Source organism: Streptomyces sp. NBC_00669, assembly GCF_036226785.1.
Taxonomy (GTDB): Bacteria; Actinomycetota; Actinomycetes; order Streptomycetales; family Streptomycetaceae; genus Actinacidiphila.
In genome coordinates this window covers 7,302,602-7,417,944 of record NZ_CP109018.1, presented here as the reverse complement: position 1 = coordinate 7,417,944, position 115,343 = coordinate 7,302,602, and the positions used below count along the sequence as shown (strand labels likewise).

At 73.1% G+C, this 115,343-nt stretch carries 87 protein-coding genes, 1 tRNA gene and 1 pseudogene (1 of these 89 cut by a window edge); 42 read left to right on the top strand and 47 right to left on the bottom strand.

Features of this window, described 5'->3' with window-relative positions:
- From OG896_RS31240 to cobC, 4 genes are all read left to right on the top strand, one after another.
- Positions 1-1,030, top strand: the 3' portion of a protein-coding gene (locus OG896_RS31240; RefSeq protein ID WP_329370695.1) for a putative cobaltochelatase. 1,094 nt of this gene lie to the left of the window's left edge; 1,030 of the gene's 2,124 nt are visible here — the last part of the coding sequence; its start codon lies off the left edge, out of view; it ends in the stop codon at positions 1,028-1,030.
- Positions 1,030-1,626, top strand: coding sequence for a cob(I)yrinic acid a,c-diamide adenosyltransferase (gene cobO, locus OG896_RS31235; protein ID WP_329370693.1), 597 nt, complete (start codon positions 1,030-1,032; stop codon positions 1,624-1,626). The genes OG896_RS31240 and cobO overlap by 1 nt, the downstream gene beginning before the upstream one ends.
- A 119-nt stretch (positions 1,627-1,745) precedes the next feature.
- Positions 1,746-3,179, top strand: coding sequence for a cobyrinate a,c-diamide synthase (locus tag OG896_RS31230; RefSeq protein WP_329374388.1), 1,434 nt, complete (start codon positions 1,746-1,748; stop codon positions 3,177-3,179).
- Positions 3,176-4,807, top strand: a complete 1,632-nt coding sequence (cobC, locus tag OG896_RS31225; protein ID WP_329370691.1) for an Rv2231c family pyridoxal phosphate-dependent protein CobC — start codon at positions 3,176-3,178, stop codon at positions 4,805-4,807. Before OG896_RS31230 ends, cobC begins: the two co-directional genes overlap by 4 nt.
- On the opposite strand, the gene OG896_RS31220 is transcribed toward cobC, so the two are convergent.
- The 5 genes from OG896_RS31220 to OG896_RS31200 form a co-directional block, all read right to left on the bottom strand.
- Entirely contained in the window at positions 4,785-7,997 is a 3,213-nt protein-coding gene (locus OG896_RS31220; RefSeq protein WP_329370689.1) for an ABC transporter substrate-binding protein, read from the bottom strand. The genes cobC and OG896_RS31220 overlap by 23 nt on opposite strands.
- A 136-nt stretch (positions 7,998-8,133) precedes the next feature.
- Positions 8,134-9,306 (bottom strand): SCO1860 family LAETG-anchored protein, encoded by a 1,173-nt coding sequence (locus OG896_RS31215; protein WP_329370687.1) that lies wholly within the window; start codon positions 9,304-9,306, stop codon positions 8,134-8,136.
- A 354-nt stretch (positions 9,307-9,660) separates the two neighbouring features.
- Positions 9,661-10,761, bottom strand: coding sequence for an amidohydrolase family protein (locus tag OG896_RS31210; protein ID WP_329370685.1), 1,101 nt, complete (start codon positions 10,759-10,761; stop codon positions 9,661-9,663).
- Between the two features lie 50 nt (positions 10,762-10,811).
- Positions 10,812-12,167 (bottom strand): SGNH/GDSL hydrolase family protein, encoded by a 1,356-nt coding sequence (locus OG896_RS31205; protein WP_329370683.1) that lies wholly within the window; start codon positions 12,165-12,167, stop codon positions 10,812-10,814.
- Positions 12,168-12,442: 275 nt separating this feature from the next.
- On the bottom strand, positions 12,443-13,405 hold the full coding sequence (locus OG896_RS31200) for a GlxA family transcriptional regulator (protein WP_329374387.1): 963 nt from the start codon (positions 13,403-13,405) through the stop codon (positions 12,443-12,445).
- Between the two features lie 340 nt (positions 13,406-13,745).
- Between OG896_RS31200 and OG896_RS31195 the strand changes: the two genes are divergently transcribed.
- Both OG896_RS31195 and OG896_RS31190 read left to right on the top strand, forming a co-directional pair.
- Positions 13,746-15,230: an MFS transporter gene (locus OG896_RS31195; RefSeq protein ID WP_329370681.1), complete on the top strand. Its 1,485-nt coding sequence runs from the start codon at positions 13,746-13,748 to the stop codon at positions 15,228-15,230.
- Between the two features lie 31 nt (positions 15,231-15,261).
- Positions 15,262-15,636, top strand: coding sequence for a DUF488 domain-containing protein (locus OG896_RS31190; protein WP_329370679.1), 375 nt, complete (start codon positions 15,262-15,264; stop codon positions 15,634-15,636).
- 96 nt (positions 15,637-15,732) lie between these two features.
- Here the strand turns inward: OG896_RS31190 and OG896_RS31185 are convergent, their stop codons facing one another.
- A complete protein-coding gene (locus OG896_RS31185) occupies positions 15,733-17,262 on the bottom strand; it encodes an aldehyde dehydrogenase (NADP(+)) (protein ID WP_329370677.1) in 1,530 nt (509 codons plus the stop codon).
- 147 nt (positions 17,263-17,409) lie between these two features.
- On the opposite strand from OG896_RS31185, the gene OG896_RS31180 reads away from it, so the two are divergent.
- Entirely contained in the window at positions 17,410-18,180 is a 771-nt protein-coding gene (locus OG896_RS31180; RefSeq protein ID WP_329370675.1) for an IclR family transcriptional regulator, read from the top strand.
- A gap of 168 nt (positions 18,181-18,348) precedes the next feature.
- On the opposite strand, the gene OG896_RS31175 is transcribed toward OG896_RS31180, so the two are convergent.
- Entirely contained in the window at positions 18,349-19,695 is a 1,347-nt protein-coding gene (locus tag OG896_RS31175; RefSeq protein WP_329370673.1) for a tetratricopeptide repeat protein, read from the bottom strand.
- A gap of 314 nt (positions 19,696-20,009) precedes the next feature.
- On the opposite strand from OG896_RS31175, the gene OG896_RS31170 reads away from it, so the two are divergent.
- The 3 genes from OG896_RS31170 to OG896_RS31160 all read left to right on the top strand — a co-directional run bounded on the left by OG896_RS31170 (position 20,010) and on the right by OG896_RS31160 (position 21,320).
- On the top strand, positions 20,010-20,264 hold the full coding sequence (locus OG896_RS31170) for a hypothetical protein (RefSeq protein ID WP_329370672.1): 255 nt from the start codon (positions 20,010-20,012) through the stop codon (positions 20,262-20,264).
- 4 nt (positions 20,265-20,268) lie between these two features.
- Positions 20,269-20,370, top strand: a tRNA-Cys gene (locus tag OG896_RS31165).
- Positions 20,371-20,453: 83 nt separating this feature from the next.
- Positions 20,454-21,320 (top strand): helix-turn-helix domain-containing protein, encoded by an 867-nt coding sequence (locus OG896_RS31160; protein ID WP_329370670.1) that lies wholly within the window; start codon positions 20,454-20,456, stop codon positions 21,318-21,320.
- Between the two features lie 145 nt (positions 21,321-21,465).
- Here the strand turns inward: OG896_RS31160 and OG896_RS31155 are convergent, their stop codons facing one another.
- Entirely contained in the window at positions 21,466-22,704 is a 1,239-nt protein-coding gene (locus OG896_RS31155) for a helix-turn-helix domain-containing protein (protein WP_329370669.1), read from the bottom strand.
- A 197-nt stretch (positions 22,705-22,901) separates the two neighbouring features.
- On the opposite strand from OG896_RS31155, the gene OG896_RS31150 reads away from it, so the two are divergent.
- The 6 genes and pseudogenes from OG896_RS31150 (at position 22,902) to OG896_RS31125 (ending at position 27,823) form a co-directional block, all read left to right on the top strand.
- A complete protein-coding gene (locus tag OG896_RS31150) occupies positions 22,902-23,387 on the top strand; it encodes a hypothetical protein (RefSeq protein WP_329370668.1) in 486 nt (161 codons plus the stop codon).
- Positions 23,377-24,243: a helix-turn-helix domain-containing protein gene (locus OG896_RS31145; protein WP_329370666.1), complete on the top strand. Its 867-nt coding sequence runs from the start codon at positions 23,377-23,379 to the stop codon at positions 24,241-24,243. Before OG896_RS31150 ends, OG896_RS31145 begins: the two co-directional genes overlap by 11 nt.
- Positions 24,244-24,278: 35 nt before the next feature.
- Positions 24,279-24,782 carry a DUF6907 domain-containing protein gene (locus OG896_RS31140; RefSeq protein WP_329370664.1) on the top strand — a complete coding sequence of 168 codons (504 nt, stop codon included), beginning with the start codon at positions 24,279-24,281 and terminating at the stop codon, positions 24,780-24,782.
- Positions 24,783-24,903: 121 nt separating this feature from the next.
- Entirely contained in the window at positions 24,904-25,740 is an 837-nt protein-coding gene (locus OG896_RS31135) for a class I SAM-dependent methyltransferase (RefSeq protein WP_329370662.1), read from the top strand.
- Positions 25,741-25,823: 83 nt separating this feature from the next.
- Positions 25,824-26,381, top strand: a pseudogene (locus OG896_RS31130) (SigE family RNA polymerase sigma factor); the annotation flags it as partial.
- 542 nt (positions 26,382-26,923) lie between these two features.
- Positions 26,924-27,823: a hypothetical protein gene (locus OG896_RS31125; protein WP_329370660.1), complete on the top strand. Its 900-nt coding sequence runs from the start codon at positions 26,924-26,926 to the stop codon at positions 27,821-27,823.
- A gap of 203 nt (positions 27,824-28,026) precedes the next feature.
- On the opposite strand, the gene OG896_RS31120 is transcribed toward OG896_RS31125, so the two are convergent.
- Positions 28,027-29,232, bottom strand: a complete 1,206-nt coding sequence (locus OG896_RS31120) for a hypothetical protein (RefSeq protein WP_329370658.1) — start codon at positions 29,230-29,232, stop codon at positions 28,027-28,029.
- A gap of 133 nt (positions 29,233-29,365) precedes the next feature.
- On the bottom strand, positions 29,366-30,298 hold the full coding sequence (locus OG896_RS31115; protein WP_329370656.1) for a 5-dehydro-4-deoxyglucarate dehydratase: 933 nt from the start codon (positions 30,296-30,298) through the stop codon (positions 29,366-29,368).
- A gap of 284 nt (positions 30,299-30,582) precedes the next feature.
- On the opposite strand from OG896_RS31115, the gene OG896_RS31110 reads away from it, so the two are divergent.
- The 4 genes from OG896_RS31110 to OG896_RS31095 all read left to right on the top strand — a co-directional run bounded on the left by OG896_RS31110 (position 30,583) and on the right by OG896_RS31095 (position 34,708).
- Entirely contained in the window at positions 30,583-31,428 is an 846-nt protein-coding gene (locus OG896_RS31110) for an NAD-dependent epimerase/dehydratase family protein (protein WP_329370655.1), read from the top strand.
- Between the two features lie 223 nt (positions 31,429-31,651).
- Positions 31,652-32,263 (top strand): hypothetical protein, encoded by a 612-nt coding sequence (locus OG896_RS31105; RefSeq protein ID WP_329370653.1) that lies wholly within the window; start codon positions 31,652-31,654, stop codon positions 32,261-32,263.
- Between the two features lie 259 nt (positions 32,264-32,522).
- Positions 32,523-33,806 (top strand): TerD family protein, encoded by a 1,284-nt coding sequence (locus tag OG896_RS31100; RefSeq protein ID WP_329370651.1) that lies wholly within the window; start codon positions 32,523-32,525, stop codon positions 33,804-33,806.
- Positions 33,807-34,063: 257 nt separating this feature from the next.
- Entirely contained in the window at positions 34,064-34,708 is a 645-nt protein-coding gene (locus tag OG896_RS31095; protein ID WP_329370649.1) for an HNH endonuclease family protein, read from the top strand.
- 153 nt (positions 34,709-34,861) lie between these two features.
- Here the strand turns inward: OG896_RS31095 and OG896_RS31090 are convergent, their stop codons facing one another.
- A complete protein-coding gene (locus tag OG896_RS31090; RefSeq protein WP_329370647.1) occupies positions 34,862-35,950 on the bottom strand; it encodes a zinc-binding dehydrogenase in 1,089 nt (362 codons plus the stop codon).
- Between the two features lie 238 nt (positions 35,951-36,188).
- Between OG896_RS31090 and OG896_RS31085 the strand changes: the two genes are divergently transcribed.
- The gene (locus tag OG896_RS31085) at positions 36,189-37,013 is read left to right on the top strand and encodes a TetR/AcrR family transcriptional regulator (protein WP_329370645.1); all 825 of its coding nucleotides are present in this window, start codon (positions 36,189-36,191) and stop codon (positions 37,011-37,013) included.
- Here OG896_RS31085 and OG896_RS31080 read toward each other — a convergent pair.
- Positions 37,010-38,560 (bottom strand): hypothetical protein, encoded by a 1,551-nt coding sequence (locus tag OG896_RS31080; RefSeq protein WP_329370644.1) that lies wholly within the window; start codon positions 38,558-38,560, stop codon positions 37,010-37,012. The two genes, OG896_RS31085 and OG896_RS31080, sit on opposite strands and share 4 nt — an antisense overlap.
- Before the next feature lie 455 nt (positions 38,561-39,015).
- On the opposite strand from OG896_RS31080, the gene OG896_RS31075 reads away from it, so the two are divergent.
- Entirely contained in the window at positions 39,016-40,905 is a 1,890-nt protein-coding gene (locus tag OG896_RS31075) for an ATP-binding cassette domain-containing protein (RefSeq protein ID WP_329370643.1), read from the top strand.
- Here OG896_RS31075 and OG896_RS31070 read toward each other — a convergent pair.
- On the bottom strand, positions 40,883-42,265 hold the full coding sequence (locus OG896_RS31070; RefSeq protein WP_329370642.1) for an aminotransferase class V-fold PLP-dependent enzyme: 1,383 nt from the start codon (positions 42,263-42,265) through the stop codon (positions 40,883-40,885). The two genes, OG896_RS31075 and OG896_RS31070, sit on opposite strands and share 23 nt — an antisense overlap.
- A 570-nt stretch (positions 42,266-42,835) precedes the next feature.
- Between OG896_RS31070 and OG896_RS31065 the strand changes: the two genes are divergently transcribed.
- From OG896_RS31065 to OG896_RS31045, 5 genes are read left to right on the top strand one after another with little or no spacing between them, the layout of a single operon-like run.
- Positions 42,836-45,760 carry an alpha-L-rhamnosidase gene (locus tag OG896_RS31065; RefSeq protein ID WP_329370641.1) on the top strand — a complete coding sequence of 975 codons (2,925 nt, stop codon included), beginning with the start codon at positions 42,836-42,838 and terminating at the stop codon, positions 45,758-45,760.
- Positions 45,757-47,064, top strand: a complete 1,308-nt coding sequence (locus OG896_RS31060; RefSeq protein WP_329370640.1) for an extracellular solute-binding protein — start codon at positions 45,757-45,759, stop codon at positions 47,062-47,064. The genes OG896_RS31065 and OG896_RS31060 overlap by 4 nt, the downstream gene beginning before the upstream one ends.
- Positions 47,061-47,972, top strand: coding sequence for a carbohydrate ABC transporter permease (locus OG896_RS31055; protein WP_329370639.1), 912 nt, complete (start codon positions 47,061-47,063; stop codon positions 47,970-47,972). The genes OG896_RS31060 and OG896_RS31055 overlap by 4 nt, the downstream gene beginning before the upstream one ends.
- Entirely contained in the window at positions 47,969-48,856 is an 888-nt protein-coding gene (locus OG896_RS31050) for a carbohydrate ABC transporter permease (RefSeq protein WP_329370638.1), read from the top strand. The genes OG896_RS31055 and OG896_RS31050 overlap by 4 nt, the downstream gene beginning before the upstream one ends.
- Complete coding sequence (locus OG896_RS31045; RefSeq protein WP_329370637.1) at positions 48,840-53,177, top strand: glycosyl hydrolase; 4,338 nt, start codon at positions 48,840-48,842, stop codon at positions 53,175-53,177. The genes OG896_RS31050 and OG896_RS31045 overlap by 17 nt, the downstream gene beginning before the upstream one ends.
- Positions 53,178-53,525: 348 nt before the next feature.
- Here the strand turns inward: OG896_RS31045 and OG896_RS31040 are convergent, their stop codons facing one another.
- From OG896_RS31040 to OG896_RS31030, 3 genes are all read right to left on the bottom strand, one after another.
- On the bottom strand, positions 53,526-54,992 hold the full coding sequence (locus tag OG896_RS31040) for an FGGY-family carbohydrate kinase (RefSeq protein WP_329370636.1): 1,467 nt from the start codon (positions 54,990-54,992) through the stop codon (positions 53,526-53,528).
- Positions 54,993-55,256: 264 nt separating this feature from the next.
- Positions 55,257-56,273 carry a 2-hydroxyacid dehydrogenase gene (locus OG896_RS31035; protein ID WP_329370635.1) on the bottom strand — a complete coding sequence of 339 codons (1,017 nt, stop codon included), beginning with the start codon at positions 56,271-56,273 and terminating at the stop codon, positions 55,257-55,259.
- 14 nt (positions 56,274-56,287) lie between these two features.
- Positions 56,288-57,079 carry a DeoR/GlpR family DNA-binding transcription regulator gene (locus tag OG896_RS31030; protein WP_328462710.1) on the bottom strand — a complete coding sequence of 264 codons (792 nt, stop codon included), beginning with the start codon at positions 57,077-57,079 and terminating at the stop codon, positions 56,288-56,290.
- 267 nt (positions 57,080-57,346) lie between these two features.
- On the opposite strand from OG896_RS31030, the gene OG896_RS31025 reads away from it, so the two are divergent.
- The 3 genes from OG896_RS31025 (at position 57,347) to OG896_RS31015 (ending at position 60,920) form a co-directional block, all read left to right on the top strand.
- Complete coding sequence (locus tag OG896_RS31025; protein WP_329370634.1) at positions 57,347-58,852, top strand: FGGY-family carbohydrate kinase; 1,506 nt, start codon at positions 57,347-57,349, stop codon at positions 58,850-58,852.
- The gene (locus OG896_RS31020; protein WP_329370633.1) at positions 58,849-59,484 is read left to right on the top strand and encodes a histidine phosphatase family protein; all 636 of its coding nucleotides are present in this window, start codon (positions 58,849-58,851) and stop codon (positions 59,482-59,484) included. The genes OG896_RS31025 and OG896_RS31020 overlap by 4 nt, the downstream gene beginning before the upstream one ends.
- A 146-nt stretch (positions 59,485-59,630) precedes the next feature.
- Positions 59,631-60,920 carry a hypothetical protein gene (locus OG896_RS31015; RefSeq protein WP_329370632.1) on the top strand — a complete coding sequence of 430 codons (1,290 nt, stop codon included), beginning with the start codon at positions 59,631-59,633 and terminating at the stop codon, positions 60,918-60,920.
- Positions 60,921-60,953: 33 nt separating this feature from the next.
- Here OG896_RS31015 and dapD read toward each other — a convergent pair whose 3' ends face one another.
- Both dapD and OG896_RS31005 read right to left on the bottom strand, forming a co-directional pair.
- Positions 60,954-61,931 (bottom strand): 2,3,4,5-tetrahydropyridine-2,6-dicarboxylate N-succinyltransferase, encoded by a 978-nt coding sequence (gene dapD, locus OG896_RS31010; protein WP_329370630.1) that lies wholly within the window; start codon positions 61,929-61,931, stop codon positions 60,954-60,956.
- A gap of 321 nt (positions 61,932-62,252) precedes the next feature.
- Positions 62,253-66,221, bottom strand: coding sequence for a family 78 glycoside hydrolase catalytic domain (locus tag OG896_RS31005; RefSeq protein ID WP_329370629.1), 3,969 nt, complete (start codon positions 66,219-66,221; stop codon positions 62,253-62,255).
- 388 nt (positions 66,222-66,609) lie between these two features.
- Between OG896_RS31005 and OG896_RS31000 the strand changes: the two genes are divergently transcribed.
- Positions 66,610-68,832 (top strand): alpha-L-rhamnosidase-related protein, encoded by a 2,223-nt coding sequence (locus OG896_RS31000; protein WP_329370627.1) that lies wholly within the window; start codon positions 66,610-66,612, stop codon positions 68,830-68,832.
- A gap of 179 nt (positions 68,833-69,011) precedes the next feature.
- On the opposite strand, the gene OG896_RS30995 is transcribed toward OG896_RS31000, so the two are convergent.
- Complete coding sequence (locus OG896_RS30995) at positions 69,012-70,841, bottom strand: DUF2264 domain-containing protein (protein WP_329370625.1); 1,830 nt, start codon at positions 70,839-70,841, stop codon at positions 69,012-69,014.
- Positions 70,842-70,936: 95 nt separating this feature from the next.
- On the opposite strand from OG896_RS30995, the gene OG896_RS30990 reads away from it, so the two are divergent.
- A complete protein-coding gene (locus OG896_RS30990; RefSeq protein ID WP_329370624.1) occupies positions 70,937-71,905 on the top strand; it encodes a glycosyltransferase in 969 nt (322 codons plus the stop codon).
- An 87-nt stretch (positions 71,906-71,992) separates the two neighbouring features.
- Here OG896_RS30990 and OG896_RS30985 read toward each other — a convergent pair whose 3' ends face one another.
- The 11 genes from OG896_RS30985 to OG896_RS30935 form a co-directional block, all read right to left on the bottom strand.
- Entirely contained in the window at positions 71,993-73,396 is a 1,404-nt protein-coding gene (locus OG896_RS30985; RefSeq protein WP_329370622.1) for a ricin-type beta-trefoil lectin domain protein, read from the bottom strand.
- A gap of 132 nt (positions 73,397-73,528) precedes the next feature.
- Positions 73,529-75,214 carry an MGH1-like glycoside hydrolase domain-containing protein gene (locus OG896_RS30980; protein ID WP_329370620.1) on the bottom strand — a complete coding sequence of 562 codons (1,686 nt, stop codon included), beginning with the start codon at positions 75,212-75,214 and terminating at the stop codon, positions 73,529-73,531.
- 231 nt (positions 75,215-75,445) lie between these two features.
- Positions 75,446-76,156: a DUF4232 domain-containing protein gene (locus OG896_RS30975; protein ID WP_329370619.1), complete on the bottom strand. Its 711-nt coding sequence runs from the start codon at positions 76,154-76,156 to the stop codon at positions 75,446-75,448.
- Positions 76,157-76,441: 285 nt separating this feature from the next.
- Positions 76,442-76,789: a metal-sulfur cluster assembly factor gene (locus OG896_RS30970; protein ID WP_328462730.1), complete on the bottom strand. Its 348-nt coding sequence runs from the start codon at positions 76,787-76,789 to the stop codon at positions 76,442-76,444.
- The gene (sufU, locus tag OG896_RS30965; RefSeq protein ID WP_328462732.1) at positions 76,786-77,241 is read right to left on the bottom strand and encodes a Fe-S cluster assembly sulfur transfer protein SufU; all 456 of its coding nucleotides are present in this window, start codon (positions 77,239-77,241) and stop codon (positions 76,786-76,788) included. The genes OG896_RS30970 and sufU overlap by 4 nt, the downstream gene beginning before the upstream one ends.
- A 13-nt stretch (positions 77,242-77,254) precedes the next feature.
- Complete coding sequence (locus tag OG896_RS30960) at positions 77,255-78,505, bottom strand: cysteine desulfurase (RefSeq protein WP_402449972.1); 1,251 nt, start codon at positions 78,503-78,505, stop codon at positions 77,255-77,257.
- A 23-nt stretch (positions 78,506-78,528) separates the two neighbouring features.
- Positions 78,529-79,293, bottom strand: a complete 765-nt coding sequence (sufC, locus tag OG896_RS30955) for a Fe-S cluster assembly ATPase SufC (protein WP_329370616.1) — start codon at positions 79,291-79,293, stop codon at positions 78,529-78,531.
- A 7-nt stretch (positions 79,294-79,300) separates the two neighbouring features.
- Complete coding sequence (locus tag OG896_RS30950; RefSeq protein ID WP_328473958.1) at positions 79,301-79,618, bottom strand: bifunctional 3-phenylpropionate/cinnamic acid dioxygenase ferredoxin subunit; 318 nt, start codon at positions 79,616-79,618, stop codon at positions 79,301-79,303.
- 8 nt (positions 79,619-79,626) lie between these two features.
- A complete protein-coding gene (sufD, locus tag OG896_RS30945; protein WP_329370614.1) occupies positions 79,627-80,808 on the bottom strand; it encodes a Fe-S cluster assembly protein SufD in 1,182 nt (393 codons plus the stop codon).
- 69 nt (positions 80,809-80,877) lie between these two features.
- On the bottom strand, positions 80,878-82,299 hold the full coding sequence (sufB, locus tag OG896_RS30940; protein ID WP_328462738.1) for a Fe-S cluster assembly protein SufB: 1,422 nt from the start codon (positions 82,297-82,299) through the stop codon (positions 80,878-80,880).
- A complete protein-coding gene (locus OG896_RS30935) occupies positions 82,296-83,201 on the bottom strand; it encodes a helix-turn-helix transcriptional regulator (protein ID WP_329370612.1) in 906 nt (301 codons plus the stop codon). The genes sufB and OG896_RS30935 overlap by 4 nt, the downstream gene beginning before the upstream one ends.
- A 168-nt stretch (positions 83,202-83,369) precedes the next feature.
- On the opposite strand from OG896_RS30935, the gene OG896_RS30930 reads away from it, so the two are divergent.
- Both OG896_RS30930 and OG896_RS30925 read left to right on the top strand, forming a co-directional pair.
- A complete protein-coding gene (locus OG896_RS30930; protein WP_328462742.1) occupies positions 83,370-84,296 on the top strand; it encodes an ABC transporter ATP-binding protein in 927 nt (308 codons plus the stop codon).
- Positions 84,293-85,102 carry an ABC transporter permease gene (locus tag OG896_RS30925; RefSeq protein ID WP_329370609.1) on the top strand — a complete coding sequence of 270 codons (810 nt, stop codon included), beginning with the start codon at positions 84,293-84,295 and terminating at the stop codon, positions 85,100-85,102. The genes OG896_RS30930 and OG896_RS30925 overlap by 4 nt, the downstream gene beginning before the upstream one ends.
- Before the next feature lie 135 nt (positions 85,103-85,237).
- On the opposite strand, the gene OG896_RS30920 is transcribed toward OG896_RS30925, so the two are convergent.
- A complete protein-coding gene (locus OG896_RS30920; protein ID WP_329370607.1) occupies positions 85,238-86,077 on the bottom strand; it encodes a helix-turn-helix domain-containing protein in 840 nt (279 codons plus the stop codon).
- Between the two features lie 70 nt (positions 86,078-86,147).
- On the opposite strand from OG896_RS30920, the gene OG896_RS30915 reads away from it, so the two are divergent.
- Complete coding sequence (locus OG896_RS30915; protein WP_329370605.1) at positions 86,148-86,975, top strand: phytanoyl-CoA dioxygenase family protein; 828 nt, start codon at positions 86,148-86,150, stop codon at positions 86,973-86,975.
- Between the two features lie 44 nt (positions 86,976-87,019).
- On the opposite strand, the gene OG896_RS30910 is transcribed toward OG896_RS30915, so the two are convergent.
- Positions 87,020-88,318, bottom strand: a complete 1,299-nt coding sequence (locus OG896_RS30910) for a glycosyl hydrolase family 28-related protein (protein WP_329370603.1) — start codon at positions 88,316-88,318, stop codon at positions 87,020-87,022.
- Between the two features lie 144 nt (positions 88,319-88,462).
- On the opposite strand from OG896_RS30910, the gene OG896_RS30905 reads away from it, so the two are divergent.
- Entirely contained in the window at positions 88,463-89,479 is a 1,017-nt protein-coding gene (locus tag OG896_RS30905; RefSeq protein ID WP_329370601.1) for a COX15/CtaA family protein, read from the top strand.
- Between the two features lie 72 nt (positions 89,480-89,551).
- Here OG896_RS30905 and OG896_RS30900 read toward each other — a convergent pair whose 3' ends face one another.
- The 4 genes from OG896_RS30900 to OG896_RS30885 form a co-directional block, all read right to left on the bottom strand.
- Complete coding sequence (locus OG896_RS30900; protein WP_329374385.1) at positions 89,552-90,640, bottom strand: amidohydrolase; 1,089 nt, start codon at positions 90,638-90,640, stop codon at positions 89,552-89,554.
- A 121-nt stretch (positions 90,641-90,761) separates the two neighbouring features.
- A complete protein-coding gene (locus tag OG896_RS30895; protein ID WP_329370599.1) occupies positions 90,762-91,097 on the bottom strand; it encodes a hypothetical protein in 336 nt (111 codons plus the stop codon).
- A gap of 162 nt (positions 91,098-91,259) precedes the next feature.
- The gene (locus tag OG896_RS30890; RefSeq protein ID WP_329370597.1) at positions 91,260-94,400 is read right to left on the bottom strand and encodes a GH92 family glycosyl hydrolase; all 3,141 of its coding nucleotides are present in this window, start codon (positions 94,398-94,400) and stop codon (positions 91,260-91,262) included.
- Between the two features lie 312 nt (positions 94,401-94,712).
- On the bottom strand, positions 94,713-95,672 hold the full coding sequence (locus OG896_RS30885; RefSeq protein WP_329370595.1) for a heme o synthase: 960 nt from the start codon (positions 95,670-95,672) through the stop codon (positions 94,713-94,715).
- A 293-nt stretch (positions 95,673-95,965) separates the two neighbouring features.
- On the opposite strand from OG896_RS30885, the gene tkt reads away from it, so the two are divergent.
- Genes tkt through pgl form a run of 5 tightly spaced genes read left to right on the top strand, consistent with a single transcriptional unit; the run spans position 95,966 to position 102,590 of the window.
- Positions 95,966-98,053 (top strand): transketolase, encoded by a 2,088-nt coding sequence (gene tkt / locus OG896_RS30880; protein WP_329370593.1) that lies wholly within the window; start codon positions 95,966-95,968, stop codon positions 98,051-98,053.
- Between the two features lie 35 nt (positions 98,054-98,088).
- The gene (gene tal, locus OG896_RS30875) at positions 98,089-99,207 is read left to right on the top strand and encodes a transaldolase (RefSeq protein WP_329370592.1); all 1,119 of its coding nucleotides are present in this window, start codon (positions 98,089-98,091) and stop codon (positions 99,205-99,207) included.
- 22 nt (positions 99,208-99,229) lie between these two features.
- Positions 99,230-100,753 (top strand): glucose-6-phosphate dehydrogenase, encoded by a 1,524-nt coding sequence (gene zwf / locus OG896_RS30870; protein WP_402449978.1) that lies wholly within the window; start codon positions 99,230-99,232, stop codon positions 100,751-100,753.
- The gene (opcA, locus tag OG896_RS30865) at positions 100,750-101,811 is read left to right on the top strand and encodes a glucose-6-phosphate dehydrogenase assembly protein OpcA (RefSeq protein ID WP_329370590.1); all 1,062 of its coding nucleotides are present in this window, start codon (positions 100,750-100,752) and stop codon (positions 101,809-101,811) included. The genes zwf and opcA overlap by 4 nt, the downstream gene beginning before the upstream one ends.
- The gene (pgl, locus tag OG896_RS30860) at positions 101,808-102,590 is read left to right on the top strand and encodes a 6-phosphogluconolactonase (protein WP_329370589.1); all 783 of its coding nucleotides are present in this window, start codon (positions 101,808-101,810) and stop codon (positions 102,588-102,590) included. The genes opcA and pgl overlap by 4 nt, the downstream gene beginning before the upstream one ends.
- A 172-nt stretch (positions 102,591-102,762) precedes the next feature.
- Here pgl and pgi read toward each other — a convergent pair whose 3' ends face one another.
- The 3 genes from pgi to OG896_RS30845 form a co-directional block, all read right to left on the bottom strand.
- Positions 102,763-104,421, bottom strand: a complete 1,659-nt coding sequence (gene pgi, locus OG896_RS30855) for a glucose-6-phosphate isomerase (RefSeq protein ID WP_329370587.1) — start codon at positions 104,419-104,421, stop codon at positions 102,763-102,765.
- A gap of 277 nt (positions 104,422-104,698) precedes the next feature.
- Positions 104,699-105,463: an SIS domain-containing protein gene (locus tag OG896_RS30850; protein WP_328462771.1), complete on the bottom strand. Its 765-nt coding sequence runs from the start codon at positions 105,461-105,463 to the stop codon at positions 104,699-104,701.
- A 178-nt stretch (positions 105,464-105,641) separates the two neighbouring features.
- On the bottom strand, positions 105,642-106,850 hold the full coding sequence (locus OG896_RS30845) for an N-acetylglucosamine kinase (protein ID WP_329370585.1): 1,209 nt from the start codon (positions 106,848-106,850) through the stop codon (positions 105,642-105,644).
- A gap of 58 nt (positions 106,851-106,908) precedes the next feature.
- Between OG896_RS30845 and OG896_RS30840 the strand changes: the two genes are divergently transcribed.
- Positions 106,909-107,796: a MurR/RpiR family transcriptional regulator gene (locus OG896_RS30840; RefSeq protein WP_328462775.1), complete on the top strand. Its 888-nt coding sequence runs from the start codon at positions 106,909-106,911 to the stop codon at positions 107,794-107,796.
- A gap of 38 nt (positions 107,797-107,834) precedes the next feature.
- Here the strand turns inward: OG896_RS30840 and OG896_RS30835 are convergent, their stop codons facing one another.
- From OG896_RS30835 to rapZ, 8 genes are all read right to left on the bottom strand, one after another.
- Positions 107,835-108,170 carry an RNA polymerase-binding protein RbpA gene (locus OG896_RS30835; protein ID WP_073497103.1) on the bottom strand — a complete coding sequence of 112 codons (336 nt, stop codon included), beginning with the start codon at positions 108,168-108,170 and terminating at the stop codon, positions 107,835-107,837.
- Positions 108,171-108,398: 228 nt separating this feature from the next.
- The gene (gene secG, locus OG896_RS30830; RefSeq protein ID WP_329370583.1) at positions 108,399-108,635 is read right to left on the bottom strand and encodes a preprotein translocase subunit SecG; all 237 of its coding nucleotides are present in this window, start codon (positions 108,633-108,635) and stop codon (positions 108,399-108,401) included.
- A 126-nt stretch (positions 108,636-108,761) separates the two neighbouring features.
- A complete protein-coding gene (gene tpiA / locus OG896_RS30825; protein ID WP_329370581.1) occupies positions 108,762-109,547 on the bottom strand; it encodes a triose-phosphate isomerase in 786 nt (261 codons plus the stop codon).
- Between the two features lie 6 nt (positions 109,548-109,553).
- Entirely contained in the window at positions 109,554-110,768 is a 1,215-nt protein-coding gene (locus OG896_RS30820; protein WP_329370580.1) for a phosphoglycerate kinase, read from the bottom strand.
- 150 nt (positions 110,769-110,918) lie between these two features.
- Positions 110,919-111,923, bottom strand: a complete 1,005-nt coding sequence (gene gap / locus OG896_RS30815; RefSeq protein WP_328462784.1) for a type I glyceraldehyde-3-phosphate dehydrogenase — start codon at positions 111,921-111,923, stop codon at positions 110,919-110,921.
- 529 nt (positions 111,924-112,452) lie between these two features.
- The gene (whiA, locus tag OG896_RS30810; protein WP_103884000.1) at positions 112,453-113,430 is read right to left on the bottom strand and encodes a DNA-binding protein WhiA; all 978 of its coding nucleotides are present in this window, start codon (positions 113,428-113,430) and stop codon (positions 112,453-112,455) included.
- Positions 113,421-114,440, bottom strand: coding sequence for a gluconeogenesis factor YvcK family protein (locus OG896_RS30805; protein WP_328462789.1), 1,020 nt, complete (start codon positions 114,438-114,440; stop codon positions 113,421-113,423). Before OG896_RS30805 ends, whiA begins: the two co-directional genes overlap by 10 nt.
- Positions 114,441-114,442: 2 nt before the next feature.
- Complete coding sequence (gene rapZ / locus OG896_RS30800; protein WP_329374384.1) at positions 114,443-115,336, bottom strand: RNase adapter RapZ; 894 nt, start codon at positions 115,334-115,336, stop codon at positions 114,443-114,445.
- Between the last annotated feature and the right edge of the window lie 7 nt (positions 115,337-115,343).

Here is a 115,343-nt window from a genome sequence, read left to right as displayed (position 1 = left end):
CCCCGACGACGGCGGCCCGGACGGCGGCGGGCCCGACGGCGGGGGCGGGGTGCCGCCGCAGCTCGACCCGGGCGTGGACCCGGCGGCGGGCTCCCCCGCTCCGGACGGCGGGTCCGACCCCGCTGCCCCGAACCCGGGAACCGGCACGGAACCGGGAGCGGACACGGGAGCGGGAGCCGGCTCCGCGCTCGCCGCCGCCTCCGAGCAGCCGCCGTCCGCCGCCGGGGAACCGTACAAGACACGGACGTTGACCGTGCCCGGGCTGGGTGAGGGCGCGGCGGGGCGGCGCTCGCGGGCCCGGACGGCGCACGGGCGCACCACCGGGGCGGAGCAGCCGCACGGCCGGCTGGCCGCGCTGCACCTGACGGCGACCGTACGGGCGGCGGCGCCGCACCAGCGGGCGCGGGGCCGCGACGGGCGCGGCCTGGTGGTGCGGCGGGAGGATCTGCGGCAGGCGGTGCGGGAGGGCCGGGAGGGCAACCTCGTGCTGTTCGTGGTGGACGCGTCGGGTTCGATGGCGGCGCGGCGGCGGATGGGCGCGGTGAAGGGCGCGGTGCTGTCGCTGCTGCTGGACGCGTACCAGCGGCGGGACAAGGTCGGCCTGGTGACGTTCCGGGGCGCGGGCGCGGAGTTGGCGCTGCCGCCGACGTCGTCGGTGGACGCCGGCGCGGCGCGGCTGGAGAAGCTGCCGACCGGGGGCCGTACGCCGCTGGCCGCGGGGCTGCTGCGGGCGCACGAGGTGCTGCGGGTGGAGCGGCTGCGGGACCCCTCGCGGCGGCCGTTGCTGGTGGTGGTGACCGACGGGCGGGCCACCGGCGGACCCGAGCCGCTGCCGCGGGCGGCGCGCGCGGCCCGGCTGCTGGCCGCGTCCGGGGCGGCGTCGGTGGTGGTGGACTGCGAGGCCGGTCCGGTACGGCTGGGCCTGGCGGGCGCGCTGGCACGGGAGTTGGGCGCCACCGCGGTGACGCTGCAGGAGTTGCGGGCCGACACGGTGTCCGCGCTGGTCAAGGACGTACGGAGGGCCGCGTAATGCCGCAGGGACAGCCGAGTGTGGTGCCGGAGGACGGGTTGACGACACGTCAGCGGCGCAACCGGCCGCTGACGATCGTGCACACCGGTCCGGGCAAGGGCAAGTCGACGGCCGCGTTCGGGCTGGCGCTGCGGGCCTGGAACCAGGGCTGGCCGGTGGGGGTGTTCCAGTTCGTCAAGTCGGCGAAGTGGAAGGTCGGGGAGGAGCGGGCACTGCGGGTGCTGGGCGCCTCCGGCGAGGGCGGCACGGTCGCCTGGCACAAGATGGGCGAGGGCTGGTCGTGGGTGCAGCGCGACCTCGCCTCCAGCGAGGAGGCGGCCCGGGAGGGCTGGGAGCAGGTCAAGCGGGACCTGGCCGCGGAGACCTACCGGCTGTACGTACTGGACGAGTTCGCGTACCCGATGCACTGGGGATGGGTGCCGGTGGACGAGGTGGTGGGGGTGCTGCGGGACCGTCCCGGCAGCCAGCACGTGGTCGTCACCGGGCGCAACGCACCGGCCGAACTGCTCGACCACGCCGACCTGGTGACCGAGATGGCGAAGGTCAAGCACCCGATGGACACCGGGCAGAAGGGGCAGCGGGGGATCGAGTGGTGAGCCAGGACGCCGGTACGGCGGCGGGCCGGACGGCGCGCACGGCTGCGGCTTCCGCCACGGGTACGAGTACGGGTACGGGTACGGGTACGGTTTCGGCCTCTGCCGCGGGCCGGGCCTCGGTGCCGCGCTTCGTGATCGCCGCGCCGTCCTCGCGCAGCGGCAAGACCACGGTCGCCACCGGGTTGATGGCCGCCTTCGCCGCGCGTGGCCTCGCGGTGTCCCCGCACAAGGTCGGCCCCGACTACATCGACCCGGGCTACCACGCGCTCGCCACCGGCCGGCCGGGCCGCAACCTCGACCCGTACCTGTGCGGGGTGGAGCGGATGGTGCCGCTGTTCCTTCACGGGGCGGCCGGCGCGGGGCTCGCCGTGGTCGAGGGCGTGATGGGGCTGTTCGACGGCGCCACCGGGCACGGCGAGTTGGCCTCGACCGCGCAGGTCGCCAAGGTGCTGTCCGCGCCGGTGGTGCTAGTGGTGGACGCGTCCGCGCAGGCCCGCTCGGTGGCGGCGCTGGTGCACGGCTTCGCCTCGTTCGACCCGGGGGTGCGGCTGGGCGGGGTGGTGCTCAACAAGGTCGGCTCGGCACGGCACGAGGAGATCCTGCGCGCGGCGCTGGAGGAGGTCGGGATTCCGGTGCTGGGCGCGCTGGGCCGCTCCGACGTGCTCGCGGTGCCCGCGCGCCACCTCGGGCTGGTGCCGGTGGCCGAGCGGCGCGCGGAGGCGCTGGCGTGGGTGCGGGCGGTGGCCGACCGGGTCGCCGCCGGCTGCGACCTGGACGCGCTGCTGGCGCTGGCGCGTACCGCTCCCCCGCTGGCGGGACCGGCGTGGGACCCGGCGCGCGAGGTGTCGGGCTCGGTGTCGGACGCGGTGACGGGCTCGGTGACAGGCACGGCGGACGGCCGTCCGGCAGGCACGTCGGCGGACGCACCGGCGGCGGGGCGTACGGCCCGGCGGCCCGTGGTCGCGGTGGCCCGCGGCGCCGCCTTCACCTTCGCCTACCCCGAGCACGAGGAACTGCTGACCGCCGCGGGCGCCGACGTGGTGGAGTTCGACCCGCTCACCGACGAGGCGCTGCCCGCCGGCACCCAGGGCGTCGTGATCGGCGGGGGCTTCCCCGAGATGTACGCTCCCGAGCTGTCCGCGAACGGTGCGCTGCGCCGCGAGGTCGCCCGCTTCTCCGGTCCGCTGGCCGCGGAGTGCGCCGGACTGCTCTACCTGGTGCGGGAGTTGGACGGGCGGCCGATGTGCGGGGTGCTCGACGCGAAGGCCGAGATGAACGCCCGGCTCACGCTCGGCTACCGCGAGGCGGTCGCGGTCGGCGACAGCGTGCTGGCCGCGGCCGGGACCCGGGTCCGGGGGCACGAGTTCCACCGCACCCGGGTCGAACCGGGTGCGGGCCAGGCACCGGCGTGGGGCTTCGTCCGCCCCGAACGCCTGGTCGAGGGCTTCGTCCAGCACCGCGTGCACGCCTCCTACCTGCACACCCACTGGGCCGCGGCGCCCTCCCTCGCCCGGCGCTTCGTCGCCTCCTGCGCCGCCCGGCCGCCTCGATGAGCGAGCGGTTCCACGTCGGCGTGGGCGCGAGCGGCGCGGCGGACGCGGCGGAGGTACTGGGCCTGATCCGGGCGGCGCTGGCGGAGGCAGCACCGGCGGAGGCGGCACCGGCGGACGCGGCTCTGCTGCCGCGGGCGCGGGCGCCGCACCCCGGGGCGAGCCGTTCCCCCGGCCCACCGGACGGATCAACGGCCGCTCCGGACACGGCTGTTGGGCTCACCGGCGCCGGGCTCGGCGGGGGCGGCGGATGCTCCGTGGCGGTGCTGGCCACGGTCACCGGGAAGGAGCGGGCGCCCGCGATCGCCGGAGCCGCCGAGCAACTCGGGGTGGCGGTGGTCGGTTTCGACCCGGCCGTGCTGGCGCGCGTGGCGGTGCCGACGCCGTCCGAGGCCGCGCTCGGCGCGCTCGGCACCCCGTCCGTCGCCGAGGCCGCGGCACTCCTCGCGGCCGGTCCCGGCGCCGAACTCGCCCTCGCCAAGCGGAAGTCGGCACACGCCACGGTCGCCGTCGCCCGCGCCCCTCTCCCCCTCCCCTTCCCGCACTCTGGAGCACAAGACGTGTACCCCGATGGCCATGACCTGCGGCATCACGGCGACGCGGAGGTCGGCGAGGGCCTGGTCGACCTCGCGGTGAACGTGCGGGCGGGGACACCGCCGGCGTGGCTGGCCGAGGTGATCGGAGGGACGCTGGCAGGGCTGGCGGCGTATCCGGACGGGAGGGCGGCGCGGCACGCGGTGGCGGTCCGGCACGGCCGGGCGGACCCGGAGGTGCTGCTCACGGCGGGCGCGGCCGAGGCGTTCGTGCTGCTGGCGCGGGTGCTGCGGCCGCGGCGCGCGGTGGTGGTGCACCCGCAGTTCACGGAGCCGGAGGCGGCGCTGCGGGCGGCCGGGCACGCGGTGGAGCGGGTGCTGCTGGACGCCTCCGACGGGTTCCGGCTCGATCCGCACCGGGTCCCGGCGGACGCGGACCTGGTGGTGCTCGGCAATCCGACGAACCCCACGTCGGTGCTGCACCCGGCGGCGCTGGTACGGGAGTTGGCCCGGCCCGGGCGCACGCTGGTGGTGGACGAGGCGTTCATGGACGCGGTGCCGGGCGAGCGCGAGTCGCTGGCCGGGGCGGCCGGGACCGGCGGGGCGGACACGGTGCCCGGCCTGGTGGTGCTGCGCAGCCTGACCAAGACGTGGGGCCTGGCCGGGCTGCGGGTCGGCTACGTGCTCGGGCCGCCGGAGCTGATCGCGGAGTTGGCGGCGGCGCAGCCGCTGTGGGCGGTCTCCTCGCCCGCGCTGGCGGCGGCGGAGGCGTGCGTGTCGGCGCGGGCCCGTACGGAGGCCGCCGAGGCGGCCCGGCAGGTCACCGCGGACCGGGCGCACCTGGTGGAGCGGCTGCGGGAGGTGCCGCAGGTCCGCACGGCCGGGGACGCGCCCGCGGCGCCGTTCGTCCTGCTGCGGATACCGGGCGCGGCCGACGTACGCGCGGCGCTGCGGGAGTCGGGCTACGCGGTGCGCCGGGGCGACACCTTCCCCGGCCTCGGCCCGGACTGGCTGCGGGTCGCGGTGCGGGATCGCCGCACCACCGACGGGTTCGTCAACGCGCTGTCCGCGGTGCTCACTTCACTCCCAGCGCGCTGAGGTCGATCTGGCCGATCACCTGCTGCTGGTAGACGTTGGTCAGGCGCGGGCCGCGGTAGACCAGGTGCCGGTCGTAGACGAGCGGCACCATCGCGGCGTCCTGCATGACCCGCGCGTCGATCTTGGTCCATGCCTCGGTCGCGGCCGACGGGTCGGTGAGCGCGTCGGCCTGGTCGACCATGGCGTTGAGGCTGCTGTCGTCCAGGCCCGAGTAGTTGGTGCCGGAGTCCGGCTCGACGAGTTGGCGCAGGAAGCCGCCGCCGGTCGGGTAGTCCCCGATCCAACCGGTGTACACCATGCCCCACTTGGCCGCCTTGAGCTTGCTCGGGGACAGCAGGGTGTCGTAGAAGGCGCCGGAGTCCATGGTCTTGACGGTGACCTTGATGCCGACCTTCTCCAGTGCGGTGGCGACCGCCTGCATGGCCTGCTCGCTCTTGGAGGCGCCCGAGAGGCCGACCAGCGTGGTGCTGAAGCCGTTCGGCATCCCGCACTGGCTGAGTTCGGTCTTGGCGTACGTGTCCTCCGCCTCGCCGGCGCTGCTGGAGTACAGGTTCGCCTTGGGGTCGTGGCTGTCGTTGCTGGGCGGCAGCATCGTGGTGGCGACCTCGCCGCCTTCGTACTGGCCGCCGAGCGCGGCCTCCACCTCGGCGCGGTCCACGGCGTACGCGACGGCCTTGCGGCAGGAGACGTTGTCGAACGGTGCGGTGTCGGTGCGCAGGCTCAGGTAGCGGGTCGCCCCGGTGTAGGCGAGGTCCACGTTCGACTTCTGCGCCGAGCTGTTGATGATCTTCGCCTCGGTCTCGTCGTCGAACATCACCTCGCTGAAGTCCAGGTCGGCGGTGCCGTCGAGCAGCGCCTGCTCCACCTCGGCCTGGGAGTCGTAGGACTTCACCTGGTACCCGGCGGGCAGTTGGGAGCGGACCGGGTCGGTGGTCGCGTCCCACTCGGTGTTGCGGACCAGGTGCAGCGACTTGCCCTTGACGTAACTGGCCACCTTGTAGGGGCCGCTGGCCATCGGCTTCTGCTCGTAGCCCTTGCCGCCGTCGGTGTCGGCGCTGGGCGGCACCACGGCGCCGGCCGACATCGCGAGGATGTACGGGAAGTCGGCGTAGGGCTTGGCGAGGGTGAACACGACGGTGCTGTCGTCGGGGGTGGCCACCGACTTCAGGCCCATCTTGTCGGGGTCGGAGTCCTTGTACGGCCCCGGGTAGTGCTGGCCCTCGTCGAGCAGGTCGGGGAAGTAGGTCGCCCCGCCGGAGTGCACGTCGCGGTCGAAGCTGCGCTCGACGCCGTACTTGACGTCCTTGGAAGTGATCGTCGAGCCGTCCTGGAAGCGCAGGCCCTTCTTCAGGTGGAAGGTCCAGGTCAGGCCGTCGCTGCTGACGTCGCCGGTGGTGGTGGCCAGGTCGGGCAGGAGCGCGCGGCCCTTGTCGCCGGGCGCGGGCGCGTAGCTGACGAGGTTGCGGTAGAGCAGCCGCTGGACGTTCCAGGCGCCGGGGTCGTAGGTGTCGGCGGGGTCCAGCAGGCTGTCGTCGAGGTAGGAGGTGGCCAGTTGGACGGTGCCGCCGGTCTGCACGGAGGGGCGGACCACGCCCTCGGTGCCGCCGTTGTAGCCGGCGCCCTGCTTGCCGCCGTGCCGCTGGAGGGCGGCCTGCTGGTCGACCGGCGCCGTCGTCGGCGGGTGCGGGTCGGGCGTGGGGTCGGGCTTGCCGCCGCCGCCGAGGGCGCCGGTGGCCAGCACGACGGAGACGGTGATGCCCGCGACGGCGACCCCGGCCACCGCGGTGAGGATCTTGCGGCGGCCGCTCCAGGTCGGCTTCGGGCCGGGCGGCATGCCGGCACGCGGGCCGGGGACGGAACCGAGTCCGGGCCCGGGCGGCATACCGCCGTGCAGGGGCGGCCCGCCTTGCATCAGCGGCTGCTGCTGCCGCGCGGCGCCGTTGTTGACCGGCGGCGGGGTGCTCGGCTGGTACGGCGGGGGCAGCGGCACCTGCGGGCTGCGCGAGTACGCGGGGTGCTCGGCCGGGCCGGGTGACGGCGGCGGGGGCGTGGAGGGCTGCGAGGGCGCGGGCGGCTGCGGGGACTGAGAGCCCTGCTGCCCTTGCTGCCCTTGCTGCGCCGACGGGTTCTGCGGGAACTGCGGACCCGGAACTCCCTGGTACGGGCCGGGTGTTCGCGGCGGCGTGCCCTGGGCGGGGAGCGAGGGCAGCGCGCCGCCGACGCCGAAGGTGGCGCGCGGGTCGGCGCCCGGGGCGTCGGTCGGGGCATCGGTCGGCGCGTTCGTCGGCGCGGTGGCCGGCGGCAGGCCGAAGTCCCTCGGCGGCAGCGTGGCCGGCCCGTTCACCGTGGCGGAGCGGGCGGCGGTCAACCAGGCCCACAGCCGGGCCCGGTAGACCCCGGCGTCGGCGGGGCGGTCGGCGGGGTCCTTCGCGAGCGCGGCCAGCGCCAGGGCGTCCAGCTCCGCGGGCACCCTCGGGTTGCGGGTGGAGGGCGCCGGCGGCTCGGCGTGGACGTGCCAGTACATCAGGCTCAGCGGGGTGCCCTCGTGGAACGGCGGCTTGCCAGTGAGCAGTTCGGTCAGCACGCAGCCGACGGCGTAGACGTCGCTGCGGGCGTCCACGTCGCCGCCGTTGACCTGCTCGGGCGACATGTAGCTGGGGGTGCCGACGGAGGAGCCGACCGTGGTCAGCCGGGTGTCGGTGTCCATCACGCGGGCGATGCCGAAGTCGGCGACCTTGATGGCGCCTTCCTCGGTGACCATCACGTTGGCGGGCTTCACGTCGCGGTGCACGGTGCCGTGGCTGTGCGCGTGGGCGAGCGCGTCGAGGATGTCGCAGACGATCCGCACCGCCCGCTCCGGCTCGAACGGGGCCTGCTCGCGGACGAGTTGGGCCAGCGTGCCGCCGCGTACGTACTCCATGACGAGGTACGGCACGACGGTGTCGCCGTCCTGGTACTCGTCCTGGTCGTGGACGGTGACGATGCCGGGGTGGTTCAGCACCCCGGCGGCGTGCGCCTCGCGGGCGAACCGGCGGCGGGCGTCGGGGTCCTGCGCCAACTCTGGTATCAGGGTCTTGATCGCGACCACCCGGCCCATCCGGGTGTCCCGGGCGCGGTGCACCCGGGCCATGCCACCGGAGCCGAGCAGCTCCGCGAGTTCGTATCTGCCCGCGAATAGCCCGTCGCTCATGCCCGCCCGCCCTGTTGCCCCACCGTGTCAGTGCCCATGGCGCGGTGGTCCCCCGGCCCCGGGTGTGAGGAACAGAGTACGGGGGGCGGCACCACCGCCGGTGCCGCCCCCCGCGCTTGTTACCGCCTTGTGGCGGTCACGCGTCGCCGCCGGCGGACGAACCGGCCCCCCTGCGGCGGCGGTTGGTGACGACGAAGGTCAGCGCGCCGGCGGCCACCAGTGCCGCGGCGCCGCCCGCGAGGTAGGGCATGTTGGAGCTTGCGCCGGTCTCGGCGAGGTTGCCGGTGCTCGCGGTGTCGGCGACGGTCTGGGTGTGGGTGCCGGAACCGCCCGAGCCGCCGGACGCGGAGGAGCCGCCGCTCGAACCGCTGCTGCCGGAGGACCCGGCGGACCCGCCGCTGCCGGAGGAGCCGCTGCTCGAACCGCCGCTCGCGCTGCCCCCGTTGGAGGAGCCGCCGGAGGAGTGTCCGCCGGTGGAACCGCCGTTGCCCGCCCCGCTGGAGGAACTCCCCGAGGACGTACCGCCGTTGCCGGAGCCACCGGAGGTCGAGCCGCCGGACGAGCCGCTGTCGCCCTTCGGGGTGCGGCAGGTGGCCTGGGCGAGCGTGACGTCCCCGGTCACGTGGGCGACGCCGAGGCTCAGCGGGTCGATGTCGACCTTGAGGTGCAGCGCCGTGGCCGCGGCGGTGTTCGAGGTGGTGACGGCGTTGGTCAGTTCCAGGTCCACCTCGCCGACGCCGGGGACGGCGACCTTGGTGACGCCGATCGCCGACAGCTCGGTGCGCTTGCCGAGCACGGTGAGGCCGGCCAGGTGCGAGGACGCGGTCGGCCGGTGGCCGACCTGGCAGGTCGCCGTGGACGTCACCGCGTCCAGCTTGATCAGGGACAGCAGCGGCAGCCCGGGGACGTGCAGGTTCGCAGCGGCGATGTTGGCGACGCCCTCGGCCTTGTCGCGGCTGGTGGTGGCGTTCGCGGTGGCGACCGAGGCGCGCAGCAGGTTGACGGCCCGGCCCGCCTCGACACCGTGGCCGACCGTGACGGTCAGCGCGGTCTCCTTGGCGTCGGCCGGGGCGTGCACGTCGTTCAGGGAGACGTTGACCGGCACGTCCACGGTCTTGCCGAGCAGGGACACGTCCAGGCCCGCGCGCAGGTCCGTGGCCGTGGCGGCCCCGGAGTCGTGCGCGGTCGCGGGCGTCGCCTGCACCGCCGGTGCGACGGCCAGTACGGCCCCGGCGGCAACGGCCGTGGCGGCGCCGATGACGGCGACCGAACGGCGTGCGGGCAGGCGGAAGTTGATGGTGCGGTACACGGTTGGGAAACCCCCACGTATGGGATGGAGCCCCCGGCGCGCGCTGATTGGGGACAGCACCCGGGGACCTCGACCCGGCAATATTTACGCACTGAGGGTGAATTGACGGCTACACGGCGCCAGTTCACCCAGAAGGGTGGTTTCCGTGCGTTTCTTCGATTCCCGGCGTACGGCCGTTCTGTACGCTTCACCCGGGAGACTGGGCGGGGCTCCGATCCCGGCCGCCGCTCAAACCGGCGGGCCGCCGCAGTTCTTCGGACCGGCGTGCCGCCCGCCGTCGTCGAGACCGCCGTGCCGCCGCCGTTCGGACCACCGCTCAGGTCAGCGTGCCGCCGCCGTCGTCGAGACCGCCGCTCAGGCCACCGTGCGGCCGCGCAGCACCACCCGGCGCGGCGCCGCCAGCACCCGGACGTCCTCGCGCGGGTCCGCCTCGTAGACCACCAGGTCGGCGGGCGCGCCCTCCTCCAGGCCGGCGCGGCCCAGCCACTGCCGGGCGCCCCAGGTCGCGGCGGACAGCGCGGCGGTGTGCGGCAGCCCGGCGCGCACCAGTTCGGCCACCTCGCCGGCGACCAGCCCGTGGGCGAGGCTGCCGCCCGCGTCGGTGCCCGCGTAGATCGGGATGCCGGCGTCGTACGCGTCCCGCACCGTCTGGTGGCGGCGGGCGTGCAGCCGCTCCAAGTGGGCCGACCAGCGGGGGAACTTGGCGGCGCCGCCGGCCGCCAACTGCGGGAAGGTGGCGATGTTGACCAGGGTCGGCACGATGGCGATGCCGCGCTCGGCGAAGAGCGGGATGGTGTCGTCGGTGAGCCCGGTGGCGTGCTCGACGCAGTCGATCCCGGCGGCCACCAGGTCGGCGAGGGAGTCCTCGGCGAAGCAGTGCGCGGTGACCCGGGCACCCTCCTCGTGGGCGGCCGCGATCGCCTCGCGCAACGCGTCCTTCGGCCAGCACGGCGCGAGGTCGCCGATCCCGCGGTCGATCCAGTCGCCGACCAGCTTCACCCAGCCGTCGCCCCGGCGGGCCTCGCGGCGCACGTAGGCGGTGAGGTCCCCGGGCTCGATCTCGTGGGCGTAGTTGCGGATGTAGCGGCGGGTGCGGGCGATGTGCCGGCCGGCCCTGATGATCTTCGGCAGGTCCTCGCGGTCGTCGATCCAGCGGGTGTCGGCGGGAGTTCCGGCGTCGCGCAGCAGCAGGGCGCCCGCCTCGCGCTCGGTCAGCGCCTGCTTCTCGGTGGTCGCCTCGTCCACGGCGCCGTGCGCGTCGAGGCCGACGTGGCAGTGCGCGTCCACCAGCCCGGGCAGCACCCACCCGTCGGCGGTCGCGGTGACCTCGGCGGCGGGTCGCCGGTAGGTGATCCGCCCGCCGACCACCCACAGTTCGTCCCTGACCGCCGCGTCGTCGGGCCCGGCGAGCACCCGGCCCCTGACGTGCAGCACCTCTTCGGCTCCGGCTCCCATACCGGCACTGTACTGATACCGGCACTGTACTGACCCGGCCGGCGGCTCCGTCAGGAGACCAGCGCGTTGAGGTCGACCGCGTCGGCCATCGCCAGCATCCCCGCGTCGTTGGGGTGCAGGTGGTCGCCGGAGTCGTAGGCGGGGGCCATCGCGTCGGGGTGGGAGGGGTCGCGCAGGGCCCGGTCGAAGTCCACCACCGCGTCGAACGCGCCGCTGGTCCTGATCCACTGGTTGACCTGGACGCGGATCGCGTTCATCGCCGGGCTGAGCCGGCTGTAGGGAAGAATCGTTCCGCCGATCATCCGGACCCCGGCCGCGTGTCCGCGGGTGATGAGGGCGCGGTAGCCGTCGATCAGGTTCTGCGCGGTCAGCGGGCCGCCCGCGCTGTTGAGGTCGTTGCTCAGGTCGTTGACGCCTTCGAGCAGGATGACGTCCTTGACGCCGGGCTCGCTGAGGGCGTCGTCCGCGAAGCGGTGCACCCCGCTCGGGCCGCGGTAGATCTCCGGCGCCTGGGTGAGCAGCCGGTTCCCGGCGATGCCGGCGTCGACCACTCCGAGCCGCTGCCCGCCGGGCGCCGAGGCGAGCCGCCGGGCGAGCTGGTCCGGCCAGCGCCGGTTGGCGCCCGCGGTCGAGTGGTAGCCGTCGGTGATCGAGTCGCCGAAGGCCACCACGGTCGCGTGCGCGGTCGGCGAGACCACGTCGAGGCCGGAGAGGTAGTACCAGGAGGTGCGGGTGCGCGCGTAGCCCGCGGCGGAGTCGTCGGCGGCGTGGTCGACGCCGTCGGTGGAGACGTACGTCGTCTCGTACGCCTCGCGGTGGAAGGTGGCGGCGCCGGTCGGTCCCGGCAGGTAGAGGCTGACCAGCAGGTTCTGGTCGGCGGCGACCCGCATCGGGATGACGTCGCTGTACTCCTCGGTGCCCGCGCCGACGGTGGTGGAGCGGGAGCCGCCGAAGGTCACCCGGTGGTGGGTGCCGGCGACGGCGCGACCGCCGTCGTACTGCTCGGCGACATCGGCGGCGCCCACCGCGAGACCCTGCTCGCTGCGCAGGTCGGAGATCCTGATCCGCAGGCCGGAACCGCCGACGCTGGTGTGCACCACCATCCGTATCGTCTGCCGCCGGAACGAGGGCCCGCCCGCGCTCATCGCGCTCTCCCAGGCGCCGACCCGGCCCGGGTGCGCCGCGTCGCCCTGCCGGCCGGCGGACGCGGTGGGCTCCGCCTGGCCGCCCCGCGCGTCGTCGTGGTGCGCGCCACGCGCGTTGGACACCAGCAGCGCGCCGACGGTCGCCGCCGCGACCACCCCTGCCGCGGGCGCCAGCACCGAGCGGCGCAACGCCCACCTGCGGGAACGGGTCGCTTTGTCGATACGGGTACGGGTGCGGGTGGCACCGCGGGCGCGGGACATGCGGCTTTCCCCCAACGTCGTTCCGTGCGGCCTGCTGTCGGCCGTATCGGACGCCCCGTGCCGGGCGGCGTTCCGTCGCATGTCTACAGCCCTTCCGAAAGCATATGCGGAGCACGGGTGAAGACCACATCAGCGTCCCACGGGCTCGCTCTCCCCACACCCGCACACGCCCGTCCCCGGGGGCGGGCGCCACCGGAACGGTGACGCACCGGGGGGCCGTTCCGGTTCCACCACCCCGCGCCGGCGCCCGCGTCACGGCCCGGTGCGCCGGGGGTTCAGGCCACGGGAAGGCGGGTGAAGGCGGCGCGGTAGTCGGAGGGGGTCAGGCCGACGCGGCGCAGCAGGTGCTGGCGGAGGGAGTCGGCGGTGCCGAGGCCGCTGGCGCGGGCGACCTGGTCGACCGGGAGGGTGGTCGTCTCCAGCAGTTCGCGGGCGCGTTCCAGTCGCTGGTGGAGCAGCCACTGCAGCGGGCTGAGGCCGGTCTCGGCGTGGAAGCGGCGGGTGAGGGTGCGGACGCTGACGGCGGCGTGGCGGGCGAGGTCGGTGAGGGTCAGCGGCCGGTCGAGCCGGGTCATCGCCCAGGCGCGGGTCTCGGCGAGCGACGTGCCGGTCTCGGCGGGCAGCGGCGTGTCGGTGAACTGCGCCTGGCCGCCCGGCCGTACGGGCGCGACCAGGGCGAGGCGGGCGACGGCGTTGGCGACCGCGGCGCCGTAGTCGGTGCGCACCAGGTGCAGGCACAGGTCGATGCCGGCCGCGTAGCCGGAGGACGTGAGCATGCGGCCGTCCTGCACGTAGAGCACGTCGGGCTGGATGACCACGTCGGGGTACTTCTCCGCGAACTGCCGGGTGTACGCCCAGTAGGTGGTGGCGTGGAGGCCGTCGAGCAGTCCGGCCGCGGCGAGCAGGAAGGCGCCGGTGCAGATGGACGCGATCCGCTTCCCGGCCGTCGCGGCGGCCCGCAGCGCCTCCAGGACGCGCGGGTCGGGGTCCTCGGCGGCGCCGGTGCCGGCCACGATCACGGTGTCGGCCCGGTCGAGCGCGTCCAGGCCGCTGCGGATCACCACGTCGGCGCCGCCGCTGGTGGCGACCGGCCCGGGGTCGGGCGTGCACAGCTCGACCTCGTAGCCGGGCCGGCTGTCCACCTCGACCTTGAGCAGCAGCATTTCGGGCAGGGCGAGGTTGAACAGCGAGACAGGTTCCGAGGCGATGACGGCGACGCGGTGGGGGCGCGGGCAGATGAACGGCTCGGCGGCGACGGGCGGCGGTACGGGCCGTCCGGCGGGCACCGGCGGGGTGCGCGGTGCGTCGGGCGCGGTGGGTCCTTGGGCCGTTGGACGGGCGTGCGGCCGCTTCTTCATCGCGTGGGGTCGGGCCGCCGCGTTCACCGCGTTCACCGCGTGCGGCTCGTGCGGCTCGTTCAGCTCGTTCGGCCCGGGCGGCTCGGGCGGCTCGTGCAAGTCGTACGGCTCGGGCGGCTCGTGCGTCGCTTCGGACCCTGCGGTCTTCATGGCCAGAACCTCCGGGAGCGTGGCATTCCGGCCACTACTCTACGCGTCCGGCCGTCGGCAGGCTGAGGGCATGCCAGAGGAACTCATCACCCCCGAGCCCCATCTGCCACCGTGCGAAGAGCGGTTGGACCTCCCGCGCACGACGAGCGGGGACGGCGCGGGCCCGGCGCCGGGCGCCGCTTCGGCCACGGCCTCCCCCGCCCTGACCCTGGCAGCCGCACTGATCGGCTTCGTCCTGGTCACCCTCGACTCGTCCGTGGTGAACGTCGCCCTGCCCGCGATGGGCCGCGAACTGCACGGCGGGCTGGCCGCGTTGCAGTGGGTGGTGGACGGCTACACCCTCGCGTTCGCGTCGCTGATGCTGTCCACCGGCGCGCTGTCGGACCGGGTCGGCGCGAGCCGGGCGTTCGCGATCGGAACCGCGGTCTTCACCGTCGCGTCCGTGGCGTGCGGGCTCTCGCCGAACCTGGCGGTGCTGGTGGCCGCGCGGGTGGTGCAGGGCAGCGCGGCGGCCGTGGTGCTGCCCGCCTCGCTGGCGCTGGTGCGGCAGGCGTTCCCCGACCCGCGAAAGCGGGCGCGCGCCATCTCGGTCTGGGCGGCGGGCGGTTCGACCGCCCTGGCGCTCGGCCCGGTGGCGGGCGGCGCGCTGACCACGGGGTGGAGCTGGCGGGCCATCTTCTTCATCAATCTGCCGGTGGGCCTGGCCGCCCTGGTGCTCTCGGCCCGGGTGGCCCGCTCCCCGCGCCGCCCGGCCCCGCTGGACCTGCCCGGGCAGACCACCGCGGTGGTGGCGCTGGCCGCGCTGACGTACGCGGTGATCGAGGGCGGCCGGACGGGCGCGGTGGCGGGTGCGGTGGCCGCGCTCGCGCTGGCGGGGTTCCTGGCGATCGAGGCCCGGCACCCGCACCCGGTGGTGCCGCTGGGGCTGCTCCGGAACGGCACCGCGGCGACGTCGATCGCGACCGGCGCCGCGGTCACCTTCGGCTTCTTCGGGGTGGTCTTCGTGCTGAGCCTGTTCTTCCAGGAGGTACGCGGCGAGTCGGCGCTGACCGCGGGGTTGATGTTCCTGCCGATGACGCTGCTGATCTCCGTGGTGAACGTGGCGTCGGGCAGGATCACCAATCGCTACGGGCCCAGGGCGCCGATGCTCGTCGGCCAGAGCGTGGCGGTGGCCGGGCTGCTGGTGCTGCTGTCGGTGGGCGCGGGCACACCGGCGGTGCTGACCGCGGTCGCGATGATGCCGCTGAGCCTCGGTGCCGCGCTCGCGGTGCCCGCGCTCACGGCCGCGGCGATGGGGGCGGTGCCGGCCGAACGGGCCGGGATGGCGGCCGGCGTCCTCAACGCCGCCCGCCAGGTCTCCGGCGCGCTCAGCGTCGCGGTCTTCGGCGCGCTGGTCGGCGGGCGTACGCACTTCGTGACCGGGATGCGGAAGGGGCTGCTGATCTCGGCGGCCCTGCTCGCCGCCACCGCGCTCGCGACCGCACTCGCCCCCCGCGCCCCCCGGAACGAGCCGTCCGGGGCGGAAGGCCGCAAGCTGGGAGAGGGCACGGAATGAGGCCGAACGCGGGGGGCCGAGGAGGTCCGTCATGACGTCCACCAGCGGGTTCCGGGTACGCCGGGTCTACGACCCGCCCGAGTCCGGCGACGGGGTACGGGTCCTGGTCGACCGGCTCTGGCCGCGCGGCCTGTCCAAGGAGGCCGCGGCCGTCGACGAGTGGCCCAAGTCCCTCACCCCCTCGGGCGAGTTGCGGAAGTGGTTGCACGCCGAACCGGACCGCTACGACGAGTTCTCCCGCCGCTACCGTGCGGAGCTGGCGGCGCCGGAGCTGCGGGGAGACCTCGCCCATCTGCGACGGCTCGCCTCGGCCCGAACCGTCACCCTCCTCACCGCGGTCAAGGACCCCGACCACAGCCACGTCCCCGTACTCCTGGAGTCCCTGGAGGACGGCTCCCCGCGATAGCGGTTCCGGGTGCTTCCGGAGGGAGCCGCGCATGGACAGGGGCCGCTCATCGCGAGGTCACGGCAGCGCAGGGCGGGGGCGGGGCGCCCCCCGAGCTCAGGGGCGTCCCGTGACCCGTTGGGGAACCCCCGCGGGGTTGTCGTCGCGCAGCTCCGGCGGGAGGAGGGCCGGCGGGGTGTCCTGGTAGGCGACGGGCCGCAGCCATCGCTCGATCGCGGTGCCGCCCACGGAGGTCGACGTGGAGGTGGTGGCGGGGTAGGGCCCGCCGTGGTGCTGGGCGCCGGTGACGGCGACCCCGGTGGGCCAGCCGTTGACCAGCACGCGTCCGGCGAGCGCGCCGAGCCGGGTCAGGAGCGCGGCGGCGGGCCCGCCCGGGGTCGCCGCCTCGTCCGCCCCGAGGTGCGCGGTCGCCGTGAGGTTCCCCGGCAACCGGTCCAGAACGGCGTCGAGTTGGTCCGCGTCGCCGTACCGTACGACCACGGTGAGCGGCCCGAAGCACTCCTCCAGCAGCAGGTCGTACGCGCCGGGTTCGGCCAGTTCCGCGGCATCGGCCACGACGTAGCCGGGGCGTACCGCGAGGGGGTCCTCGGCGCTGCCGGCGGTGACGGGGGTCGCGACGGAGGGCAGGGCGGCGCGGGCGGCGGCGCCCTTGAGGAAGTTCTCGCGCATCCGGCCGTCGAGCAGCACCCCGGCGGCGGCGTCCCGCGCGGCGCCGGTGAGCGCGGCGACGAGTCGGTCCCCGTCGGCGCCCGCCGGGGTGAGGACCAGGCCCGGCTTGGTGCAGAACTGCCCGCTGCCGAGGGTGAAGGAACCCGCCAGCCCGGTGCCGATCTGCTCGGCCCGCTCGGCGGCGGCGGCCGGGGTGACCACGACCGGGTTGAGGCTGCCCAGTTCGCCGTGGAACGGGATCGGCCGGGGCCGGGCGGCGGCCGCGTCGAACAGCGCCCGGCCGCCGGGGATCGACCCGGTGAAGCCGGCCGCGGCCACCAGCGGGTGCCGGACCAGCTCGACGCCGGCCTCGAAGCCGTGCAGCAGCACCACGGTGTCGGCGGGCAGGCCGACCGAGACCGCGGCCTCGCGCAGCAGCCCCGCGGTGAGCTCGGAGGTGGCCGGGTGGTCCGGGTGCGCCTTGACCACGACCGGGCAGCCCGCGGCGAGCGCGCTGGCGGTGTCGCCGCCGGGCACGGAGAAGGCGAGCGGGAAGTTGCTGGCCGCGTAGACCGCCACGACGCCGAGCGGGATCTTGTACCGGCGCAGGTCCGGCCGCGGGATGGGCTTCGCGTCCGGGTCGGGGTGGTCGATGATCACGTCCAGGAACGCGCCCTCGTCCACCACCTCGGCGAAGGTCCGCAGTTGGAACGCGGTACGGGCCAGCTCTCCGGTGAGCCTGGGGATGCCGAGCGCGGTCTCGGCGTCGGCGGCGGCCACCACCTGCTCGGCGTCCCGCTCCAGCAGCCCGGCTGCCGCCCGTAGCAGCCGGGACCGTACGCTACGGTCGGCGAGGGCGGGGAGCGCGGTGGCGGCGGCACGCACGGCGGCGTCGACCTCGGCAGCCGTGGCCTCGACGGCGACCTGCTCGCGCTGCTTCCCGGTTCGGGGGTCCACGCTCCAGACTGGTACTGCCACCGGAATAACCTCCACATTTCCATATTGCACGCGGTCGGTGCTCGTCGTCGTTCCGGTCTGTTCTCTATACTGAACAACGTCTTCACATGTGAATCTCCGCCGAGCCTACGTCCACGCGGCCCGGCCGAACAAGAGGGGTCAGACGCGATGGCTGTTGCCGAGGGTGCCGGTTCGCAGGTCAAGTCCGCGGTCCGCACGGTGGAGCTGCTGGAGTTCTTCGCGGGCCGCCCCGGCATGCACAGCCTGGCCGCCGTGCAGGAGTCGGTCGGCTACCCCAAGTCCAGCCTCTACATGCTGCTGCGCACCCTGGTCGAGCTGGGCTGGATCGAGACCGACGCGACCGGCACGCGGTACGGCATCGGCGTGCGCGCGCTGCTGGTCGGCACGTCCTACATCGACGGCGACGAGGTGGTGGCCGCCGCCCGGCCGACCCTGGACCGGCTCTCCGACGAGACCAGCGAGACCATCCACATGGCCCGGCTCGACGGCACCAACGTGGTCTACCTCGCCACCCGCCAGTCGCAGCACTACCTGCGGCCGTTCACCCGGGTCGGCCGGCGCCTGCCCGCGCACTCCACCTCCCTCGGCAAGGCGCTGCTGGCCACGTACACCGACGAGCAGGTGCGCAAGCTCCTTCCGGAGACGCTGGAACCGCTCACCGAGCACACCCACACCGACCGCGAGAAGCTGATCGAGGAGCTGGCCGTCATCCGCGAGCAGGGTTACGCCGTGGACCGCGAGGAGAACACGCTGGGGCTGCGCTGCTTCGGCATCGCGATCCCCTACCGGACCCCGGCCCGCGACGCGGTGAGCTGCTCGGTGCCGGTGGCCCGGCTCACCCCGGGACACGAGCAGATGATCAAGGACACCCTGTTCGACGCCCGTGACCGCCTCCTCCTGGCCACCCGCCGCCTCTGACGTCCGACGGCGCCCCACCCCACCCGGGTCGCCCGGACCCGCCCCTCGGGGTGACGCTCCCCCCGGGCGGGTACGGCCCTCTACCCGCTCATGGAAAGGTGGTCGGCAACCACCCGCATGCCTGCAAGGGCCTGCAACGGCCTTGCCGCCGGCGGAAACCGGCACCGTTCAGGCGGCCAGCGAGGGCGCGGCGATCCGGGCGCGCTCGTAGAGGTCGCGCGCGGCCGGGTTCTTGAGGTGCGGGCGGATCAGTCGGAACATCTCCTTGACGCGCTTGTCCACCTTGTCGGAATTCATCGACGGGTAATCGTCCATCACTTTCATCCACGTGGCGCAGGCGGCATCGAGATGTCCGATCCCCAGTTGGCGCTCGGCCAGCATGGCACCGAAACGCAGGTCGCCTCGACGGGATTCACTCTTCGAACTGCGCAGACGAAAGTACAGTTCCAATGACTCCACGCTCCCGGAAACGTCTCCCAGCGCATGCCTGACCTGCGCGGTGTGATAGGCGAGCGTGGAGGCGTTGTAGCCGCCGAAGGTCCCGGTCTGGCTTTCCGCCTTGTTCAGGGCGGCCTCCGTTTCCCCGATGCTGCGGAGTGCGTTGGAGCGCTCCCCCGCGACCGCGTAGGAATGGGCCTGCTGCCCCGCCATGAAAGCCGTCATCCTGGGGCCCACCGTGGGAGATGCCTCGCTTGCCGCGTTGGCCCAGTTCACCGCCGTCGGACCATGGCCCAGGTCGACGGATTGCACCGACATTCCACGGAGAATGTGGCAGTAGGTCAAGTGGTCGTCGCTGGCGCCCGCGAACTCCAGGCCCTTGACGTAGTAGCGCTGAGCAGTGCCGTGCGATCCTTCGTCCACCGCCATCCAGCCCGCGAGGTAGCACAGGAATGACGCGGCGGACATCATTTCCTTACGGACTTCGCTCGGCGCGTCAGCCTTCATATAGGGGGCGACGATGTTGACCAGGAACGCGGCTGCCATGGGGCGTGCGTATCGCCCGCCGAACTGTCCGTCGAGGTCGGAGAGCCGATCCGTCATGGCGACGACGGATTCGACCTCGGGCATTCCGATGCGCTGCGTCCGTCCGGCCTGGACCGCTTCCATGCGGCCTACGACGTCCTGCCATCCGGGAATGGCCAGCGCCGCGGAGAAGAGCTTGGCTCCCGCTCCTATGATGCTGCGACGTGAAGGGTCCATGTCCTGCCTGCCCAGGTCGAGTAACCCTTCGACCGTGCTCGCGTCGGCCTTGTCGTGGATAGGCGCGGGAAAGCCGGCTTCCGCGTGCGTCACCGGGCGTTGGAGCCGCCGGGCCAGTGCCTCCAGGATCAGGGGACGTATCTCCGCTTTGGGCAGGTGCCCGTCGATCCACTGGTGAACCGACGGTGGTTGGTATCGCGTGGGCGTACCGCGCTCGGTTGCGATCCTGTTCACCTCTTGGGCGAACCGGCGCAGCGTCCAACCCGTAGCTGTGTACAGCCTCTTCAGATCCTCGTTCGGCTGCCGCTCGCCCATGTGCGCGTCACTCCCCACGCTTAACGCTCTTAAGAACACCCTGCGTCCCAACGGTACCGCTCTGCGTAGTGGACCGGTTGCCTAGAGCGAGACGGGACGCCCGAGACGGCCGCGTGCTTCACGGTCCGGAGCGTGGACGACATGACGAAAGCGGTGGATATGCACGATCCGACGGGATGTTGGCGGTGGAAGAGGGCTGATCCCATCGGTCCGCGCGGGGGCGAGGCCACGACGCGAGCGCCTTTCGGGGTAGTGCGGTGAGGGCTCGGCGGCTTCCGTGGGTGGGGCCTGGTGGGCGGGCGTGTTACCTGGCCTTGGAGGGAGGAGGCGCGTCGTCGGCGTTGTGGCGGTTGGCGGACGAGATGGAGTCGGTGCAGCTCGGAATGGGCTGGGAGCTGCTGGGCTTCGTGCGTAAGACGCTGCGGGAGGCGGCTCCGTCGGAGACCGAACTCCACGGCATGGTGACGCACTTGTGCACGGCGTTGTCGGACGCGCTGCGCGTCGCCGACAGCCGTGGTGCGCTGCTGGACCTGCCACCGGTGGCACCCGGTCGCCCCCTTGATTCATGAACTCCCCCTTGTAGCTCAGTCAGGAAGAGCCCGGGCGGCACCGCACACTCTCCGTTCATGCGTGCGGGCAGGCCCGATGACTCCGGTTCGAGTCCGGACAAGGGGACATGGCGCCCCGGCAAGCGGAATTCCCCTGGCCCCCGGCGCACATAGCACCAGCACGACCATCACCGTAGAGAGGAATTCCGTATGGCCGGCAGCGGCGGGAGCGGGACCAAGGTCGCCATCGACTGGGAGTGGTTGTCCGCGCGGGAGTTGTACGCCAGTGAACTGGCCTACCGGCGGCAGCAGGCGGGGCTGACGCTGATGGAACTCGGGGCGAAATGCCTTTACGAGCAGTCGTATCTGCATCGGCTGGAGCGGGGGCAGCGGTTGGGCACCGTGGAGGCTGCTGCCGCGCTGGACAAGGTGTACGGCACCGGCGACCTCCTGGTGAAGCTGTGGCACCTGGCCAAACGCGAGGCGAAGGACAAGCCGTTCCTCGGACTCGCACCCCTGGAAGCCGACGCGGTGAGCGTCCAGGAGTACGCCGTCAGCGCCGTGCCGTACCTCCTCCAGACCCGCGCCTACGCCGAAGAACAACTCCGCACCGCCCGCCCGCACAGCATCAAGCAATTGAGCGCCCAGGTCGCCGCGCGACTGAAACGCCAGGACCGTCTCACCGGCCCGAACCCCGTCCACTACCGCGCGTTGATCGACGAAGCCGTGCTGCGCCGCAAAGCCCGCGACCCCCAGACCTGGACCGGCCAGTTGGAACACCTGATCACGACAGCCCAGCAGCCCGATGTCTCCCTGCACGTCGTCCCGTTCGGCACCGGACCCCACCACATCCGCAGCTGCCTGGAACTCATCTTCTTCCAGGACGGCCACACCGTCGCCTACACCCAAAGCAGTTGGAGCGGCCACCTCGTCGAAGAACCCGAAGACGTCGAACCCCTCCGCCTCGCCTACGACCTGCTCCGCGACACCGCCCTCACGCCAACGGACACCCTGACCTTCCTCCGCACCGCGCTGGCCGAGCACACACCACAACGGCAACCGGCTCTGCCCGCCTGAACCCGGCCGCACGACAAGGAACGAGACGCACATGGGTAACACGTCTTCCGCAACGGCCGGACCCTCGGCCTTACCCGCCCCACCCCGCCCGGGTCGCCCGGACCCGCCCCTCGGGGTGACGCTCCCCCCGGGCGGGTACGGCCCTCTACCCGCTCATGCAGAGGTGGTCGGCAACCACCCGCATGTCCGCGGTCAGGGTGCGCTTGCGCTTCTTCATGATCTCTTCCATGGTCACGGCCGCCGACTTCTGGTGCCGCAGCCACTCGGGAACCGAACGGTAGAGCCGCATCAGCTCGTCCATGGCCGCCGACCCGTCCCCCGTGCGCACGTGCGCACGCGCCAGGTCGAGCACGTAGCGGCTGCCGTCGGTCGTGCTGGGCTTCCCCAGACGCCCCCACGCCTTGGCCGACAGGGCTTCGTCTTCCGTGGACCTGCGTACCACGGTGCGGGCGTCCCCGATAATCATGAAGTCCTCCAACGACTTCATCGCCGCCGTGACGGGGCCGAAGGCCGCAAGAACGTCATACGTCTGGGAATGCCCGACCGCGGCAGCTGCGATGGAAGCCGCCCGGCGGTATTCCCTGGCCTCCTGTGGCCGGTTGTTCCGTATCGCCGCCGCAGCCGCTTCCATCGCTACCCCGCCCCACACGGAGTAGCGATCCGGATCGGCATTGCTGACCTGTGGTTCGATCAGGTCCATTGCCTCGACGGCGAGTTCTTCCGCCTCGTCGAACCGTCCGGTCCGCAGCAGCGTGAAACACAGGCCCCTCACCCGGTTCGCGGCAGCCACGTTGTCCTTCGCCGCCACCGCGTCGTTCACGGATGCGGTGGCGGCCACGTGAGCGATATCGAACTGCCGGATCTGTGTCAGATATCGTCCGGCGAGTCCCAGCACCTCGGCGCGGGCCAGCAGCGCCTCCCGCGAATCGTCCTCCGACCCCTCGTAGTAGGCAACGGCCGCGTTGGCGTCACGCATGAGCAGCGGAAGTGCCGCCGCGAGACTCGCGTACCGGCCCGCGGGATACAGCGTCACGGCATCACGGACCGCCCGCCGCAGGAGACGAAGGTTCGGTTCGTCGCCCGTCGGCGGCGGGACATCGGTCAGCCTCACTCGCGGAGTCAGCGCGATACGCAGATCACGAAGGTTGAGATCATTCGGATCGTTGTGGCGAACCGGCGTCGGGGCATCCGAAACCAGTAACTCCGAGGTCCTGACCCCGAGGCCGCGCGCAACGGCGTGGAGGGTCTCGATCCGTACACTTCCGCCCTGCTCGATCTTGCGGACCGTCGCTACGGAAAAGCCCGACTGATGGGCGAGTTCCTCCTGGCTGAGGCCGGCCCTTCGCCGGTGCCTGCGTACATTGTCCGCGAGTTCTTCCGACATATCCTCACCTGCCCTCCAGTTCAGCGTACGGCGCGGACACAGGAGGCCAGTCGGGAAATCCGGCCACGGGGAGCAACTACGCCGGAGCGTAGCGGTTGCACCGTGCCGAGCGAATAAGTGGGCCATCCCGTCCATGGGGCGCGACATCGCGCACTCATACCGTCGTGACACCCAGTCACCGATTCGTAACCGGGACCATGATGACCTCAGACTCCGAGCATCAGTACCCCCGCGACGTCACCGAAGCGGCAGATCAGACCCCGCCGCGGTTACTGCCCTGGACCGAGGAGAACGGGCAGCCCGCCTACCTGAACGGCGACCCCTCAGGACCACTGTGGAAGTTGGCCGACCAGATGGAGGCCGTCCAACTAGGGCTTGCCGAAGAACTCCTGCGCAACGTCCGCGCGGTGCTCGCCGGCCCCGAGCCGTCCCCCGGGGAACTGTGTTTCCTCATCGCCCGCCTGACCGAGGCCCTTCTCGACGCCCTGCGCGTCGCACACAGCCGCGGCGCCCGCCTGGCACCCCCCGCCGTCGCCCTCCGCGCCCATGATGCGAGCGCTCCCCCTGACGACTCCGGTTCAAGCCCCGACAAGGGGATGTACCCCCGGCCGCCCGGATTCGACGCGCCCGGAGACGCACTTCGCACCCTTCAAGACCGTGGAGAGGAAAGCCATGACGAGTGACAGCAACAACGGGACCAAGGTCGCCATCGACTGGGAGTGGTTGTCCGCGCGGGAGTTGTACGCGAGCGAACTGGCCTACCGGCGGCAGCGCGCGGGGCTGACGCTCATGGAACTCGGGGCGAAATGCCTTTACGAGCAGTCGTATCTGCACCGGCTGGAGCGGGGGCAGCGCCTGGGCACCGTTGAGGCTGCTGCCGCGCTGGACAAGGTGTACGGCACCGGCGACCTCCTGGTGAAGTTGTGGCACCTGGCCAAACGCGAGGCGAAGGACAAGCCGTTCCTGGGACTTGCCCCCTTGGAAGCGGACGCGGTGAGCGTCCAGGAGTACGCGGTCAGCGCCGTGCCGTACCTGCTCCAGACCCGCGCCTACGCCGAGGAGCAACTGAGCACCGCCCGCCCGCGCAGCATCAAGCAATTGAGCGCCCAGGTCGCCGCACGGCTGAAGCGCCAGGACCGTCTCACCGGCCCGCACCCCGTCCACTACCGCGCGTTGATCGACGAAGCCGTGCTGCGCCGCAAAGCCCGCGACCCCCAGACCTGGACCGGCCAGTTGGAACACCTCATCGAGACCGCGCAGCAGCCCGATGTCTCCCTGCACGTCGTCCCGTTCGGCACCGGGCCCCACCACATCCGCAGCTGCCTGGAACTCATCTTCTTCCAGGACGGCCACACCGTCGCCTACACCCAAAGCAGTTGGAGCGGCCACCTCGTCGAGGAACCAGAAGACGTCGAACCCCTGCGCCTCGCCTACGACCTGCTCCGCGACACCGCCCTCACGCCGACGGACTCCCTGACCTTCCTCCGCACCGCGCTGGCCGAACACACGCCGCAACCGCAACCGGCTCTGCCCGCCTGAACCCGGCCACACGACAAGAATCGACAAGGAACGAGATGCAGACCCGTAAGACCTCTTCCGCAACGACCGAACCCTCGGCCTTACCCACCGCGCCCCGGCGGTGGACCCTCACCGACACGGACGGGCGCACCCTCACCGGGCATCTGCCCGCGTGGGCCGGGGACGACCCGAGCGAGCACAACGTGCCCCCCGGTGCCTGGGAGGACCGGCTCGCCGACATCCACCTCACCCGGCACTTCCCGGGACGCACGGTCCCCGTCTACTGCGCCACCAGCCCGGCCCCGGGACCCGTCGCCGAGGAAGCCTTCTCCTGCACGCTCGACTGCAACCCGCACGCCGAAGCACCCGAACCCCGCACCCCGCTGGTCAACCTGCACCTGTGCGGGGACAGTTGGCTCACCGACCTCGGCCCGCAGGACCTGACCCGGCTCGCCGCCACGTTCCGCTGGGTCGCGAACCGCCTCGACCAGGAAGTCCGCCCCGCCCTGGTGGACGCGCAAGAGGACTGGGCCAGGCACGCCGATGCCGACCCGCAGTGAAGTGAGCCTGTGGCGTCGGGCGCGAGGGGCACGGGTAACCGCGTCCGCCGGCGGCGCGCCGCAACGGGTGCGACGGACAAAGGTGCCCGCGGGGGGAGGGGGGCGCCGTAGATTCGGGGGTATGGCTACCGACACCGCGGGCGAGGCCCGAACCGATCGTGACGGCCCCTACGATCCCGCTCTGATCGCGCGACGCGCGAGGTCCTTCGGGGCGGCGGCGACCGCCTATGCCGCGCACCGGCCCGACTACCCCGTGAACGGGGTGAAGTGGGCGCTGGAACCGGCGCTGGCCAGTGGACTGGGGGCGGAGGGTGGGACGTTGGACGTGCTGGACCTGGGCGCCGGCACGGGGAAGTTGAGCGCGGTGGCGGCCGGGCTCGGGCACAGGGTGACCGCGGTGGAGCCGGACCCGGAGATGCTCGGCGAACTGCGTTCGTACCTGCCGAAGTTGACGACGCATCAGGCAGGCGCGGAGGAGATCCCGTTGGCGGACGCGTCCGTGGACGCGGTGATTGTCGGGCAGGCGCTGCACTGGTTCGACCAGAGCCGCGCGCTGCCCGAGATCAGCAGGGTGCTGCGGCCCGGTGGGGTGCTCGCCGCACTGTGGAACGCCGACGACGACCGGGTGGAGTGGATCGCCGGCCTCGGCAAGGTGGCGCTCAGCCGTACGTCGTTCATCGACTGGAGCCCGGGGCGCGGCATCCAGCCGTACCCGGAGCTGTTCCCGGTCGAGCACGCGTACTTCCCGCACCGGCAGCGCCGCACCGCCGACTCGCTGGTCGACACGATCGCGACCCACTCGCACGCGCTGACCCTCGAACCGGGCGAGCGCGCGGAGTTGATCGAGAGAATCCGCGCGTACCTGCGCTCCCGCCCGGAGACCGCGAGCGGCGAGTTCGACCTGGAGATCATCACCCGCGTCGAGCGGTCGGGGAGGCGCGAAATCGCCGGTTCCTGACCTCTGCCCACGGCCCTGTCCCGCTGCTACGCTCTCGCCGCGCCGTGGCGGGGAGGTCCGGGCAGGAAGAGGTGACCGTGGGCATGTCCGTCGAGCACGGCGGCGGGGCCGACGACGACGCGGCCGCATTCCACGCGTTCTTCGAGCGGCACTACGCCGAACTCGCCCGCCTCGCCCACCTGTTGACGGGTGAGGCGGACGCGGCCGACGATCTCGCGGCGGACGCGCTGGTGGCGCTGTGGCGGCACTGGGACCGGGTGCAGGGCGCCGACCACCCGGCGGCGTACGCGCGGGGCGTGGTGGCCAACCTGGCGCGCTCGCGCATCCGCAGCGCGGTCCGGGAGCGGCGCCGGGTCGCCCTGTTCTGGTCCCAGCGCACCGAACGGGTCGTGGAGCAGCCCGACGTGCCCGCGGTGCTGGACCTGCGCGAGGCGCTCCAGCGGCTGCCGTTCCGCAAACGGGCGTGCGTGGTGCTGCGGCACGCGTTCGACCTGTCGGAAAAGGACACGGCCGAGGCGCTGGGCATCTCGGTGGGCACCGTGAAGAGCCAGACCTCGCGCGGGGTGGCGGAGTTGGAGCGGCTGCTGGCCCAGCCTGCCGAGGCGCCGGCGGCACCGCACGGCCCGGACCCGGTGACGGGCCGGCCGACGGCGGCGGTCGCCCTGTCCGGCGGTGCGCCGGATGCCGGCCCGGCCGCGCCCGGTGCGCCGGCGCCGCGCGCCCCGGCCCCCGCGCCCGCACCGGCGCCCACCGTCGGCGGCCGGCTCGCCGCGGCCGGCGGCGTGCACACCGGTCAACCACCTCCCACCGGAGGGGCGTTCGGCCCGCCCGCGGAAGCAACTGCGGCACCGATGACCGCGGCCGTGGCGACCGCGGCAGCATCGGAGGCGGCGACAGCAACGGCCACGGCTACGGCAACACCCGCGGACGACGCAGCCGACGCCGCGCCGGGCACCACCCTCCTGGTCGACCAACCACCCTCCGCAACAGGCGAGTTGGCCTCCGTCGGCTCGGACGGTGAAGCGCCCGCCGGGGGGCGGCGGGGCCGTACGGGGGGAAGTGCGGCGGCCGGCGGGAGCGCTCCCGCGGCGGGGGCCGACGCGGAACGAAGCGCGACGGCGCGGATACTGGGGTCGACGAATCCCGCGACACGCCCGCGTACGCACACGGGACGGGGAATGTGATGGCCCAACTGCCGCAACTGCCGCAACGCCTGCGCGAGGCGGCGGACGCGCACCGGCCGGACCGCGAACGGATGCTGGCCCGGGTGGAGCGCGCGATCGCCACGCCCGACTGCGAGCCGGCCGACCTGGCCGCGGCCACGGCGGCCACGGCGGCGGCGCGGGAGCACTCCCCCGCCGCCTGGATGCGGGTCACCGCGGTGGCGGCGGCCGTGGCCGGCGCGATCGCCATCGGCGGCCTCGCGGTGGGCGCGGTCGGCGGCGACGGCACGCCGGGGCGGGACGCGGTGACATCCGGCGCCGCGACCTCCGGGCAACCGGAGCCGCAGCCCGCGGAGTCGGCCACCTCCGGTTCCGCCGCCCGCTCCCGCACGACCGAGAAGCACGCGCGGCCCGGCCACTCCGCGCCGAGCACCCGGCACACCCCCGGCCACACCTCGGGCTCGGCCGCCGGCCCGACGTCCGGCAGCGCGAGCGGCGCGCCCGCGGCCCCCGGCGGCTCCACCCCGTCCGCGCCCGCCGCCGGCAGCGGCGGTGTGACGTCCAACGGAAGCGTCGACCCGAACAGCAACCCGTACTGGACCGAGGACGACGTCAACCTCACCAGCACGGTGGCGCTCACCTCGCTCACCGTGGAGCTGCGCGTCTCCGGCCGGTCGGGCGGGGTCAGCGACAACAGCTCCTACACCTCGGCGACCGGGATCACCACCACGGTCTCGACGAGCGGCGGCGACCTGGTCTACCGCTGGACGCTCAACCCCGACCAGACGCTGCCGCCGGGCACGTACACGTTCGCGGGCCAGTTCAACCACGCCTCGCGCGACCGCACCACCACGGCCGACCGCTACACCGTCACCGCCGGCGGCGCCGCCGGACCGGCCTCGTCCAGCGGCGCCTTCTGAGCGTCCGGTGTCCGGTTGCGACATCGGCCGGAAATATTTGTACCGCCACGGCAACCCCCCGCGCCCCGGTGGCGACTTGGGTACGCACGGACCCTCCTGCCCCAGCCGGGGGCGGAGGTTCCGGGGCGCGGCGGTACCCCCATGATCGCCGCGCCCCGGAAGACACCCCGGAAGACGCCCCGGGAGCCGTGCCGGGTACGGCGCTACGGCCGCAGCGCCGCCCGTACCGCCCCGAGGTCCGCGTCACTCGCCAGCCCCGCGTGGTAGAGCCGCAGTTCCGTGGCACCCAGTTCCGCGGCGTGCGCCGCGTCGGAGGCGAGGGTGCGGGGGCTGCCGCCCATGCCGGCCACGACCGTGAAGTTCGCGGCGAGCACCGTGTGTTCGCGGCGGTGCGCGGCGAGCGGCGCGAGGACCGCCTCGCGCGCGGCCGGCCCGCCGGTGCAGGGCAGTACCAGACCGTCGGCGTGGCCGAGGATGTGCGCGGGATCGACGCCGGCGTTGGCCCCGCAGCGGTACGGCACCGGGTCGGCGTGCATCAGCACCTGGAAGCCGGGCCCGGCCGCCGCCCGGACCGCGGCGATCGCCTCGGCCTGGAGCGAACCGGCCGTGCGGGTACGCCAGTTCAACGTCAGCGCGGTGAACTCGGCACCCAGCAGCCGCTCGATACCGTCCGCTCCGCTGCCCGATCCGGCGTCCGTTCCGGTGTCGGTGGCGCCGCCCGCCCAGGCGGGTGCGAGCGCGGCGCGGACCGCGGCGGCGAGCCGGTCCGGATCGGCGCCGAGCCCGGCGTACCCTTCGCGGCAGTGCGGGCAGAAGCAGAGCGACATCAGGTACTGGGCCGCGTCGCCGAGCGGCACGCCGCCGATCTTGTCGTGGGCGTGCAGGTGCGCCAGGCCGTACCAGCCGAGGGATTCCAGCTCGGTGCCGCGGGCGCCGGGCCGGGGCGCGGCTTCGGCGGCCAGCTCCACCAGGTAGGCGCGGACCGCGGGTTGGGCGATGCACGGCGCCCACGGATAGCGGTCGCCGTACGCGTTGACCACGCTGGTGTCCGGATGTTCGGCGCCCATACGGGAGTTGTGGGCGAGCACCACCCAGGTGTGCACGTCGAGCCCCGCGGCCGCCAGCGCCGCCGCGGCCGTGCCGTAGGCGTCCTGGTCTCCGTCCGTCCAGGTGCCCGCGGGATACGGGCGCAGGGCGTGCGACCGCCAGCGCTCGGCGTCGGGCGGGTAGAGCACGGCGGCGTGCTCGGCGGTGACGACGCGGCGCCCGGGGTGGCGCGGGGTCAGGGCGCGGGTGGAGTGGTAGGCGGAGGCGAGGGTGACCTGGCGGACGCCGAGCGCGGCGACCCGGTCGGCGGCGGCCGGGTCGCCGACGACGTCCCAGGGGTAGAGGAAGGCGGAGGTCTTCATGGCGGCGGCCGTGGCGGCGGGCGGACCGGCGGAGGGCTCGCCGGCGGCGGACGGGCCGGCGGAGGATCGGCCGGCGGCGGATCGGCCGGCGGGCACGGATGGACCCGCGGCGGGCGTGTCGGCGGCGGCCATGTCAGTGCTCGCCGACCAGTGCCAGGCCGCGCTCGATGAGTTCGCCCAGTTCCTTGACGTGCGCCGGGGCGGGCTCGGACAGCGGCGGCCGTACCTCGCCGACGTCCAGACCCCGCAGCCGTACGCCCGCCTTGACCAGCGAGACCGCGTAACCCCGGCCTTGGTTGCGGAGGTTGACCAGCGGGCGGTAGAAGCCGTCGAGCAGCTTGCCGACGGTGGCGTCGTCGCCGGTGGTGAGCGCGCGGTGGAAGGCGAGCGCGATCTCGGGCGAGAAGGCGTACACCGCCGAGGAGTAGAGGGTCACACCGATGCCGCGGTAGGCGAGGCCGGTGAGTTCGGCGGTGGGCAGGCCGTTGAAGTACAGGAAGTCGTGGCCGGGCAGCTCGGTGCGGACGGTGCTGATGATCCGCTGCATCAGGTCGAGGTCGCCGATCCCGTCCTTGAGGCCGATGATGTTCGGCACCCGGGCGAGCGCGACCACGGTCTCGGGGGTGAAGACGGCGTTGTCGCGCTGGTAGACGATGACGTCCAGGCCGGTGCCCGCGGCGAGCGCCGTGTAGTGGCGCAGCAGCCCCTCCTGGTCGGCCAGCACCAGGTAGGGCGGCATGGCGAGCAGTCCGTCGGCGCCGGCCCGTTCGGCGACGGCGGCGTACTGCAGGGCGAGCGCGGTGCCGTATCCGGCGCCGGCCACCACCGGCACCCGGCCGGCCGCCTCCTCGACGGCCGCGGCCACGCAGGCGCCGAACTCCTCGGGGGCCAGCGCGTGGAACTCGCCCGTGCCGCAGCAGACGAAGGCGGCCGCCGCTCCGGCCTCGACGCCCTGCCGGACATGGGCGCGGAAGGCGTCGAGGTCCAGCGAGCCGTCCGCGTCGAACGCCGTCACGGGAAAGAACAGCAGACCGTCAAGTCGCTCGGCGAGTGCGGGCGAGGTCATCGGGGGTCCCCCTCGGAGCCGGTGGGCGTGATGTGCGCCCTCGTGAATCATGTCTATATTCATGAACGCTGCCACGCTAGGCGAGGTTCCCGGCGCGGGTCAAGCGAGCGCGCAGTCCGCGAAACGCGCGTCAAGCGACGCAAGTCGTCTATGTATCTGAACTGCATTCATGGATATACTCCTCGGGTCACGCCCGCACCGCCCGCACCAGCGGTGCCCCCGGCAGCCGGGTGCACCGCCCGGAGCCACCGCCCGAAGCCCGTCGTCGAACCAGGAGGACCACCATGCCCGCTCCTCGTACCGTCCTGCTCACCGGCGCCGCCGGCGGCCTGGGCACCCTGATGCGCGGCCTGCTGCCGTCATACGGCTACGACCTGCGGCTCTTCGACGTCCAGCCGATCGAGCCGGTGCCGGGCGAGCCCGAGGGGCGCACGGCGATCACCGCCGACCTCGCCGACCGCGACGCGCTGCGCGCGGCTGTGCGCGGGGTGGACGCGGTGCTGCACCTGGCCGGCATCTCGCTGGAGTCCACCTTCGACAAGATCCTGGCGGCGAACATCCAGGGCACGCACAACCTCTACGAGGCGGTCCGCGAGGAAGGGCTCCGCACCGGGAGCGCGGCGCCCCGGGTCGTCTTCGCCTCCAGCAACCACGCGGTCGGCTTCACCCCGCGCCCGCAGGACGGCGACCCGCTGATCCCGGTCGACACGCCGCGCCGCCCCGACACCTTCTACGGGCTGTCCAAGTGCTTCGGGGAGGACCTCGCCCAGCTCTACGCCGACCTGCACGGCATCGACACCGTCTCGGTCCGGATCGGCTCCTGCTTCCCCGAGCCGGCGAACGTGCGGATGCTGTCGGTCTGGATGAGCCCCGCCGACGGCGCCCGGCTCTTCCACGCGGCCCTGGGCGCGGGCACCCCCGGGCACACCGTCGTCTACGGCTCCTCCGCCAACACCCGCCTGTGGTGGGACCTCGGGTCGGCGCGGGCGCTGGGCTACGAACCGCAGGACGACTCCGAGGTGTTCGCCGCGCGACTCGTCGCCGAGCAGGGCGAGTTGGACCCGGACAACCCCGCGCAGGCGAACCTCGGCGGCGCCTTCTGCACGGACCCGCCGATCTGGCCGCACTGACCGGGCGGAGCCCGGGCCGCGCCGGGCGCGGGGACGGTTCGATCGGCACGGTGAGGACGGCTCGCCCGGTGCCGCGGGGACGGTTCGCCCGGTGCGGCGGATATCCCCCATGTACCCACCTGTTCCAGGGAGTCCGCCGATGTCCTACGGTTCCGGAGTCAGGTCGCGGTCGAACGGACCACCCGGTACGAGCGCGACGCCCGCCCGTCGGAACAGGACTCCCATGATCAACATGAAGAAGGGCGACGCCCCCGTCTCGCTCGCCAAGTCCCCCGGAATCACCGCCCGGATGCGCTGGGACAGCAGTACGGACTACGACCTGCACGCCCTGATACTGAGAACGAACGGCACCGTCGAGCACGTCGCCACCTTCGGCGCCGACGACGTCCCGCCGCAGATGAGCACCGCCGACGGGGCGGTCAAGCACCTGGGCGACGTCGGCCGCGATCACCAGGGCACGGCCGAGGAGATCATCGAGATCGCCCTCAACGACACGATCCGCGCGGTGGTGCCGGTGGCGTACTCGGCGCAGTCCAACGGCACCGGCTCGTTCTTCCGCTACGGCGTCACCCTGGAGATCGACAACGGGACGGCCGGCGACAGGGTCGTCATCGCGGCGGAGAACGCCAGTGACGACGACCTGGTGTACACCTGCGTGCCCGGCATGATCGAGAACACCCCGGACGCCGTGGTCGTCCACGCCCTGGAGCTGTACTCGAGCCCCGACTCCGAGAGCCGGCCGACGCTGCGGCTCCAGCGCGGCGGCCTCATGCGCAAGGGGCCGGAGGAGGTCAGGGTGGTCATGGACAAGGGGCCCTGGAACCACCACAAGTAGCACCCTGCCGACGGGCGCGCCGGGACACCCGCGCCCGTCACCGGGGCGGGCGGGTCCGCCCGGGCACGTGGGCGGGTGCGGACGAGGGTGTCGGCGCGGTGGCACCGGACGCGGCCCGACGGACCGGGTGCGGACATGCCGGACACGGGCCCCGTCGATACGGGCGAGGCCGCAGGTGCGGGAGGAACGGCGGCCCCGCCCGGCCGCCCGGCCATGGAACCGTGACGAGGGATTTGTCGTTACCTAGGACATGACCGCAATGACGCCTGGCTCGAATGTGCCGCTCTCCGTACCCCGAGTGGTGGTGGACGTCTCCGCACCGGTGCGGCTCGACGTCTCGGGTCTGCTCCTGACCGCTGACGGCAAGGTGCGCTCGGACGACGACTTCGTCTTCTACAACCAGCCCGAGGGCCCCGGGGTGGCCCACCACTCGGGCGGCCGCTCCGCGCCCGACTCGATCGAGGTCGACACCGCGGCGGTGCCCGCCGAGATCGACAAGATCGTGGTGACCGCCAGCATCGACGGCGGCGGCGTCTTCGCCGGCACCACCCCGACCGCGACCGTCCGCGGCAGCGACGGCTCCGTGGTCGCCACGTTCGAGCCGTCCGGGCTCGGCCCGGAGACGGCGCTGGTCGTCGTCGAGGTCTACCGGCGCGGCGGCGCCTGGAAGGTCCGCGCGGTGGGCCAGGGGTACGCGAACGGGCTGGCCGGGATCGCCACCGACTTCGGGGTGAGCGTCGAGGAGCCCGCGGCCCCGGCCGCGCAGCCGGTCGCACCCCCCGCTCCCGCGGCTCCGCCCGCCGCGCCGTCCGCACCGCCCGCGCCCCCGGCGGCTTTCGGCGCGCCCCCTTCCGGCCCGCCCGCCGCGCACCTGCCGCCGCCGCCCGCGGGCGCGCCCGCCGCGCAGTTCCCGCCGCCGCCCGCGGCGACGCCGCCGGCTCCCCCGGCGGCCGCGCCCGGCGCCGGCAAGATCAGCCTCGACAAGGGCCGGGTGAACCTGCAGAAGAACCAGTCGGTCTCGCTGGTCAAGGCGGGCCGCCCGGTGCTGTCGACGGTCAAGATGGGGCTGGGCTGGGAGCCCGCGTTCGGCAGCCGGGCCATCGACCTGGACGCCTCGGTCATCGTCTACGGGCCGCAGCGCGAGCACCTCGCCACCTGCTACTTCGGCAAGTTGAGCGTCCTGGGCGGCGCGGTCCAGCACGCCGGGGACAACCTGACCGGCGCCGGCTCCGGCGACGACGAGGTCATCTCCATCAACCTCGGCGCGCTCCCGGCGAACGCCACCGGCCTGGTCTTCACCGTCAACTCCTACAGCGGGCAGAAGTTCAACAAGGTCGCGAAGGCGTACTGCCGGCTCTTCGACGCCGTCACCGGCGAGGAGATGGTGCGCTTCGACCTCACCCACGGGGAGGCGCGGCGCGGGGTGCTGATGGCCAAGATGGTCAAGCAGAACTCCGGCGAGTGGGAGATGACGGCGCTCGGCACCTTCGCGGACGGCCGCACCGCGAAGGCGATGGTCGAGCCGGGCGCGGCCGCGCTCTAGCAGCACGACGGGAGGGGCGCCGACCGCGCGCCCCGACCCCGGATCGGCTGCCGCAACTCCGCGGCAGGGCCCTCGCGTTCGAACACACGGCCCGGTTCCCGTACGGAACCGGGCCGTTTCCATGCCGTCAGCGAACAAAATGTCATGGTCACCTAAAATTTACCGACGGCTGTCTACCCGCATAGACCGGAGACCGGGACGCTGGAGGGGCAACTCCCCCGCACCTTCCGACCCTCTAGTCACGGGAGCGCTCAGCCATGCCCAAAACCCGTCTCCTGCGCGGCATTTGCGCGTCAGCCGGGGCCGTCGTGCTCGCGGCCACGATCCTCCTCACCGGCAGCGGCACGGCGCAGGCCGCGCTGCCGACGCCCATCGCCGCCTCCACGGCGCGCACGTACCTCTCCGAGATGACCGCGACGCCCGAGACGCACGCGTCGACGTACGACCGCAGCCTCTTCCCGACCTGGATCACGATCTCCGGGACCTGCGACACCCGGGAGTACGTCATCAAGCGGGACGGCTCCGGCGTCGTGACCGACAGCGCCTGCAAGGCCACTTCCGGCAGTTGGACCAGCCCGTACGACGGTGTCACGACCACCGATCCGTCGACCTTCGACATCGACCACCTCGTGCCGCTCTCCGAGGCGTGGGACTCCGGCGCGTGGGCGTGGACCACCGCGCAGCGCCAGGCGTTCGCCAACGACACCACCCGCCCCCAACTCGTCGCGGTCTCCGCGCACTCCAACCGCTCCAAGGGTGACGACGACCCGGCGGAGTGGCTGCCCCAGGCGTCTTACCAGTGCACCTACCTGCGCGCGTACGTGCAGGTCAAGCACTACTACGGCCTGTCCGTGGACAGCGCGGAGAAGTCCGCGATCAGCTCGGTCCTGAACGGCTGCTAGCCGTAACGTTCCGCCTCGGCGGCGGCCGACCGGAACGTTCCGCCTCCCTCACCACGGGGGGAGGGAGGCGGAAGCCCGGGGGCGGGGTCCCGCGGGGCCGGCGCGGCGCGGGCCCCGCCCCGGTCGCCCCCGGTCAGGACGGCTCGCGCCCGGTCAGGACAGGTCGGTGATGACCACGCGCGCGGTCGTGCCGTCCTTCAGCGCCTCGTAGCCCTCCTCGATGTCGGCCAGGCCGATCTCCTTGGAGACCAGGTCGTCGAGGTTCATCCGGCCCTGGAGGTACATCGAGGCGTAGAACGGGATGTCCCGCTTGAGGTGGGAGGACCCCATGTAGACGCCCTGCACCTTCTGCGAGCCGCCCAGCGCCGCCATCGTGGAGACCTCGACGCCCGCGTCGTTGCCGGCGACACCGATGAGGTAGAGGCCGCCGCCGCTGCCGAGCATCCGCAGGCCCTGCGCCGTCACCGGGCGGGCGCCGACGAAGTCGAACACGTGGTGGGCGCCCCCGCCGGTGATGTCGCGGACCGCCTCGACCGGGTCCGTCTCGCGGGAGTTGACGACGTGCGTGGCGCCGAAGGCCCTGGCGCGCTCCAGCTTGCCGTCCTCGATGTCGGTCACGATGATCTTCCCGGCGCCGGCGAGCCGGGCGCCGCTGACCGCGTTCATGCCGACACCGCCGGCGCCCATCACCACGACGGTCTCGCCGTGCTGGACGTTCGCGCTGTTCAGCACGGCGCCGGCGCCGGTGAGCACGCCGCAGCCGATGAGCGCGGCGGGCGCCCAGGGCATCTCGTCGGGTATGACGGCGAGTTGGTTCTCGTGGACGAGCGTCTCCTGGGCGAAGCCGCCCAGGCCCATGCCCTGCGCGACCGGAGCGCCGTTCCAGGACAGCCGGGGCGCCTCTTCGGGGGCGCGCAGCGTGTGCTCGGGGTGCAGGCAGATGTGCGTACGACCGCTGAGGCAGTTCACGCAGGAGCCGCAGTACTGGATCAGGCTGCCGACGACATGGTCGCCGGTCTTCACCTGCGTGACGTCCGGACCGGTCGCGGTGACGACGCCCGCCACCTCGTGGCCGAGCACGACGGGGAACTCGCCGCCGATGAAGGTGGCGACGCTGAGGTCGGAGTGGCACAGGCCGGAGGCCCGTACCTGGACGCGGACCTCGTGCCCGATCGGGGCGGCGAGCTCGACCTCCTCGACGACGAAACCCTGCCCCAGGCCCTTGGTGACGGATGCCTTCATGATGGTGCTTCTTTCGTGTGCGGACCGTCGGAGCCGCCGGGTGGGCGGCACCGGGAAGTAGGCCGCGCGGGGCCGGTGGGCTCGGCGAGTGTCGGCGCGGACGCGGTCGATGGGGCGCCCCCGCGAAGTGGTCGCAGGCAGCGCCGCCATGTTCGAAGTGTGGCACCGATGAGCCGAAAAGAAAAGAGACACCTGTCGATCAGTGCTTGTCAGGTACGGTGCGGGCTACACTCCTGGTATGCCGGAGCCCTTGCCGCACACGCCTTCGCAGCCGTCGCAGCCGCCGCGAGCCTCGGAGTCCTCGCAGCGCCCTCGACCCTCGGCGTCCTCGCCGCCCGGCGCCGAAAGCCCCGCCCCCGAGGGTTCCGCCGCCGAGGGTTCCGCCGCCGCGGGCCCAGCCGCGGATACCGTCGCCGCGGATACCGTCGACGTCCGGGTGCTGCGGACCCGGCAGCGGCTGCGCGAGGCCGTGCTGCTGCTGGCGTCGCGGCAACCGGTGGAGGAGATCGCGGTGGCGGACCTGGTGCGCGCCGCGCGGGTCAACCGCACCACCTTCTACAAGCACGCCGCGAGCCCCGCGCACGTCCTCGAGGAGGTGCTGTACGCGGAGCTGGACCGCATCCGGGCGAACTGGATCGCCGACACCGTCGCCGCCCGGCTGCCCGCGGACGAGATCTGGGAGCGCGCGTCCAACGAACTGGCCGACCACCTGGAGCGCCACGACGCCCTGTACACCGCGGGGCTCGCCGGGCAGCGCAGCGCGATCCTGTACCGCCTGCTCGTCGATCACTTCACCGCGTCCGTGCACGCCCTCCTCGCACGCGACCCGCATCTCCTGCCCGACGGCGAGGGGTCCGTCGCCTGGCGCACCGAGGCCCACAGCCGCTTCGTGGCCCACGGCGAGGCCGGCGTCGTCGAGGCGTGGATCTCCCTGCCCGCGCCCCGCGACCGCCGGCTGTTCGTCTCGGCGGTCGCCGCCGCACTGCCCGCCTGGCTCGTACCCGGCGCACCCGCCTCCCGGCCCGGGGCGCGCACCCCGGAGCCGGGGACCGAAAAGCCCTAGTTCCGGGAGCGGGAGCGGGCCTTGAAGGCTGCCTTGCGGGAGGCTTTGGCGGTGGAGCGGTCGGGGTGGAGGCGGCCGATCGCTTCGAGGACGGCGGCGGTGGCGGGGTGCTCGACGCGCCAGGCGTCGGCGAAGAACTCCTCGTGCCGGGCGACGAGTTCGGTGATGAGGGCGGCGAGTTCGTCGGAGTCGCCGTCGGCGGCGAGCTGGGCCGCGACGGTGTCGATGGTGAGCCAGTAGACCATGTCGGTGGTGGGCGAGGGGACGTCGGGCGCGTGCCGCTCGGTGAGCCAGACCCGGGCGAGCCCGCCGAGGTGCGGGTCGTCGAGGACGTCGCGGACCGCCGGTTCGGCCTCGGCGCCGAGCACCGCGAGCACCTGCTGGCAGACCAGCCGCCGGGTGGGTCCGTCCGCGCCATCCCCCTTCGCGGCGGCGAGCAACTCCGCTGCCGCGGCGGCCGGTTCGCGCCGGGCGAGCCACGCCTCCGCCTCGATCCGCACCGCGTGGTCCGGGTAGGAGCCGAGCGCGCCCAGCAGCTCGTCCGCGCCGGCCTCCGCGAGGTCACCGAGCACGGGCGCGTACGCCCCCGCGTCGGCGAGCCGCTCGCGCACGCCGTACACGCCGAGCGGGGTCAGCCGGACCGCGCCGTAGCGGGCGATCTCGTCGTCGTCCGGCTCGCCCAGCGCCGCGGCGCCCTCGTCGTCGGCCTCCTCGATCAGCGCCTCGTCCATCGGCGTGTACGCCACCAGGCCGGTGGCCTCCAGCAGCCGGAAGTGCTCGTCCAGCCGCAGCATGACGGCGGTGACCTCTTCGAGGACGGCCTCGCTGGGCTGCTCCATCTCGTCGGGGAGCACCAAGGAGGCCGCGAGCACGGGCAGCGGCACGGCCCGGCCGTCCCGCGCACCGTCCCCGTCCGCACCTGCGGGCTCCGCGCTCGCTCCCCCGGTCTCCGCGTCCGCCACCTCCAGCGCCGACAGCGCGTACAGGTTGACCAGTGCCGCGTCGAGGAGTTCGGCCTCCTCCTCGGCCTCCCGGTCGGCCTCCTCCGGGCTGATCGCCTCGCCGTCGCCGTCCGGGTCCCCGAGCAGGTTGTCGTAGTCGGGCGCGGTGGTCTCGGCCAGCGCGCACTCCAGCGCGCCGAGCCACAGGTCGAGCACGTCGTACGGGTCCGCGCCGTCCGCCGCGCCACCCTGGCCGATCCGCGCGTACACCTCACCGGGCACCGCCTGCCCGGCCGCCTCACCGGGCGGGGTGGACTCCTCGGCCTCCTCCTCGATCTCCAGCACGAGCAGCCCGGTGTCCACGGCAACGCCCCACGCCTGCAAGGCGTCGAGCGGTCCCTCGTCACCGGTCAGGCCCAACGCCTGCACGGCGGAGGTGAGTTCGTCGTCCAGCAGTTCACCCATGCCGTCGACACGGCGCTGCTCCCCGGCCCACCGGGTCAGCCGCAGCGCGCGGTCCAGCAGCGGCGCGGCCAGCGCCTGCCGGGCGAGCACGTCCGCGGGCAGCAGCCGTACCGGTGGCAGGGCAAGGGGACTTGCGGACATCGTGCGGGCTCCCATTCGGCTGAGAGGGCGAGGATACGGGCAACACGGCGGCGCGGCGCACCGCCGCGACGGCCCGCGCCGGCGGCCACCCGGGCCCGGCAGGTTCGGCTGCGGCGCGGAACGGCCGCGCGGGACCAGCGTATTGCGACGGCGCCGCATCCCCGTACCCGCGAGTCGGCGGATCGTCGACGGCCCGCAGTATTCATCCATCCGCGGGACACCGTTCACCGCGCCTCCGGTGACCCGGGCCCGTACGCCGCCGCCCGGCACCGCACCTTACGGCCGTCAGGACCGTCGCCGGCCCGCTGTCTCCGGGCCGGCCACCGGCCCGGCTCGCGTACGCTACGTGCCGCCCGGGGGTAGGCGTCCGCACGGAGTGCGGGACCGGACTCCGGGACGGGACCGCGGGACCGGGAAGCGGAACCGGACGGCGGGCGAGGCGCGAGGCGGGCGGCATGGGCGACGCGGGTGGCATGGTCGACACGGGCGGGGGCGGCGCGATGGGCGGCACGGGCCGTACCGGCGGGATCGGTCTCGAGGTGGCGGCGTACGGCGTGGGGCAGCGGGTGCGCGGCGGGCGGGAGACGCTGAGCGGGGTGCACCTGGCGGTCGCGCCCGGCGAGGTGCTGGCGCTGGCCGGCGGCAGCGGGTCGGGCAAGACCACCCTGCTGGAGATCCTGGCCGGCATCCGGCTGCCCTCGCGTGGCCGGGTGCTGCACGACGGCGCCGACCCGGCGGGGCTGCGGCCCGCGCTGGGCTACCTGCCGCACGGCAACGTCATGCACGAGGACCTCCCGCTGGTGCGGGCGCTGTCGTACGCGGCGCGGCTGCGGATGCCGGCGGCGGCCGGCGCGGAGCGGCGTGCCGCGGCGGTGGACGGCGCGATGGCCGCGGTCGGGCTGTCCGCGCGGGCCACCCAGCGGGTGCGGACGCTGAGCGAGGGCGAGCGGCGCAGGGCCTGTATCGCGGTGGAGTTGCTGACCCGGCCGCGGGTGCTGTTCCTGGACGAGCCGACCACCGGGCTCGACCCGGCGACCGGCGCCGAACTCATGCGGACCCTGCGGGACTTGGCCGGCGAGGGGGTGACGGTCGTGCTGACCACGCACGCACCCGCCGACCTCGCCCGCTGCGACCGGGTGCTCTTCCTCACCCCCGACGGCCACCCCGGCTACCTGGGTCGCCCGCAGGACCTGACGCAGGCGTTCGCGGTGCCCACGGTCGAGGAGGTGTACGCGGCGGTGGCCCGCCGGGGCGCGCGGGAGCTGCCGGAGCTGCCCGAACCCGGCTTTGTGGCAAGGGAGTTGCCGGCCCAGTCCGCCGGCCGAACGTCGGACCCGGGCCTGGCCACGGACCCGGACCTGAACCTGGACCCGCACCACAACCCGAACCTCGACCCGAAGCTCAGCCCGGACCTCGGCCCGAAGCTCAGCCCGGACCCGGACCCTCCTCGGCCGCTCGGCGCGGTCGGCCAGTGGTGGCTGCTGACCCGCCGCAGCACCGAGTTGATGCTGCGCAGCCGGTTGACCGCCGCCGTCGTGGTGGGTTCACCGGTGGTGATCGCCGCGATGTTCGCGCTGCTCTTCCGCCCGGGCGCCTTCGACCCGGCCGCGCCCAGCCCGGGTTCCGCGGCGATGATCCTGTTCTGGATCGCGTTCGGCGGCTTCTTCTTCGGGCTGACCTACGGCCTGCTCCAGGTCAGTACGGAACTGCCGGTGGTGCGCAGGGAGCGGCTCACCGCGCTGCGGCTGGGACCGTACCTGCTGTCGAAGGCCGCGCTGCTGATGCCGGTGCTGGCCGGGGCGGACGCGCTGCTGCTCGCGGTGCTGCGCGGCCTCGACCGGCTGCCGGCGGCCGGCTGGGGCACGTACGGCTCGCTGTTCACCACGGTGCTGCTGGCGTCGGCCGCCGCGCTGGCGCTCGGGCTGCTGGCGTCGGCGTCGGTGGCCGAGCCGCAGCAGGCGACGCTGATGCTGCCGCTGCTGTGCTTCCCGCAGGTGCTGTTCTCCGGCGCCTTCGTGCCGGTGCCGCAAATGGCGTGGGCCGGGCGGGTGTTGAGCGCGGCGATGACCAACCGGTGGGCGTTCGAGGGGCTGGGCGGCGGCATCGGTCTGCCGGGGCTGTGGGCGCACGGCTCCTCGCCGCTGGGCCCGCCGCTGCTGGCGTCGTACGGGAACTCGTTCGGGCGCGCGGTGTGGGTGGACTGGCTGCTGCTGGCGGGGTTCACCGCGCTGTTCCTGGCCGGCGCGTGGGCGGTGCTGGCCGGCCGGTGCCGTACCGTCGGCCGGCCGGCGCCCCGAGCGGCCCCGGTGCCCGCGGTCGCGCTCAGCACACCAGCCGGGGGCTGAGTCCGCCCGGGTCCGGGGTGCGGTCGCGATAGCCGGTGGCCACGAAGTCCAGGAATGCCTCGACGTCCGCGCGGCTGGAGGACAGGCCGAGGGAGACCCGGACCGCGCCGCCGGAGGGCAGGCCGAGCCGGCCGAGGTAGTCGTCGATGGTGCCGGTGGCGGTGCGCACCGCGCCGCCCAGGGTGTGCCGGTCGATCGCGAACGCGGCCTCCCCGGTGCCGGGGTTGCAGAAGCAGCCGGTGCGCAGCGAGATCCGGCGGGCGGCGCTGTCACGGGCGACGATCCGCTCGTCGACGACCGTCCCGGCCGGGTCGAGCAGGTTGAGTGCCACGGTGCCGCCGCGGTCCTCGGTGTCGGGCGGGCCGTAGACGCGGGCCAGCGGTCCGCCGCCGGAGTGCCGCAGCGCGGCCAGCCCGGTCAGCAACTCCGCGGTGAGCGCGGTGACATGGCGGTGGATCGTGTCGGTGCCGATCGCGCGTACCCAGTCCAGGCCGAACTCGATGTCCGGAATGCTCAGGTAGTTGACGGTGCCGTCCTCGAACGCGGCCTCCCCGTCGGCCATGTGGTGCCACTGGCCCTGCGCGCTCGCGACGTGGATGGTGCCACCGGAGAACCAGGGGCGGCGCAGCCGGGCGAGCGCGTCCCGGCGGGCGAGCAGGCAGCCGACGCCGGTCGGGTAGCCGAAGACCTTGTACCAGCTCACCGCGACGAAGTCCGGGTGCACCGCGGACAGGTCCAGGTGGTTGGTCGGCACGTAGGCGGCCGCGTCGAGCAGCACGTCCCAACCCGCCGCCTTCGCCCGGGTGACCCACTCCAGCGAGTGCCGTACGCCGCTGAAGTTGCTCTGCGCCGGGTACGCCAGCAGGCCGCCGCCCGGCGGCGGGGTGGCCAGCACCGCGTCCATCGCCTCCGCGTCCACGCCGAGACGAGGTGCCCGCAGCGGTACGTAGACCGTGTCGGCACCGCGGCTTCTGGCGTACTCCCGCAGGCCGTTGACCGAGTTGTGGTTGTCCAGCGTCAGCACCAACCGGGTGCCCGGTGCGAACGGGTACGCCTCGCCGACGAGCCGGCACGCCCCGGTCGCGTTCGCGGTGAACACGACCGCGTACTCGGATGGGTCCGCGTCGAAGTGGGCCAGTACCCTGCGTCTCGCGCGCTCCACGAGTTCGCCCGAGGCCGCGGAGGCGGGGCTGACGGAGTGGGGGTTGCCGTAGCAGCCGGTCGTGATGCGTTCCGCGTGGGCCCACAGTTGGGCCCGCGCGGGCAGGCCCGCACCCGTGTGGTCCAGGTACACGTGGCCGCCCTCGTCCAGGTAGCGGTATCCGTCGGCCGCGGTGCGCAAAGCGTCGATCGAGTACATCCCCCGACCACCGTCCTTCCCCTCAGGGTTCCCTTTCCACGATGACGGCCCGACGAACACGGGTGGCTTGCCGCCGGGCTGAACCGGGCGACGCGCCGTGGTGGCGGACCCCCGCGGGTCGTGCGCGGCACGGCACGCTCCGCGCCACCGGCCGGTGGTCCGGCGACCCCGCCGCGGGCGCCTGGCCGGCGGCCCGGCTCAGCCCGGCTCGTGGCTGAGCGCGCAGTTCCCCGCGCCCCTGGGTCGGTGCGGGTCTCCCGCGGAATGCCCGCACCCCCAAACGGCGCGAGGGCGGCGGCGTGGACGATTTCACGTTCATTCGTGTGGTAATCACGCCGCGAATATCACCGAGGGGCCGTGCTTCACAAGGGTGCGCCGCTTACGTGGTGGCGCCGGTCGAAGGGGTGCGGGTGAGGGGTGGGTCACGGAAAGGGGGCGGTTGGTCGGGGGTCCGACGGGACTCTTGACACTCCTCGCGAGGGGCTCATAGTCTCCACGCCACAGAATCGACGTTAGTTTTCACATTCACGGATGATCATCTTCACGCCGTAGATGGTGTGAGAGGAGGACGTGCCTGTGCCCGCACTGCGGCCGTACGCCCTGCGGTGCGACCACCGCACCACCCCCCTCGGCATCGACGAACCCGCCCCGCTGCTGTCGTGGCGGCTGGCGTCCGACCTGCGGGGCGACGCGCCCGCCGCCTACCGGGTCCGCGTCGCCGAACGTCCCGAAGCACTGGCCGAGGGCGGTCGACTCCTGTGGGACAGCGGCCGGGTGGAGGACCCCTCGGCGATCGGCGCCGGCTACGCGGGACCCGCCCTGCGCCCGAGGACCCGCTACCACTGGCGGGTCGAGGTGTGGTCGCAGGCAGCGGCAGCCGGCGAGGAATCCGCCGGCGCGGTCTCCTGGTTCGAGACCGGGATGACGGTGCCGTCGCGGTCGGCGGACCGCGGCGGCCCCGACGAACCGGCGTGGCGGGCTTCGTGGATCACCCACGACCCGAACCCGATCGCCGTGATGGACGCCCCGACCGAGGGCGAACTCGCCCTGGACGACCACGGTCTGGCCCCCTGCCCGCTGCTGCGGCGGGCCTTCCCGGGCGCGGCGCACCCCGCGGACTCCCCCGCCGCGTCCCCCTTGGTCCGCGCCAGGCTCTACGTCAGCGCGCGCGGCCTGTACGAGGTACGCCTCAACGGCACCCGCGTCGGCGACGCCGAACTCGCCCCGGGCTGGACCGACTACACCCGCCGCGTGCAGTACCAGACCTACGACGTAACGGAGTTGGTCGGCCCGGGCGAGAACGTGCTGGCCGCGACGCTCGCCGACGGCTGGTGGAGCGGCTTCGTCGGCTTCGAACCGCGCCGGGCAGGCGCGCACTACGGCACGTTCCCGCAGTTCCTCGCCGAACTGCACCTCACCCACGCCGACGGCAGCGTCCGCACCGTCGTCACCGACGACACCTGGGTCACCCGCACCGGGGCGATCCGGTACGCCGATCTGCTGAGGGGCGAGTGCCACGACCTGCGGCAGGCCGTCGACGGCTGGGAGTCGCCCGGATACGACGACGACGGCTGGTCACCGGCCCTGGTCGTGGACGCCGACCACCGGCTGCTGGTGGCGTCCGTCGACGAACCCGTTCGGGCGATGGCCGAGATCCGGCCGGTGTCCGTCACCCGCGTCTCCCCCGGCACGCACCTCGTCGACTTCGGCCAGAACCTCGCCGGGCGGATACGTCTCCGGGTCGACGACCTCGCCGCAGGCGCCCGGGTGGTCGTCCGGCACGCCGAGGTGCTGGACGACAAGCAGCGCCTGTACACGGCCAACCTGCGCACGGCCGCGGCCACCGACGTACTGATCGGCGACGGGCGCCGACACCGCACGTTCGAGCCGCGGTTCACCTACCACGGCTTCCGCTACGCGGAGATCAGCGGCATACCGGAGCTGCGCTCGGACGCCGTGCTGGCCGTCGCCCTGCACAGCGACACCGCGTGGACGGGCTCCTTCGACTGCTCGGACCCGGACATCCGCCGGCTGCACGCCTGCGTGGAGTGGGGCCAGCGCTCCAACTTCGTGAGCGTGCCCACCGATTGCCCGCAGCGTGACGAGCGGCTCGGCTGGCTGGCCGACGCGCAGGTCTTCCTCCCCACGGCGGCGCTCAACGCGGACGTGGCGGCCTTCTTCACCAAGTGGCTGCGCGACATCGACGACGCGCGGACGCCCGACGGCGGCTTCACCAACGTCGCGCCGCGGCTGGCCGGCGTCGCCGACGAGGGGGCGCCCGGCTGGGCCGACGCGGGAGTGGTCGTGCCGTGGCACCTGTACCGCACCTACGGCGACCCGCGGTTCCTCTCCCGCGCGCTGGACGGGATGCGCGCCTGGGTCGCCCTGATCCACCGGCACAACCCCGACCTGATCTGGCGGCACCGGGTGGGCCCGCACTTCTCGGACTGGCTCGCCCCCGGCGTCCCCACCCCGCGCGAGGTCATCGCCACCGCGTACTTCGCGCACAGCACCCGGCTCACCGCGCTGGCCGCCGAGGCACTGGGCCACCACGACGTGGCGCAGGAGCACCACCGGCTGGCGGCCGCCATCAGAGCGGCGTTCGTGGCACGTTTCGTCACCACCGGGGACGCCGATGGCGTCGAGCGAGCCGCGGATGCCGGGGGCACCGCACCAGCCGGGCGGACAGGGCGGGCCGAAACCGCCGAGGACACCCCGCGCCCCGCCGGGCAGGTACGGCTGGCGGGCGACACCCAGACCGGCTATCTGGTCGCGCTCGCCTTCGGCCTGCTGCCCGAGCACCTGGCGGACGGCGCGGCCCGCCGGCTCGCCGAACTCGTCGAGGCGGCCGGACCCGCCCTGCAGACCGGCTTCGTCGGGGTGGCACTCGCCGCGCCCGTACTCGACGCGTACGGGCGCGCCGATCTGGCCCACGCGCTGCTGCGCCGGACCGAAGTGCCGTCGTGGCTCTTCCCGTTGCGGCACGGCGCCACCACCATCTGGGAGCGCTGGGACGGCTGGACGCCCGAAGGCGGCTTCCGGGCCCCGGCGATGAACTCCTTCAACCACTACGCGCTCGGCTCCATCGGCGAATGGCTCTACCGGGGCGTCGCCGGTGTGGACCAGGACGCGGACTCCGTCGCCTACCGGCGGCTGCGCGTCCGGCCCCGCCCCGGCGCGCTCGGCCACGCGAGCGCCCGCTACGAGTCGGCGCGGGGCACCGTCGCCGCCGCCTGGCGGCGCGAGGGCGACCGCCTGACCCTGCGCGTGCAGGTGCCGCCCGGCGCCACCGCCGAGGTCTTCGTACCCACCACCGATCCGCGCTCGGTCCGCGAACTCGCCGCGGCGCCCGAGGAAGGCGCCCACTCCACGCTGATCGACACCGGCCCCGGCCACGCCCGCTACCAAGTGGCCTCGGGTTCCTACCACTTCACCGCGGCATTCTCTCCGGCGGCGCCCACGTCCGCCGGTCCCCAGGAGGAGGACACACCATGAGCACGGGTTCCCGCAGTCAGCCCGACCGGGGCACGGTGAGCCGCCGAGGACTGCTCCGCGTCGGCGGTGGGGTCGCGGCCGCGGCCGCGCTCCCTTCGGTCCTCACGGCGTGCTCGGGTTCGGGCGGCTCCGGCGGCAAGATACGGGTGGTCGGTGTCGCCGACGAGCAGAAGCCGATCACGGACCTGATCGCCGCCTACCGCAAGGGCCACACCGGCGTCTCGTTCAGCACCTCCTTCGCGCCCACCGACCAGGTGCAGACGGTGGTCCGCACCCAGCTCGCCGGCGGCAACGCCCCCGACGTGCACGTGCTCTACCCCGGCAGCGGCAGCGCGATGTCCATGGTCGAGCTGGCGAAGGCCGACCTGCTGACCGACCTCGACGACCAGGCGTGGACCAAGACCATCCCGAAGAGCTTCGACGCCGCCTACCGCCACGACGGCAAGACCTATCTGTACTCCGCGGGCAGCAGCGTCATCGGCACCATCTACAACAAGAAGGTGTTCGCCGACGCCGGGGTGACCCCGCCCAAGACCTGGGCCGAACTGCTCGACGTGTGCGGCATGTTGAAGTCCAAGGGTGTCGTGCCGCTGGCGCTCGGCGCGCAGACGCCCTGGGTCACCCAGCTGATCACCTACGCGCTGGTCCCCAACGCGGTCTACGCCAAGGACCCCACCTTCGACGACCAGATGGCGTCGGGGAAGGCGACGTTCGTCGGCTCGGGCTGGGCCGACGCGATGGGCAAGTACCAGGACCTGCAGAAGCGGGGCTTCTTCAACGACCACCCCGACGGCACCACGTTCGAGCAGCAGACCTCGATGGTCGCCACCGGCAAGGCGGCCATGGCCGTACAGGTGTCCTCGGTGCTGTCCAACTTCCGGCAGGCCGCCAAGTCCCCTGACGACCTGGGCATGTTCCCCTTCCCCGGCGGGGACGACGCGGCGAACCTGTGGATTCCGGCGGGCATCGTGGTGGGCCTGGGGGTGTCGGCTCGGGCGAAGAACGCGGCCAAGGGCAAGGCGTTCATCGAGTTCCTCGGCAAGCAGGAGAACATCAACGCCTGGGCGGCGGACGTCTCCGCCATCCCCTTCTCCCGCGACTCCAGCACCAAGATCGACCCGGTGCTGTCGGAGTTCCTGCCGATCATCGACGCCAACCACGCCGTGCCGTTCATGGACCAGCGCTGGCCCAACGCCGAAGTGCAGCCCGCCCACTTCGCCGCCGTGCAGGACCTGCTCGCCGGCAAGACCGACGTCAAGGGCGCACTGGCGCAGATGGACAAGGCCTACGGGAAGAAGTCGTGAAGGCACCGCGCGTCGCACTGCCCCGGCCCGGCCGCCGCGACCCGACCGTACCGCCGTGGATCTTCGTCGTGCCCGCGCTGGCCGTGTACGCGCTCGTGGTGCTCTACCCGAGCATCGCGGGCGTGGTCTACGCGTTCACCGACTGGTCCGGCATCGGGTCGTTCTCGTTCGTCGGCCTCGCCAACTTCCACACCCTGCTCGGCGACGACCGCGCCCTTCAGTCCATCAGCAACACGCTGCTGCTCACCGTCGCGATCGTCGTCGTGCAGAACCTCATCGGACTGCTGCTGGCGCTCGGCGTGAACGCCAACATCAGGTCCAGGACGCTGCTGCGGGTGATCTTCTTCGCGCCCGCCGTGGTCAGCCCGGTGATGGTGGCGTTCTTGTGGAAGTACGTCTACAACCCCGACAACGGCGCGGGCCTCAACGGCATCCTCGGCGCGGTCGGCCTCGGCGGCCTGCGCCAGGACTGGCTGGGCAACCCGTCGATCACGCTGTGGTCGGTGGCCGCGATGGTGGTGTGGCAGTACGCCGGCTACTCGATGGTGATCTTCCTGGCCGGGCTCCAGGACGTGCCGGCCGAACTCCTGGAGGCGGCGCGGATCGACGGCGCGAGCAGCTGGCAGCGGTTCCGCTACGTCACCTGGCCGCTGCTGGCGCCCGCGCTGACCGTCAACCTGATGCTGTCGACCATCGGTGGCCTGAAGCTCTTCGACCAGGTGTACGCCGCGACCAACGGCGGACCCGGCACGTCGAGCGAGACGCTCTCCACGGTGCTCTACAAGGAAGCGTTCGTGTACGGGAAGTTCGGCTACAGCACGGCGGTGGCGCTGGTCCTCGCGCTGTTCGTGGCCGCCGTCTCGCTGGTCCAACTCCGCTATCTGCGCGCCCGGGAGGTCACCGCGTGAGTACCGTCACGGCCGGCGGGGTCAGCACCGGGGCCGAGCGCCCCGCCACCGCGCGCCGCAAACAGCGTCCCGGCTACGGGCGCTACCTGCTGGAACTGGTGATGATCGCGGCCGCGGTCGTCTTCCTGTTCCCGGTGTACGCCCTGCTCACGCTCGCCCTGAAGAGCCCGTCGCAGATCGCCGACTCCCCGCTGTCGCCGCCGACTTCGCCGACCTTCCACAACTTCGACAACGCCTGGTCGTCGGCGTCCCTCGGGTCCGCCCTGGTGAACAGCGCGATCATCACCGCCGTCAGCCTGCTGCTGCTCATCGTGATCGGATCGACCGGCGCGTACTACCTGGCGCGGTGCGCGAGCGGCCTCGGTTACGGGCTGTACGTCCTGTTCCTGCTGGGGATCATCCTCCCGTTCCAGCTCGGCATGATCCCGCTGTACAAGCTGGTCGACGACCTCGGCTGGCTCGGCACCTACCAGGGCATGATCCTCTTCTACACCGGCATCCAGATGCCGTTCACCGTCTTCCTCTACACCGGGTTCATCCGGGCGCTGCCGCGGGACTACGCGCAGGCCGCGCTGATCGACGGCTGCGACCACCGGCAGGCGTTCACCCGGATCGTCTTCCCGCTGCTGCGGCCGATCACCGGCACCGTGATCATCCTGAACGCGGTCTTCATCTGGAACGACTTCTTCACCCCGCTGCTGTACCTGGGCGGCTCCGGCAAGGAGACCGTGCCGGTGGCGATCTTCTCGTTCGTGGGGCAGTACGTCTCCGACTACGGCCTGGTCTTCGCCGGTCTGGTGCTCGCCGCGCTGCCGATCCTCGTCATCTTCCTCTTCCTCCAGCGCTACGTGATCAAGGGGTTCGCAGGTGGCCTCAAGGGCTGACGCTCTCCCGGCGGACATCGCCGCGATCCTCGCCGAACCGCCCAGGGCCTTCTCGCCCACCGCCATCTGGTGGTGGAGCGGGGAGCGGCTGGACCGGTCCCGGTTGCGGGCGCAGCTCCAACGCTTCGCCGAGGGCGGGGTGTTCAACCTGGTCATCCTCAACCTGGCTCCCTCGGGGCCGCTGTTCGGGTCCGACGCCGACGACCCGGCGTTCATGACCGACGCCTGGTGGGCGCTGCTCGACGGCGTCTGCGCGGACGCGGCCGAACTGGGCGTGTTCCTCTGGTTCTACGACCAGTTGGGCTTCTCCGGCGCCGATCTGCAGGCGCGTCTCGTCGACGAGCAGCCGCGCTACGCCGGGCGCGCGCTGGAGCGGGTACGCGCGGTCGTCGACAGCGATGGCGAGCTGGGCTGCCCGCCGCAAGGGCAGCCGGTCGGCGGCCACGCGGAACCGCTGGACGAGGCAGGCGAGATGACCGGCCCCGCCGTCCCGCTCGCCGTCGACGGCCGGACCATCCGCCCACCGGGGCCCGGCCGCTGGCGGCTGACGCTCCACCACCATGTGGCGCGCGGCTTCGACTACCTCGGCACCGAGGCGTGCGCATCGCTGCTCGACCGGGTGCACGGCGCCTTCGAGCGGCGGCTGGGCGGCCGGCTCGGCACCGTGGTCGTCGGCTCGTTCCAGGACGAACTGCCGTCCCTGCCGACCTGGTCGGCCGGGTTCGCCGCGGACTTCCGGCGGCGGCGCGGCTACGACCTCGTACCGCACCTGGACGCGCTGTACGCGGACAGCGCGCGCCCGGACGCCGGTCGGATACGGCGCGACTACCAGCTGACCCGGGCGGAGGCGGCCGAGGAGGCGTTCTTCCGGCCGCTGGCCGGCTGGCACCAGCGGCACGGGCTGCTCGTCGGCTGCGACCAGCAGGACCCCGCCCGCGCCGGACACCCGGTCGGCGGGGTCGAGTTGTACGCCGACTACGCCAGGACCCACCGCTGGTTCTCCGCGCCGGGCTCCGACCACCACGGCGACGCCCGTATCCACTCCTCGCTCGCCCACCTGTACGGGGGCCGGCGCACCTGGATCGAGGCGTTCCACTCCACCGGGTGGGGCGGCACGCTGGAGGAGACGTTCGACTGGCTGCTGCCGTGGCTGCGTGCCGGCGCGACCCTCTACAACCCGCACGCGGTGTACTACACGACCAAGGGCGGCTGGTGGGAGTGGGCGCCGCCGGGCACCGACTGGCGGCAGCCGTACTGGCGCCACCACCGGGTCTTCGCCGACGCGGTGACCCGGCTCTGCGCGATCCTGAGCCTCGGCCACCACCTGTGCGACGTCGCGGTGCTGCTGCCCACCACGACCGCGCAGGCCGGCACCGCCCTGGACGGCGTCTCGGCCGCCGCGGCCCGCGCGCAGGCGACGTACCTCGAACTCGTCGGCGACATGACCTGGTTCCGCACCAGGCCGGGGCTGCTCGACCGGCTCGGCCGCGACGCCGACGTCATCGACGACTCCTCCCTCGCGCGGGCGACAGTACGCGGCGGCGAGCCGGACGGCACCCGGCTGTGCGTCGCCGAGGAGCGGTACGCGACGCTCCTGCTGCCCGCGTGCACCGTCCTCGAAGCGGACGCGGCAAGGAAGTTGGTGGAGTTCGCGGCGGCCGGCGGGCGGCTGGTCGCGGTCGGTGCGGTGCCCGAGGAGGTGGTCGGCGCGGGCGCCGATGCCGCGCTCGACGCGCTGCGGGCGTGCTTCGCGGACGGCCGCGCGGTGTGCGTGCCCGCGGCGGACCGGCTGGCCGATCTGCCGCACGGGCCGGGTCCGGTCGTCGAGGCGACGGTCCCCGCGCTCGCCCGCCAAGTGGCGGACGCGACCGTGGTGTTCCTGACGGCGGCCGCTCCGCGCGCGACCATGGCGGCCGTCGCCGCGCCCGACGCGCGCGGGGCCGCGCTGGGCTGGCTCGACGCGCGCTACGACTTCGACCCCGGCCGCTACGCGCGCACCGCACGGGTCCGGGTCCGGCTGTGCGATCCGGCTGAACTCGCCCTGCTGGTCGACCCGTTCGGCGGTTCGCCCCGCACCCTGCCGGTCACGGCGGTCCCCGGCGAGCCGGGCTGCCACGAGGTCGAGGTGCCCTTCGACGCCGGGCCGGCCGCGGTGCTGGTCCTCCCCGCCGGTCGCGCGCTCCGGCACCTGCCGCGAGAGGAGGCGGTGGCTGCCGATGCCACCGCGCGGGGCGGTGAGGTGCTCGTGATCCCCGACGACGCGGACTGGGACATGCGGCTCGTGCCGACGGCCGACAACACCTGGGGCGACTTCGACCGCCCCGCGGCCCGGCCGGACGGCCCGGCCCGCACCGAACTGCGCACCTTCCGCCACCGGGTGGAAGGCCCCGGCGAGGACGGCGTGCGCGACGGGTGGGCGGTGCCGGGGAGCGCCGCGGTGCCGGCCGAGCCGTCCGCGCACGCCACGTTCGGGCCGCACGCCGTCCTGCGCGGCGCCGACGGGCAGACCGTCCGGACCCTGGAGTGGTCCGACTCCCGCGGCATCCACAAGGACCCGGTGCACCGCGAGGTGCTGGGCCCCAAGGGCCACGTGCCCGAGGAGTTCCTCCACCTCGGCCCGACGCCCGCGGGGGCGACCCGGCGGGTGGCCGTCGACCTGCTGCTCGCCGACGCCTTCGACGGCCACCTCGCGATCGGCGCCGCCGCCGCGAAGTCGGCCCGGCTGGCAGGACGCCCCGTCGCCCTGGACGACGGCGGCCATCTCGCCCTGGGCCGCGTGCGGTTGGAGCCCGGCCCGCAGCTCCTGGAGCTGGATCTGACACCGGATCAGGACACGGATCTGCGGGCACACGTGGCGCTCGTACGCGACGCGGCACGCTACCGGCGACCCGAGTGGATCGCCGCGACTGCCGCCCCCGGCACGGCGGTCGAGGGCGACGCGGGCACGGCGGCGGGTGCGCCTGCAACGGCGGGCACGGGTACGGGTACGGGTACGGGCGCGCCTGCGACGGCGGGCACGGGTACGGGCACGGCAGCGGGCGCGGGTACGGCGGCGGGCGCGGGCACGGGTACAGGCGCGGGCACGGGTACAGGCGCGGGCACGGGTACAGGCGCGGCGGCGGGTACAGGCACGGCGGCGCGTGCGGGTGCGGGCGGCGCGGGCTCGGGCACCGTACGGGTCGGCACGACGCTGTCGCTGTCCCGGCCGCCCGCGCGCGCCGTGGTGCAGGTCGCCGCGCGGGGCCGGTGCGTGCTGCGGGTCAACGGTCGGGTGGTGGGCCGGCAGGGCGGTTTCGACCCGTACGCCGAGCACGCCGTGCCGCGCGTGCGGCGCCATGACGTGGCCGCGGCCCTGCGCGCGGGCGACAACGAGATCGTGGTGGAGAGCGCGGGCGGCGACGACCTCGCCGTCCTGGTGGACGCGGCCTGCCACGACGACGCCTCGGCCCTCGTCGCGACCTCGCACAGCGATGCCACCTGGTGGGCGGAACGCGACGGCGAGCGGGTGCCGTCGGTGGTACGCCGTGCGCCGGCGGGCGACCCCGCGGCACTGTACCTGCGCCGCAGGCCCCACCCGCTGCCCGGTGCCGCCTGGCTGGACCCGGACGCCGACGACGGCACCGTGGTACCCGTCGGGTTCGCGGTGCCGGGCGGCCGGCCGTCGGTGGAGTGGCTGTGGTGCGAACTGCCGCCCGGCGCCACCCGGTTGACGGTGGAGGTGCACGGCGGCGGCATCGTGTTCGTGGACGGCGAGGAGCGCGGCAGCACCGCGGGCGGCACCGGCCCGCACACCCTGACCGTCCACCTGGCCGGCGGCGAGGCCCCCACGGGCGTACGCTGCGCCGCCCTGCGGCTGGAGCCGGACCCGGGCCACGCAGGCGGGGCCGCCCTCGCCGGGCCGCTGCGCTGCGAGGTCGGCGCCGGCCGGATCAGGGCCGGCGACTGGGAGTCCCACGGCCTCGCCGAGTACAGCGGCGGCGTCCGCTACCGCCGCACCGTGCACCTGCCACCCGATGCCGCGGGCGGCCCGGTCACCCTCGACCTCGGCCGCGTGCGCGGCACCGCGGAGGTGTCCGTCGACGGCGTCCCCGCCGGCGTACGGATCTGCTCCCCTTACGTCTTCGACCTGACCGCCCTGACGGCGGCCCCGGGCCCCCACACCCTGGAGGTCACCGTGTTCGGCACCCTCGCCCCCCACCTCGACGCCTCAGGTCCCACCCACTTCGTCTTCCCCGGCCAACGCGTCTCCGGCCTCCTGGGCCCCGTCCGCCTCCTCACCGGCCTCGGGGGGTGCCGGGCCGATCAGGACTCGCCGGCGTGACAGCCGCGCCTGAAGGCGGTTCCCGAAGGGTGGAGACGGTTGCCGATGACGCGCGAGACGGCCGTCGCGTGGGTGCGGAAGGTGATGGACACCGAGTGCGCCGACGTTTGCCTTCCGAACGTGTTGGACCGGATCGACAGGGTGCTCGGCTGCCCGAGTGGCTACGTCTCCGGCTTGATCTTCCGGCCTGAGGGGCCCGGGCCGACCGCGGCGCAGGGGGTCGACCGGGCGCCGGCCCACCGACCTCCCGCGCGGTGAGCGCACCGCTCGGCAGCCCCGCTCGACGGCCCCACCCGCCGGCCCCGCCCGATACCGCGCCCGGGCGGGGCCGTACGACCGGACGGGCGTTCAGGGGCGGCCGGCTCCCCTGGCGCCCGCCGGGCCGGCCCAGCGGTTGCGGGCGCTCTCGACGCGGAACAGGTAGTCGGCGTAGGCGTGTTCGTAGTAGGCGACGCCCGCCGGGTCCGGGTCGATCACCGCTTCGGGGGCCGTCCACCGTGCCACGTCCAACTGCCGCCCGAGGGTGTCCCCGTGGGCGGCGACACCCGCCAACACCGCGCCGCGCGCGCCCGGTTCGGGTCCCCGCGCGACCCGCAGCGGGCGGCCCAGCACGTCGGCGAACAGGCGCAGCCACGCGGGGTTGCGGGCACCGCCGCCGCAGACCGCCAACCGGCCGGTCAGGCCGGCCGCTTCGAGGCAGTGCCGGGCGGCGAAGGCGATCGCCTCGCACATGGCACGGACCAGGTCCGCGCGGGTGGCCCGCAGGTCGAGACCGGTGAACTCGGCGCGGGCGGTGGGGTCGACGAAGGGCACGCGTTCGCCCGACGGCGACAGGTAGGGCAGCGCGGCGACGCCCCGGGCGCCGCGCGGGGTGGCGTCGAGCAGTTCGGAGAGCTGGTCGTGGGTCGTGCCGGTGAGGCCGAGCACCCAGTCGAGCGCGACGGTGCCGGTCATCGCCGGCAGCGCCCGCATGTGGCGGTCCGGCCGGGCCGTGGCGAGGTGGAAGCCGACCGGGTCCTCGTCGAGGGCGACGCGCTCGACGACGACCTGGCAGGCCAGGGTCGTGCCGACGATGAGCAGCCCGTCCCCCGGCTCGGTCACCCCGGCGCCCGTCGCCGAGGCCGGCAGGTCGTAGGGGCCGCCGGTGACGGGGGTGCCGTCCGGCAGGCCCGCGATGTGCCCGCGCGCCTGCCCGTACGGCAGGGTCGCGGCGATCGGCGGCAGCAGGCCGGCCCGGTGGCCGAGGCCGAGGTCGGCGAGCGCTTCGGGGGCGTAGGTGCGGGTGCGCGGGTCCAGGAAGGGCACCGACGCGTCGGACAGGTCGGTGCCGCGCTCACCGGTCAGCCGCAGATGGACGACGTCCTTGCAGCAGGCGGCGGTGGTGGCCGCGTCGAGGGACTGCGGTTCGTGGCGGTCGAGCCAGGCCAGCAGCGGCCCGGGCGAGCCGGGGAAGAGCACGTTGCCGGTGCGCCGGTAGAGCCGCTCCGCGGTGCCGTCCGCCATCCAGCCGGCCACCAGCCCGCCGGCCCGGCCGTCCATCCAGGACATGGCGGGGCGTACGGCCCGGCCCTCGGCGTCCACCAGCCACAGCCCGTCGCCCTGGCCGGTGATGGCGACGAGCGCGGGCGCCTGCCCTTCGCTGACCGCGGCGAGGACACCCGTGGCGGCGCGCACCACCTCCTCGATGTCCTGCTCGACGTGTTCCCCCTGCCCGCCGAGCGAGATCGGCATCGATTCGACGCGCAGGGTCGCGCCGTCATCGGCGAAGGCCGCCGCTTTGACGACGGAGGTTCCCATGTCCAGTCCGACGAACACCGTGCGTTCCTTCCCTCGACTGAAAGACCTTCGGCTGAAACACCTTCAGGGGACGAGAACTTGAAGTGGCGAGGACTTCAAGCAGCGCAAGCTTCAAGCGACGCGAGCATCGAACGGCGCGAGCATCGAACGGCGCGAACGGCGAGCGAGGCAAGCGCGGCAAGCGCGGCGAGCAAGGCCGGCGGCCGGAGTCAGGGGGCCGAAGCCCGCGCCCCGCGCGTCACGCGGCAGGAGCCACTCCGCCGCGTCCCCGCCGCGCGCGCCTCACACGACGCGGTGCGCGAGCGGCTCGCCGCGCAGGAACCGCCCCACCTCCGCGGCCGCGATCCTCGCCGCGTTGTGCGCGACAGAGGTGTTGGCGCCGGCCAGGTGGGGCGTCATGACCAGCCGGGGCGCGGTCCGCAGCCGCGAGTCCGGCGGCGGGGGCTCCACCGCGAACACGTCGAGCCCCGCCGCCGCCAACCGCCCCGACTCCAAGGCGTCGCAGAGCGCGTCCTCGTCCAGCAGCGCGCCCCGCGCGCAGTTGACGACCACCGCGCCCGCCGGCAGCAGCGCCAGCTCGCGCGCGCCGAGCAGCCCGCGGGTCTCCGGTGTCAGCCGCGCGTGCAGCGACACCACGTCGGAGCCGCGCAGCAGGTCGTCCAGGTCGGCGACGGGCTCACCGGACTCGCGCAGCACCCGCTCGTCGGCGTACGGGTCGTACAGCCGCACCCGCGCGCCGAGCGCGGTCAGGGCGCGCGCCACCCGGCTGCCGACGGCTCCGCACCCGATCAGCCCGACGGTCGCACCGTCGAGCCCCGGCCCGCAGTTGTCGTACGTGTAGAACTCGCCGGCCCAGCGCCCGGCGGCGAGCGCGGCGGACGTCTCGGGGATGCGGCGCATCGCCGCGAGCATCATCCCGACGGTGTACTCGGCGGTGGCGGCCGCGTTGCGCCCGGGGGTGTTGCAGACCTGGACGCCGTGCTCCTTCGCCGCTTCGAGGTTGACGTTCACCGGGCCGCCCCTGCCGATCACCACCAGCCGCAGATCGGGGGCGCCTTCGAGGATCTTCCGGGTCACCGGCGCCATCTGGGTGACGCACACCTGCGCCCCGCGCAACGCGGTGACCATGGTGTCCTCGTCACCCGACGCCTCGTCGACCTCGGCGACCCGGCCGAAGGGGGTGAGCGGCCACGGCAGCCGCAGTTCGTCGATGGAGTGACCGGTGCCGATCTCGGCGGTCAGCTCCCGGGTGAACAGGTCGGGAGCGACGAAGTGGTCGCCCGCTGCGAGGATTCTCATGGCCGAGGTCTCCTTCATGCCGGGGTCGGAGCGGTCTCGTAGGGGACGCCGCTGTCGTCGAGGGAACGCAGGACGTCGGGCGGGGTGCGGTCGTCGATCAGGATGAGGTCGAAGGTGGTCAGCGGGGCCAGCCGGTGCAGCGCGGTGCGCCCCAGCTTGGAGTGGTCGATCATCAGCACGCTGCGGTTGGCCGCCTTGAGCATCGCGCGCTTGACCGCCACGATCCGCTGCTCCTGGTGGAAGGCGTAGTCGCCGTACACCGACGAGGTGGAGACGAAGCACAGGTCCACCCGCAGCGCCTCGACCGCCTCCACGCAGGGCACGCCGAGGAACGAGTCGTGCAGCCGGTCGTAGTCGCCGCCGAGCGCCATCAGGTGCAGCCCGCGTTCGTCGGCGAGCAGGTTGAGCGCTTCGAGGAAGTTGGTGACCACGGTCAGCGGCTCTATGCCGGGCAGCAGCCGGGCGAGTTCCAGCGCGGTGGTGGAGTCGTCGATCATGACGGACATGCCGGGCTCGATCAGCGTCGCCGCCTTCGCCGCGACCGCCGCCTTCTCGGCCCGCATCGTCTTCTTGCGGAACGCCACGTTGCTCTCGAAGACGCCGGACGGCTGGACCGTGACCCCGCCGCGGAACTTGCGCAGGATGCCTTCCCGCTCCAGCTCGTCGATGTCGCGGTAGATGGTCATCAGACTCACCCCGAACCGCTCGGCCAGATCGGACGCGGAGACCGAGCCCTCGGCCAGCACATGGTCCGACAGCTCGCGGCGCCGCTGCGACGGCCCCCGGCGGTTCTTGTCCTGTGACATCCCTCGGCCCTGTTCCGATCCGTCGACCCGACAATAACAGTCTGCACTGTGGATATAACATTCAATGCTGATGTAACGTTCGGCAGTGTTCACTACCGGCGGCCGTCAGGTCAACCCGTCGAGTGACCCACCCGGCGGTCTCTCACCAGGTGAGAGCCGAGATGGGAACCCGCCGGCACCCCGCGGGCAGGCACCCGACCGGGGCTGTGGTCACGGTGTGAAAAAGCGCCCCCCGCCCCCGCAGGACGAACGAGAGGACCGGAGCCCGTGACGGACACACCCGACCAGGACCTGTGGCTGGGGATCGACCTCGGGACACAGGGCGTACGGGCCCTCGCCGTGACGGGCGACGGCCGGGTGCTCGGCCGGGGCTCCGCCCCGCTCACCGGCACCCGGGACGGCGACCGCCACGAACAGCTCCCCTCCGACTGGTGGGACGGCGTCGGCGCGGCGGTCCGCGCGACGCTGCGCCCGCTGGAGCCCGCGCGGGTACGGGGCCTGGCGGTGTGCGGCACCTCCGGCACCGTGCTGCTCACGGACTCCCGCGGCACCCCGGTGACCGCCGCGCTGATGTACGACGACAGCCGGGCCGCCGCCGAGGCGCGCCACGCCCAGGAGACCGCCGCCGACGTGTGGGACACCCTCGGCTACCGCATCCAGCCGAGCTGGGCGCTGGCGAAGCTGCTCTGGCTCGTCCGCCAGGACGGCGGCGACCCGGCGCCGCTCCGGGGCGCCCGGGTCTGCCACCAGGCGGACTTCGTCACCACCCGGCTGGTCGGGCACCCGGTACCGACCGACTCCAGCCACGCCCTCAAGACCGGATACGACCTGCACGGCCGCCGCTGGCCCCGCGCGGTCCACGAGCAACTGGGCCTGTCCGGGCTGGACTTCCCGCCGGTGGTGGCGCCCGGCACCGTGCTCGGTACCGTCTGCGCCGAGGCGGCCGACCTGACCGGACTCGCCGAGGGCACCCCGGTCGTGGCCGGCATGACGGACGGCTGCGCGGCCCAACTCGGCTCGGGCGCCTGGGACATCGGGCAGTGGAACACCGTTCTCGGCACCACCCTCGTCATCAAGGGCGTCACGGCGCGCCCGCTCGCCGACCCGGCCGGCGTGCTCTACAACCACCGCTCGGCGGACGGCAACTGGCTCCCGGGCGGCGCCTCCAGCGTCGGCGCCGGCGCGCTGGCCCGGGCGTTCCCCGGGGCCGACCTGGCCCGGCTGGACCGGGCCGCCACCGCGCACGAGCCGGCGAGCGTGCTCTCCTACCCCCTCGTCTCGCACGGCGAGCGCTTCCCGTTCCTGGCGCCCGACGCCGAGCCCTTCACCCTGGGCACCCCCGCCGACGACGGCGACCTGCACGCCTCCCTCCTCCAGGGCGTGGCGTTCGTGGAACGCCTGTGCCTCTCCTACGTACGGCAGTTGGGCGCCCGGATCGAGGGGCCGGTCGCCTTCACCGGGGGCGCCACCGGCAGCGCGTACTGGAACCAGTTGCGCGCCGATGTGCTCGGCCGGCCGGCCACCATCCCCGAACAGGCCGACTCGGCCCTCGGGATGGCCGTGCTCGCCGCGCACGGCGTCCGATCCGCGGGCGGCTCCGAGCCGGCGGCGTGGTCGGACCTGCGGCCGATGGTGCGGCTGCGTACGACACTTGAACCGCGGCCCGAGGTGAGCCGGCGGTTCGACGAGCCCTTCGTGGCGCTCGTGGACGAATGGGAACGCCGCGGCTGGCTTCCCACGGAGACGGCCGCCTACGCACGGGAGCACGGATGACCACCACCGCCGCCACGACCCTGTTCCTCACCCGGCACGGCGAGACCGTCTGGCACGAGGAGAACCGCTACACCGGGGTCAGCGACATCGCGCTCACCCCGCGCGGGCTCGAACAGGCCGAGGCGCTCGGGGCCTGGGCGGCGGGCGCCGGGCTCGACGCCATCGTCACGTCCCCGCTGTCCCGTGCCCGGCGCACCGCCGAGCCCGCGGCGCGGGCCACCGGGATCGCTCCCGTCGTCGAACCGGACCTGCTGGAGGTCGACTTCGGCGTCGCCGAGGGCCGTACCCTGGGCGAGCTCCGCGCCTCCCACCCCCGCGAGGTCGACGCCTTCCTCGACGATCCCGCCGCCCACCCCTTCCCCTCCGGCGAGGACCCCCGCTCCGCCGCGGCCCGCGGCGCCGCCGCGCTTCTGCGCATCCCCCGTGACCACCCGGGGCAGCGTGTCCTCGTCGTCGCCCACAACACCCTCTTCCGCCTGGTCCTCTGCCGCCTCCTCGGCCTCCCCGAAAGCACCTACCGCCGGGTCTTCCCCGGCCTCCACAACTGCGCCCTCACCGAACTCCGCCTCACCCCTGCCGGCGCGTCCCTGATCACCCTCAACGTCCCCACCTGGCCGCTACCGCCTGCCTGAGCCCGCACGGCCCACCACCACGGACGACGTTCACCATCCAGGGGCACGACAAGCCGCCCACCGGCCGGTGGTCCGGCGAACTCGCCGCAGGGGCAGGGCCCCGCGGGCCGGTTGCGTGAGCGGGGAGGGGGGGCGACGCTGTGGGGGTGAGCGAGTCGGGGGGCTGGAACGAAGAGTTGACGCGTGCGTTCGTGGCGGCGGAGGGCACCCGGCAGACGCTGGCGGTGCTGCTGCCGGTGCGGTTGACGGCGGACCCGCCGTGGCCGAAGGGCCCCCTTCCGATCGCGGACCACGGCGCGGCCGCCGAAGAAGCCGCGCGGCGACGGCTGTTCACGGCCTCGGCCGGCCGCGCGCTGTACGACCGCCGGTGGCACACCCGTACGGACCCGGCCCTGGTCCAGGGCCCGATGCGCCTGGACGGGATGGAGCTGCTCCGCACCCCCAGCTCCCGCTCCCCCGAACAGGCCCTGGCCGTACTGCACTTCACGGTGACCGGCGCGCCCCTGCTGCCGCTGCTGCGCGCCCTCGGCAGGAGGCGCGGGGAGACCGCCCCGGACCCGCTGCAAGGACCGTTCGCCCCCGCGACGCTCCTCGCGGGCGTCGCCGACCCGGAGGTCCCGGCCGGACCGTTCGCACTGGCCCGCCCGTACACCGTCGCGTTCCTGACGCCGCCCGCCGACCTCAGCCGGGTGATGCGGGACCCCGGCACCGCCGAACTGCCCCTCGCGGCAGACCTGTTGCTGCACGCGCTCGCGTCGCGCGCCACCCCGACGGATCTGCCGCCGGCACCGGAGTCGCTGCCCGCCGTGCGGGCGGAGGTGAACCGGATCTCCGCGGACTGGAGCGCGCTGGTGCTGCGCCAGGGCGCCGCGTTCCTGGGGCACCGCCCGGACACCGGCCCGGGTGACTTCTACGAGTACGCGCTCGGCAACGCCCGCGGCACCTACCTCGACGCGCTGCTGCTGGGCACCGCCCAGCGCAACCACATCGACGAGTTGACCGACGACCTCTCCGCGGTGTTCGGCGATGCGGGCCTGGCCCGCCGCGTCACCGACCTGGAACGCCGTATCGCGGTCTTCCGGAGCACCTACTGGCGCCAGCACCTCAGCGCGCACGGCCCCGCCAACCACCTGCTGCTCGCGTTCCACGCCAGGTACCGGCTGCCGGAGCGCTTCGCGCAGATCCTCGCCGAAGCCGCGGACTACGCGCGGCTCGCGCAGAACCAGGAGAGCCAGCAGATCGCCGGGGCGCTCGGCGTCCTGACGGTGCTGGGCCTCCCGGTGTCCACCGCGCTGGCCATCCTCCAGGTGCTCGGCGACACCAGCGCCACCGATCTGGTGGTGGCGCTGGCCGCCTCGCTCGCCGCGACGGCGGCCGCGCTCACCACCCGCTACGGCCGCCTGGTCCTGTCGTCCCTGCGCGGCAGCCGCTCATGAACGGCTCGGCCGGGAGGGCCGGTTGACGGTCCGTCAGTTGTGGCTGTGCAGGGCCGCGTTGAGGCCGCCCCAGGAGCCGGTGCGCTGGAGGACCTCGACCTTGCCGGTGGTGGAGTTGCGGCGGAAGAGGACGTTGTCGGCGCCGGACAGCTCGACGGCCTTGACGATCTGGCCGTCGGGAAGGGTGACGCGGGTGCCCGCGGTGACGTAGAGGCCGGCCTCGACCACGCAGTCGTCGCCGAGCGCGATGCCGAGCCCGGACTCGGCGCCGAGCAGGCAGCGTTCGCCGACCGAGACGCGCTGGGTGCCGCCGCCGGAGAGGGTGCCCATGATCGACGCGCCGCCGCCGACGTCGGAGCCGTCGCCGATCACCACGCCCTGCGAGATGCGGCCCTCGACCATGGAGGTGCCGAGCGTCCCGGCGTTGAAGTTGCAGAAGCCCTCGTGCATGACGGTGGTGCCGGCCGCGAGGTGCGCGCCGAGCCGGACCCGCCCGGCGTCCGCGATCCGTACGCCGGCGGGCGCCACGTAGTCCGTCATCCGCGGGAACTTGTCCACGCCGAAGACCGTCAGGTGGGTGCCCTCGGCCCGCGCGGCGAGCCGGGCGTCCTCCAGGCCGGCCACCGGCACCGGGCCGAGCGAGGTCCACGCGACGTTCGCGAGCAGGCCGAAGATGCCGTCCAGGTTCTGCTCGTTCGGCCGGACCAGGCGGTGGCTGAGCAGGTGCAGCCGGAGGTACGCGTCGTGCGCGTCGAGCGGCTTGTCGTCCAGCGACCCGATCACCGTACGGACCGCGACGACCCGCACCCCCCGGCGCGGGTCGGGGCCGAGCGCTTTCGGCGCCGCCGCGCCCAGCAGTTCCGCCGCGCGCTCGGCGGTCAGGTGCTCGGTCCCTGCCGGGCCGGGCTGCTCGGCCAGCTCCGGGGCGGGGTACCAGGTGTCGAGGACGGTGCCGTCGTCAGCGACGGTGGCAAGGCCGACGGCTACGGCGCCGGGACGGGTATCAGTCATGGTCAGCACGCTAGTCGCTCGCCGCGAGCTGAGCGAACCCGCCCGGGGGGTGCCGGACCGCCCGGGTACGTGGCGCCGTCGGCCCCGGGACCGGTGGGGGCTGCCGGCGCGGTTCCTCCCCCAGAGCTTCGCCTGGGAGGTACCCCCAGCGCCCCTGGGCTGGTGCGGCTCGTTCATGGCGCGCCCATGCCCCTGGCGGGGGCGTGAGGTTTTCCGCGAACGGCAAGCACAGCAGGGGCGCGGGGAACCGCGCGACAGGCCACCCACCGGGCGCGAGGTCCCTCGAACCAGGGGACGGGCGGCCGGGCGGGTCCGGCACCGTCAGGGAGCCAGTTCCACCACGCGGGAGAAGCTGTTCTGCACGGAGGTGATGACGATGCGGAGCTGCGTGGTGGTGACGGGGGTGTCGAAGGGTATCCAGCGGCTGACCGCGGAGTTCCCCGAGACGGTGGCCCGGGTGGCCCATTGGGAGCCGTCCCAGGTCTGGACGGTGAAGTCGGTGGGGACGCCGTCGGGATGGGAGACGAAGGAGACGCCGTCGAGAGTCACGGCGGAGGGCGTGGTGACGGTGAGGGTGTCGGGATAGACGTCCTGTGTGTCGTCGTTCCAGAAGGTGGCGGGGTCACCGTCGATGGCGTTCCCGGGCACGTAGGTGCGGGTGGCGCCGTCGACGACGTTGGGCGCGTGGAAGCTGGAGGCGGCCGCGGTGGTGCCGGCCGGCCAGCTGCCGAAGACGGAGACCTGCACGGTGCTGGTGGCGAGCGTGCCGTCGGGCGCGCGTACCTGGATCGGCACCGCGTGCACCCCGCTGGCCGCGTCGGCGGGCACGGTGAGCTTGACGGTGGCGAGCGTGACCGTGGCGGCGGGGGTGATCGGGATGGCGGCCGGGGTCGCGGTCGCGGTCCACCCGGCGGGCACCTGGGCGCCGACCACGGCGGAGCCGGGCTTCGTGCCGGCCGCGGAGACGACCACGCTGATGTCGCCGCTCGCGCCGGCCTTGACGGGCGCGGCGGCGGTCGCGGTGACGGACAGGTGGGTGACCGAGGTGCTCGGCGGGGTGACGGTGAAGGTGTAGTCGCCGGAGCCGGCGGTCAGCGTCAGGGTCTGTCCGGTGGCCTTGCCGACGGTCAGCCCGGGGTCGGACTGTCCGGCGCGGCCCGCGGTGTAGAGGGTGCGGCCGCTCTCGCGGACCGTGGAGGCGGTACCTCCCAGCAGCGGCAGCCGGATGGTGGCGGTGGCGCCGACCGGGACGACCGCGTGGTAGGTGAGCTTGCTGCCGTCGCGCTGCCAGGAGCTCTCGACGGTGCCGCGGACGGTGTGCTGGGTGGCCGAGACGTAGGTGAGGTCCCCGACGACGCTGGGTGCGAGCGTGAGCCGGCCGTATCCGGCGCCGGCGGCCGAGTCGCCGGGCTGGATGCCGGCGAGCTGCTGGTAGAACCACTGGCCGATGGAGCCGCCGAGACCGATGTGGTCCTTGGACGACGTGCCGTCGGGGGCCGAGGAGTTCGGCCACTTCTCCCAGATGGTGCCGGGGCCCTGGTCGACCATGTAGCCGAAGCTCGGGTAGTCCTCGCGTTCGGCGAGGGCGAGGGCGACGTCGTTGCGGCCGTAGGCACCGAGCGCCTGGTAGACGTAGGTGGTGCCGACGAATCCGGTGGTGACGTGGTCGCCGTGGGCGGCGATGTCCTGCACCAGCCGGTCGAGGCTGGTCTGCTCGTGGCCGGCCGGGACCAGGCCGAGCGCGAGCGGCATCGCGTAGGACAGCTGCGAGCCGTTGCCGAAGACGCCGGTGGCGGCGTCGAAGTAGCGCTTGAGGAAGCCCGCCTTCACCTGGTCGGCGACGGCGCTGTAGTGGGTCGCGTCGGCGGTCTTGCCGAGCACGGTCGCCATCTTCGCGAGCAGGGTCGCGTCGAGGTAGGAGAAGGCGGTCTGGAAGTAGTCGTGCGGGGTGCTGACGGTGGCCAGCCAGTCGTCTCCCCACGAGGTCGGGGAGTCCACCACCACGTGGTCGGCGTCGCTGATCGTGCCGAGGTAGTCGACCCACGCCTTGACCTGCGGGTAGTTGGCGGTGATGGGCTGCTTGTCGCCGTACTGCGTGTAGGTGTCCCAGATGATCTGCGGGTAGGCGGTGCCCCAGGCCGGGTCGGTGGCCCAGGAGCCCTGACCGCCGTTGGCGGGTGCCACGGACGGGATGCTGCCGTCGGCGTTGGCGCTGGTGGCGATGTCACCGAGCCACTTGGCGTAGAACGCCTGCATGTCGTAGTTGCTCATCGCCTCCTGGTCGGTGTCGCCCGCGTCGCCGAGCCAGCCGTGCCGCTCGCGGGTCGGGCAGTCCATCGGGATGGACTCCAGGTCGTTGAGCTGGGTCTGGGCGACCGCGTCCTGGATCTTGTCGAGCAGCGGGTTCGACGTGCTGAACTGCCCGGTGGTGGGGACGTCGGAGTGGACGACCTGCGCGGTCACGGTGACCTGGGCGTCGTCGGGCAGGCCGGTCAGCTCCGCGTAGCGGAAGCCGGCGTAGGTGAAGTGCGGGGCGTACGTCTCGGTGCCGGTGCCGGCGAAGGTGTAGCGGTTGGTCTGCCGGGGCGGGTCGGAGGCGGAGAAGCTGATGTTGGAGGTCGTCACCTGGCCGCTCGCGTCCAGGATCTCGCCCTGGGTGAGGGTCGCGGTGGTGCCCGCGGGCTGGGCGGCCTTGATGGTGACCCAACCGGTGCGGTTCTGGCCGAAGTCGTAGACGCGCTCGCCCGCCGCGGGGCGGGTCTCCTTGACCGGGGTGACGGTCTGTACGACGCGGGTCGGGGGTGTCACGTCGGCCCGGAGCGCGGTCATGGCGTCGTAGCCGGTCGCGGGGTGGGCGCCGTAGACGCCGAGTTCGGCCAGCCGGAAGGTGCAACCGGCCGCGTTGCAGGGCAACTTGGTGGCGGTGACCCGGACGTAGCGGGCGGTGGTGTCGGTGCTGAGGGTGACCGGCGAGGTGCCGGGGTTGGCCTGGTCGGCGCCGGTGCGGTCGGCGACGGTGGTCGCCGTGGCGAAGGTCGGGTCGTCGCTGACCTCGACCTTGTAGCGGACCGGGAAGCCCGCGCCGACCAGGTCGCCGGCCGTGTCGTTGGTGGGACGGGCCGGGAAGAGGGTGAGGGTGCGCAGCCGCTGCTCGGAACCGAGGTCGGTCTGCACCCACTTGGTGGTGTCGGCGGTCGTCTCGATCTTCGAGTGGTAGCCCTCGGAGGCGTCGACGGAGTTGTCGATCCCGTCGGTGAGGGCGGCCGGTGACCAGCCGGCGGTGGTCGTGGTGTCCAGCGCGGTGACCGGCTTGCCCTGGGCCAGGCTCACCGGGTGCGCGACCGGGAAGAGCGCGTGCGCGGCCGTCCAGCCGCTGTCGTCGTGGCCGGGCGCGTCCCAACCGGGCGCGGCCTTGCGGGCGTCGTAGGTCTCGCCGTACCAGAAGTCGTCACCGGTCACCGGGCCCGCGGTGCTCTGCCATGACGGGCTGGTGCCGAAGGTGGCGGTGGAGCCGTCGGTGTAGGTGAGGTCGAGTTGGGCGACGAAGACCGGCCGGCCGCTGAACTGGCCCTTGCCCGCCATGAATCCGAGGGTGTTGGCGCCCTGGCGCAGTTGCCTGGTGACGTCGAGGTCGCGGTAGAGCACGCGTGAGCTGTAGTCGGTGACCGAGGAGTCGAGGACCTCGGAGGGTTGCACGCGGGCGCCGTTGAGGTGCGGTTCCACGATGCCCTGCGCGCCGAAGTACAGCCGGGCCCGGGCGACCGGCTTGGTCACCGTGAAGTCGCCGCGGGTCAGCGCGCCGTCGTCGGTGCGCAGCCACCAGGCCGACCAGTCGGTGGCGTTCAGCAGCCCGGTGTCGAAGGAGGCGGGCGCCGACCAGGGGGACGCGGCGCCCTCCTTGTTCCAGGTCCTGACCGTCCAGGTGTACGTCCGGTCGGCGGCGAGCGCGGGACCGGCGTAGGAGACGGCGGTGGAGTCGGCGGACCTGACCCGGCCGGAGTCCCAACTCGCTCCCGCCGCGGGCTTTCCGCCGTTCCGGGCGGGCGCGACCCGGAGTTCGTAGCCGGTCTGGGCCTCGGCCCGGCCGGTGTCACGCACCGTCCAGGCGAACGACGGGTGGGCGGCGTCGGTCAGCGCGTCCGACGCCTGGCCGTCGGCGCGCAGCCCGACCGGAGCGAGCGGCCCGCCGGAGCCGTGCCCGGACGACGGTGCGCCCGACTGCCCGCCCGGCGCTCGCGCCGACGCGGCGGTGGGTACGGCCAGCGCGGTCGCGACGAGTGCGGCGAGCACCGCCGCCCGTCTCCTGTGGCCTCTTCGACGTCCGAACACGGTCATGCGGTGTCTCCCCACTGGGACCACTCTGGGAACCATAACGTTTCATGCGCGAGGCCACGTCCTACCGGTAATCCCGCCCCAGGGACAAGGGTGCGGACACGGATCGGTACGGGGCGGGGAAACCCGGCGATCGGATTCAGGTGGTATTACGGCAGTAAGTTCCCTGCCGATCCCGCGAGTTGTCCGAAAACTGGTCGCCGCACGACTGTTGCCGTGCCGGTGCACCGTGGATAGCGTGTCCACCGATCAGAGCTGAATCATTTCAATCCGGTGCGTCGATCGCGGACCGCGACCGCATCCGGGACCCCCTCGGGCCACCTCAGCGCCCCGACAGGAGCGAACCATGTCGAACAGCACGGAACCGGGCGCCGGGCCGAAGCGGAGGATGCTCCTCCGCGCGGGCGCCGCCTCGGTGGTCGCCGCCGCGGCGATGCGCGGCGTGCCGGCCGAGGCGGCGGCGCCCGAAGCCGCGGCCGGCACAACCCCCGCGGGCGCCAACGGCGTTGTGCCGGCCAGCGCGTCGTCGGCCACCGCGTCCGCGGCCGGCGGCAAGGCGTCCGGCGTGCACGCCGCTCCGAGCGGCCGGTGGGACGCCTTCAAGCTCTCCCCCGCGACCCGCACCGTCTCCCCGGTCGCGGTGCACGCCACCACCGGAACTGTCGGCAACGCCAAGGACCTGGTGCGCAAGGCCGGTTCGGCCGCCACGAGGCTCAGCGGCGCGGGCTCCTCGGTCACCCTCGACTTCGGCAAGGAGGTCGGCGGCTACGTCACGCTCACCCTCGGCGCCGTCTCCGACGCCGACCAGAAGGTGGGCCTGACCTACAGCGAGTTGTCCACCTACGTCAGCACCACGTCGAGCGACGGCTCCAACGGCGGCTCCAACAACGAGCCCCCGGTGTGCTACACCGCGCAGCCCGCCGGCCGGATCAGCACCCAGACCTCCGTGCCCGTCTCCGGCACCGACGCCGCCGACAACCCGGCCGGCCAGCTGCGCGGCGGCTTCCGCTACCTGACGATCGTCAACCAGACCGCCGGCGCCGTGGAGCTGACCGGGGTCAGCGTGGAGATCGCCTTCGCCCCCAACGCGGCCGACCTGCGCGCCTACCCCAACTACTTCTCCTGCGACGACGACCTGCTCACCCGCATCTGGTACGCGGGCGCCTACACCGTGCAGACCAACATCGTGGCGAACAACCAGGGCCGGGTGTGGGGCCCGCCCGCGGTCGGCTGGAACAACGGCGCCCGGATCGGGGAGTCCGGCGACACCGTGCTCGTCGACGGCGCCAAGCGCGACCGCACCGTGTGGCCCGGCGACCTCGGCATCTCCGTGCTGACCGACTACGTCTCGCTCGGCGACATGCGGACCGTGCGCGACTCCCTCCAGACGCTCTACAACCACCAGGCCGCGAACGGCGCCCTCCCCTACGCGGGCCCGGCCGTCGACTTCATCGGCAACTCCGACGCGTACCACCTGTGGACGCTCATCGGCACCGCCTCCTACCTGCAGTTCACCGGTGACACCGGTTGGGCGACCGGGATCTACCCCAAGTACAAGGCCGCGCTGGACTACATCACCGCCAAGATCGACAGCGACGGGCTGCTCGACGTCACGGCGAGCGCCGACTGGGCGCGGACCGACTCCGACGGCAAGAACATCGAGGCCAACGCCATCATGTACCGCGCGCTGGTCACCGCGGGACCGTTCGCCCGGGCGGCCGGCGACACCGCGACCGCGGCCGGCAGCGCCGCGACCGCCGCGAAACTCAAGTCCGCGGTGGAGGCGGCCGGTTACTGGGACGGTGGCGCGGGTCTCTACCGCGACAAGCCCGGCTCCACGCTCTACCCGCAGGACGGCAACGCGCTGGCCGTGTGGTTCGAGCTGGTGCCGGACGCGGACCGGGCGAGCGCGGTCAGCAAGGCGCTCGGCGCGCGCTGGACGCCGGTCGGCGCGCTCACCCCGGAGAAGAGCGCCGAGGCGGTGCACCCCTTCCCCGGCGGCATGGAAGTGCACGCGCACTTCGCGGCCGGCCGCGACAGCACCGCGCTCGACCTGATCCGCCGCGAGTGGGGCTACATGCTCAACGCGCCCCAGGGCACGGCCAGTACGTTCTGGGAGGGCTACCGCACCGACGGCAGCTCGGACTACTCCGGCTCCTACATGAGCGCCGCCCACGGCTGGTCCACCGGGCCGACCTCGGCGCTGACCTTCCGGCTGCTGGGCATCGCACCCGCCGACGACGGCGCCGCCGCCGGCTACCGCGTCGCCCCGCACCCGGGCGGAGTCGGCCGCGCGGAGGGGCAGTTGACCACTCCGGCCGGCGTGATCGGGGTGTCCTGGCGGGACCGCGGCCGCGGCGAGTTCGACCTGACCGTCACCGCCGCGAGCGGCGCCGTCGGCGAGATCGCGGTGCCGGTGCCGGCCGACGGGTCCTACGTCGTGAAGGTGGACGGCAAGACCGCGTGGGACCGCGCACCGCGCCTCTACTCCGCCCGCAGGGAGGGGAGTTACGTCCTGCTGACCGGCGTGCCGGCGGGCAGCAGGACGGTCACGGTCCGGCGCGGCTGAGCGGGGCCGAACCGCCGAACGCCAAACCGCCCAACCATCCGAACGCCAAACCGCCCGAACGCGAACCGCCGACCGGCCGAACCGCCGACCGGACAGCGCGGGGCCCGTCGAGCCGGAATGCTCGACGGGCCCCGACACACGCCGCGGGCAAGGGGGTTCGTACGCCTCGCCGCTCGGCGTCAGACGACGGCCGGCGGCACCGGCCCCTCCCATGCCGCCGCGCCCTGGGCCCCGGCGCCCAGCACCGCGCAGCGCAACCAGTGCTCGCCCGGCTCCAACCGGCCGGTGAGCGTGGGCAACGCGGTGCGGCGGGCCAGCAGGTTGGTGCCGGGCAGCGTGTGGATGACCTGCCCGGTGCGGGCCTCCCCGTCGCCGAGGTCGCGCAGCCCGCTGAGGTCGCCCGCGGTGGACACCGCCACCGCGCTGCCCGCCGCGCCCTCGGACCGCACCAGCCCGGCGTCGCGGTCGACGGCGAACCCGCCTTCCGCGGTGTGCAGCGGCCGGGCGGTGCGGATGCGGTGAGTGCGCAGATGCCAGGGCGCGGCGGCGCTCAGCCAGGTGGTGATCTCGACGTCGGGCCAGGGGTTCCAGGTGCTGGACACGGTGCCGTCGGCCGCGGTCCGCGGCTCCGCGTTCCCCTCGCGGACCCGGAAGTGCGTCGGCTCGGCGTCCGGGTCGTCGTCGCTGACCGCGAGCACCGAGTCGTACGCCCCGTGGATCAGGCCGAGTTCGCCGGACGGGACGCTGAAGCCGAAGCGGGTGGAGTAGGCGAACTTGGCGTACTTCGCCGAGCCGGCGCGCGCCCAGGTGCCCTGCTGGAGCCCGCTGAGCAGGGTCACGTCGCCGCCCGAGCGCAGCAGGACCGCGCCGGCGTGCGGCTGCGTGGACGCCTCCGGCGCGGCGGCCTGCCCGCTCGGCTCGGCCGGCCCGGTGGACACCGCGGCCGCGTGCGGCTCCTCCCCCGCCGTCCAGAAGTCGTGCTCGGCCGGCAGCGCGAGCGGCAGGAACGCCTTCATCGCCCAGTACGGCGACCCGGGCGCGTTGTACTGCTCGGCCATCAGCGGCTGCGGGTAGGCGTAGCCGACCGAGAGCACCCCGCCGGGCGCGATGTCCGCCTGCCGGGCCCGCCACCAGCGCAGGTGCCGCAGCAGCAGGCCCTTCACCTCGCCGTACGGCAGCGCGTCCACCCCCGCGTACGGCATCGCGCCCCAGAAGGAGCCCTGCGCGAAGCGGTAGGTGAGGCTGCGGCCGAAGGGCACCGCGGCGCCGTCGTCGGCGAACCAGTGCCGGAAGTCCGCGGCGAAGGAGGCCGCGCGCTGCCGGAAGCGCTCCGCCCTGGCCGGGTCCTGCTGACCGCCGAGCGCCGCGTAGATCAGGCCGTAGAAGTGCATCGCCCACGGGATGTAGTAGTCGCGCTGCGGGGTGGGGCCGTCGCTGTACCAGCCCTCGCCGAGGGCGTACGTCTCCAGGGCGTCCAGGCGGGCGTGCCGGGCGTCGCGGTCGTGGGCGTAACCGACCCGGTCCAGGCCGAGGCTCACCATGACCGGGAAGAAGTTCCAGTTGTTCGGCGGGGTGGCGCGGTCCAGCGACCCGGCCAGCCAGCGGCCGACCCGGTCGCGCGCCTTGCCGTCGAGCGGGTCCCACAGGCGCTCGGGGGCCAGCGCGAGCGCGAAGCCGAGCGCGGCGGTCTCCACCTGGCGCTGGTCGAAGCCGCCGATGTCGCCCCAGTACTCGGGGTGTTCGGGGTCGGTGCCGGCGGCCAGCCCGCGGGCCCACAGCTCCCAGTGCGCGAAGTCGCCGCCGCCCGCGGCCAGCGGCGCCAGCCCCCACAGCGGCCGGGCGAACCCCTCCAGGCCGGCGGCCTCGTCGCCGTAGGCCGCGACGTTCACCCCGGGCACGATCCGCGCGCCTCCCGGGCTCGCGTGCGGCACCAGCGCCGCGGCCAGTTCCCCGACGTACGCCTGAAGGTCCGCGCGTGCCTGCGCGCCGTGGCCGATCCCGCTGGTCATGGATACCGCCTCCACAGTGAAGTTGCGATAATTTTCGCAACTCTTTCGAGGGCCGTCAACGGCATTCGTCCCGCGGGGCGACTCGTCCCCGGCGGGTGACCACGGGCGACGTGGTGGTCCTGCACGACCCGCAGACGCTCGGGCTGGCCCCGGCGGTCAAAGCCGCGGGCGCGCGGGTGGTCTGGCACTGCCACATCGGGGCCGAGGTCGCGCCCGAGCGCGGCCCCGGCGCGGTGTGGCGGGCGTTCGCGGCCGAACTCGCCGCGGTGGACGCCGTCGTGACCACGATGCCCGGGTTCGCCCCGCCGCGCACGCGCGCGCTGTTCGTGGTCCCGCCCGCGGTCGACCCGGCGGCGACGAAGAACCGCGAACTCACCGGGGACGAGGTCGCCGCGGTGCTCGCCGGGATCGGCCTCACCACCGGCCGGGCCGGGGCCGGCGTGACGGTCCGGCAGGACCGGCCGCTGCCGGCCGGCGCGCGGGTCGTGCTGCAGGTGTCGCGCTGGGACCCGCTCAAGGACATGCCCGGGGTGGTGCGCTGCGTCGTGGGCCTCCCGAAGGACGTGCACGTCGTGCTCGCGGGCACCGAGCCGGCGGAGATCCCCGACGACCCCGAGGGCCTCGCCGTCCTCGCCGAGGTGACCTCCGTGCTGAACGGGCTGCCGGACGAGGACCGCGCACGGGTGCACCTGGTGAACATCTCGCTCAGGGACCCGGAGCGCAACGCGCTCGTGGTGAACGCCTTGCAGCGCAGGGCCGACGTGGTCCTGCAGAAGAGCCTGGAGGAGGGCTTCGGGCTCACCGTGACCGAGGCGATGGTCAAGGGCCGCCCGGTGGTCGCGTCCGACGTGGGCGGGCTGCGGTTGCAGGTCACGCACGGGCACAACGGCCTGCTCGTCGATCCGGCCGACCTCGCGGGCGTGCGTACCGCGCTCATCCGGCTGCTCGACGACCCGGCGCTGTGCCGGGAGCTCGGCAGGCGCGCCAGGACCGGCGCGCTGGAGCGCTACACGATGCGACGGTTCGCCGCGGACTACCTGAAGGTGCTCCACCGGGCGCCGTGACGGGCCGGCCCGCCGGACCGCGCCGGGCGCACGTCGTACGTCGTACGGACGGGCGGCGGGCAGCGGCGGCGGGCCGGGCCGGGGCCGTCAGCTCGGCAGGGTCCAGCTCTGCGCGGCGGTTCCGTTGCAGTCCCAGATCCGCAACTGCGTCCCGTCGGCCGTCGAACTGTTCGGGTCGTCCAGGCAGCGCCCGGACTCCGGGTTGACCAGCGAGCCGTTCGCCCCGGCCAGCCAGCGCTGCGCACCGCTGCCGTTGCACTGCCACCACTGCACCAGCGTGCCGTCGGCGGTACCGCTCCCGCTCACGTCCAGGCAGCCGCCCAGCGCGCGCAACGTGCCGCCCTCGCCCGGCACGACCGTCCAGTTCTGCGCGCCGGTGCCGTTGCAGCCCCACAGCTGCACGTGCGTGCCGTCGGTGGTCCCGGAGTTGGCGACGTCCACGCACTTGCCCGGGATGCCGGAGGTGACGGGGCCGGTACGGGTCTGCCCGCCGGACGCCAGCGCGGACTCCACCAGCGCGGCCGCGCCGCTCATCCCGGCCTCGTTCGGGTGGTACTGCGAGCGGCCCGCCGCGGGCGTGTACGTCTCCACCCACGGGACGGCCGCACACGCGTCGTGGCCGTGACTCGCGGCGGCCAGGTCCACCAGCGTCGCGCCCGTCGCGGTCGCCGCGGTGCTCGTCGCGTCGACCAGCCGGGAGGCGATGCTGCGCTCGTACGCGGCCTGGTCGGCGGTGAGCGGCACCCCGGTGCAGACACCGGAGTCCGGCAGGATGGTGAAGTAGTCGACCAGCAGCACCTTCGCCTGGGGGGCGGTGGCGTGCACCGCGTCGACCACGTTCTCGATCCGCCCGGCCAGCACCCCGAAGGTCTGGTCGATCGAACCCTGGTCCACGCTCCCGCAGTTCGACCCGCCGCTGGTCTGGCAGGAGTACGCGTCGATGCTGCCCAGGTAGTCCACGTCATTGCCGCCGATGGTGACGGTGACGAGCTGGGTGGCGCTGGTGACCGCGTCGATCTGCGGCGGCTGGCCGGCCTGGCCGGTGGTCAGCACGTTCGCGGTCGTCGCGCCGCTGCACGAGGCGTCGGTGAGGTTCGCGCCGATGTCCCGGGCCAGCACGCTCGCGTAGTTGTTCTGCGACCGGGCGCAGGCGGCCGCTCCCGTGCCGGTCTGGGCCGGCGGGATGCCCGGCCCGGCGGCGAAGGAGCTGCCCATGGCCACGTAGTTCAGCCCGGCGTCGTCCGCCGCGGCGGCGGCCGTCGTGCCCGCCGCCGTTGTGGCTGCCGCCGTTGTGCCCGCCGCCGTTGTGCCCGAGGGCGTCGCCGGCGCTGCGGCGACCGCCGCGGGGGCCAGGAACACCGCCACCGCCGCGACCGCCGCCGCGATCCCGACGGGCAGCAGCGCCCGCCGCCGCCCGACCGCCGGCCTCCCGCTCCCGCTCCCGCTCCCGCTTTCGCTTTCGCTTTCGCTTTCGCTGATCCTGCGCGACATTCCCACGCCACCTCCCACCGTAGGGAGCCGCACCGCGGCTCCAAGGACCCTGCGCGCTGTGCTCTGTTGGGCTGACTCGCCGCGCACCGGGGCCTGACGCACCCGGTGCGCGGGAGAACGGGTGGGCGGCCGTCAACCGCCGAGGGTGATCTCCACCGTGTGGTGGCCGGTGGCGCCGGCCGGCACGAGCGGCGCCGCGCGGCGGCCGTCCATGGTGCACGCGCGCACGCGGGTACCGGCCCCCTTGAGCGTGATGTCGACGGTCGCGCCGCGGTACGGCAGCCCGCCGAGCGTCACCGGCCCCCAGCCGTCCGGCAGGGTCGGGGACAGCCGCAGGCCCTGCTCGGTGCACTCCACCCCGAACAGCCCGGCGAGGATCATCCGCAGGTATCCCGTCGCCGACCACGCCTGGTCGGGTTGCGAGGTGAAGTGGGAGGCGGTGCCGTCGCCACCGGTCTGCCAGCCGCCGTCCACCGCGCCCGACAGCGAGTCGTACAGCTCGTAGAAGCTGTTGTCGCTGCCCCGCACCAGCGCGGCCAGCTCCCCCACCGCCCGGGCGAACAGGTCCGCCCGCCCCACGGCGGCCGCGGCGTGGCCGAACATCGAGTGGACCATGGGCCACACGAGGACGTTGTGCCGTCCGGGCTTGTCGTCGCTGAACCGCTCGAAGTGCGGCCACACGTTCACGATGCCGTGCGGCTGCCAGTGCGCGGCCCCCACCACCCGGCGCGCGCGGTCGGCGTCGGCCACCCCGAGCAGCACCGCGAACGCCAGGCCCGCGCCCTCCTGGGAGGTGTCCAGCCGGCCCGCCGACGCGTCCTGGCCGTGCACGAAGTAGCCGTACGTCCCGGCGTCCTCGCGCCACAGGTGCGTGTCGATCGCGTCCCGCACGGCCCGGGCGGCGGCGCGGTGGGCGGCGGCGTCCGCCGGGTGCCCCAGCGTCTGCGCCATCTCCCCGGCCGCCCGATAGGCCCCGTAGTAGAGGCAGTTGGTGGACAGGCACATCAACTCGTCGGTGTGCGGATAGTCCAGCACGAACGACGAGTCGACCCCGGTGGTCCACGGCGGCGCCGGATAGCCGGCGATGCCGTCGTTCATGAACGACGGGCCCTGGTAGAGGCCGAAGTCGGCGTTGAGGTTCTTCGCCTTGCGGGCGGCCAGGGTGTGCGCGGCCGTGGCGTACGCGTCGGCCAGGAACTCCCGGTCGCCGGTGACCAGGTAGTGGTTCCAGGCGCCGAGCACCCAGACCACCTGGTCCCACCACTGGTTGTCCTGCTGCACGATGAGGCCGGCGTCCGCCCGCTCCACCACGGACCACAGGGTGTTGCGGCCGATCACCGGACCGAGCAGGCTCGCCGCGTTCCACGCGTTGACCGCCGCGTCGCGCGTCCACCGCTGCGGCAGCGGATACCCGCCGCCGGCCCGGATGAACGAACCGCTGGGATACGTCACCAGCCCGGCCGCGTCATACGTCCCGGGGTCCGCGTAGGCGGTGTTGATGCCGAACAGGTCGGTCAGCGCCGACTCGTAGGCGGTGCCGACCAGTTGCTGGGTCGAGGAGTCGCCGAAGGTCAGGGTCGGCAGGGTGTAGCCGATCCGCGCGCCGCCCGTCCCCGAAGCCGGAGACCCCCAACCGCCGCCCTGCGCAGGGGAGTCGGCGTGTGCCTCGACCGTCCCCAGACCGCCCAGGCCGGCAGCGGCGAGCGTGCCCGCCACGATGCCGGTGCCGGCGGTCCCCAGGACGCCGCGTCTGGTGAGGCGCCGCGCCTGCCGCCCCGCTTCCTGTCCCGGCTCTTCCGCGGCCGCACCCGAGTCCATGGCGTCCACTCCCTTCACGCCCGCGCGCCACCACCGCGCGGCACGCTGCACGGAACGCTGCCGCCCACCGCCGTCCGGCATCCCGGGCACGCCGGATCGACGCACCGACGGTGCCGTGACGCATGATGGCAACGTTGTCAAAGTGTCAACGTGGAAGCTAGCAGCCCGCGTTGACACCGCCAAGGGGTCCGACCACACCTCCTCGCCCGGCGGATGGAGCCGCCACGGCGGCTACTTGTTGCCGTGCACCGCGCCGACCCGCAGGTTCTGGATCGAGGAGCCGACGCACTCCTGCCGGTTCCAGGGGATGTTGAGGGACTCCTTCTGGTTCGGCGGGTAGACCCGCAGGGTCGGCACCGTGGTCAGGTCGCACTGCGCGGCGGAGTAGCCGCTCTGGCCGTTGACACTCAGCGCGTCGGCGTACGCGTGGGCGCCGGGGATCAGCGTGACCCTGGTGGCGGGGGTGTCGCTCGTGCGCGCGGCCGCCTTGCCGAGCTGGATGTTGTGGATCTTCACGAAGGAGACACCGGGGTAGCCGGAGAGGGTGCACGGCGAGGAGCCGGTGTTCTGGAAGACGATCTGGAAGCCGGCGGTCCCGGCGCCGGCCGAGAAGTCGCCGGCGGTGGCCGACAGCTGGTTGGTGGTGCAGTCGGGCACGGAGGTGCCGGCCGACGCGGTGCTGCCGGACCCGCCCGACCCGCCGGACCCCGATGACGTGCCGCCGACGGTGGCCGGGTTCGCCGTCTCGCCGCCCGCCGAGTCGTCGCCGGGCGCGGACGACGTACCGGACGACGTCCCGGACGGCGCCGAGGTGGCGGAGGACGACGAGGCCGAGGAGGAGTCGGACGCGTTGCTGTCGTCCGGTCCGCACGCCGCGAGCGCGAGGCCGGCGGTGGCGAGCATGACGACGAGTGTTCCGGTCCGGACGGTCCTGGTACGCATAGTCCTTGCCTTTCCTGTGCGATCACTGAGGCGGGTGATGCGCCTTCGATGATCGTGTACCCACAGAACCGGCGATGTCAGCGGTCGTCGGCGAGCCGTTACTCCCCGGGGACACAACGGGTCATCCGCCGCGACATTCACCCGACAATCATCACGGAAGTGGCTGGTCCGGCGTCCGCTCCATGGCTGCTCCGGTGCCCCGCCGCAACGCCGACGGGCGGCCACCGCGTGCTCACGCGGTGGCCGCCCGTCGGCGGCGGAGATCCGGAACGGCGGTCCCTCGGCTCAGACGTTGAAGCCCAGGGCGCGCAACTGCTCGCGGCCGTCGTCGGTGATCTTGTCCGGGCCCCACGGCGGCATCCAGACCCAGTTGATCTTCAGCTCGCGCACGATGCCCTCGGTGGCGGTCTGCGCCTGCTCCTCGATGACGTCGGTCAGCGGACAGGCCGCCGAGGTGAGGGTCATGTCGAGGGTGGCGGTGTTGGTGTCGTCGATGTGGATGCCGTAGATCAGGCCGAGGTTGACCACGTCGATGCCCAGTTCGGGGTCGACGACGTCGTAGAGCGCCTCGCGCACCTCCTCCTCGGAGGCCGGGGTGGTGCTCAGGCCGTTGGGCACGGTGTTGTTCGTCATACGGGCTTCCCTTCGGCCAGCGCCTGGGCGGTGGCGTCCTTCCAGGCCATCCAGCTCAGCAGGGCGCACTTCACGCGCGCCGGGTACTTGGAGACGCCGGCGAACGCGACCGCGTCCTCCAGCACCTCCTCCATCGCGTCGTCGGGCTCGATCCGGCCGCGGGACTGCATCAGCTCCAGGAAGGTCTCCTGGATCTTCTGCGCCTCGGCCAGCTCCTTGCCGACCAGCAGCTCGTTGAGCACCGAGGCGCTGGCCTGGCTGATCGAGCAGCCCTGGCCCTCGTAGGAGACATCGCCGATGACACTGCCGTCCAGCCGCACCCGCAGCGTGATCTCGTCGCCGCAGGTGGGGTTGACGTGGTGCACCTCGGCCTGGCCGTCGCGCAGACCGCGGCCGTGCGGGTGCTTGTAGTGGTCCAGGATCACGTCCTGGTACATCGAGTCGAGTTTCACAGCAGCACCACCATCAGCCGAAGAAGTTCCGGACCTGCTCCAACCCCTCGACCAGGGCGTCGACCTCGGCCGGAGTGGAGTACAGATAGAACGACGCTCGGGTGGTCGCGGGAATTCCGTACCGCAGGCACACCGGGCGGGCGCAGTGGTGGCCGACCCGGACCGCGATGCCCTGTTCGTCCAGCACCTGACCGACGTCGTGCGGGTGGATGTCGCCGAGCGTGAAGGAGATCGCCGCGCCGCGGTCCTCGCCGGTGGTCGGGCCGATGATCCGCAGATCGGGCACGTCCAGCAGCCGGGTCAGGGCGTACTCGGTGATCGCGTGCTCGTGCGCGGCGACGTTCTCCATGCCGAGCGCGCTGAGGTAGTCCACGGCCGCGCCGAGGCCGACCGCCTGGGCGATCGGCGGGGTGCCGGCCTCGAACTTGTGCGGCGCGGGCGCGTAGGTGGAGGAGTGCATCGAGACGGTCTCGATCATCTCGCCGCCGCCGAGGAAGGGCGGCAGGTCCTCCAGCAGCTCCTGGCGGCCCCACAGCACGCCGATGCCGGTCGGGCCGAGCATCTTGTGGCCGGTGAAGGCGACGAAGTCCGCGCCGAGCGCCTGGACGTCCAGCGGCATGTGCGGGGCGGCCTGGGAGGCGTCGATCAGGACGAGCGCGCCGACCTGCTGGGCGCGGCGCACGATCGCCTCGACCGGGTTGACGGTGCCGAGGATGTTGGAGACCAGCACGAAGGAAACGATCTTCGTCTTCTCGGTGATCACCTGCTCGATGTCGGACAGGTCGAGCCGGCCGTCGTCGGTGAGGCCGAACCACTTCAGCTTGGCGCCGGTGCGCTGCGAGAGCAGCTGCCACGGCACGATGTTGGAGTGGTGCTCCATCTCCGTGATGACGATCTCGGTGTCGCCGTCCACCCGGTAGGGCTCGTCGGCCCATCCCAGCATGTTCGCCACCAGGTTCAGTGACTCCGACGCGTTCTTGGTGAAGATCACCTCGTCGCGGCTGGGCGCGTTGATGAAGGCGGCGACCTTGTCGCGGGCGCCTTCGTACAGCGCGGTGGCCTCCTCGGCGAGCACGTGGACGCCGCGGTGCACGTTGGCGTTGGACTGCTCGTAGTAGGCGCTGAGGGTGTCCAGCACCTGGCGCGGCTTCTGCGAGGTGGCCGCGTTGTCGAGGTAGACCAGGCGGCGGTCGTCGTGGACCAGGCGGTCCAGGATCGGGAAGTCCTTGCGGATCGCCTCGGTGTCGAGGAGGCCGGCCGGCACCCTGCCGATCGGCGAGGTCGATGTCACGCGGCAGCGCCACCCTTCACGTAGGACTCGTAGCCCTCTTCCTCCAGCTTGTCGGCGAGCTCGGCGCCGCCGGACTCGACGATCCGGCCGGCCGAGAAGACATGCACGAAGTCGGGCTTGATGTAGCGCAGGATGCGCGTGTAGTGCGTGATCAGCAGGGTGCCGACCTCGCCCCGCTCGCGGACCCGGTTGACGCCTTCGGAGACGATCCGCAGGGCGTCGACGTCGAGGCCGGAGTCGGTCTCGTCGAGGATCGCGATCTTCGGCTTGAGCAGTTCGAGCTGGAGGATCTCGTGGCGCTTCTTCTCGCCGCCGGAGAAGCCCTCGTTGACGTTGCGCTCGGCGAAGGCGGGGTCCATGTGCAGGTGCTCCATGGTCTCCCGGACCTCCTTCACCCAGGTCCGCAGCTTGGGGGCCTCGCCGCGGATGGCGGTGGCGGAGGTGCGCAGGAAGTTGGAGACCGACACCCCGGGGATCTCGACCGGGTACTGCATGGCGAGGAAGACGCCGGCCCGGGCCCGCTCGTCGACGGTCATCGCCAGCACGTCCTCGCCGTCGAGGGTGACGGTGCCGCCGGTGACGGTGTACTTGGGGTGCCCGGCCAGGGAGTAGGCCAGGGTGGACTTGCCGGAGCCGTTGGGGCCCATGATGGCGTGGGTCTCGCCCTGTTTCACGGTGAGGTCGACGCCCTTGAGGATTTCCTTGGTGGCGTTGTCGGCTTCGACGGTGACGTGCAGGTCGTGGATTTCAAGCGTGGCCATGGGTGACTCAGGACTCCTGGGTGACGGAGACGAGCACGTCGTCCCCAACGATCTTGACGGGGTATACGGGGACGGGCCGCGTGGCGGGCAGTCCGGAGGGCTTGCCGGTGCGCAGGTCGAAGCTGGAGCCGTGCAGCCAGCACTCGATCTGGCAGTCCTCCACCTCGCCCTCGGAGAGCGAGACGTTGGCGTGCGAGCAGATGTCGTTGATCGCGAACACCTCGCCCTCGGTGCGGACCACCGAGATCGGCACGCCGTCGATCTCGACCCGGCGCGGGGTGTCGTCCTCCAACTCGCTGAGCGCGCAGGCGCGGACGAAGGGCACGGTGCTGGTCATCCGACCGCCGCCTCCAGTTCCGCGTCGATCTTCGCCATCAGCCGCTCCTCCAGGTCGGGCAGTCCGATCTGCTGGACGAGCTCGCCGAAGAAGCCGCGTACCACCAGGCGGCGGGCGTCCTCGGTGCGGATACCGCGGCTCATCAGGTAGAAGAGCTGCTCGTCGTCGAACCGGCCGGTCGCGGAGGCGTGTCCGGCGCCGACGATCTCGCCGGTCTCGATCTCCAGGTTCGGCACCGAGTCGACCCGGGCGCCGTCGGTGAGGACGAGGTTCCGGTTCAGCTCGTAGGTGTCGGTGCCCTCGGCCGCGGCCCGGATCAGCACGTCGCCGATCCACACCGCGTGCGCGTCCTGGCCCTGGAGCGCGCCCTTGTACGCCACGTTGGACCGGCAGTGCGGCGTGTCGTGGTCGATGAACAGGCGGTGCTCCTGGTGCTGGCCGCGGTCGGTGAAGTACAGCCCGAACAGGTCGGCCTCGCCGCCGGGGGCGCCGTAGACGACCCGGGGGTGCAGCCGGACCAGGTCGCCGCCGAAGGTGACGACGACGGACTTGAAGCTCGCGTCACGGCCGACCAGCGCGGTGTGCTGGGCGGCGTGCACGGCGGTGTCGGCCCAGTCCTGGACGGACACCACGGTGAGCTTGGCGCCGTCGCCGATCAGGAACTCGACGTTGGCGCCGAGGGTGGTGTCACCGGTGTGGTCCAGCACCACCACGGCCTCGGCGAACGCGCCGACCTCCACGACCTGGTGGCCGTAGGCGACGCCGCCCTCGCCGTGCACGGAGATCCGGATCGGCTCGGTGAGCACGGTGTCCTTGGGGACACTGACCACCGACGCCTTCTCGAAGGCGCTGAACGCCTGGGCGGCGACCCGGTCCACCGGCTTGCCGGCCTTGCCGACCCGCGGGTCGGTGCGGTCCACGGTCTGCACGACGACGCCGTCGGGCGCGGTCACCTCGACCCGCAGCGAGCCGGTCGCCTCCGCGGTGCCGTCATGCAGCCCGCGCAGCCGCGCCAGCGGCGTGAAGCGCCATTCCTCCTCGCGCCCGTTCGGCACGGGGAAGTCGGCCACGTCGTAGGACGGGGCGGCGCTGACCCGGGCGTCGGCGGGCTGCTCGGTCGGCTGCCCCACCGTGATGGCACCGTCCGTGGTGCTGCCCGCAGGGGTGTTCTCGGCCATGGGTGTACTGCTGCTCCTCTTGGATTGCTTCGATCGGTGCGGGAAGGCGGGGCGCCGGAGTGAACCGGGTCAGCCGACCGCGCCTTCCATCTGCAGCTCGATCAGCCGGTTCAGTTCGAGGGCGTACTCCATCGGCAGCTCCTTGGCGATCGGCTCGACGAAGCCGCGCACGATCATCGCCATGGCCTCGAACTCGGTCATCCCGCGGCTCATCAGGTAGAAGAGCTGGTCGTCGGAGACCTTGGAGACGGTCGCCTCGTGGCCCATCGACACGTCGTCCTCGCGCACGTCCACGTACGGGTACGTGTCGGAGCGGGAGATCGTGTCGACCAGCAGGGCGTCGCACAGCACGTTGGACTTCGCGCCGGAGGAGCCCTCGCCGATCTCGATCAGGCCGCGGTAGGAGGTCCGGCCGCCGCCGCGCGCCACCGACTTGGAGACGATGTTGGACGAGGTGTTCGGCGCCATGTGCACCATCTTGGCGCCCGCGTCCTGGTGCTGGCCCTCGCCGGCGAAGGCGATGGAGAGCGTCTCGCCCTTGGCGTGCTCGCCCATCAGGTAGACCGCCGGGTACTTCATGGTCACCTTGGAGCCGATGTTGCCGTCGACCCACTCCATGGTCGCGCCCTCGTAGGCGACGGCGCGCTTGGTGACCAGGTTGTAGACGTTGTTCGACCAGTTCTGGATGGTCGTGTAGCGGCAGCGGCCGCCCTTCTTCACGATGATCTCGACCACCGCGGAGTGCAGCGAGTCCGACTTGTAGATCGGCGCGGTGCAGCCCTCGACGTAGTGGACGTACGCGTCCTCGTCGACGATGATCAGGGTCCGCTCGAACTGGCCCATGTTCTCGGTGTTGATCCGGAAGTACGCCTGCAGCGGGATCTCCACGTGCACGCCCTTCGGCACGTAGATGAACGAGCCGCCGGACCACACCGCGGTGTTCAGCGAGGCGAACTTGTTGTCGCCGGCCGGGATGACGGTGCCGAAGTACTCCTGGAACAGCTCCGGGTGCTCGCGCAGCGCGGTGTCGGTGTCCTGGAAGATGACGCCCTGCTCCTCCAGGTCCTCGCGGATCTGGTGGTAGACGACCTCGGACTCGTACTGGGCGGCGACGCCGGCGACCAGGCGCTGCTTCTCCGCCTCCGGGATGCCGAGCTTGTCGTAGGTGTTCTTGATGTCCTCGGGCAGGTCCTCCCAGGACTCCGCCTGCTTCTCCGTGGACCGCACGAAGTACTTGATGTTGTCGAAGTCGATGCCGGTGAGGTCGGAGCCCCAGGTCGGCATCGGCTTCTTGCCGAACAGCCGCAGCCCCTTCAGCCGCATCTTCAGCATCCACTCCGGCTCGGACTTCTTGCCGGAGATGTCGCGGACGACCTCCTCCGACAGACCGCGCTTGGCGGCGGCGCCGGCGGTGTCGGAGTCGGCCCAGCCGTACTCGTAGGTGCCGATGCCTTCGAGCTCCGGGTGAGTGGTCTCCGTGGGAGCAGTCATGCGGGGTTCCTCCCGGACGTGCTGACTGGTGCGTGGTCTGTGCGTGTGGGTACTACGGGTTCTGCGGGTTCTGCTGCCGATACCGGGGCCGCGGGTCCTGCGGGGGACGCGGACTTCGCGGCCGGATCGGGTGGTGCTGCGGGTGGTCGTACGGGTGGTGCGGGTGCTGCCGGTTCCTCGGGTGCCGCGGCGGGCCGGCCCTGGTGGGCCTGCGGGATGAACGTGGTGCACACCCCGTCGCCGTGCGCGATGGTGGCAAGCCGCTGGACGTGGGTCCCGAGCAGGCGGGAGAAGACCTCGGCCTCCGCCTCGCAGAGCTGCGGGTACTGCTCGGCGGCGTGAGCCACCGGGCAGTGGTGTTGGCACAGCTGCTCCCCGGCCGGGCCGGGGGCGCTCCGCGCTGTTGCAGCGTACCCGTCCGCGGTCAGGGCGCGGGCCAGCGCCTGGGCCCGCTCGTCGGGCGCGGCGGCGTCGATCAGCTCGCGGTACCGCTCGGCCTGGGCGGCGACCCGGGCGCGCGCGAACGCGGTGACCGCGGCCTCGCCCTGCTCTCCGCCGCCGGCGGACTGGGCGATCCAGCCCAGCGCGTCCGCAGCGAGCTGGTCGTATGCCTGGTCGAAGGCGTCCCGGCCGCAGTCGGTGAGCGCGAAGACCTTCGCGGGGCGGCCGCGGCCGCGGCTGCCGTAGACCCGCTGATCGCGGGCTTCCACGATGTTCTCCGCGACGAGCGCGTCCAGGTGACGGCGCACCGCCGCCTGGGTGAGGCCCAGCCGCTCGGCGAGGTCCGCGGCGGTGGAGGGCCCGTGGCCCAGGATGGAGCTGGCGACGCGGTTGCGGGTACGCCGCTCACCGGTCGTCTGCTCCTCCGCCGCCGCGCGGGCAGCACCGCCTACGTATTTCACAACGCCATTGTTGCTTAATTCGGCGGGCAGGGGCAAGCTCGGCCCTTCACCTGCACGGTGGGCTACATCACTTAGGGTCACCTCACTTCCGGGCCCGGCACGGCCCCGGACCGTCCGGGTTCCGCCCTGCCGCCGTGGCGCCCCTCCGCGCTCCCTAGACTCGTCGCCATGCGAAACGAGTCCGCGGTCGAGGTGACCGGTCTGGTCAAGCGGTACGGCACCAGGACCGCGGTCGACGGCCTCGACCTGACCGTGCCGCGCGGCTCCGTCACCGCCGTGCTCGGCCCCAACGGCGCGGGCAAGACCACCACCGTCGAGGTCTGCGAGGGCTACCGGCGGCCCGACGGCGGCACCGCCCGCGTCCTCGGCCTCGACCCGGTCACCCAGGGCGGTGAACTGCGGCCGCGGATCGGCGTGATGCTCCAGTCCGGCGGCGTCTACCCGGGCGCCCACGCCGAGGAGATGCTGCGGCACGCGGCGACCCTCCACGCCCACCCCGTCGACCCGGCGCTGCTCATCGAGCGGCTCGGCCTGGACGGCTGCGGCCGCACCACCTACCGGCGGCTGTCCGGCGGCCAGCAGCAGCGCCTGGCGCTGGCCATGGCGGTGGTCGGCCGCCCCGAACTGGTCTTCCTCGACGAGCCCACCGCCGGCCTGGACCCGCAGGCCCGGCACGCCACCTGGGACCTGGTCCGCGAGCTGCGCGCCGACGGCGTCACCGTGGTGCTCACCACCCACTTCATGGACGAGGCCGAGCAACTCGCCGACCAGGTGGTGATCATCGACGCCGGCCGCTCGATCGCCGCCGGCAGCCCCGAGGAGCTGTGCCGCGGCGGCGCCGAGAACACCCTGCGCTTCACCGGCCGCCCCGCCCTGGACCTCGCCTCACTGCTCAACGCCCTGCCCCCCGACACCCGCGCCGGCGAGCTCTCCCCCGGCTCGTACCGCATCGAGGGCACGGTGGACCCGCAACTGCTGGCCACCGTCGCCTCCTGGTGCGCCCAGCACGGCGTCATGCCCGACCACCTCGCGGTGGAGCGGCGCACCCTGGAGGACGTCTTCTTGGAACTGACCGGCAGGGAGCTGCGGGTATGAGCGTCACCACCGACACCGCGCACGTCACCGGCGAGGGCGAGGGCGCCGGCGTCTTCGCCCCCGCGCCCGGCACGGCACCGCTGCCCCGGATGATCCGGGCGCAGGCGCTGCTGGAGACAAAGATGCTGCTGCGCAACGGCGAGCAGCTCCTGCTCACCGTGGTGATCCCGGCCCTGCTGCTGGTGCTCTTCAGCGCGGTGGACATCGTGGACACCGGCCCCGGCAAGTCCGTGGACTTCCTCGCCCCCGGCATCCTCGCGCTCGCCGTGCTGTCCACGGCGTTCACCGGCCAGGCGATCGCGACGGGCTTCGAGCGCCGCTACGGCGTGCTCAAGCGCCTCGGCGCCTCGCCGCTGCCGCGCTGGGCGCTGATGACCGCGAAGACCTGCTCGGTGCTGGTCACCGAGGCGCTCCAGGTCGCCCTGCTGGTGGTGATCGCCTTCGCCCTCGGCTGGTCGCCGCACGGCGACCCCGCCGCCGTCCTGCTCCTCCTCCTGCTGGGCACCGCCGCGTTCTCCGGGCTCGGCCTGCTCATGGCCGGCACCCTCAAGGCCGAGGCCACCCTCGCCGCCGCGAACCTCGTCTTCCTCCTCCTGCTGGTCGGCGGCGGCGTGATCGTCCCGATGTCCAAGTTCTCCGGCGGCGTCCAGGACGTCCTCAAGCTCCTGCCGATCTCGGCACTCTCCGACGGCCTGCGCGACGTCCTCCAGAACGGCGCCGGCATCCCCTGGTCCGACCTCGGCATCCTCGCGGTGTGGTCCGTCGTCGGCCTCGCGGCAGCAGGCCGCTTCTTCCGCTGGGAGTGACGTCTCCCGACCGACACCCCCGCCCCCCTTCACCCGGGCGCGCCCGCATCCTGTCCCTACGCTGCCCGGCGGACACACCGCCCTGAACGGGCAACCACCCGCCACCCGCGTCCCCGACCTCACAGGGCAGTACGCCTAGCCGGCTGCTCCCCTGCCGTGCTCGCGGGTGCGGAAGGCGGTGGGTGAGAGGGAGGTGGCCGCGCGGAAGCGGCGGGAGAAGTAGAGGGGGTCGGTGAAGCCGGTGCGGGCGGCGATCGTGGCCACGGGCAGATCGGTGACCGTGAGGAGTTGGCGGGCGAGGTCCATCCGCTGGCGGTCCACGTGGGACATGAGGCTGGTGCCGAGCTGCGCGGAGGCGAGGTGGGCCAGGCGGGAGGGGGACAGCCCGCCGATCCGGGCCAGCGAGGCGACGGTGTGCGGCTGCTCGACGGTCTCGCCGACGTGCTCCAGCACCGCGAGGAGCCGGGGATCGAGCACGGTCTCGCGCGAGTTGCGGGTGTCACACCACAGCAGCGCCTCCTCGACGGCGTTCATCGCGAAGAGGGTGTTGCGGCGCAGGCCGGCCCGCCGGGCGGAGACGGCGCGGTCGAGCGCCTGGACGACGCGGGCGCGGACCGTGGCGTCGACGTCGACCTGGCGGATGCCGGGCGCCGCCACGGGCCAGTCGAGCAGCGGGAGCCAGCCGGCCGGCGGGTCCAGGTGCGCCCATCGCAGGGACCAGGTGCCCGTTTCGCGGTCGGTGCCGTAGTCGTGCGCGGTGCCGGGCTCGACGAGCGTGATCCGCTCCGGTCCCGCGAGCAGGTCGGGGTGCCCGGGAGACCGGAACCGCCCGCGTCCGGCCACCGTGACGCACATGACCCAGTCCGTCGTGCCCCCGCTTCGGACCGTGCGGTACCTGCTGTCCTCGTCGAGCCGTCCGCACAGCACGCGGTGGTGCGGCGACGCGATGGTCACGGCGGTCCGGCGTACGCTCATGACAGGATCATCCATGGCCGCGACCGGTTCCGCCATGCCCTTCCCGCCGCGCGGGTCCGACGATGAGTCCATGACGACCAGCACACTCTCCCTCGCCCCCGGCGACGGCGCCGCGGTGCGCGACCGGTACGCACGTGACGGCGTGATCCAGGTCGACGGCCTGCTCGGCGCCGACGAGATCGACGCGGTCAGGGCCGCGTTCATGACCCAGGTCGAGACCGACCGCGGCGCGGTGGGCGCCGTGGACGAGGTACCGGCCGACGACATCCTCGCCCGCTACCCCCGCTTCATGAACCCGCACCGCAGGACGGACCTGGAGGTCGGCCGCATCGCGCGCAGGCTGATGACCGACGCCCGCATCCTCGACGTGGTCACGGCGGCGGTCGGCCCGGTGTACGGCGCGCAGTCGATGTTCTACTTCAAGCCCCCGGGCGCGCGCGGGCAGGCGATGCACCAGGACAACTACTTCCTTCGCGCGCATCCCGAGACCTGCATCGCCGCGTGGATCGCCGTCGACCGCTGCGACGCGGCGAACGGCGCGCTCGGCGTCGTTCCCGGCAGCCACACCATGGAGGTGGTCTGCCCCGAGGAGGCGGACCCGGCGCAGTCCTTCACCACCGGCCTGGTCCGGCCGCGCGAGGGCCTGTCCGCCGTCCGGACCGACATGCGGCCGGGCGACGTCCTGTTCTTCCACGGCAGTGCCGTGCACGGTTCGCCGCCCAACTCCACCGCGGACCGCTTCCGCCGCTCGCTCATCTTCCACTACGTCCCCCGGTCGAGCGTCGAGATCGCCCGCCCCTACCTGCCGCTGATCGGCGCGGACGGCGCGGAGGTCACCATCGGCGAGGCGGTAGGGGGCGGCCCGTGCGGAGACGGGTGGGAGGGAGCCTCGCACTGATCCGCCCGGGCGCACCCGGGCACGCCCGGGTCGCCCCGCCGCGCTCAGGTCGCCGGGAGGCAGCCCACGAAGGTGGCGAAGCCGCGGTCCTGGCCCGCGTCCAGAGCGAGGAAGGACCCGCTCGGGTGGGAGGCGAGGCGGCACATGTCGTAGCGGACGCACGGCGGCGGGGTGGCGCCGGGGGCGGTGCGGAACTGGTGGGTGCCGACGAGCTGGCAGGAGTCGTAGCGGACCAGGGGACCGCCCTCGGCGAGGGTGTAGCGGTGGGCGCGCAGCCCGTCGGAGAAGGCCCGGTACGCGTGCGCGGTGTCGTCGCAGTCGTTGAAGTGCACGGTGCCGCGGTTCCAGGCGCAGTCGATCACCACGACCGCGTCGTCGCGCAGCTCGAAGCGGATGTCCTCGGCATGGAAGCGCTGCACCCCGTCGAAGTGGGCGGGGCGCGGGAAGCGGAAGAAGGCGCTCTCGAAGCCGTATTCGGGGTGCGGAGTGGGGCGCCGCCCGGTGACGATGTAGCTGCCGGCGCGGCAGGTCACGGAACCGCCGTAGGGGAACTCCAGGAAGTTGCCCCACTCGTAGGTGACGTTCATGTCGGTGAACCAGTAGTTGAGGAACTGGTCCTGCTGCTCGACATCGGTCGAGTGCAGCGACAGCCCCGCGTAGAGGAACGCCTTGCGGTAGGCGCCGCCCACCCGGCACGCCTCCCAGCGCATCTCGGAGTTGGTGTTGCTGCCGTCGAGCGCGATGCCGTACTCCCACTCCCCCATCCACTCGCACTCCGAGAAGCGGTAGCCGGCCGCGCCGCCGGTGGAGTAGGAGTAGAAGAACGAGGCACCGGGAGTGCCGGAGGTGAAGCGCAGCCCCTCGAACGAGATGTTCTGCCACGTGTCGTTGTTGCGGCACAGGTAACTGCCGCCGTCGGGGCCGTCGGTGCCGTCGGGCGCGAAGACGATGTCGCTGATCCGCAGGCCCGCGCCCACGAAGCGCAGCCCGTTGACCCGGTGGGAGGGCGAGTCGGCGTCGAGCAGCGCGCCGGGCCTCGTCACCCGGTACCGGCCGGGCGGCACCATGATCACGGTACGGCCGGTGCCGCCGGCGGCCCGCTTCTCGGCGTACGCGTAGGCGGCCTGGAACGCGGCGCTGTCGTCGGTGGTGCCGTCGCCCTTGGCACCGAAGTCGGCCACCACGTCGGCGTACCCGGGGTGGTCCTGGGACCCGGAGCCGGCCGCGGGCGCGTCCCAGGCGCCGCTCGCCCAGGCCGCCGCGCCGGTCCCGGCCAGTGCCGCCGCCGCGCCCCCGTACAGCAGGCGTCGGCGGTTGACGCTGTCACGGTGCTCGCCGGTCATCCGGGGCCCCTCCCGTATGGCTGTGACCGACGATGCTAGGGCCGCCGGGCCCGGGTTGAGGGCGTTTTCCCGAGATGTACGTCCGGCCGCGCACCCGGCACCCCTCGTGAATCCGTGCACAAGGGGTGCGCCTACGATGGGCCCGTGCCGAAGCTGCCCGAAATCGCGCGAAACCCGCTCGCCTTCATCGCCGCACGGTGGACCCCCAGCTCAGTGGCGGTGCGCCGGGCGGCGCTCGCGGCGCTGGTGATGTCCGTGGTGATCGTGATCACCGGGGGCGCGGTCCGGCTGACCGCCTCGGGCCTGGGCTGCCCGACCTGGCCGACGTGCAGCGGTGACAGCCTGCTCGGCACCCGTGAGATGGGCATCCACCACACCATCGAGATCAGCAACCGCATGCTGACGTATGTGCTGTGCGCCACGGTCGGGTGGGCGATCATCGCGATCCGCTCACAGCCGGAGTGGCCGCGCCGCGGCCTGTACCGGCTGGCGTGGGCGCAGTTCTGGGTGGTCGTCTTCAACGCGGTGTGGGGCGGGCTGACGGTGCTCACCAAGCTCAACCCGTACGTCGTGTCGTTCCACTTCCTGCTGTCGGCGGCCCTGATCACCGTCGCCACTCTCACCTGGCAGCGCCTCCGGGAGGGCGACGCGTCGCCCCGCCCGCTGGTCGGCAAGCCGGTACGGCAGCTCGGGCAGCTGCTCGCCACCGCCTCCGCGCTGCTCATCGTCGTCGGCACCCTCGTCAGCGGCGCCGGGCCGCACCCGGGCGACTCCAGCGGGTCCTTCAAGGTCCGGCGGATCGACGTGGACTGGAAGACCATCGCCCAGCTCCACGCGGACTTCGCGTGGGTCGTGGTCGGCCTGACGGTCGCCCTCTGGTTCGTGCTGCGCGCCGTCGACGCGCCGATCGGCCCGCAGCACCGCGTCCGCGAGCTCTTCCTCGTCCTCATGGGGCAGGGCGTCATCGGCTACGTCCAGTACTTCACGCACCTGCCTGCGGCCCTGGTCGACCTGCACATGTTCGGCGCCTGCCTGGTCTGGATCGCGGTCCTGCGCGTGCTGCTCTCCTTCCGCGAACGCCCCCTCACCGAGCCCGGCGAGTCGGTGCCGTCCGCCGCGCTGGGCGCTCCCCGCCTGGCCGAGCCCTCGGGCCGCAAGTAGAGGGCACCGTCTCGGGTGAGTTGGGCCTGACCCCCGCCGCGGGAACGTCGTCCGCCCGGGGTTCCGCGCCTCTCAAGCCGCGCCTCCCCGCGGGAGAGTGAAGAGGCGCCGGGCGTTGTCCGCTGTCACCAAGGACGTCACGCGCCGTCCGTCCGCCGCGGACCACTCACCCGCGCGGACGCGCTCGGCCACGGCCCGCCCCAGCTCCGACAGGAACCCTCGTGCCGCGGTCACGGCGAGCTCGGGCAGTCCGCCCACGCCGCTCGCGTAGAGCACCTTGCCGAAAGGCGTCCGCCCGAGCACCCCCGAGGGGTTCCGCCCGACACCCACGTAGACATGCGGGAGTTCGGTCGCGAGATCGGCGGCGGCCGCTTCGTGGGGCGCGTCGGGCAGCAGCACGACCTCGGTGCCGAGCCCCGTGGTGGCCCGCAGGAAACCCAAGGCGGCGCGCGGCCCGCCCCCGCCCGCGCCGTACCGCAGCAGCAGCGGCAACCCGGTGGCGACGGCATGCCACCGGATGTGCCGCAGCAGGACGGGATCGGCCGGCCGCGCCCCCACCGCACGAGCGGAGAGCCAGGCAGCGGCGGCCTGCCGTACCTCCACCGGCCCGGGCGGGCGCGCGTCCTCGCCGCCCTCTTCCACACCAGCACGGCCGGCCGGGCCGGCGGACCCGTCACCGCAGGAGAACCCGGCCGCCCCGAGCGCGGCACCGTGCACGGCCTCCGCGAGGTTCGCGAGGAAGGAGCCGACCGTGCCGGAGGTGTCGGCGACCTGCTGGGCGAGCGGTTCGAGCCGGACCGTCTCCAGGACGGGCGCGCCCGTGGTCGCCGCGAGGTCCTTCGGCGAGGTGAGGTCGCCGGGCTCGCCGGCGTCCAGGACGTACGCCGTCACGCCCGTGCCGCGCAACAGCAGCCGGGCGGACTCGTAGGCGCCCAACTCGCGGCGCCTGGCGAGGTAGCGGGCCGGCGGGCAGTGGGGTTCCAGGCCGAGCAGCGGCGGGCACCAGCGGCGCAGCGCGAACCCGGTGGGGCTGTCGAAGAGGGTGGTGCCGGGGGCGGCGGTGCCCGGCAGCCGCGCCTCGAAGGAGCCCAGTCCCAGCTCGCCCGGGTACACCCCGTGGCAGTGCGCGTCCACCAGGTGTGCCTGTGCCGTGCCGGCCATCGGCCGCACCCCGTCCCGTCCGTCGGTCACGGACCTGCCCAGGTCCTCGGTCGCTGCGCGGACGGCCGCCGGGGGCAGCCCGCACTGGTCCTAACGACCTGGGCGGTAATAGGGAGCGCGGTCAGCCGCCGGCCCGGCCGCCGAGCTGGATGCCTGCCATCCGGGACCACTCGTACGGCCCTGTCCGCACCTTCGCGGCCATCTCCCCGTCGAACGCCTCGTGCGCGGTCACCCCCGACGCGCCCACGGCCCGCTGCGCCAGTTCGTACGTCGGCGCGACCAGGTCGCCCCAGGCGCCGTCCTCCCCCACCAACACGATCCGGGCGCCGCGCTCCCCCAGGTACGCGATCTGCGCGTCCGCGCCGCCGTGCGCCCGCCCGAACGCGTGGATCTCCCTGGTCAGCCGCCGTACGCGCCGCTCGGCCCGGGGGTCGTTGTCCACCTTGCTCTCAGCCATGCCCCCACCCTACTCACCGGTAATCCCCCGGCGGAAGACGGCGCCCGGCGGGGATCAGCCCGACGGGGATCAGCCCGGCGGGGATCGGGAAGGGGGCTCGATCCCCGCCGGGCGGTACGGGCGGTACGGGCGGTACGGAAGGTATCGGAGGGCGCGGGCGCCTCAGCCGAGGCCGACGGCGAACACGTGCAGGTTCCCGTTGTCCGGCAGCGTCACGCTCGCGACCTCCTTGCCCTGCGGCACGGCGAACGGCGTGGTGGCGAAGACGTACGCCGCCGGGCCCGCACCACCGGACTCGTTGCGGTGACCGGTCGCGGCCACCAGCGTGTTCCCCAGCACCGGCGCCGAACCGCCGCCGGGCTTCGTCCAGTCGCCGAAGGACAGGTCGGCCTGCGCCGTGCTGCCGTCGGTGAACGTCACCTGGGCGGTGGCCCGCTGGTCGCCGTTGGTCGCCGAGCCCACGAACAGCAGGCGGGTGGCGGTCTTCGCGCTGTCCCCGAGCGCGAGGGTCTGCCCGTCGGCGACCACGTTGTCGGGGCGTCCGACGGGGGCGTCCGGCCAGACGAACGACGTCCCGGACACCTCGGTGCGCGCGCCGCCGACCAGGCCCGCCGCGGCCAGCGCCTCACGGGAGTAGGTGCTGCCGGTGCCGTCGAGGTCGCCGCTCGCGTGGTCGCCGTCCTGCGTGGTGCCCACGTTGTCGTACTCCGCGGCCAGGCTGTGCTCGGCGGCGACCAGGACGACGGCCGTGAGGCGCACCGGCGAGCCGCCACCGCTTCCCGTGCCGCGCACGGTGAGCGGTACCTCGTAGTAGCCGTCCGCGGTGCCCGCCGCCGCCTCGACAGCCAGCCGTACGGTGCCCGAGCCGGTCGCCCGGTCCAGCGCGAGGGACGTGCCGGCGGGTGTCACGCTGATGCCCTGGGGCGGGGAGGCACTGACCGTCAGCGCGTGGCCGTGCCCGGCCAGCCGCTGGGCGTGGACCGTGAGGTCGGCCGCCGCCCCGCCGGGCGCCACCGTCGACTGGTTCGGGGTGGCCGTGGCCAGGAAGTCGTGCTCACCGGCGCGGTAGGAGGGCGACGCGACGCTCGCGGACGCGGCCCAGTGCGTGTCGGGGGTGGTGGACAGGGTGAAGTCCAGGCGCCCGCCGTGCGAGACGACGGACTGCGGCAGGTAGGTGCGCGCCCAGGTGCGCCCGTCGAGGGTGAGCCGGTGGACGTAAGGAGCGTCGTCCGCCGCCTGCGGGGCGCGGATGTCCAGGTCAGCGGCCTTGCCCGGCAGGTCCAGCACCACCCGCTGGAACATCGGGCTGTGCACGGTGAGGTCGGCCGTGCCAGGCGTCGCGGGGTACATGCCGAGCGCGGCCCACACGTACCAGGAGGACTGCGCCCCCAGGTCGTCGTTGCCGGGCTCGCCGTCGGGGGTGGGGCTGAACAGGGTGGTGGCGATCTCCCGGACCGTCGCTTGCGTCTTCCACGGCTGGCCGAGCTGGTTGTAGACCCACGGCACGCCGAAGTCGATCTCGTTGCCGGCCCACATGTAGGGGGCGTTGGGGCCCGCGTTGAGCTGGGAGAAGAACCCGTCGAGGCGCTCGGTGGCGGCGCTCGCCCCGCCCATCGAGGTGATCAGCCCCGCCATGTCCTGCGGGACGAGCCAGTTGTACTGGGCGGCGTTGCCCTCGTCGTAGCCCTCCTGGCCGAACTGCCCGTCGCCCGGGGTCTGGAAGCCCGGCTTGTCGGGGAACCGGCCGTCCTCGCCGCGCGGTTCGAGGTAACCGGTGGCGGGGTCGAGGATGTTCTGCCAGTTCTGGCCGCGCCTGCCGAAGATGCGGGCCACCGAGGTCTGCCCGGCGGCGTCGGCGAGCTGGGCGATCGAGAAGTCGTCGATGGCCCACTCCAGGGTCTCCGAGGCCCCGACGTGCCCGTGGTCGCCCTTGGCGGCGTCGTCGTTCGGCGCGTAGCCGCGCTCGACGTACTCCGCGATGCCGGGCCGCTCCTGGTAGGCGCCCGCGGTCGTGTCCACCGTGGTGGCGCCCTTGACGAGGTACTTCAGCGCCGTCTTCAGATCGAAGTCGCGGGCCCCGTAGGCGTACAGGTTCGCGATGAGCGGCACCGAGTTGTCGCCGGTCATCTGTCCGGTGTACGCGTTGGCCAGCGGCCAGCGCGGCCACCAGCCGCCCTGCTCCGCGTCGTTGACCAGGGACTGGGCCATGTCGCTCGCCTGCTGCGGGAAGAGCATCGCCTGCAGCGGCGCGAGCGAGCGGTAGGTGTCCCAGTCCGAGAAGTTGGTGTACTGCGCATGGCCCTCGGGCAGGGTGCGGACCTTGCCGTCGAAACCGATGTAGCGGCCGTCGGCGTCGTTGAAGGTGTTCGGGTGCATCAGCGAGTGGTAGAGCGCGGTGTAGAACGTCGTGAGCTCGTCGGTGTCCTTCCCCGCGACCCGCACCTTGCGCAGGGTCCGCGTCCACTGGTCGCGGGTCTGCCGGTGCAGCGCGTCGAGGTCCCAGCCGGGCACCTCGGCGGCCATGTTGGCCTGGGCGCCCGCCACGGACACGTACGACATCGCGACCTTGGCCCGCACGGTGCGGCTGCCGCCGTCGCCGAAGGTGAGGTACGCCCCGGCGCCCGCCGCGCTCGCGGAGTCGCCGCCCTTGGTCACGGTCCTGCCGTCCCAGGTGCCGTGCGCGGTGAAGGGCTGGTCGAAGGTGATCGCGTAGTGGACGGTGTACTCGTTGCCCTTGCCGCAGAAGTCACCGGTGGTGGCCGAGCCGGTGACCTCCCGGTCGCCCACCACCTGGACGTCGGCGCTCTTGTCGCCGTTGAGGCTGCCGCCGGCCTTGACCAGCAACTGCGCCGCTGCGGCCCCCTGGGGGAAGGTGAAGGCGGCCAGACCGGTCCGGGTGGAGGCGGTCAGCTCGGCGCGGACGCCCGACGCGTCGAGGGTCACCGCGTAGTAGCCGGGCTCGGCCTTCTCGCCGGTGTGCGTGAAGTGCTCCGTGAGGTTCCAGGGGGTGCTGCCCACATCGCCCGTCACCGGCAGGATCGGCACGTCGCCGAAGGCGCGGCAGCCGACGGAGGCGTGGTCGAGGCTGAAGCCGCGGATCTGGTCGTCGTGGTACTGGTAGCCGGCGTAGGAGCCGGACGTGTCCGGGGAGAACTGCATCATCCCGAACGGCGCGGACGGGCCCGGGAAGTTGTTGATCTCGCCGACGGTCGAGCCGCCGCGTCCGGTGCCGATGAGCGGGTCCACATAGCCAGCCGGGTCGGACACCAGCGCGGAACCGGAGGAGGTGGCGGAGTATGACAACGTTGTCGGTTTGTCGGACAACGTTGTCATATCGGCCGAAGCCGTACCCGCGGCCACCAGGGTCGCCACCGCACCGAGCACTGTCACGAGCGCGCCATGCAGCATGCGCCGCCTTCTCACACGTACCTCCCGAGGAACTCGTCGATGGGACCAGCACATCCTGGGGGCTGGCCGCGCTCAAATCAACGGTCGTACGGGGGTGGGCTGATGGGGGCCGTGCCGGTTGTCCCGATGTGGGTCGGCACGGCCCTTTCGCGCCTGGGGCGCGGGAGTCGCCACTGCGGGAAGCGGGAGTCCCCGGTGTAGAAGTCCCTAGTGCAGGAAGGGGTCGATCGCCACGGCGACGAACAGGAGCGTGGCGTAGGTGATCGACCAGTGGAACAGCCGCATCTCCTTGAGCTTGGCCCCCATCACCCCGGCCTTGGCGCGGGCGTGCAGCCCGTGCGCCTCCTTCAGCCAGAACGCGCCGAGGGCGCCCGCGACCACCGGGTAGAACCAGGAGGTGTCCCCCAGCGGCCACCACAAGGTGAGCGAGGTGAGGACCATGACCCAGCTGTAGACCACGATCTGCCGGGCCACGACCTGGTTGCCGGCGACGACCGGGAGCATGGGCACGCCGACCCGGGCGTAGTCGTCCTTGACCTTCATGGACAGCGGCCAGTAGTGCGGCGGGGTCCAGAAGAACAGGACGAGGAAGAGCACGAAAGGCGCCCAGCCGAGTTCGTTGCGCACGGCCGACCATCCGATGAACACCTGGAGGCAGCCCGCGACACCGCCCCACACGATGTTCTGCGCGGTGCGCCGCTTCAGCCACAGCGTGTAGACGAACACGTAGTAGAGGATCGCGGTCAGCGACAGCGCGGCGGACAGCGGGTTGACCAGCACCGCGAACCACACGGTGGACACCACCGACAGCACGATGCCGAAGACCAGGGCCTCGCCCGGCGAGACCATCCCGGTGACCAGCGGACGCTGCTCGGTGCGGTGCATCAGCGCGTCGATGTCGCGGTCGATGTACATGTTCAGCGCGTTGGCGCCCCCCGCGGACAGGTAGCCGCCGACCACGGTCGCCAGCACCAGCCAGAGGTTGGGCACGCCATCGGCCGCCAGGAACATCACCGGAACGGTCGTGATGAGCAGCAGTTCGATGATGCGCGGCTTGGTCAGCGCGACGAACGCCATGACACGGGCACGCGGCGGCCGGTGCCCGGAGTTCGTCTGTCCCGAGCCCGTCCCGATGACCCCTGCGGGTCGGGATTCGACGGCTGTCACGAACACCCCACGAGAGATGAGTCCAGCAGGTCCCGGCTGCCTGCCGGCCGCGGATGCGGCGGCGGACCACGGTCCCTGCGCGTACCACGCCACTCTAGACGTAGGGAATACCCGGCTTTCTGCGGGGGGTGTCCATGGGCGGGGCGTGTCATCCGCGGCCCGCGCAGGAGTTATCCACAGATGCGGCAGCGTGGGCAAAGGCCCGCGCGCCTGCGGCGGTAGGCTCAAGAACGTCGGGTAGGCACCAGTCACCGGCGCTTTTCAACTTATGTGGAGAGGAGCCCTGACCCAGGGTGAGCAAGCAGCCGACGACCACAGACCTTGAGTGGAGCGATCTGGACCAGCGGGCCGTGGACACCGCCCGCGTCCTCGCGATGGATTCCGTGCAGAAGGTCGGCAACGGCCATCCTGGCACGGCGATGAGCCTGGCCCCGGCGGCCTACCTGCTGTTCCAGAAGATCATGCGGCACGACCCGGCGAACGCCGACTGGACCGGCCGCGACCGCTTCGTGCTGTCCGCCGGGCACTCCAGCATGACCCTCTACACGCAGCTCTACCTCGCCGGTTACGGCCTGGAGCTGGCCGACCTGGAGGCCCTGCGCACCTGGGGCTCCAAGACCCCCGGCCACCCGGAGTACGGCCACACCACGGGCGTGGAGACCACCACCGGCCCGCTCGGCCAGGGCGTGGCCAACGCGGTGGGCATGGCCATGGCCTCGCGTTACGAGCGCGGGCTGTTCGACCCGGACGCGCCGGCCGGCACCTCTCCCTTCGACCACACCATCTGGGCGATCGCCGGTGACGGCTGCCTCCAGGAGGGCATCTCCGCCGAGGCGTCCTCGATGGCCGGCCACCAGAAGCTCGGCAACCTGGTGCTGCTGTGGGACGACAACCACATCTCCATCGAGGGCGACACCGAGACGGCCGTCTCCGAGGACACCGTCAAGCGGTACGAGGCATACGGCTGGCACGTCCAGCGGGTGGCCCCGAAGGAGAACGGCGACCTCGACGTGCACGCGCTGCACGCCGCTCTGCTGGCCGCCAAGGCCGAGACGGAGCGGCCGTCGTTCGTCGCGGTCCGCTCGATCATCGGCTGGCCCGCGCCCAACAAGCAGAACACCGGCGCCGCGCACGGCTCGGCCCTCGGCGAGGACGAAGTGCGGGCCACCAAGCAGGTGCTGGGCTTCGACCCGGACAAGCACTTCGACGTGGCCGACGACGTGATCACCCACACCCGGGCGGTCGGCGACCGCGGCCGCGACACGCGTGCGCAGTGGGAGAAGTCCTTCGCCGCCTGGCGCACCGCGAACCCGCGGCGCGCCGAGCTGTTCGACCGGATCGACGCGGCCGAGCTGCCGGAGGGCTGGCAGGAGCAGCTGCCGGAGTTCGAGGTCGGCGCCTCGCTGGCCACCCGTGCCGCCTCGGGCAAGGTCCTGGAGGCGCTGGGCTCGGTGATCCCCGAGCTGTGGGGCGGCTCCGCGGACCTCGCCGGGTCGAACAACACCACCATCGACAAGAACTCGTCGTTCCTCCCGGCAGGCAACCCGCTGCCCGGCGCTGACCCGTACGGCCGGACCGTGCACTTCGGCATCCGCGAGCACTCCATGGCCGCGGAGATGAACGGCATCACGCTGCACGGCAACACCCGTGTCTACGGCGGTACGTTCCTCGTCTTCTCCGACTACATGCGCAACGCCGTCCGGCTGTCCGCGCTGATGCACGTGCCGGTGACGTACGTGTGGACGCACGACTCGATCGGCGTCGGCGAGGACGGCCCGACCCACCAGCCGGTGGAGCACCTGGCCTCGCTGCGCGCCATCCCGGGGCTGAACGTGGTGCGCCCCGCGGATGCCAACGAGACGGCGATCGCCTGGCGCGAGATCCAGAAGCGCTGGACCAAGGAGATCGGCAAGGGCGCCCCGCACGGCCTGGCGCTGACCCGGCAGGGCGTGCCGACCTACCCGGTCCACGAGGACACCGCCCGCGGTGGATACGTCATGTTCGAGGCCGAGGGCGGCCCCGCGCAGGTGATCCTGATCGGCACCGGCTCCGAGGTGCAGCTCGCGGTGGGCGCGCGCGAGGAGCTGCAGGCCGCGGGCATCCCGACCCGGGTGGTCTCGATGCCGTGCGTGGAGTGGTTCGAGGAGCAGGACGCGGCGTACCGCGAGAGCGTGCTGCCGTCCTCGGTGAAGGCGCGGGTCGCCGTCGAGGCCGGCATCGGCCTCACCTGGTACCGCTACGTGGGAGACGCCGGCCGGATCGTCAGCATCGAGCACTACGGTGCCTCGGCCGACGGCAAGCTGCTCTTCCGCGAGTTCGGTTTCACCGCGGAGGCGGTGGCCGCCGCCGCCCGGGAATCTCTCGCCGCCGCAGACCGCTGACGCTGGTACACGACATTTCAGGAGATGCAATTCCCATGACAGACGCACTCAAGCGCCTCTCCGACGAAGGCGTCGCGATCTGGTTGGACGACCTGTCGCGCAAGCGCATCACGTCCGGCAACCTGGCAGAACTCATCGACCAGCAGCACGTGGTGGGTGTCACCACCAACCCGTCGATCTTCCAGAAGGCCATCTCCCAGGGCGACGGTTACGACGGACAGCTCAAGGACCTCGCGGCGCGGAAGCTGACCGTCGAGGAGGCGCTGCGGATGATCACCACCGCGGACGTCCGCGACGCCGCCGACGTCCTGCGTCCGGTCTACGACGCCAGCAACCACCAGGACGGCCGGGTGTCCATCGAGGTGGACCCGCGGCTGGCGCACAACACGGTGGCCACGGTCGCCGAGGCCAAGCAGCTGGCCTGGCTGGTCGACCGCCCGAACACCCTGATCAAGATCCCCGCGACCAAGGCCGGGCTGCCGGCGATCACCGAGGTGATCGGCAAGGGCATCAGCGTCAACGTCACGCTGATCTTCTCGCTGGAGCGGTACCGCGCGGTGATGGACGCCTACCTGTCCGGTCTGGAGAAGGCCAAGGCGGCCGGCCTGGACCTCGCCGAGATCCACTCCGTCGCGTCGTTCTTCGTCTCCCGCGTGGACACCGAGATCGACAAGCGGCTGGAGAAGATCGGCTCCGACCAGGCCAAGGCGCTCAAGGGCAAGGCCGCCGTGGCCAACGCGCGGCTGGCCTACCAGGCGTACGAAGAGGTCTTCGGCACCGACCGCTGGGCCGCCCTGGAGCGGGCCGGCGCCAACAAGCAGCGCCCGCTGTGGGCCTCCACCGGTGTGAAGGACCCCGCCTACTCCGACACGCTGTACGTCACGGAGCTGGTCGCGCCGAACACGGTGAACACCATGCCCGAGGCCACGCTGGAGGCGACCGCGGACCACGGCGAGGTCACCGGCGACACCGTCCGAGGCGGTTACGCGCAGGCGCAGACCGACATCGACGCGCTCGCCACGGTCGGCGTGTCGTACGACGACGTGGTGCAGGTGCTGGAGGACGAGGGCGTCGAGAAGTTCGAGGCGGCCTGGAACGAACTCCTGGACTCCACCAAGGCCGAACTCGAGCGGCTCGCCCCTTCGGAGGCGTGAGGTGACATCCGAGGACGAGAAGCTGACGGTGGGCAATCCGCTGCGTGACCCGCTCGACCGGCGGCTGCCGCGGATCGCCGGGCCGTCCGGCCTGGTGATCTTCGGGGTCACCGGCGACCTGTCCCGCAAGAAGCTGATGCCGGCGGTGTACGACCTGGCCAACCGCGGCCTGCTGCCGCCGGGCTTCGCGCTGGTCGGGTTCGCCCGCCGCCAGTGGGAGAACGAGGACTTCGCCCAGGAGGTGCACGACGCGGTCAAGGAACACGCCCGCACCCCCTTCCGCGAGGAGGTCTGGCAGCAGCTCGCCGAGGGCTGCCGCTTCGTCCAGGGCAACTTCGACGACGACAAGGCCTTCGAGCAGCTCAAGTCGACCATCGAGGACCTGGACAAGGCCCGCGGCACCGGCGGCAACTTCGCCTTCTACCTGTCCGTGCCGCCGAAGTTCTTCCCGAACGTGGTGCAGCAGCTGAAGAAGCACGGCCTGTCGCAGGGCACCGGCGACTCGTGGCGGCGCGCGGTGATCGAGAAGCCGTTCGGCCACGACCTGGCCAGCGCCCAGCAGCTCAACCAGATCGTGCACGACGTCTTCCCGCCCAACGAGGTCTTCCGTATCGACCACTACCTGGGCAAGGAGACCGTCCAGAACATCCTGGCGCTGCGCTTCGCCAACACCATGTACGAGCCGATCTGGAACCGGTCCTACGTCGACCACGTGCAGATCACCATGGCCGAGGACATCGGGATCGGCGGCCGCGCCGGGTACTACGACGGCATCGGCGCCGCGCGCGACGTCATCCAGAACCACCTGCTGCAACTGCTGGCGCTGACCGCGATGGAGGAGCCCGGCTCCTTCCATCCCAAGGCGCTCACCGCGGAGAAGCTGAAGGTGCTCGGCGCGGTCGTGCTCCCCGACGACCTGGGCAAGTACACCGTGCGCGGCCAGTACGCACACGCCTGGCAGGGCGGCGAGGAGGTGCTCGGGTACCTGGAGGAGGACGGCATCGACCCCAAGTCCAAGACCGACACCTACGCAGCGGTGAAGCTGGAGATCAACAACCGCCGGTGGGCGGGTGTGCCGTTCTACCTGCGCACCGGCAAGCGGCTCGGCCGCCGCGTCACCGAGATCGCGGTGGTCTTCAAGCGGGCCCCCTACCTGCCGTTCGAGTCCGGCGCCACCGAGGAGCTGGGCGAGAACGCGCTGGTCATCCGGGTCCAGCCGGACGAAGGCGTGACCGTGCGGTTCGGCTCCAAGGTGCCGGGCACCTCCACCGAGGTGCGGGACGTCACGATGGACTTCGCCTACGGCGAGTCGTTCACCGAGTCCAGCCCGGAGGCGTACGAACGGCTCATCCTGGACGTGCTGCTCGGTGACGCGAACCTCTTCCCGCGGCACCAGGAGGTCGAGCTGTCCTGGACCATCCTCGACCCCATCGAGCAGTACTGGGACAGGCACGGCAAGCCGGCGCAGTACGCGTCCGGCACCTGGGGCCCGACCGAGGCGGACGAGATGCTCGCACAAGACGGCAGGAGCTGGCGCAGGCCATGAAGATCGATCTGACGGACACCACGTCCTCGAAGATCAACGCCGGGCTGATCCAGGCCCGGCGGGCGATCGGCACCCCAGCGGTCGGCATGGTGCTGACGCTGGTCATCGTCACCGACGAGGGCAGCGCCTACGACGCGTTGAAGGCCGCGCACGAGGCGTCCAAGGAGCACCCCTCCCGGATACTGGTCGTCATCAAGCGGCCCGGGCGCTCGCCGCGGGACCGGGCGCTGGCCCGGCTGGACGCCGAGGTCGTGGTCGGCGACGAGGCGGGCACCGGCGAGACCGTGGTGCTGCGTATGCACGGCGAGCTGGCCAACCACGCCGAGTCGGTGGTCCTGCCGCTGCTGCTGCCGGACGCCCCCGCGGTGTGCTGGTGGCCGGACAAGGCCCCGGAAAACGCCGCGGAGGACCCGCTGGGCCGGCTGGCGGCGCGCCGGATCACCGACTCGGCGGCCGCCGAGGACCCGGTGGGCTCGCTCGGGCTGCGGGCGAAGACGTACTCACCCGGTGACACCGACCTGGCCTGGACCCGGATCACCCCGTGGCGCTCGATGCTGGCCGCCGCTCTCGACCAGCGGCACGGCAAGATCGAGAGTGCCTCGGTGGAGGGTGAGGCGTACAACCCGAGCGCCGAGCTGCTGGTGCTGTGGCTGGCGGACCGGCTCGGTGTGCCGGTGGAGCGCAAGGTCAGCAACGGCCCCGGGCTGACCGCGGTGCGGCTGGCCACCTCCGACGGCGACATCTGCCTGGACCGGCCCGAGGGCGGGCTGGCCGAGCTGGCGGTGCCGGGGCAGCCCGACCGCCATGTGGCGCTCAAGCGCCGGGAGACCGCGGAGCTGATCGCCGAGGAGCTACGCAGGCTCGACCCGGACGACATATACCGCGCCACCGTGAAGTTCGGCGAGCGGCAGCTGCTGAGCTCCGACGGGATCGCGCGTGCGGCCGGGTCCAACGGGTCCAACGGGTCGGGAGCCAAGGCCGAGGGCGCGGCGAAGGCGACGCCGGCGAAGAAGGCCGCTTCCGGCTCGGGCTCCGGTAAGGCGGCGGCGGAGAAGTGAGTACCCCGCAGGTGGTCGTCCACCGGGACAAGGAGCTGATGGCGCGGGCCGCGGCGGCCAGGCTGATCACGAAGATCGTGGACGCCCAGGCCGCCCGTGGCTCCGCCTCGGTGGTGCTCACCGGCGGGCGGAACGGCAACGGGCTGCTGGCCGCGCTCGCCGAGGCCCCGGCGCGTGACGCCGTGGACTGGGCGCGGCTGGACCTGTGGTGGGGCGACGAGCGGTTCCTCCCCGAGGGGGACCCGGAGCGCAACCACACGCAGGCCCGGGAGGCGCTGCTGGACTCGGTGCCGCTCGACCCGGCCCGGGTGCACCCGATGGCGCCGTCCGACGGTGCCTACGAGTCCGACGTGGAGGCCGCCGCGGCGGCCTACGCGACGGAGCTGGCCGCCGCGGCCGGGCCGGAGGACCACACCCGGGTGCCGTCGTTCGACGTCCTCATGCTGGGCGTCGGCCCGGACACCCATGTGGCCTCGCTCTTCCCGGAGCACCCCGGCACCCGGGAGACCGTCCGCACCGTGATCGGTGTGCACGGCTCGCCGAAGCCGCCGCCGACCCGGATCTCGCTGACCTTCCCGGCGATCCGCTCGGCCCGGGAGGTGTGGCTGCTCGCCGCGGGCGAGGACAAGGCAGGTGCGGTCGCGCTCGCGCTGTCCTCGCCGGGGGAGGTCCAGGCACCCGCCTCGGGCGCCTACGGCCGGGCCCGCACGCTGTGGCTGCTGGACCGCGCGGCGGCCGCGAAGATCCCCGCCGAGCTGTATCCGGCGGCCTCGTCGTAGCGGTGGCGCCGTCGGCAGACCGACGAAGGGGGCCCGGAATCCGTGATTCCGGGCCCCCTTCGTGGTGCCGCGGCCAGGCCGGGCGGCCCCGACCCGCAGGCCGCCTCGGGCTCAGCCGCCTCCAGCTCAGCCGCCTCCCGTTCGGCCGCCTCCGGCCTCAGCCGCCTCGGGCTCAGCGGCCGCGCAGCTCGCGGTACTTCGCCACGAGCGCCTTCGTGGACGGGTCCAGGCCCGGCACGTCGGCGCCCTCGGTGAGCGCGGGCTCGACCCGCTTGGCCAGCACCTTGCCGAGCTCGACGCCCCACTGGTCGAAGGAGTCGATGTTCCACACCGCGCCCTGGACGAACACCTTGTGCTCGTAGAGCGCGATGAGCTGGCCGAGCACGGACGGGGTCAGCTCGGTGGCGAGGATGGTGCTGGTGGGGTGGTTGCCGCGGAAGGTCTTGTGCGGCACCAGTTCCTCGGGCACCCCTTCGGCGCGAACCTCGTCCGGGGTCTTGCCGAACGCCAGCGCCTGCGTCTGCGCGAAGAAGTTCGCCATCAGCAGGTCGTGCTGCCCGGCGAGCGGGCCGAGTTCGGGCAGCGGCCGGGCGAAGCCGATGAAGTCGGCGGGCACGAGCTTGGTGCCCTGGTGCAGCAACTGGTAGTACGCGTGCTGGCCGTTGGTGCCCGGGGTGCCCCAGACCACCGGGCCGGTCTGCCAGTCCACCGGGTTGCCCGCGCGGTCCACGGACTTGCCGTTGGACTCCATGTCGAGCTGCTGGAGGTAGGCGGTGAACCGGCTCAGGTAGTGGCTGTAGGGGAGCACCGCGTGCGACTGCGCGTCGTGGAAGTTGCCGTACCAGATGCCGAGCAGGCCGAGCAGCAGCGGGACGTTCCGCTCGGGGGGCGCGGTCCTGAAGTGCTCGTCGACCAGGTGGAAGCCGGCCAGCATGCTCCGGAAGGCCTCGGCGCCGATCGCGATCATCAGGGACAGGCCGATCGCGGAGTCGTACGAGTAGCGGCCGCCGACCCAGTCCCAGAACTCGAACATGTTCTGCGTGTCGATGCCGAACTCCGCGACCTTCTCCGCGTTCGTGGACAGCGCCACGAAGTGCTTGGCCACCGCCTCGTCGCCGGCGCCGAGTTCGCCGAGCAGCCACTGCCGGGCGGACGTCGCGTTGGTGATGGTCTCGATGGTGGTGAAGGTCTTGGAGGCGACGATGAACAGCGTCTCCGCGGCGTCCAGGTCGCGCACGGCCTCGTGCAGGTCGGCGCCGTCCACGTTGGAGACGAAACGGACCGTCAGGTCGCGGTCGGCGTAGGCACGCAGCACCTCGTAGGCCATGGCCGGGCCGAGGTCGGAGCCGCCGATGCCGATGTTGACGACGTTCTTGATCCGCTTGCCGGTGTGGCCGGTCCACTCACCCGAGCGGACCCGGTCGGCGAAGACCGTCATCTTGTAGAGCACGGCGTGCACGGCCGGTACGACGTTCTGCCCGTCCACCGCGATCGTCGCGGACTGCGGGGCGCGCAGGGCCGTGTGCAGCACCGCGCGGTCCTCGGTGACGTTGATCCGCTCGCCGTCGAACATGGCGTCCCGCAGCTCGAACACCCCGGTGGCCGCGGCCAGTTCCCGCAGCAGCCGGAGGGTCTCGTCGGTGATGAGCTGCTTGGAGTAGTCCAGGTGGAGGTCGCCGACCTGGAGGGTGTAGCGGCTGCCCCGGTCGGGGTCGCGGTCGAACAGGTCCCGCAGATGGGTGCCGGACAGCTCCTCGCTGTGCTTGGCGAGTGCGTGCCACTCGGGGCGCTGGTCGAGCCGGGGGGTGCCCTGCGCGTTCGTTTCGGACATCAGTCCACTTCTCCTCGTCCTCGCTGCGACACCCAAACTAATTGATGGCACGCCAGAACGAGATCCGGCACCCGGGCGCGCCGCCCACCGGCCGCTTCGCCGTCACCGGACCGCCGGTGAACCGGGGCCCAACCAGGACCGGACCGCGGATGAACGGTCCCCCGCCGGCCGCCGGACCACCGGCGAACGGCCCTGGGGCCGCCGCCGGTTCGGGGCCGTTTCGGGCCGGTGCGGGGCCGGTTCGCAGCCGGTTCGCGGCCGGTTCGGGGCCGGGCGGTCAGAAACCGCCGCGGTGGATACGGCCCGCGTACCGCTCCTCCAGCACCTTGTTCCGCTCGTGGCCGCCGGGGAGGTTCGCGGAGATGTAGATCGGCGCGTCGTGGCCCTCCGCGCCCAGCAGGCCGACGGCCTCGGCGACGGCCATCTGCACCAGCAGCGCCGAGGTGATCGTGGACACCCCGCCCAGGGCGCCGCCACCCGGCAGCGGCAGCAGCGCGTCGCCGGCGGGGGCGCAGTTGTCCAGCACGGCGTCCGCGAGGTCGGCCAGCCGCTTGCCGCTGGAGTGCAGGGCCGGCACCGCGCGGGTGTGGGTGAGCGAGGTGAGCGCGATCAGCGGGTGGCCGGCCTCCTTCACGTGCAGCGCCATGTCGACGATCGAGTTGTTGACGCCGGAGTTGGAGACGATCACGAACACGTCCTGCGGGCGCGGCGTGGCCAGTTCGTACAGCCGCCGGGCCAGGCCCGGGGAACGCTCCAGCAGCGGGTCGGCGAGCACCGCGCGGTCCTCGCCGCCGCGCAGCACCAGGTCGGACAGGCCGATCCGGTTGGTGGGGATCAGGCCGCCGGCCCGGCCGACCAGTTCCATCACGGTGGCCTGCGAGTGGCCGGTGCCGAAGCCGTGGATCACGCCGTCGGCGGCCACGCAGTCCGCGAGGAGCCGGGCCGCGGCCGCCACGGTCTCCTTGTTCGCGCCGATCGCCCGCTCCACCGCCGCGCGGCCCTCGTCGGCGAACGTCGCGGCGCTGATCTGTCCCTCGGCCATGCCCGGGTCCCCTTTGCGGAAGTCCTGCTGCTGGAGCTCTGCGGATGTACGGATGCGATTCCGGTTGATTGAACCAACCGTTCAATACGTCGATGAAACATTGAGCCACCATCGCCCGTCAAGACACCCGGGTGCCGGATGCTCCGCCGCTCACCGCGAACCGCCCGAATCTCCCGGTTCACACCGCCGCGTCCGGTGCGCCCCGACCGCCCGGACCGCCTCCGCCGAGCAGCCCGCACGCGAGCGCGGCAGCACCGGTGGAGCCGTCCGCGACCGGGAAGACCCGCAGCCCACGATCCGCCAGCCGCTCGGTCACCCGGCCCAGCAGCGGCCCGCCCGGCCCCAGCAGCCCACCGGTCGCCACCAGCGGCTCGCCCGGCCGCGGCTCCAGCGAGCGCACCGTCGCCGCGAGCAGCCCGGCCGCCGCGTCCAGCAGGCCCCGCGCCACCGCGTCGCCCGCCTCCGCCTCCTCGACCACGGTCGGGCTGAGCGCGCCCAGCCGGGCCGGCGCCTGCTCGTACGCCCGCGTGACGACGACCTCCCCGAGCAGGTGCCGCGCCACCGCGTCGCTGGCCGGGCCGACCTCCAGCGCCCGCCGCAGCACGTCGTCGCTCCCCGGGTCCCCTCCTCCGACCGCCGACCCTACGGCCGCCGACCCACCGGCCGCCGACCCACCGACATCCGGTCCCCCGGCTCCGCCCGCCGCGCCGCCCAGGTAGTGCGCCACCACCCGCGGCACCAGCGTCGTCCACGGACCGCGGCCGTCCAGCGCCTCCAGCGCCGCCCGCGTCGCGCGGTTGCCGAGCCAGAACCCGCTGCCCTCGTCGCCGAGCAGCCAGCCGTGGCCGTCGGAGACCGCGGCGCGGCGGCCTCCGGCGAGGCGGGCGGCGATGGCGCCGGTGCCCGCGATGAGCACGAGCCCGTCGGAGGGGGCGCCGGGGGCCGCGGCGAGAGCGACCTCGGTGTCGCCGCCGACGGCGACCGGCACCCCGGTGATCCCGTGCGCGGCGAGCGCGTCGCGCAGGCAGGACACGGCCAGTTCCTCCCCGCGCTCCGGCCCTATCCCCGGCGCCGCCCCCGCGAACCCCCCGTATGCCGCGCCGATCCGGCCCCGTACCTCCGGATCGGCGGGCAGCGCGTGTGCCACGGCCTCACCCACGGCCGCGGCGAGATGGCGGGTCAGGTCGGCGCGGCCGACGCTCATCGCGTTGCCCGGGCCGCCGCTCCCCCGACCGAGCACCCGGCCGCCGGGCACGCCCACCGCCAGGCAGGCCCGGCTGCGCGTCCCGCCCGCGTCGATGCCCACGACCAGGGGCGGCCGGCCCGCCGCCCCATCCGGGTCGATACCGCTGCCGCCGCCCGCCGGGTGGCTGTAGATTTCACTCATCACCACGCATCGTGGTTGATGAATTCACCGCCGCACAACCCCGACGGGACGAGTCGTCATGATCACCGCACTGATCCGCACCGAACTTCCCCGGATGTCCGGGTCGCTGCGCAAGGTCGGCGAGTTGGTGCTCGCCGATCCGGTCGCGGCCACCCACGGCTCCGCGGCGGAGCTGGGGCGGCGCACGGGGACCTCGCAGGCGACGGTGACGCGGTTCTGCCGGGCGCTGGGCCTGGAGTCCTACCAGCAGCTGCTGATCGAGCTGGCGCAGGAGCAGGGCCGTACCGAGGCCGAGCCGCGAAGTGCCGCGCTGGGCCCGCGGATCGGGCCGGACGACGACCTGGAGCAGGTGATCGGCGTCGTCGCGGAGGCGGATCTGCGGGCGCTGCGGCACACCGCGGAACTGCTGGACCGGGAGGCGCTGGAACGGGCCGCGCAGGCCCTCGCCCGGGCCCGCAGGATCGACGTCTACGGGGTCGGCGGCTCCGGCATCGTCGCCCACGAGACGCAGGCCCGGCTCTTCGGCATCGGCTGTGCCGCCCACGCCTGGACCGAGGTGCACGCCGCGGAGACCTCAGCGGCCCTGCTGACGCCCTCCGACGCGGTGGTGGCGGTTTCCCACTCGGGCACCACCCGCGAGGTCCTGGAGCCCCTGCGGCTGGCCGCGGACCGGGGGGCGGCGACCGTGGCCGTCACCGGCGACCCGCGCTCGCCCATCGCGCAGGCCGCCGACGTCCGCCTGACGTCGTTCTCCGGCGAGACCAGCTTCCGGCGCGGCAACTTCGGCACCCGCCACTCCGTGCTGCTGATCGTGGACTGCCTCTACGCCCGCGTCGCGCAGCTCACCTACGAGCGGGCGACCGCCTCCATCGCGCTGACCGCGCACATCGCGGCGGCCCACACCACGAAAAAGGCCCCCGGCCGCCGGACCGGCTCAGCTTCCTGAGCCGACCCGGCGGTCGGGGGCGGGCGAAGAGCCCGGAACTAGATCTCGCCCCGGAGCTTCGCCAGTGCCTCGGCGAGGATCGCCTCGCCGTCGGCGGCCGAGCGGCGCTCCCGTACGTACGCCAGGTGTGTCTTGTACGGCTCGGTGCGCGGCGGTGCCGGCGGGTTCTCCTCGTCCTGCCCGGCCGGGAAGCCGCAGCGGGGGCAGTCCCAGGTCTCCGGGATCTGCGCGTCGCTGGCGAAACTCGGCTGGGTCTCGTGCCCGTTGGAGCACCAGAAGGAGATGCGCAGGCGCGGAGCGGACTCGCCGCGCTCGGCCTCTCCCATCGGCCCCGCTCCGACCCGACTGCCACGGATCGCGTTGCCACTTGCCACGGTCGTAACTCCCTGCGTGATGGTGCTGCGAGGTCGCCCACTTGACGGAGACCGGTTCGCCCCCGCACCTGGCGGGAAAGGGCACGGTATCCCAAGACGCGCGTCCATGATAAGTCGTGGACAAGTCGTCTTCGCGACACGGCGTCAATTCGCCCGCAATGGGCGGTAGTCGGACGGGGCGCGCGCGTCACCCGCGCGGGTGGGCCACAAGGCCCCTTACGGCGCCCGCTAGTTCTTCACCTTCATCACGATGCCGAGAGCGACGATGCACGCGAACCACAACAGGCCGATCACCACGGTGATCCGGTCGAGGTTGCGCTCGGCCACCGACGAACCGCCGACGGAGGACTGCATGCCGCCGCCGAACATGTCGGAAAGGCCGCCGCCCTTCCCCTTGTGCATGAGCACGAGCAGCAGGAGCAGCAGGCTGAAGATGATGAGGGCGATGGAGAACCCGATGACCACGGCTGGACCAACTCTCTCGACTACATGACGGCACTACACGGTTACGGCGCGGGGCCGGAGGCGGTGTCGCTACACCACTCCGGCCCCGACAGGGTACTTCACCAGCCCCCTGACTTCACCGGTCCGTCACTGGTCCCGGAACCGGACGATCTTGACGAACTCCTCCGGGTCCAGCGCGGCGCCGCCCACCAGGGCGCCGTCCACGTCCGGCTGGGCCATGATCGCGGCCACGTTGCCCGCCTTGACCGAGCCGCCGTACTGGATACGGACGCCGTCGGCGAGCTCCTGGTCGTACAGCTCCGCCAGCCGGCCGCGGATCGCCGCACAGACCTCCTGGGCGTCCTCGGGGGTGGCCACCTCGCCGGTGCCGATCGCCCAGACCGGCTCGTAGGCGATGACGATCCCCGCCGCCTGCTCCGCGGGCACGTCCTTGAGCGCGCCGTCGAGCTGGGCGAGGGTGTGCGCGACCTGGTTGCCGGCCTTGCGGACGTCCAGGCCCTCTCCGACGCACACGATCGGGGTCAGGCCGTGCCGGAACGCGGCCTTCACCTTGCTGTTGACGATCTCCTCGTCCTCGCCGTGGTACTGGCGGCGCTCGGAGTGACCGATCGCCACGTACTCGCACTTCAGCTTCGCCAGCATCGGCCCGGAGATCTCGCCGGTGTACGCACCGTGGTCGTGCGCCGACACGTCCTGGGCGCCGTACTTGATCCGCAGCCGGTCGCCGTCCACCAGGGTCTGCACGGAGCGCAGGTCGGTGAAGGGCACCAGGACGGCGACCTCGACCGCGTCGTGGTCCCTGTCGTTGAGGCCGAAGGAGAGCTTCTGGACGTGCGCGATGGCCTCGAGGTGGTTGAGGTTCATCTTCCAGTTGCCCGCCATCAGCGGGGTGCGGGTGCTCTGCTCACTCATCGGTCTTCAGTTCTCCAAAGCGGAAAGGCCGGGCAGCGTCTTGCCTTCGAGGTACTCCAGGCTGGCGCCGCCGCCGGTGGAAATATGGCCGAAAGCATTCTCGTCGAATCCCAGGATGCGGACAGCCGCGGCAGAGTCGCCGCCGCCGACCACGCTGAACGCGGGAGCGTCGACCAGCGCCTGCGCGACGGCGCGGGTGCCGTCGGCGAAGTCGGGGTGCTCGAAGACGCCCATCGGGCCGTTCCAGAAGATGGTCGCCGCGTCGGCGAGCTTCGCGGCGAACAGCTTGCGGGACTCCGGGCCGATGTCCAGGCCGATCAGGTCGGCGGGGATGGCGTCCACGGGAGCGGTGACCGGCTCCGCCGGCGCCTTCGTCTTCAGGTCGGGGAACTGCGTGGCGCCGATCACGTCGACCGGCAGCACGAACTCCACGCCCTTGGCCTTCGCCCGCTCCAGGTACTCGGTGACGACCGGGATCTGGTCCTCCTGGAGCAGGCTCTTGCCGACCTCGTGGCCCTGGGCCTTGAGGAAGGTGAAGACCATGCCGCCGCCGACCAGGATGCGGTCGGCCTTGTCCAGCAGGTGGTCGATGACGCCGAGCTTGTCGGACACCTTCGAGCCGCCGAGCACCACCGCGTAGGGGCGGGAGACGTCCTCGGTGAGCTTCTTCAGCACCCCGACCTCGGTGGCGATCAGGCCGCCGGCGGCGTGCGGCAGCCGGGCCGGCAGGTCGTACACCGAGGCGTGCTTGCGGTGCACCGCGCCGAAGCCGTCACCGACGTAGGTGTCGGCGAGGGCGGCGAGCCGGTCGGCGAACGCGCCGCGCTCGGCGTCGTCCTTGCTGGTCTCGCCGGGGAAGAAGCGCAGGTTCTCCAGCAGCACCACGTCGCCGGCGCCGGCGCCCTCCAGCGCCTGCCGGGTCTGCTCGCCGACCGTGTCAGTGCCGAACAGCACGTGGCGGTCCAGCAGTTCGGCCAGCCGGTCGCGGACCGGGGCGAGCGAGAACTTCGGGTCGGGCTCGCCCTTGGGGCGGCCCAGGTGCGAGGCGACGACCACCGTGGCGCCGGCCTCGGCGAGCTTGGCGATGGTCGGCACGGCGGCCCGGATACGGCCGTCGTCGGTGATGGTCGTGCCGTCCAGCGGCACGTTGAGGTCGGCGCGGACGAACACCCGCTTGCCCTCGACCTGTCCGTCGGCGATCAGATCGTCGATCGTCTTCATCTGTCGGGTCTCCTGTGAGTAGGGTCCGGCACCGGACGCACGCGAACAGGGCCCGGACGGCGCGTCATCGCGCTCGTCCGGACCCTGTCGCTCACATCACGGTGCGGTGGCTGACGGAAACGGCTACGCGGCCGCGGTTCCGGCGGTGCCTCAGAGCCGGTCGCCGACGAAGACCGTGAGGTCCACCAGGCGGTTGGAGTAGCCCCACTCGTTGTCGTACCAGCCGATGACCTTGACGGTCTTGCCCTGCACCATGGTCAGCTTCGAGTCGAAGGTGCACGACGCCGGGGTGTTGACGATGTCCGAGGACACGATCGGGTCCTCGGTGTACTCCAGCAGACCCTTGAGCTGGCCCTCGGCGGCCTTCTGGAAGGCCGCGTTGACCTCGTCCTTGGTGACCTCGCGCTCCAGGTCGACCACCAGGTCGGTGACCGAGCCGGTCGGGACCGGGACGCGCATGGCCATGCCGTCGAGCTTGCCGGCCAGCTCCGGGATGACCAGCGCGGTGGCCTTGGCGGCACCCGTGGTGGTCGGGATGATGTTCTCCGCGGCGGCACGGGCGCGACGCAGGTCCTTGTGCGGGAAGTCCAGGATGCGCTGGTCGTTGGTGTACGCGTGCACCGTCGTCATCAGGCCCTTGACGATGCCGAAGTTCTCCAGCAGCACCTTCGCCATCGGCGCCACACAGTTCGTGGTGCAGGAGGCGTTGGAGATGATGTTGTGCGCCGCCGGGTCGTACGCGTCCTGGTTGACGCCCATCACGATGGTGATGTCCTCGTCGGTGGCGGGCGCCGAGATGATGACCTTCTTGGCGCCGCCGGCGATGTGCTTGCCCGCGTCGGCCGCCTTGGTGAAGATCCCGGTGGACTCGATCACGATGTCGACGCCCAGCTCGCCCCAGTTGATGGCGGCGGGGTCGCGCTCGGCGAGCACCTTGATGGTGTGGCCGTCCACGGTGATCGTGTCGGCGGTGTGGGTGACCTCGGCCTTGAGGCGCCCCAGGATGGTGTCGTACTTCAGCAGATGTGCCGTGGTCGCGGTGTCACCCAGGTCGTTGACAGCCACGATCTCGATGTCCGCACCCTGCTCCAGGATGGCGCGGAAGAAGTTACGACCGATGCGGCCAAAGCCGTTGATGCCTACCCGGATCGTCACGAACCGATCTCCTCGCTCAGTCGCCGGAGTCCCTCTCCGGCTGCGAAATATGGGATGTCCCCGACCACCCCCGACCCTACCTCCCCGGCGTGTACGAGGTGACATCGGCAAGCCACGTAGCGGCTGCGCCGCGGCAACGGTCCGGGGTTCCGCCCCTAGCTCCGCCGGGGGCGCCCCCACCCAGGCGAAGCTCTGGGGGAGGTACTGCGCGCTCGGCCAGATGCGGTGGCGCGCCGGGCCCGCGGGCCCAGACCCCGCGGCGGGTATCCGGACCACCGGCCGGCGGGTGGCCGGTCGCGCAGTTCCCCGCGCCCCTGAAGGGGCACCCCCGCCCGGGAGGGAACCCCGGGGTCAGCACCCAGGCGAAGCTCTGGGGGAGGTACTGCGTGCTCGGCCAGATGCGGTGGCGCGCCGGGCCCGCCGGCCCAGCCCCCGCGGCCGGTATCCGGACCACCGGCCGGCGGGTGGCCGGTCGCGCAGTTCCCCGCGCCCCTGAAGGGGCACCCCCGCCCGGGAGGGAACCCCGGGGTCAGCCGACCATTTCCTCGGTGAGGTTGGCCTCGGTGCCGGGCATCCCGAGATCGGACGCACGCTTGTCCGCCATCGCGAGCAGCCGCCGGATACGCCCGGCCACCGCGTCCTTCGTCAGCGGCGGCTCCGCGAGGGAACCGAGCTCCTCCAGGGACGCCTGCTTGTGGTCCATCCGCAGCCGCCCGGCAGCGGCGAGGTGCTCGGGGACGTCGTCCCCGAGGATCTCCAGGGCGCGCTGCACCCGCGCCCCCGCGGCCACCGCCGCACGAGCGGACCTGCGGAGATTCGCATCGTCGAAGTTGGCGAGCCGGTTCGCGGTCGCGCGCACCTCGCGCCGCATCCGCCGCTCCTCCCAGGCGAGCACGGAGTCGTGGGCGCCGAGCCGGGTGAGCAGCGCGCCGATCGCGTCGCCGTCGCGGACCACGACGCGGTCCACGTTGCGCACCTCGCGGGCCTTCGCCGGGATCTGCAACCGGCGGGCGGCCCCGACCAGCGCGAGGGCGGCCTCGGGCCCGGGGCAGGTCACCTCCAGGGAGGAGGACCGGCCGGGCTCGGTGAGCGACCCGTGCGCGAGGAAGGCGCCGCGCCAGGCCGCCTCCGCGTCGCAGGTCGCGCCGGAGACGACCTGCGGGGGCAGCCCGCGGATCGGGCGGCCGCGCCCGTCCACCAGGCCGGTCTGCCGGGCCAGCTGGTCGCCTCCGGCCACCACCCGCACGACGTACCGGCTGCCGCGGCGCAGCCCGCCCGGGGCCATCACCACCAGGTCGGAGGCGTGCCCGAAGATCTCCAGGATGTCCTTGCGCAACCTGCGCGCCGCGATCCCGGTGTCGAGTTCCGCCTCGATCACGATCCGCCCGCTCACCAGGTGCAGGCCGCCCGCGAAGCGCAGGATCGACGAGACCTCCGCCTTGCGGCAGCAGGTCCGGGTGACGGGGAGCCGGGAAATCTCGTCCTTCACCGCTGCCGTCATCGCCATGGGCCGATCCTTCCACGCATACGAAAAATCCGGTCATACGCGGCCGCCAACGACTCGGGGTCGTGCCGCGGCCCGTCGGGGGCGGCGACCCGGGCCAGTTCGACCGTTGCGCCCAACTTCTGGGCGGCCTGTTCCAGGCTGTCCCGGTCGGGTACGGCGGCTTCGTCGGCGAGAACCACGTCGATGGTGAGTTTAGGGGCGTGTCGGCCCAAAACCTCCAAGTGACGCTGCGGAGAAAAACCTTCGGTCTCTCCGGGTTGCGGCGCGAGGTTGAGCGTGAGCACCCGCCGGGCCCTGGTCTGGGCCACCGCGTCGGCCAACTCCGGTACCAGCAGGTGCGGGATGACCGAGGAGAACCACGAACCCGGGCCGAGCACCACCCAGTCCGCGTCCATCACCGCCTGCACCGCCTCGGGCACCGCCGGCGGGTCGGCGGGCACCAGGTGCACCTCCTGCACCTCGCCGGGCGTCAACGCGACGGTGGCCTGCCCCCGTACGGTGGACACGGCGTCGGGCAGTTTCGGGTCGTGGCCGCGGACGATCGCCTCCAACTCCAGCGGCACCGCCGACATCGGCAGCACCCTGCCGTGCGCGCCCAGCAGCCGGCCCACCCACTCCAGGGCGGCGACCTCGTCCTTCAACTGCTCCCACAGCGCGACGATCAGCAGGTTGCCGACCGCGTGGCCGTGCAGGTCGCCGCCGCTGACGAAGCGGTGCTGGAGCACCCGCGACCAGGTCTGCCCCCACTCGTCGTCGCCGCACAGCGCGGCCAGCGCCTTGCGCAGGTCGCCGGGGGGCAGCACCCCCATCTCGGCGCGCAGCCGCCCGCTGGAGCCGCCGTCGTCGGCGACCGTGACCACCGCGGTCAGATCGCCGGTGATCCGGCGCAGCGCGGCCAGGGAGGCGGACAGGCCGTGGCCGCCGCCCAGGGCGACCACCTTCGGCGGTACCCCGGACCGGCGGCCCGAGGCGGCGTCCTTGCCGCCGCGGCGCCGCCGCCTACCCGTCATGATCACTCGCGCCCCATGTCCCTGTGTACGGTCACCGTTTCCACTCCGTCCGCCGCCAGCCGCGCCGCGAGCCGTTCCGACATCGCCACGCTGCGGTGCTTGCCGCCGGTACACCCGACGGCGATGGTCACATAGCGCTTGCCCTCGCGCCGGTAGCCCGACGCGATGATGTGCAGCAGCTCGGCGTACCGGTCCAGGAACTCCTTGGCGCCGGGCTGGTTGAACACGTACGTGGCCACCTCGTCGTTGAGCCCGGTGAAGGGACGCAGCTCCGGCACCCAGTGCGGGTTGGGCAGGAAGCGGCAGTCCACCACCAGGTCGGCGTCGACGGGAAGCCCGTACTTGTAACCGAACGACATGACGGTGGCCCGAAGTTCCGGTTCCTCGTCACCGGCGAACTGGGCGTCGAGCTTGGCCCGCAGTTCGTGCACGTTGAGACTGGAGGTGTCGATCACCAGGTCGGCGTCGCCGCGCAGTTCGCGCAGCAGGTCGCGTTCGGCCGCGATGCCGTCGACGATCCGGCCGGTGCCCTGAAGGGGGTGCGGGCGGCGGACGGACTCGAAGCGCCGCACCAGCGCGTCGCCGGACGCCTCCAGGAAGATCACCCGGCGCTTGACGCCCTTGGTGGCGAGGTCGGCGAGCGACTCGCGCAGGTTGTCGAAGAACTGCCGGCCGCGCACGTCGACCACCACCGCGATCCGCGCCACGTTCCCCTGGGAGCGGGCGCCGAGGTCGACCATGGTGGGGATGAGGGCGGGCGGCAGGTTGTCCACGACGAACCAGCCGAGGTCCTCCAGGCACTTGGCCGCGGTGCTGCGGCCGGCTCCGGACATGCCGGAGATGATCACGAGTTCGGGGATGGGTGCCGGGGTCTCCCCCGCTGCGCCGCTGGTCATGTCGGTG

What these genes read in the sequence shown, in the direction of transcription:
- cobO (WP_329370693.1), top strand. Translation starts at nt 1,030, where the DNA reads ATGCCGCAGGGACAGCCGAGTGTGGTGCCGGAGGACGGGTTGACGACA.
- cobC (WP_329370691.1), top strand. Translation starts at nt 3,176, where the DNA reads ATGAGCGAGCGGTTCCACGTCGGCGTGGGCGCGAGCGGCGCGGCGGAC.
- OG896_RS31220 (WP_329370689.1), bottom strand. Translation starts at nt 7,997, where the DNA reads ATGAGCGACGGGCTATTCGCGGGCAGATACGAACTCGCGGAGCTGCTC.
- OG896_RS31210 (WP_329370685.1), bottom strand. Translation starts at nt 10,761, where the DNA reads ATGGGAGCCGGAGCCGAAGAGGTGCTGCACGTCAGGGGCCGGGTGCTC.
- OG896_RS31205 (WP_329370683.1), bottom strand. Translation starts at nt 12,167, where the DNA reads ATGTCCCGCGCCCGCGGTGCCACCCGCACCCGTACCCGTATCGACAAA.
- OG896_RS31195 (WP_329370681.1), top strand. Translation starts at nt 13,746, where the DNA reads ATGCCAGAGGAACTCATCACCCCCGAGCCCCATCTGCCACCGTGCGAA.
- OG896_RS31190 (WP_329370679.1), top strand. Translation starts at nt 15,262, where the DNA reads ATGACGTCCACCAGCGGGTTCCGGGTACGCCGGGTCTACGACCCGCCC.
- OG896_RS31180 (WP_329370675.1), top strand. Translation starts at nt 17,410, where the DNA reads ATGGCTGTTGCCGAGGGTGCCGGTTCGCAGGTCAAGTCCGCGGTCCGC.
- OG896_RS31175 (WP_329370673.1), bottom strand. Translation starts at nt 19,695, where the DNA reads ATGGGCGAGCGGCAGCCGAACGAGGATCTGAAGAGGCTGTACACAGCT.
- OG896_RS31160 (WP_329370670.1), top strand. Translation starts at nt 20,454, where the DNA reads ATGGCCGGCAGCGGCGGGAGCGGGACCAAGGTCGCCATCGACTGGGAG.
- OG896_RS31155 (WP_329370669.1), bottom strand. Translation starts at nt 22,704, where the DNA reads ATGTCGGAAGAACTCGCGGACAATGTACGCAGGCACCGGCGAAGGGCC.
- OG896_RS31150 (WP_329370668.1), top strand. Translation starts at nt 22,902, where the DNA reads ATGATGACCTCAGACTCCGAGCATCAGTACCCCCGCGACGTCACCGAA.
- OG896_RS31145 (WP_329370666.1), top strand. Translation starts at nt 23,377, where the DNA reads ATGACGAGTGACAGCAACAACGGGACCAAGGTCGCCATCGACTGGGAG.
- OG896_RS31140 (WP_329370664.1), top strand. Translation starts at nt 24,279, where the DNA reads ATGCAGACCCGTAAGACCTCTTCCGCAACGACCGAACCCTCGGCCTTA.
- OG896_RS31135 (WP_329370662.1), top strand. Translation starts at nt 24,904, where the DNA reads ATGGCTACCGACACCGCGGGCGAGGCCCGAACCGATCGTGACGGCCCC.
- OG896_RS31125 (WP_329370660.1), top strand. Translation starts at nt 26,924, where the DNA reads ATGGCCCAACTGCCGCAACTGCCGCAACGCCTGCGCGAGGCGGCGGAC.
- OG896_RS31120 (WP_329370658.1), bottom strand. Translation starts at nt 29,232, where the DNA reads ATGAAGACCTCCGCCTTCCTCTACCCCTGGGACGTCGTCGGCGACCCG.
- OG896_RS31115 (WP_329370656.1), bottom strand. Translation starts at nt 30,298, where the DNA reads ATGACCTCGCCCGCACTCGCCGAGCGACTTGACGGTCTGCTGTTCTTT.
- OG896_RS31110 (WP_329370655.1), top strand. Translation starts at nt 30,583, where the DNA reads ATGCCCGCTCCTCGTACCGTCCTGCTCACCGGCGCCGCCGGCGGCCTG.
- OG896_RS31105 (WP_329370653.1), top strand. Translation starts at nt 31,652, where the DNA reads ATGATCAACATGAAGAAGGGCGACGCCCCCGTCTCGCTCGCCAAGTCC.
- OG896_RS31100 (WP_329370651.1), top strand. Translation starts at nt 32,523, where the DNA reads ATGACGCCTGGCTCGAATGTGCCGCTCTCCGTACCCCGAGTGGTGGTG.
- OG896_RS31095 (WP_329370649.1), top strand. Translation starts at nt 34,064, where the DNA reads ATGCCCAAAACCCGTCTCCTGCGCGGCATTTGCGCGTCAGCCGGGGCC.
- OG896_RS31090 (WP_329370647.1), bottom strand. Translation starts at nt 35,950, where the DNA reads ATGAAGGCATCCGTCACCAAGGGCCTGGGGCAGGGTTTCGTCGTCGAG.
- OG896_RS31085 (WP_329370645.1), top strand. Translation starts at nt 36,189, where the DNA reads ATGCCGGAGCCCTTGCCGCACACGCCTTCGCAGCCGTCGCAGCCGCCG.
- OG896_RS31080 (WP_329370644.1), bottom strand. Translation starts at nt 38,560, where the DNA reads ATGTCCGCAAGTCCCCTTGCCCTGCCACCGGTACGGCTGCTGCCCGCG.
- OG896_RS31075 (WP_329370643.1), top strand. Translation starts at nt 39,016, where the DNA reads ATGGGCGACGCGGGTGGCATGGTCGACACGGGCGGGGGCGGCGCGATG.
- OG896_RS31070 (WP_329370642.1), bottom strand. Translation starts at nt 42,265, where the DNA reads ATGTACTCGATCGACGCTTTGCGCACCGCGGCCGACGGATACCGCTAC.
- OG896_RS31060 (WP_329370640.1), top strand. Translation starts at nt 45,757, where the DNA reads ATGAGCACGGGTTCCCGCAGTCAGCCCGACCGGGGCACGGTGAGCCGC.
- OG896_RS31035 (WP_329370635.1), bottom strand. Translation starts at nt 56,273, where the DNA reads ATGAGAATCCTCGCAGCGGGCGACCACTTCGTCGCTCCCGACCTGTTC.
- OG896_RS31030 (WP_328462710.1), bottom strand. Translation starts at nt 57,079, where the DNA reads ATGTCACAGGACAAGAACCGCCGGGGGCCGTCGCAGCGGCGCCGCGAG.
- OG896_RS31020 (WP_329370633.1), top strand. Translation starts at nt 58,849, where the DNA reads ATGACCACCACCGCCGCCACGACCCTGTTCCTCACCCGGCACGGCGAG.
- dapD (WP_329370630.1), bottom strand. Translation starts at nt 61,931, where the DNA reads ATGACTGATACCCGTCCCGGCGCCGTAGCCGTCGGCCTTGCCACCGTC.
- OG896_RS31000 (WP_329370627.1), top strand. Translation starts at nt 66,610, where the DNA reads ATGTCGAACAGCACGGAACCGGGCGCCGGGCCGAAGCGGAGGATGCTC.
- OG896_RS30995 (WP_329370625.1), bottom strand. Translation starts at nt 70,841, where the DNA reads ATGACCAGCGGGATCGGCCACGGCGCGCAGGCACGCGCGGACCTTCAG.
- OG896_RS30985 (WP_329370622.1), bottom strand. Translation starts at nt 73,396, where the DNA reads ATGTCGCGCAGGATCAGCGAAAGCGAAAGCGAAAGCGAAAGCGGGAGC.
- OG896_RS30980 (WP_329370620.1), bottom strand. Translation starts at nt 75,214, where the DNA reads ATGGACTCGGGTGCGGCCGCGGAAGAGCCGGGACAGGAAGCGGGGCGG.
- OG896_RS30975 (WP_329370619.1), bottom strand. Translation starts at nt 76,156, where the DNA reads ATGCGTACCAGGACCGTCCGGACCGGAACACTCGTCGTCATGCTCGCC.
- OG896_RS30970 (WP_328462730.1), bottom strand. Translation starts at nt 76,789, where the DNA reads ATGACGAACAACACCGTGCCCAACGGCCTGAGCACCACCCCGGCCTCC.
- sufC (WP_329370616.1), bottom strand. Translation starts at nt 79,293, where the DNA reads ATGGCCACGCTTGAAATCCACGACCTGCACGTCACCGTCGAAGCCGAC.
- sufD (WP_329370614.1), bottom strand. Translation starts at nt 80,808, where the DNA reads ATGGCCGAGAACACCCCTGCGGGCAGCACCACGGACGGTGCCATCACG.
- sufB (WP_328462738.1), bottom strand. Translation starts at nt 82,299, where the DNA reads ATGACTGCTCCCACGGAGACCACTCACCCGGAGCTCGAAGGCATCGGC.
- OG896_RS30930 (WP_328462742.1), top strand. Translation starts at nt 83,370, where the DNA reads ATGCGAAACGAGTCCGCGGTCGAGGTGACCGGTCTGGTCAAGCGGTAC.
- OG896_RS30925 (WP_329370609.1), top strand. Translation starts at nt 84,293, where the DNA reads ATGAGCGTCACCACCGACACCGCGCACGTCACCGGCGAGGGCGAGGGC.
- OG896_RS30920 (WP_329370607.1), bottom strand. Translation starts at nt 86,077, where the DNA reads ATGAGCGTACGCCGGACCGCCGTGACCATCGCGTCGCCGCACCACCGC.
- OG896_RS30915 (WP_329370605.1), top strand. Translation starts at nt 86,148, where the DNA reads ATGACGACCAGCACACTCTCCCTCGCCCCCGGCGACGGCGCCGCGGTG.
- OG896_RS30910 (WP_329370603.1), bottom strand. Translation starts at nt 88,318, where the DNA reads ATGACCGGCGAGCACCGTGACAGCGTCAACCGCCGACGCCTGCTGTAC.
- OG896_RS30900 (WP_329374385.1), bottom strand. Translation starts at nt 90,640, where the DNA reads ATGGCCGGCACGGCACAGGCACACCTGGTGGACGCGCACTGCCACGGG.
- OG896_RS30895 (WP_329370599.1), bottom strand. Translation starts at nt 91,097, where the DNA reads ATGGCTGAGAGCAAGGTGGACAACGACCCCCGGGCCGAGCGGCGCGTA.
- tal (WP_329370592.1), top strand. Translation starts at nt 98,089, where the DNA reads ATGACAGACGCACTCAAGCGCCTCTCCGACGAAGGCGTCGCGATCTGG.
- opcA (WP_329370590.1), top strand. Translation starts at nt 100,750, where the DNA reads ATGAAGATCGATCTGACGGACACCACGTCCTCGAAGATCAACGCCGGG.
- pgi (WP_329370587.1), bottom strand. Translation starts at nt 104,421, where the DNA reads ATGTCCGAAACGAACGCGCAGGGCACCCCCCGGCTCGACCAGCGCCCC.
- OG896_RS30850 (WP_328462771.1), bottom strand. Translation starts at nt 105,463, where the DNA reads ATGGCCGAGGGACAGATCAGCGCCGCGACGTTCGCCGACGAGGGCCGC.
- OG896_RS30845 (WP_329370585.1), bottom strand. Translation starts at nt 106,850, where the DNA reads ATGAGTGAAATCTACAGCCACCCGGCGGGCGGCGGCAGCGGTATCGAC.
- OG896_RS30840 (WP_328462775.1), top strand. Translation starts at nt 106,909, where the DNA reads ATGATCACCGCACTGATCCGCACCGAACTTCCCCGGATGTCCGGGTCG.
- tpiA (WP_329370581.1), bottom strand. Translation starts at nt 109,547, where the DNA reads ATGAGTGAGCAGAGCACCCGCACCCCGCTGATGGCGGGCAACTGGAAG.
- OG896_RS30820 (WP_329370580.1), bottom strand. Translation starts at nt 110,768, where the DNA reads ATGAAGACGATCGACGATCTGATCGCCGACGGACAGGTCGAGGGCAAG.
- whiA (WP_103884000.1), bottom strand. Translation starts at nt 113,430, where the DNA reads ATGGCGATGACGGCAGCGGTGAAGGACGAGATTTCCCGGCTCCCCGTC.
- OG896_RS30805 (WP_328462789.1), bottom strand. Translation starts at nt 114,440, where the DNA reads ATGACGGGTAGGCGGCGGCGCCGCGGCGGCAAGGACGCCGCCTCGGGC.
- rapZ (WP_329374384.1), bottom strand. Translation starts at nt 115,336, where the DNA reads ATGACCAGCGGCGCAGCGGGGGAGACCCCGGCACCCATCCCCGAACTC.